Source organism: Brevibacillus fluminis, assembly GCF_052072235.1.
GTDB lineage: Bacteria > Bacillota > Bacilli > Brevibacillales > Brevibacillaceae > Brevibacillus_D > Brevibacillus_D fluminis_A.
The window spans coordinates 3,518,406-3,631,987 of sequence record NZ_CM125436.1 but is presented as its reverse complement, the minus strand read 5'-3'; the positions used below and the strand labels follow the sequence as shown (position 1 = coordinate 3,631,987).

At 52.8% G+C, this 113,582-nt stretch carries 115 protein-coding genes (2 of these 115 cut by a window edge); 79 read left to right on the top strand and 36 right to left on the bottom strand.

Features of this window, described 5'->3' with window-relative positions; all coding sequences use genetic code 11:
• From ACTID9_RS18065 to ACTID9_RS18015, 11 genes are all read left to right on the top strand, one after another.
• On the top strand, nucleotides 1-95 hold the 3' portion of the coding sequence (locus tag ACTID9_RS18065) for a hypothetical protein (RefSeq protein ID WP_441066222.1). It extends 61 nt beyond the left edge of the window; only the last 95 of its 156 coding nucleotides appear in the window; its start codon lies off the left edge, out of view; it ends in the stop codon at nucleotides 93-95.
• A gap of 372 nt (nucleotides 96-467) precedes the next feature.
• Nucleotides 468-887, top strand: coding sequence for a GNAT family N-acetyltransferase (locus ACTID9_RS18060; protein ID WP_441066220.1), 420 nt, complete (start codon nucleotides 468-470; stop codon nucleotides 885-887).
• Between the two features lie 78 nt (nucleotides 888-965).
• Complete coding sequence (locus ACTID9_RS18055; RefSeq protein WP_441066218.1) at nucleotides 966-1,361, top strand: hypothetical protein; 396 nt, start codon at nucleotides 966-968, stop codon at nucleotides 1,359-1,361.
• Nucleotides 1,362-1,413: 52 nt separating this feature from the next.
• Nucleotides 1,414-1,938: a manganese catalase family protein gene (locus ACTID9_RS18050; RefSeq protein WP_441066216.1), complete on the top strand. Its 525-nt coding sequence runs from the start codon at nucleotides 1,414-1,416 to the stop codon at nucleotides 1,936-1,938.
• Between the two features lie 14 nt (nucleotides 1,939-1,952).
• The gene (locus tag ACTID9_RS18045; RefSeq protein WP_441066214.1) at nucleotides 1,953-2,489 is read left to right on the top strand and encodes a hypothetical protein; all 537 of its coding nucleotides are present in this window, start codon (nucleotides 1,953-1,955) and stop codon (nucleotides 2,487-2,489) included.
• Between the two features lie 171 nt (nucleotides 2,490-2,660).
• The gene (locus ACTID9_RS18040) at nucleotides 2,661-2,996 is read left to right on the top strand and encodes a hypothetical protein (RefSeq protein WP_441066213.1); all 336 of its coding nucleotides are present in this window, start codon (nucleotides 2,661-2,663) and stop codon (nucleotides 2,994-2,996) included.
• A 47-nt stretch (nucleotides 2,997-3,043) separates the two neighbouring features.
• Complete coding sequence (gene secD / locus ACTID9_RS18035; protein WP_441066211.1) at nucleotides 3,044-5,197, top strand: protein translocase subunit SecD; 2,154 nt, start codon at nucleotides 3,044-3,046, stop codon at nucleotides 5,195-5,197.
• A gap of 218 nt (nucleotides 5,198-5,415) precedes the next feature.
• Entirely contained in the window at nucleotides 5,416-6,429 is a 1,014-nt protein-coding gene (locus tag ACTID9_RS18030; protein WP_441066209.1) for an HD-GYP domain-containing protein, read from the top strand.
• Between the two features lie 170 nt (nucleotides 6,430-6,599).
• Entirely contained in the window at nucleotides 6,600-7,247 is a 648-nt protein-coding gene (locus tag ACTID9_RS18025) for a nitroreductase family protein (protein ID WP_441066207.1), read from the top strand.
• Between the two features lie 136 nt (nucleotides 7,248-7,383).
• On the top strand, nucleotides 7,384-8,112 hold the full coding sequence (locus ACTID9_RS18020; RefSeq protein WP_441066205.1) for a sigma-70 family RNA polymerase sigma factor: 729 nt from the start codon (nucleotides 7,384-7,386) through the stop codon (nucleotides 8,110-8,112).
• 65 nt (nucleotides 8,113-8,177) lie between these two features.
• Entirely contained in the window at nucleotides 8,178-8,588 is a 411-nt protein-coding gene (locus ACTID9_RS18015; RefSeq protein WP_441066202.1) for a VOC family protein, read from the top strand.
• A gap of 302 nt (nucleotides 8,589-8,890) precedes the next feature.
• Here ACTID9_RS18015 and ACTID9_RS18010 read toward each other — a convergent pair whose 3' ends face one another.
• The 8 genes from ACTID9_RS18010 to ACTID9_RS17975 all read right to left on the bottom strand — a co-directional run bounded on the left by ACTID9_RS18010 (nucleotide 8,891) and on the right by ACTID9_RS17975 (nucleotide 16,326).
• On the bottom strand, nucleotides 8,891-9,166 hold the full coding sequence (locus tag ACTID9_RS18010) for an HU family DNA-binding protein (RefSeq protein ID WP_441066200.1): 276 nt from the start codon (nucleotides 9,164-9,166) through the stop codon (nucleotides 8,891-8,893).
• Between the two features lie 140 nt (nucleotides 9,167-9,306).
• On the bottom strand, nucleotides 9,307-10,620 hold the full coding sequence (locus ACTID9_RS18005; RefSeq protein WP_441066198.1) for an MFS transporter: 1,314 nt from the start codon (nucleotides 10,618-10,620) through the stop codon (nucleotides 9,307-9,309).
• Between the two features lie 146 nt (nucleotides 10,621-10,766).
• Nucleotides 10,767-11,585, bottom strand: coding sequence for a carbohydrate ABC transporter permease (locus tag ACTID9_RS18000; RefSeq protein WP_441066196.1), 819 nt, complete (start codon nucleotides 11,583-11,585; stop codon nucleotides 10,767-10,769).
• Nucleotides 11,582-12,463: a carbohydrate ABC transporter permease gene (locus ACTID9_RS17995; RefSeq protein WP_441066194.1), complete on the bottom strand. Its 882-nt coding sequence runs from the start codon at nucleotides 12,461-12,463 to the stop codon at nucleotides 11,582-11,584. The genes ACTID9_RS18000 and ACTID9_RS17995 overlap by 4 nt, the downstream gene beginning before the upstream one ends.
• Nucleotides 12,453-13,844: an ABC transporter substrate-binding protein gene (locus ACTID9_RS17990; protein WP_441066193.1), complete on the bottom strand. Its 1,392-nt coding sequence runs from the start codon at nucleotides 13,842-13,844 to the stop codon at nucleotides 12,453-12,455. Before ACTID9_RS17990 ends, ACTID9_RS17995 begins: the two co-directional genes overlap by 11 nt.
• Complete coding sequence (locus ACTID9_RS17985) at nucleotides 13,841-14,758, bottom strand: ROK family protein (protein ID WP_441066190.1); 918 nt, start codon at nucleotides 14,756-14,758, stop codon at nucleotides 13,841-13,843. The genes ACTID9_RS17990 and ACTID9_RS17985 overlap by 4 nt, the downstream gene beginning before the upstream one ends.
• On the bottom strand, nucleotides 14,755-15,423 hold the full coding sequence (locus ACTID9_RS17980; protein ID WP_441066188.1) for an N-acetylmannosamine-6-phosphate 2-epimerase: 669 nt from the start codon (nucleotides 15,421-15,423) through the stop codon (nucleotides 14,755-14,757). Before ACTID9_RS17980 ends, ACTID9_RS17985 begins: the two co-directional genes overlap by 4 nt.
• Nucleotides 15,424-15,465: 42 nt before the next feature.
• Complete coding sequence (locus ACTID9_RS17975) at nucleotides 15,466-16,326, bottom strand: MurR/RpiR family transcriptional regulator (RefSeq protein ID WP_441066186.1); 861 nt, start codon at nucleotides 16,324-16,326, stop codon at nucleotides 15,466-15,468.
• Nucleotides 16,327-16,597: 271 nt separating this feature from the next.
• Here ACTID9_RS17975 and ACTID9_RS17970 point away from each other — a divergent pair, with 271 nt between their 5' ends.
• The 6 genes from ACTID9_RS17970 (at nucleotide 16,598) to ACTID9_RS17945 (ending at nucleotide 23,835) form a co-directional block, all read left to right on the top strand.
• On the top strand, nucleotides 16,598-18,022 hold the full coding sequence (locus tag ACTID9_RS17970) for a PTS mannitol transporter subunit IICB (protein WP_441072633.1): 1,425 nt from the start codon (nucleotides 16,598-16,600) through the stop codon (nucleotides 18,020-18,022).
• A 79-nt stretch (nucleotides 18,023-18,101) separates the two neighbouring features.
• Nucleotides 18,102-20,216: a BglG family transcription antiterminator gene (locus ACTID9_RS17965; RefSeq protein ID WP_441066184.1), complete on the top strand. Its 2,115-nt coding sequence runs from the start codon at nucleotides 18,102-18,104 to the stop codon at nucleotides 20,214-20,216.
• A 1-nt stretch (nucleotide 20,217) separates the two neighbouring features.
• A complete protein-coding gene (locus ACTID9_RS17960; RefSeq protein ID WP_441066182.1) occupies nucleotides 20,218-20,655 on the top strand; it encodes a PTS sugar transporter subunit IIA in 438 nt (145 codons plus the stop codon).
• A 2-nt stretch (nucleotides 20,656-20,657) separates the two neighbouring features.
• Nucleotides 20,658-21,818 carry a mannitol-1-phosphate 5-dehydrogenase gene (locus tag ACTID9_RS17955; RefSeq protein ID WP_441066180.1) on the top strand — a complete coding sequence of 387 codons (1,161 nt, stop codon included), beginning with the start codon at nucleotides 20,658-20,660 and terminating at the stop codon, nucleotides 21,816-21,818.
• 17 nt (nucleotides 21,819-21,835) lie between these two features.
• Nucleotides 21,836-23,563, top strand: a complete 1,728-nt coding sequence (gene ptsP / locus ACTID9_RS17950) for a phosphoenolpyruvate--protein phosphotransferase (RefSeq protein ID WP_441066178.1) — start codon at nucleotides 21,836-21,838, stop codon at nucleotides 23,561-23,563.
• A 14-nt stretch (nucleotides 23,564-23,577) separates the two neighbouring features.
• Complete coding sequence (locus ACTID9_RS17945; RefSeq protein ID WP_441066176.1) at nucleotides 23,578-23,835, top strand: HPr family phosphocarrier protein; 258 nt, start codon at nucleotides 23,578-23,580, stop codon at nucleotides 23,833-23,835.
• A gap of 50 nt (nucleotides 23,836-23,885) precedes the next feature.
• Here the strand turns inward: ACTID9_RS17945 and ACTID9_RS17940 are convergent, their stop codons facing one another.
• On the bottom strand, nucleotides 23,886-24,305 hold the full coding sequence (locus ACTID9_RS17940) for a GNAT family N-acetyltransferase (RefSeq protein ID WP_441066174.1): 420 nt from the start codon (nucleotides 24,303-24,305) through the stop codon (nucleotides 23,886-23,888).
• 115 nt (nucleotides 24,306-24,420) lie between these two features.
• Between ACTID9_RS17940 and ACTID9_RS17935 the strand changes: the two genes are divergently transcribed.
• From ACTID9_RS17935 to ACTID9_RS17900, 8 genes are all read left to right on the top strand, one after another.
• Entirely contained in the window at nucleotides 24,421-24,843 is a 423-nt protein-coding gene (locus tag ACTID9_RS17935; protein WP_441066172.1) for a MoaF-related domain-containing protein, read from the top strand.
• A 270-nt stretch (nucleotides 24,844-25,113) separates the two neighbouring features.
• Complete coding sequence (locus ACTID9_RS17930; RefSeq protein ID WP_441066169.1) at nucleotides 25,114-26,535, top strand: sigma-54 interaction domain-containing protein; 1,422 nt, start codon at nucleotides 25,114-25,116, stop codon at nucleotides 26,533-26,535.
• Nucleotides 26,536-26,582: 47 nt separating this feature from the next.
• The gene (locus ACTID9_RS17925) at nucleotides 26,583-27,704 is read left to right on the top strand and encodes a DUF917 domain-containing protein (RefSeq protein ID WP_441066167.1); all 1,122 of its coding nucleotides are present in this window, start codon (nucleotides 26,583-26,585) and stop codon (nucleotides 27,702-27,704) included.
• A 7-nt stretch (nucleotides 27,705-27,711) separates the two neighbouring features.
• The gene (locus ACTID9_RS17920; RefSeq protein WP_441066164.1) at nucleotides 27,712-29,088 is read left to right on the top strand and encodes a hydantoinase/oxoprolinase N-terminal domain-containing protein; all 1,377 of its coding nucleotides are present in this window, start codon (nucleotides 27,712-27,714) and stop codon (nucleotides 29,086-29,088) included.
• Between the two features lie 417 nt (nucleotides 29,089-29,505).
• Nucleotides 29,506-30,828, top strand: a complete 1,323-nt coding sequence (locus ACTID9_RS17915) for a purine-cytosine permease family protein (protein WP_441066162.1) — start codon at nucleotides 29,506-29,508, stop codon at nucleotides 30,826-30,828.
• A gap of 25 nt (nucleotides 30,829-30,853) precedes the next feature.
• Entirely contained in the window at nucleotides 30,854-31,951 is a 1,098-nt protein-coding gene (locus ACTID9_RS17910) for a DUF917 domain-containing protein (protein ID WP_441066161.1), read from the top strand.
• Entirely contained in the window at nucleotides 31,948-33,525 is a 1,578-nt protein-coding gene (locus tag ACTID9_RS17905; protein WP_441066159.1) for a hydantoinase/oxoprolinase N-terminal domain-containing protein, read from the top strand. Before ACTID9_RS17910 ends, ACTID9_RS17905 begins: the two co-directional genes overlap by 4 nt.
• 120 nt (nucleotides 33,526-33,645) lie before the next feature.
• Complete coding sequence (locus tag ACTID9_RS17900; RefSeq protein WP_441066157.1) at nucleotides 33,646-34,416, top strand: HpcH/HpaI aldolase family protein; 771 nt, start codon at nucleotides 33,646-33,648, stop codon at nucleotides 34,414-34,416.
• Nucleotides 34,417-34,475: 59 nt separating this feature from the next.
• Here the strand turns inward: ACTID9_RS17900 and ACTID9_RS17895 are convergent, their stop codons facing one another.
• Nucleotides 34,476-35,090 carry a pyridoxamine 5'-phosphate oxidase family protein gene (locus ACTID9_RS17895; RefSeq protein WP_441066155.1) on the bottom strand — a complete coding sequence of 205 codons (615 nt, stop codon included), beginning with the start codon at nucleotides 35,088-35,090 and terminating at the stop codon, nucleotides 34,476-34,478.
• Nucleotides 35,091-35,249: 159 nt separating this feature from the next.
• Nucleotides 35,250-36,077 (bottom strand): helix-turn-helix domain-containing protein, encoded by an 828-nt coding sequence (locus ACTID9_RS17890; protein ID WP_441066153.1) that lies wholly within the window; start codon nucleotides 36,075-36,077, stop codon nucleotides 35,250-35,252.
• A 174-nt stretch (nucleotides 36,078-36,251) separates the two neighbouring features.
• On the opposite strand from ACTID9_RS17890, the gene tynA reads away from it, so the two are divergent.
• Nucleotides 36,252-38,546 (top strand): primary-amine oxidase, encoded by a 2,295-nt coding sequence (gene tynA, locus ACTID9_RS17885; protein WP_441066151.1) that lies wholly within the window; start codon nucleotides 36,252-36,254, stop codon nucleotides 38,544-38,546.
• Between the two features lie 18 nt (nucleotides 38,547-38,564).
• The gene (locus tag ACTID9_RS17880) at nucleotides 38,565-40,037 is read left to right on the top strand and encodes an aldehyde dehydrogenase family protein (protein WP_441066149.1); all 1,473 of its coding nucleotides are present in this window, start codon (nucleotides 38,565-38,567) and stop codon (nucleotides 40,035-40,037) included.
• Between the two features lie 228 nt (nucleotides 40,038-40,265).
• On the opposite strand, the gene ACTID9_RS17875 is transcribed toward ACTID9_RS17880, so the two are convergent.
• On the bottom strand, nucleotides 40,266-41,618 hold the full coding sequence (locus ACTID9_RS17875; protein ID WP_441066147.1) for an arsenic transporter: 1,353 nt from the start codon (nucleotides 41,616-41,618) through the stop codon (nucleotides 40,266-40,268).
• Between the two features lie 354 nt (nucleotides 41,619-41,972).
• Here ACTID9_RS17875 and ACTID9_RS17870 point away from each other — a divergent pair, with 354 nt between their 5' ends.
• The 3 genes from ACTID9_RS17870 (at nucleotide 41,973) to ACTID9_RS17860 (ending at nucleotide 44,597) form a co-directional block, all read left to right on the top strand.
• Entirely contained in the window at nucleotides 41,973-42,332 is a 360-nt protein-coding gene (locus ACTID9_RS17870) for a Lin0512 family protein (protein ID WP_441072631.1), read from the top strand.
• A 231-nt stretch (nucleotides 42,333-42,563) separates the two neighbouring features.
• Entirely contained in the window at nucleotides 42,564-43,811 is a 1,248-nt protein-coding gene (locus ACTID9_RS17865) for an MFS transporter (protein WP_441066145.1), read from the top strand.
• Nucleotides 43,812-43,904: 93 nt separating this feature from the next.
• Entirely contained in the window at nucleotides 43,905-44,597 is a 693-nt protein-coding gene (locus ACTID9_RS17860) for a TVP38/TMEM64 family protein (RefSeq protein ID WP_441066143.1), read from the top strand.
• A 61-nt stretch (nucleotides 44,598-44,658) separates the two neighbouring features.
• Here ACTID9_RS17860 and ACTID9_RS17855 read toward each other — a convergent pair whose 3' ends face one another.
• Together ACTID9_RS17855 and ACTID9_RS17850 are read right to left on the bottom strand one after the other, a co-directional pair.
• Complete coding sequence (locus tag ACTID9_RS17855) at nucleotides 44,659-45,819, bottom strand: iron-containing alcohol dehydrogenase (protein ID WP_441072630.1); 1,161 nt, start codon at nucleotides 45,817-45,819, stop codon at nucleotides 44,659-44,661.
• Nucleotides 45,820-45,975: 156 nt separating this feature from the next.
• Nucleotides 45,976-47,211 (bottom strand): MFS transporter, encoded by a 1,236-nt coding sequence (locus ACTID9_RS17850; protein ID WP_441066141.1) that lies wholly within the window; start codon nucleotides 47,209-47,211, stop codon nucleotides 45,976-45,978.
• Nucleotides 47,212-47,313: 102 nt separating this feature from the next.
• Here ACTID9_RS17850 and ACTID9_RS17845 point away from each other — a divergent pair, with 102 nt between their 5' ends.
• Complete coding sequence (locus ACTID9_RS17845; RefSeq protein WP_441066139.1) at nucleotides 47,314-49,140, top strand: ABC transporter substrate-binding protein; 1,827 nt, start codon at nucleotides 47,314-47,316, stop codon at nucleotides 49,138-49,140.
• 334 nt (nucleotides 49,141-49,474) lie between these two features.
• Nucleotides 49,475-51,535 (top strand): peptidoglycan D,D-transpeptidase FtsI family protein, encoded by a 2,061-nt coding sequence (locus ACTID9_RS17840; protein WP_441066137.1) that lies wholly within the window; start codon nucleotides 49,475-49,477, stop codon nucleotides 51,533-51,535.
• Nucleotides 51,536-51,591: 56 nt separating this feature from the next.
• On the opposite strand, the gene ACTID9_RS17835 is transcribed toward ACTID9_RS17840, so the two are convergent.
• On the bottom strand, nucleotides 51,592-52,479 hold the full coding sequence (locus tag ACTID9_RS17835) for a LysR family transcriptional regulator (RefSeq protein ID WP_441066135.1): 888 nt from the start codon (nucleotides 52,477-52,479) through the stop codon (nucleotides 51,592-51,594).
• 147 nt (nucleotides 52,480-52,626) lie between these two features.
• Nucleotides 52,627-53,103 carry a hypothetical protein gene (locus ACTID9_RS17830; protein WP_441066133.1) on the bottom strand — a complete coding sequence of 159 codons (477 nt, stop codon included), beginning with the start codon at nucleotides 53,101-53,103 and terminating at the stop codon, nucleotides 52,627-52,629.
• Nucleotides 53,104-53,193: 90 nt separating this feature from the next.
• On the opposite strand from ACTID9_RS17830, the gene ACTID9_RS17825 reads away from it, so the two are divergent.
• From ACTID9_RS17825 to ACTID9_RS17815, 3 genes are all read left to right on the top strand, one after another.
• Nucleotides 53,194-54,024, top strand: coding sequence for a methyl-accepting chemotaxis protein (locus tag ACTID9_RS17825; protein WP_441066132.1), 831 nt, complete (start codon nucleotides 53,194-53,196; stop codon nucleotides 54,022-54,024).
• Between the two features lie 41 nt (nucleotides 54,025-54,065).
• Complete coding sequence (locus tag ACTID9_RS17820) at nucleotides 54,066-55,136, top strand: phenylacetaldoxime dehydratase family protein (RefSeq protein WP_441066130.1); 1,071 nt, start codon at nucleotides 54,066-54,068, stop codon at nucleotides 55,134-55,136.
• A 304-nt stretch (nucleotides 55,137-55,440) separates the two neighbouring features.
• Nucleotides 55,441-57,168: a putative bifunctional diguanylate cyclase/phosphodiesterase gene (locus ACTID9_RS17815; protein WP_441066128.1), complete on the top strand. Its 1,728-nt coding sequence runs from the start codon at nucleotides 55,441-55,443 to the stop codon at nucleotides 57,166-57,168.
• 101 nt (nucleotides 57,169-57,269) lie between these two features.
• Here ACTID9_RS17815 and ACTID9_RS17810 read toward each other — a convergent pair whose 3' ends face one another.
• Nucleotides 57,270-58,028 (bottom strand): 2-phosphosulfolactate phosphatase, encoded by a 759-nt coding sequence (locus tag ACTID9_RS17810; RefSeq protein WP_441066126.1) that lies wholly within the window; start codon nucleotides 58,026-58,028, stop codon nucleotides 57,270-57,272.
• Nucleotides 58,029-58,319: 291 nt separating this feature from the next.
• Between ACTID9_RS17810 and ACTID9_RS17805 the strand changes: the two genes are divergently transcribed.
• A complete protein-coding gene (locus ACTID9_RS17805; RefSeq protein ID WP_441066124.1) occupies nucleotides 58,320-58,970 on the top strand; it encodes a hypothetical protein in 651 nt (216 codons plus the stop codon).
• A 42-nt stretch (nucleotides 58,971-59,012) separates the two neighbouring features.
• On the opposite strand, the gene ACTID9_RS17800 is transcribed toward ACTID9_RS17805, so the two are convergent.
• The 5 genes from ACTID9_RS17800 to ACTID9_RS17780 all read right to left on the bottom strand — a co-directional run bounded on the left by ACTID9_RS17800 (nucleotide 59,013) and on the right by ACTID9_RS17780 (nucleotide 61,214).
• Entirely contained in the window at nucleotides 59,013-59,417 is a 405-nt protein-coding gene (locus ACTID9_RS17800) for a hypothetical protein (protein ID WP_441066122.1), read from the bottom strand.
• Nucleotides 59,414-60,037, bottom strand: coding sequence for an ImmA/IrrE family metallo-endopeptidase (locus tag ACTID9_RS17795; protein ID WP_441066120.1), 624 nt, complete (start codon nucleotides 60,035-60,037; stop codon nucleotides 59,414-59,416). The genes ACTID9_RS17800 and ACTID9_RS17795 overlap by 4 nt, the downstream gene beginning before the upstream one ends.
• 117 nt (nucleotides 60,038-60,154) lie before the next feature.
• The gene (locus ACTID9_RS17790) at nucleotides 60,155-60,523 is read right to left on the bottom strand and encodes a helix-turn-helix domain-containing protein (protein WP_441066118.1); all 369 of its coding nucleotides are present in this window, start codon (nucleotides 60,521-60,523) and stop codon (nucleotides 60,155-60,157) included.
• Between the two features lie 158 nt (nucleotides 60,524-60,681).
• The gene (locus ACTID9_RS17785) at nucleotides 60,682-60,942 is read right to left on the bottom strand and encodes a hypothetical protein (protein ID WP_441066116.1); all 261 of its coding nucleotides are present in this window, start codon (nucleotides 60,940-60,942) and stop codon (nucleotides 60,682-60,684) included.
• Between the two features lie 86 nt (nucleotides 60,943-61,028).
• Nucleotides 61,029-61,214 (bottom strand): hypothetical protein, encoded by a 186-nt coding sequence (locus tag ACTID9_RS17780; protein ID WP_441066114.1) that lies wholly within the window; start codon nucleotides 61,212-61,214, stop codon nucleotides 61,029-61,031.
• Between the two features lie 108 nt (nucleotides 61,215-61,322).
• On the opposite strand from ACTID9_RS17780, the gene ACTID9_RS17775 reads away from it, so the two are divergent.
• The 21 genes from ACTID9_RS17775 (at nucleotide 61,323) to ACTID9_RS17675 (ending at nucleotide 78,590) form a co-directional block, all read left to right on the top strand.
• A complete protein-coding gene (locus ACTID9_RS17775; protein ID WP_441066112.1) occupies nucleotides 61,323-61,991 on the top strand; it encodes a helix-turn-helix transcriptional regulator in 669 nt (222 codons plus the stop codon).
• Nucleotides 61,992-62,304: 313 nt separating this feature from the next.
• Complete coding sequence (locus tag ACTID9_RS17770) at nucleotides 62,305-62,772, top strand: hypothetical protein (RefSeq protein WP_441066110.1); 468 nt, start codon at nucleotides 62,305-62,307, stop codon at nucleotides 62,770-62,772.
• Nucleotides 62,773-62,775: 3 nt separating this feature from the next.
• Nucleotides 62,776-62,982: a hypothetical protein gene (locus tag ACTID9_RS17765; protein ID WP_441066108.1), complete on the top strand. Its 207-nt coding sequence runs from the start codon at nucleotides 62,776-62,778 to the stop codon at nucleotides 62,980-62,982.
• Nucleotides 62,979-64,316 (top strand): phage tail sheath subtilisin-like domain-containing protein, encoded by a 1,338-nt coding sequence (locus tag ACTID9_RS17760; RefSeq protein ID WP_441066107.1) that lies wholly within the window; start codon nucleotides 62,979-62,981, stop codon nucleotides 64,314-64,316. The genes ACTID9_RS17765 and ACTID9_RS17760 overlap by 4 nt, the downstream gene beginning before the upstream one ends.
• A 2-nt stretch (nucleotides 64,317-64,318) precedes the next feature.
• Nucleotides 64,319-64,765, top strand: coding sequence for a hypothetical protein (locus tag ACTID9_RS17755; RefSeq protein ID WP_441066105.1), 447 nt, complete (start codon nucleotides 64,319-64,321; stop codon nucleotides 64,763-64,765).
• A gap of 21 nt (nucleotides 64,766-64,786) precedes the next feature.
• Entirely contained in the window at nucleotides 64,787-65,167 is a 381-nt protein-coding gene (locus tag ACTID9_RS17750; protein ID WP_441066103.1) for a hypothetical protein, read from the top strand.
• Between the two features lie 173 nt (nucleotides 65,168-65,340).
• Nucleotides 65,341-67,788 carry a hypothetical protein gene (locus tag ACTID9_RS17745; RefSeq protein ID WP_441066101.1) on the top strand — a complete coding sequence of 816 codons (2,448 nt, stop codon included), beginning with the start codon at nucleotides 65,341-65,343 and terminating at the stop codon, nucleotides 67,786-67,788.
• Nucleotides 67,785-68,369 (top strand): hypothetical protein, encoded by a 585-nt coding sequence (locus tag ACTID9_RS17740; protein ID WP_441066099.1) that lies wholly within the window; start codon nucleotides 67,785-67,787, stop codon nucleotides 68,367-68,369. The genes ACTID9_RS17745 and ACTID9_RS17740 overlap by 4 nt, the downstream gene beginning before the upstream one ends.
• A gap of 5 nt (nucleotides 68,370-68,374) precedes the next feature.
• Complete coding sequence (locus tag ACTID9_RS17735) at nucleotides 68,375-69,325, top strand: XkdQ/YqbQ family protein (RefSeq protein WP_441066097.1); 951 nt, start codon at nucleotides 68,375-68,377, stop codon at nucleotides 69,323-69,325.
• Nucleotides 69,326-69,327: 2 nt separating this feature from the next.
• Entirely contained in the window at nucleotides 69,328-69,579 is a 252-nt protein-coding gene (locus ACTID9_RS17730; protein ID WP_441066095.1) for a DUF2577 family protein, read from the top strand.
• On the top strand, nucleotides 69,580-70,014 hold the full coding sequence (locus ACTID9_RS17725) for a DUF2634 domain-containing protein (protein ID WP_441066093.1): 435 nt from the start codon (nucleotides 69,580-69,582) through the stop codon (nucleotides 70,012-70,014).
• On the top strand, nucleotides 70,002-70,817 hold the full coding sequence (locus ACTID9_RS17720) for a baseplate J/gp47 family protein (protein ID WP_441066091.1): 816 nt from the start codon (nucleotides 70,002-70,004) through the stop codon (nucleotides 70,815-70,817). The genes ACTID9_RS17725 and ACTID9_RS17720 overlap by 13 nt, the downstream gene beginning before the upstream one ends.
• Nucleotides 70,814-71,386 carry a hypothetical protein gene (locus tag ACTID9_RS17715; protein ID WP_441066089.1) on the top strand — a complete coding sequence of 191 codons (573 nt, stop codon included), beginning with the start codon at nucleotides 70,814-70,816 and terminating at the stop codon, nucleotides 71,384-71,386. The genes ACTID9_RS17720 and ACTID9_RS17715 overlap by 4 nt, the downstream gene beginning before the upstream one ends.
• A complete protein-coding gene (locus ACTID9_RS17710; protein ID WP_441066087.1) occupies nucleotides 71,383-71,664 on the top strand; it encodes a hypothetical protein in 282 nt (93 codons plus the stop codon). The genes ACTID9_RS17715 and ACTID9_RS17710 overlap by 4 nt, the downstream gene beginning before the upstream one ends.
• On the top strand, nucleotides 71,665-71,937 hold the full coding sequence (locus ACTID9_RS17705; RefSeq protein WP_441066085.1) for a hypothetical protein: 273 nt from the start codon (nucleotides 71,665-71,667) through the stop codon (nucleotides 71,935-71,937).
• Between the two features lie 59 nt (nucleotides 71,938-71,996).
• Nucleotides 71,997-75,566, top strand: coding sequence for a DNRLRE domain-containing protein (locus ACTID9_RS17700; RefSeq protein ID WP_441066083.1), 3,570 nt, complete (start codon nucleotides 71,997-71,999; stop codon nucleotides 75,564-75,566).
• The gene (locus ACTID9_RS17695) at nucleotides 75,563-75,820 is read left to right on the top strand and encodes a hypothetical protein (protein WP_441066081.1); all 258 of its coding nucleotides are present in this window, start codon (nucleotides 75,563-75,565) and stop codon (nucleotides 75,818-75,820) included. The genes ACTID9_RS17700 and ACTID9_RS17695 overlap by 4 nt, the downstream gene beginning before the upstream one ends.
• Complete coding sequence (locus ACTID9_RS17690; RefSeq protein WP_441066079.1) at nucleotides 75,813-75,929, top strand: CD1375 family protein; 117 nt, start codon at nucleotides 75,813-75,815, stop codon at nucleotides 75,927-75,929. Before ACTID9_RS17695 ends, ACTID9_RS17690 begins: the two co-directional genes overlap by 8 nt.
• 377 nt (nucleotides 75,930-76,306) lie before the next feature.
• On the top strand, nucleotides 76,307-76,705 hold the full coding sequence (locus ACTID9_RS17685) for a phage holin family protein (RefSeq protein WP_441066077.1): 399 nt from the start codon (nucleotides 76,307-76,309) through the stop codon (nucleotides 76,703-76,705).
• Nucleotides 76,702-77,322 carry a glycoside hydrolase family 73 protein gene (locus ACTID9_RS17680; RefSeq protein ID WP_441066075.1) on the top strand — a complete coding sequence of 207 codons (621 nt, stop codon included), beginning with the start codon at nucleotides 76,702-76,704 and terminating at the stop codon, nucleotides 77,320-77,322. Before ACTID9_RS17685 ends, ACTID9_RS17680 begins: the two co-directional genes overlap by 4 nt.
• Before the next feature lie 167 nt (nucleotides 77,323-77,489).
• Nucleotides 77,490-78,590: a GerAB/ArcD/ProY family transporter gene (locus ACTID9_RS17675; protein WP_441066073.1), complete on the top strand. Its 1,101-nt coding sequence runs from the start codon at nucleotides 77,490-77,492 to the stop codon at nucleotides 78,588-78,590.
• Between the two features lie 38 nt (nucleotides 78,591-78,628).
• Here ACTID9_RS17675 and ACTID9_RS17670 read toward each other — a convergent pair whose 3' ends face one another.
• Nucleotides 78,629-79,531 carry a LysR family transcriptional regulator gene (locus ACTID9_RS17670; RefSeq protein ID WP_441066071.1) on the bottom strand — a complete coding sequence of 301 codons (903 nt, stop codon included), beginning with the start codon at nucleotides 79,529-79,531 and terminating at the stop codon, nucleotides 78,629-78,631.
• A 205-nt stretch (nucleotides 79,532-79,736) separates the two neighbouring features.
• On the opposite strand from ACTID9_RS17670, the gene ACTID9_RS17665 reads away from it, so the two are divergent.
• Together ACTID9_RS17665 and ACTID9_RS17660 are read left to right on the top strand one after the other, a co-directional pair.
• Nucleotides 79,737-80,558, top strand: coding sequence for a MerR family transcriptional regulator (locus ACTID9_RS17665; RefSeq protein ID WP_441066069.1), 822 nt, complete (start codon nucleotides 79,737-79,739; stop codon nucleotides 80,556-80,558).
• A 79-nt stretch (nucleotides 80,559-80,637) separates the two neighbouring features.
• Nucleotides 80,638-81,132: a hypothetical protein gene (locus ACTID9_RS17660; RefSeq protein WP_441066067.1), complete on the top strand. Its 495-nt coding sequence runs from the start codon at nucleotides 80,638-80,640 to the stop codon at nucleotides 81,130-81,132.
• A 68-nt stretch (nucleotides 81,133-81,200) separates the two neighbouring features.
• On the opposite strand, the gene ACTID9_RS17655 is transcribed toward ACTID9_RS17660, so the two are convergent.
• The 3 genes from ACTID9_RS17655 to ACTID9_RS17645 form a co-directional block, all read right to left on the bottom strand.
• A complete protein-coding gene (locus ACTID9_RS17655; RefSeq protein WP_441066065.1) occupies nucleotides 81,201-81,332 on the bottom strand; it encodes a hypothetical protein in 132 nt (43 codons plus the stop codon).
• A 35-nt stretch (nucleotides 81,333-81,367) separates the two neighbouring features.
• Nucleotides 81,368-81,625: a VOC family protein gene (locus ACTID9_RS17650; protein WP_441066064.1), complete on the bottom strand. Its 258-nt coding sequence runs from the start codon at nucleotides 81,623-81,625 to the stop codon at nucleotides 81,368-81,370.
• A gap of 105 nt (nucleotides 81,626-81,730) precedes the next feature.
• A complete protein-coding gene (locus ACTID9_RS17645; RefSeq protein WP_441066062.1) occupies nucleotides 81,731-82,900 on the bottom strand; it encodes an MFS transporter in 1,170 nt (389 codons plus the stop codon).
• A 198-nt stretch (nucleotides 82,901-83,098) separates the two neighbouring features.
• On the opposite strand from ACTID9_RS17645, the gene ACTID9_RS17640 reads away from it, so the two are divergent.
• Both ACTID9_RS17640 and ACTID9_RS17635 read left to right on the top strand, forming a co-directional pair.
• Nucleotides 83,099-83,341, top strand: a complete 243-nt coding sequence (locus ACTID9_RS17640) for a hypothetical protein (RefSeq protein ID WP_441066060.1) — start codon at nucleotides 83,099-83,101, stop codon at nucleotides 83,339-83,341.
• 62 nt (nucleotides 83,342-83,403) lie between these two features.
• On the top strand, nucleotides 83,404-84,075 hold the full coding sequence (locus ACTID9_RS17635) for a class F sortase (protein ID WP_441066058.1): 672 nt from the start codon (nucleotides 83,404-83,406) through the stop codon (nucleotides 84,073-84,075).
• Between the two features lie 63 nt (nucleotides 84,076-84,138).
• Here ACTID9_RS17635 and sleB read toward each other — a convergent pair whose 3' ends face one another.
• On the bottom strand, nucleotides 84,139-84,783 hold the full coding sequence (gene sleB, locus ACTID9_RS17630; protein WP_441066056.1) for a spore cortex-lytic enzyme: 645 nt from the start codon (nucleotides 84,781-84,783) through the stop codon (nucleotides 84,139-84,141).
• Nucleotides 84,784-84,955: 172 nt separating this feature from the next.
• On the opposite strand from sleB, the gene ACTID9_RS17625 reads away from it, so the two are divergent.
• Nucleotides 84,956-85,432, top strand: a complete 477-nt coding sequence (locus ACTID9_RS17625) for a MarR family winged helix-turn-helix transcriptional regulator (protein ID WP_441066054.1) — start codon at nucleotides 84,956-84,958, stop codon at nucleotides 85,430-85,432.
• Between the two features lie 113 nt (nucleotides 85,433-85,545).
• Nucleotides 85,546-86,904 (top strand): serine hydrolase, encoded by a 1,359-nt coding sequence (locus tag ACTID9_RS17620; RefSeq protein ID WP_441066052.1) that lies wholly within the window; start codon nucleotides 85,546-85,548, stop codon nucleotides 86,902-86,904.
• Nucleotides 86,905-86,918: 14 nt separating this feature from the next.
• Here the strand turns inward: ACTID9_RS17620 and ACTID9_RS17615 are convergent, their stop codons facing one another.
• Nucleotides 86,919-87,062 (bottom strand): hypothetical protein, encoded by a 144-nt coding sequence (locus tag ACTID9_RS17615; protein ID WP_441066050.1) that lies wholly within the window; start codon nucleotides 87,060-87,062, stop codon nucleotides 86,919-86,921.
• Nucleotides 87,063-87,217: 155 nt separating this feature from the next.
• On the opposite strand from ACTID9_RS17615, the gene ACTID9_RS17610 reads away from it, so the two are divergent.
• The 4 genes from ACTID9_RS17610 to ACTID9_RS17595 all read left to right on the top strand — a co-directional run bounded on the left by ACTID9_RS17610 (nucleotide 87,218) and on the right by ACTID9_RS17595 (nucleotide 93,449).
• On the top strand, nucleotides 87,218-87,817 hold the full coding sequence (locus ACTID9_RS17610; protein WP_441066048.1) for a TetR/AcrR family transcriptional regulator: 600 nt from the start codon (nucleotides 87,218-87,220) through the stop codon (nucleotides 87,815-87,817).
• 63 nt (nucleotides 87,818-87,880) lie between these two features.
• Nucleotides 87,881-89,872: an alpha/beta fold hydrolase gene (locus ACTID9_RS17605; RefSeq protein WP_441066046.1), complete on the top strand. Its 1,992-nt coding sequence runs from the start codon at nucleotides 87,881-87,883 to the stop codon at nucleotides 89,870-89,872.
• A 20-nt stretch (nucleotides 89,873-89,892) separates the two neighbouring features.
• Nucleotides 89,893-90,258, top strand: coding sequence for a response regulator (locus ACTID9_RS17600; RefSeq protein WP_441066044.1), 366 nt, complete (start codon nucleotides 89,893-89,895; stop codon nucleotides 90,256-90,258).
• A 290-nt stretch (nucleotides 90,259-90,548) separates the two neighbouring features.
• Nucleotides 90,549-93,449 (top strand): ATP-binding protein, encoded by a 2,901-nt coding sequence (locus ACTID9_RS17595; protein WP_441066042.1) that lies wholly within the window; start codon nucleotides 90,549-90,551, stop codon nucleotides 93,447-93,449.
• Nucleotides 93,450-93,487: 38 nt separating this feature from the next.
• On the opposite strand, the gene ACTID9_RS17590 is transcribed toward ACTID9_RS17595, so the two are convergent.
• Nucleotides 93,488-94,033, bottom strand: a complete 546-nt coding sequence (locus ACTID9_RS17590; protein WP_441066040.1) for a uracil-DNA glycosylase family protein — start codon at nucleotides 94,031-94,033, stop codon at nucleotides 93,488-93,490.
• Between the two features lie 66 nt (nucleotides 94,034-94,099).
• Nucleotides 94,100-94,423: a winged helix-turn-helix transcriptional regulator gene (locus ACTID9_RS17585; RefSeq protein WP_122916626.1), complete on the bottom strand. Its 324-nt coding sequence runs from the start codon at nucleotides 94,421-94,423 to the stop codon at nucleotides 94,100-94,102.
• 209 nt (nucleotides 94,424-94,632) lie between these two features.
• Between ACTID9_RS17585 and ACTID9_RS17580 the strand changes: the two genes are divergently transcribed.
• The 4 genes from ACTID9_RS17580 to ACTID9_RS17565 all read left to right on the top strand — a co-directional run bounded on the left by ACTID9_RS17580 (nucleotide 94,633) and on the right by ACTID9_RS17565 (nucleotide 99,697).
• The gene (locus ACTID9_RS17580) at nucleotides 94,633-95,727 is read left to right on the top strand and encodes a GerAB/ArcD/ProY family transporter (protein WP_441066038.1); all 1,095 of its coding nucleotides are present in this window, start codon (nucleotides 94,633-94,635) and stop codon (nucleotides 95,725-95,727) included.
• Nucleotides 95,724-97,166, top strand: coding sequence for a spore germination protein (locus ACTID9_RS17575; RefSeq protein WP_441066036.1), 1,443 nt, complete (start codon nucleotides 95,724-95,726; stop codon nucleotides 97,164-97,166). Before ACTID9_RS17580 ends, ACTID9_RS17575 begins: the two co-directional genes overlap by 4 nt.
• Nucleotides 97,163-98,353, top strand: coding sequence for a Ger(x)C family spore germination protein (locus ACTID9_RS17570; RefSeq protein WP_441066034.1), 1,191 nt, complete (start codon nucleotides 97,163-97,165; stop codon nucleotides 98,351-98,353). Before ACTID9_RS17575 ends, ACTID9_RS17570 begins: the two co-directional genes overlap by 4 nt.
• A gap of 231 nt (nucleotides 98,354-98,584) precedes the next feature.
• On the top strand, nucleotides 98,585-99,697 hold the full coding sequence (locus ACTID9_RS17565; RefSeq protein WP_441066032.1) for an aminopeptidase: 1,113 nt from the start codon (nucleotides 98,585-98,587) through the stop codon (nucleotides 99,695-99,697).
• Between the two features lie 53 nt (nucleotides 99,698-99,750).
• Here ACTID9_RS17565 and ACTID9_RS17560 read toward each other — a convergent pair whose 3' ends face one another.
• A complete protein-coding gene (locus tag ACTID9_RS17560; protein WP_441066030.1) occupies nucleotides 99,751-100,257 on the bottom strand; it encodes an isoprenylcysteine carboxyl methyltransferase family protein in 507 nt (168 codons plus the stop codon).
• Between the two features lies 1 nt (nucleotide 100,258).
• A complete protein-coding gene (locus ACTID9_RS17555) occupies nucleotides 100,259-101,332 on the bottom strand; it encodes a type III polyketide synthase (protein WP_441066028.1) in 1,074 nt (357 codons plus the stop codon).
• A 140-nt stretch (nucleotides 101,333-101,472) separates the two neighbouring features.
• Here ACTID9_RS17555 and ACTID9_RS17550 point away from each other — a divergent pair, with 140 nt between their 5' ends.
• Nucleotides 101,473-101,730: a DUF2573 family protein gene (locus ACTID9_RS17550; protein ID WP_441066026.1), complete on the top strand. Its 258-nt coding sequence runs from the start codon at nucleotides 101,473-101,475 to the stop codon at nucleotides 101,728-101,730.
• Between the two features lie 50 nt (nucleotides 101,731-101,780).
• Here ACTID9_RS17550 and ACTID9_RS17545 read toward each other — a convergent pair whose 3' ends face one another.
• On the bottom strand, nucleotides 101,781-103,127 hold the full coding sequence (locus ACTID9_RS17545; protein WP_441066024.1) for an APC family permease: 1,347 nt from the start codon (nucleotides 103,125-103,127) through the stop codon (nucleotides 101,781-101,783).
• A gap of 361 nt (nucleotides 103,128-103,488) precedes the next feature.
• On the opposite strand from ACTID9_RS17545, the gene ACTID9_RS17540 reads away from it, so the two are divergent.
• The 6 genes from ACTID9_RS17540 to ACTID9_RS17515 all read left to right on the top strand — a co-directional run bounded on the left by ACTID9_RS17540 (nucleotide 103,489) and on the right by ACTID9_RS17515 (nucleotide 111,298).
• Nucleotides 103,489-103,872, top strand: coding sequence for a response regulator (locus ACTID9_RS17540; protein WP_441066022.1), 384 nt, complete (start codon nucleotides 103,489-103,491; stop codon nucleotides 103,870-103,872).
• Nucleotides 103,873-103,887: 15 nt separating this feature from the next.
• The gene (locus ACTID9_RS17535) at nucleotides 103,888-106,941 is read left to right on the top strand and encodes an ATP-binding protein (protein ID WP_441066020.1); all 3,054 of its coding nucleotides are present in this window, start codon (nucleotides 103,888-103,890) and stop codon (nucleotides 106,939-106,941) included.
• Nucleotides 106,928-108,646 carry a response regulator gene (locus ACTID9_RS17530; protein WP_441066018.1) on the top strand — a complete coding sequence of 573 codons (1,719 nt, stop codon included), beginning with the start codon at nucleotides 106,928-106,930 and terminating at the stop codon, nucleotides 108,644-108,646. The genes ACTID9_RS17535 and ACTID9_RS17530 overlap by 14 nt, the downstream gene beginning before the upstream one ends.
• A 279-nt stretch (nucleotides 108,647-108,925) precedes the next feature.
• Nucleotides 108,926-109,405, top strand: coding sequence for a GGDEF domain-containing protein (locus ACTID9_RS17525; protein WP_441066016.1), 480 nt, complete (start codon nucleotides 108,926-108,928; stop codon nucleotides 109,403-109,405).
• 263 nt (nucleotides 109,406-109,668) lie between these two features.
• The gene (locus ACTID9_RS17520; RefSeq protein ID WP_441066014.1) at nucleotides 109,669-110,286 is read left to right on the top strand and encodes a DUF47 domain-containing protein; all 618 of its coding nucleotides are present in this window, start codon (nucleotides 109,669-109,671) and stop codon (nucleotides 110,284-110,286) included.
• Nucleotides 110,279-111,298, top strand: a complete 1,020-nt coding sequence (locus ACTID9_RS17515; RefSeq protein ID WP_441066013.1) for an anion permease — start codon at nucleotides 110,279-110,281, stop codon at nucleotides 111,296-111,298. The genes ACTID9_RS17520 and ACTID9_RS17515 overlap by 8 nt, the downstream gene beginning before the upstream one ends.
• 58 nt (nucleotides 111,299-111,356) lie before the next feature.
• Here the strand turns inward: ACTID9_RS17515 and ACTID9_RS17510 are convergent, their stop codons facing one another.
• The 3 genes from ACTID9_RS17510 to ACTID9_RS17500 form a co-directional block, all read right to left on the bottom strand.
• Nucleotides 111,357-111,596: a hypothetical protein gene (locus ACTID9_RS17510; RefSeq protein WP_441066011.1), complete on the bottom strand. Its 240-nt coding sequence runs from the start codon at nucleotides 111,594-111,596 to the stop codon at nucleotides 111,357-111,359.
• A gap of 137 nt (nucleotides 111,597-111,733) precedes the next feature.
• On the bottom strand, nucleotides 111,734-112,516 hold the full coding sequence (gene lgt, locus ACTID9_RS17505; RefSeq protein ID WP_441066009.1) for a prolipoprotein diacylglyceryl transferase: 783 nt from the start codon (nucleotides 112,514-112,516) through the stop codon (nucleotides 111,734-111,736).
• Between the two features lie 158 nt (nucleotides 112,517-112,674).
• Nucleotides 112,675-112,818: a hypothetical protein gene (locus ACTID9_RS17500; protein WP_441066007.1), complete on the bottom strand. Its 144-nt coding sequence runs from the start codon at nucleotides 112,816-112,818 to the stop codon at nucleotides 112,675-112,677.
• Nucleotides 112,819-113,255: 437 nt separating this feature from the next.
• Here ACTID9_RS17500 and rsmD point away from each other — a divergent pair, with 437 nt between their 5' ends.
• Nucleotides 113,256-113,582, top strand: partial view of a 16S rRNA (guanine(966)-N(2))-methyltransferase RsmD gene (gene rsmD / locus ACTID9_RS17495; RefSeq protein ID WP_441066006.1) — the 5' portion only. Its footprint extends 246 nt past the window's final position; 327 of the gene's 573 nt are visible here — the first part of the coding sequence; it begins with the start codon at nucleotides 113,256-113,258; its stop codon lies off the right edge, out of view.

Genomic DNA, 113,582 nt, shown 5'->3' with positions numbered 1-113,582 from the left:
CTGGAGCAACCGATTTGTTCGAAACAAGAAAGACAGCGGAAGTGGTGCAGATCGACCCGCCGGTGGATACCGGCACAGTGGGTTCCACCAAATAGACCGGAATGAGCCGAAAAACCACCATGCCTGAAGCGGGTGGTTTTCGATTTTGTATGGACAAAATGAGCTGTGAGTCCATTCCATCCAGCCAAACGCACGGTTTTTTGCAACGGATGTGGAGAGGATAAGAGCGAGCAGGCAGGAACGCGAGAAGCAATGCTACGCTGACTGGATCGAGTCTTTAAAAAGCGAACCATAAGGAGAAGCGGAAAAGACTTTGCGGCACAAGAATGCGGGCGGGTGAATGACGAATGGAATGGTATGAACGACTAACGGAATACTTTCCCGAGTATGAAATGAAGACCGAGGCCCAAATGAAGGCGCTGATTGCCTAAAAGGACAGCTACCACAAAATCGAAACGGATCAATACTTGCTGTTTTACGCAGAATTCCCCACGTTTCTTTTTATCGACTATCTTCTGATTAACCCGGCCACGCGTGGAAAAGGCATCGGGACAAGCGTGATCAATATGCTGAAAGCAAAAGGAAAGGACATTTTGCTGGAAGTGGAACCAGTCAATCGCGAGGATCAGGAGACGGTGAGAAGAGTCCGCTTTTATCAAAAAAACGGATTCGTGAAAGCAGACCGGATTCAATACCGCTGGAAAGACGATACCGGCGAAATGTATGAAATGAACATTTATTATTGGAGTCCGCACGATACGCTGCCGCAGGAAAAAGTCATGGAAAAAATGGCGAAAGCCTGTCAGGAAATCCACAATTTCCGGTCTGCGCAATATTATGGCCGAATGGTGGCAAACCCCGAGGAAGTTTTGCACCTCAAGCACTGATATACCCGCTATTTGCGGGTCCTCCCTTACATGTTATTGGCCCAGCAGGTAACACTGAAAACAGAAGGGGTGATAAACGTGGATCCATTTACGTGCAGTGACAAAAAAGAAATCGAAAATGTGATCGCGGTGTCCAAGGTCGAAGAAATGATCGATTCAGCCGATCGACATGATGAAGAGCGCAGGGGCATCGAGGAAAAAATCATGGAAAACGAAATCAATTCGTATAATCGCTTCGAATCCGTTTATCGAGATCGGTATCGAGATGACGCCGAAGAAGGGGAACGGGAACGCGGCCGCGATGATGAGCGCGATCGGGATGGTGAGGGTGAGCCGGATCACCGCAGCTATCGTGACGATGATCGCTACCAAGATGAAAACGATCGCTACCTGGACGTTGCGGAATACAGGGACCGCGGAAGCTACAGGGACCGCGAAGACCTGCGGGATGAAGAGGAAATGGAGTACCGATAAGGCGAAACAAGTAGGAAAAAGCCTCTTTTCGAGCGGAGAGGGGCTTTTTGTTGTGCGCTGGAAAATCATTCTTTTTTCTTTGCGACTGTCAGGCGGACCTGATGGAGAGCTTTCCGCCGCCCTCCGCTACCTCAATCAGCGCTACACGATGCCGAATGAACGGGCGCAGGCGCTGCTTACGGATATCGGGACAGAAGAGCTGGGCCATCTGGAGATTATTGCGACGCTCGTCTACAAGCTGACGAAAGATGCGACCCCGGCCCAAATGCGGGAGGCGGGATTGGGCGGGCATTACGCGGAACACGAAAAAGCGCTCTTTTATTCCGACGCAAACGGGATTCCATGGACCGCCGCCTATATTCAGAGCAAGGGAGATCCAATCGCTGACTTGGCGGAAAACATCGCGGGTGAGGAAAAAATGCGGGCGACCTATCAGTGGCTGATCAATCTGACAGACGATCCCGACCTCATCGATGCGTTGAAATATTTGCGGGAGCGGGAAGTGGTACACTCCCAGCGGTTCCGCGAGGCGCTTTATTTGGTGGAGGAGCACTACAAAACCCATAAATTTTTCTAGGAAGGAGGACCCCGATGCAAAAGCCGAAACGATCTGACGAAACCCCGATCAAACGCGCAGGGAATCGTCCTGCTCGCGATGCGATGCTGGAAGGGGGCGCCGTCAAGCAGACGATGGACAGCATGTGGGACACCGCCGGCAGCATGCCGCGTCCTGCTGGCCACATGCCACGGCATTCCAGTGGGATGCCGTACCAAACGGGCCAAGCGATGCCCCCATTTAACGGGATGCCCATTCGAGCAAGCCAAATGCCGCACCGTTCCGGTGCAACTCCGCATCCGTTCAGCCAGACACCATACCAGCCCGGCGCCATGCCCAGTCAATCGGGCCGCTTGGCACCACCGGGAAGTGTCCCGCGTCAAACCAATCCGGCATACCAAAAACCGAGCAGGATGATTCCGCCCCGGGGCTTTTTGCCCGTCAGCATGCCGCCGACCAAGCCGTATCCCGCTGACCCGTATATGGAGCAGCTGCCGCTCGCCGAAGCGCTGCGAAAAGGCACGCTGTTTCGCTGGATGCATGATCCGTATGCCGATCCTTACCGTGGGTAAAAAACAGATGAAAAAGACGCGCGGGTTGAAGGCCGCGCGTCTTTTTCACATGCTAGGACCATTCCAAGGTCTGCCGACGCACAGCTGGAAAAATGTGAAACTCTTGGCTCAGTCGTCCGTAAACCACAAAAGGAAACAGGTAGGCCAGGAGGCAGGAAAGGAGGCGGGAGCGTGTCGACAATGTCAAAAATCGTACTGGCGATCATCATGATCGTGCTCCCGTGCCTGGGTTGCGTCCAACCGGCAAGCGGGGGAGAGAACCGGCTTACGCACGAACAGCCGCTGCTGGTCGACCATAGCTACCTGACGGAACAGGTGACGTTTCTCAAAGAGAGTCATTCGCTGGCGACGGCAGCCAAGATCTTGCTGCTGCTCAGTTTTTTGACCGTCGTCTTCCGCGTGTTTCTCCGCTTCCGGATGAAGCGCTACCTCTTTTCGTTTATTCCGTTGTTCAAGCGATTTTATTTGCTATTTCCGATCAGATACGAGTCCCGATACATAGCGTAAGCCCCGTTTCCTCTCGCAGATTCGATAGGAAATGGGGAATGGGCTTCATGATAAAATGGTTCAGATTGATCACGCTTGTCGCGTTCATCGCCAGCGCGTTTTTTCTAATGGGCACGACGACCGACAAGATCGCAAAGGATATTCGTTTAGGGCTGGATTTGCAGGGCGGTTTTGAGATCGTTTACCAAGTGGAGCCGCTTCAGCCAGGAGCAGCTGTAACGGACGACCTGCTGAAAGCGACTGCGGCCATGATCGAGCGGCGGGTGAACATCGGGGGTGTTACGGAGCCGGAGGTAACGATTGAAAATCCAGATCGGATTCGCGTCAAGCTGGCCGGCGTGACGGATCAGGAGGCACTGCGCAGCCTGATCGACAAGCCGGCTGTCCTCACCTTCCGCGATAGCAGCGGTCACGCCGTGATGCACGGAAGCGACCTTGCTCCGAATGGCGCAAGCGTGGGATTCGATGACTTGAAGCGGCCGGTGATCGTATTGAAATTCAACGATGCAGCCACGTTCAGGGACGTGACGAAGGCGAACCTGCACCGAAACGTCGCGATTTATTTGGATGACACGATGCTGACCAATCCGGTTATCGATGAGGTGATCCCGAACGGCAGCGCACAGATCAGAGGGCAGCGGACAATAGAGGAAGCGACCCAGCTCGCCAAAATCATCAACGCGGGCGCATTGCCGTCCAAGCTTGTGCAGCTGCAGGCGAATCAAGTTGGCGCCAGTCTGGGGGCGATGTCGCTCGACAAGACGCTCACTGCCGGATACATCGGTTTTGCGGCCGTACTTTTGTTCATGCTGGCAGTCTATCGGATGCCGGGGATGATCGCGAACATCACCTTGCTCGTGTTTGCATACATCTGCATGGTCCTGCTGGGCTGGATGGAAGCGACCTTGACCTTGCCGGGAATCGCCGGGTTCATCCTGTCCGTCGGGATGGCGGTCGATGCCAACATCATCACCTATGAACGAATCCAGGAAGAGATTCGCAGCGGCAAAACGATCCGCTCATCCTTTCGGGCCGGACAGCGGCATTCGTTCGTGACGATCATCGACTCCCACGTGACGACGATCATCGCAGCGGTCGTACTCCTGGCGTTTGGATCGAGTTCCATTCAAGGCTTCTCGATCATTTTGATCATGACGCTTGCGACCAGCTTGCTTACCAATGTATACGGGTCCCGCGTGCTGCTTGGTCAGGTGCTGGCGGCCAATGCGTGCAAGCGGCCCGGCTGGTTTGGCGTCAGGCAGGCGGACAGTGCGCTTCAGCAGGACGACCGGCAGATCGTCAAGTTCGACATCGTCAAAAATCGGCGGAAATTTTATGCCGTTTCGCTCGGAATCTTGCTGATCGGGTTGGTGACGATGATCGGGTTCGGGCTGAACCTTGGCGTCGATTTCAAAGCGGGGACGAGGCTTGATCTGATGATCGGCAAGCCGTTTCAAACCGCTGACATCGCGGCCGCGATCCGGCAGGATGTGCCGTCTGTCGACTTCAAGCCGGTGACAACGTTTGGCAGCAAGCAGGAATGGGCGACAACCACCTTTGAAAAGCCGGTGGACAAGCAAGACCTGGAACGCATCCAGCATGATCTCCAGCAAAAATATGGAAGTCAGGTCAGCCGGCAGGAATCGACCGTATCGCCGGTCATCGCGGAAGAGATGGTGAAGAAGGCGGTGGTCGCCGTACTGCTTGCAGCGCTTGGCATCGCGATCTACATTGCGTTTCGTTTCCAGCTTTTATTCGGCATCGCCTGCGTCATCGCGCTGTTGCACGACGTGTTCATTCCGTTGGCGCTGTTCTCCGTGTTCCAGCTGGAGATCGACCTTACGTTCATCGCAGCGATGCTCACCATCGTCGGATACTCCATCAACGATACGATTGTGATCTTTGACCGCATCCGCGAAAATCTGAAAACGATGAAGGTGCGGACGGTGGAAGATTTGCAGCAGATGGTGAACGTGAGTCTTTGGCAGACCATGCGCCGCTCGCTTTTTACCGTCGCCACGGTATTTGTGACGGCTCTTTCCATCGCGGTTCTGGGAAGTGAAGGAATCCACAACTTTTCGCTCGCGCTGATTTTCGGACTGGTCAGCGGCACGTATTCGTCAATCTTTATCGCAGCGCAAGTATGGGTGACGCTGAAAAAGCGGGAGTTTGCAAGAATGCAACCGGCAGCAATGGAATAAGGCAGGAAGCAAAAAAGCAGAGGCACGAACCTGCTTTTTTGTTTTTTAAAATTGTTCAGAAAATGTTCAGAATTGCATGGTATAATCAACCAAGTGGTAACCAACGCAAAAAGCAATCGCCAAACACCTGTGCACACACATCTGGAAGCGAGCATTCGGCTATCTTTCCTGTCGGTAGCCTGTTGAGACGAAAAGGGGATTGTGGAGGAGGGCATAAGGTGGAAACGGCAGGATATCGTGGCAAAAAAGTGAAGCGGGATGTGTTCAACTCGTACGGAATGCTGATCGTCGCGGCACAAGCCGTTTTGACGGATGAACACCTCGATTTGATCAAAAATCATCGCATTGACATCACGACGGTCGCCATCATGACGGATTCAGAGGAAGAGGGCATCGCTTGCAGGCAAGAGGTGCAAAAAGTTGTAAGGGCTTCCAAAGGGATGTTTGACTCGATTCGGCATACGCGCAAAATACCGGTCATGCAGATGCGCACCGAAATCCTTCCGCTGATCCGCGAGGTGACGGAACACACGAATGTGTTTCAATTGCTTGAGGCGGTTAAGGCCACGGATGAATACACGTATCAACACAATATTGGAGTCGGCATTCTTTCCACGCTGATTGGCAAGTGGCTGAATCTGGGGGAAACCGAGCTGGCAGTCCTGTCTTTGGCAGCGACGCTCCATGATGTAGGCAAAATGCAGGTTCCGCTCGACATATTGAACAAACCGGGGAAGCTGACGCCGGAAGAGTTTGCGGTCATCAAGCAGCACACCGTATTCGGCTATCAGGTGCTCAAAGACACCCCCGGTCTCAACCACCGGACAGCGCTGGTGGCGCTGCAGCATCACGAGCGGCTTGATGGCAAAGGCTATCCGTTCGGGATTACCGATCAGAAGATCGACCTTTTCAGCCGGATTGTAGCCGTGGCGGATATTTTTCACGCGATGTCTTCCAAACGGCCGTATCACAATGCGCTTCCTTTCCACGAGGTGATCAGCCAGATGCGAAAAGGTATTTTCGGGGCGCTGGATTCGTCGATTACGTCTTTGTTTTTGGACAACATCGTGAAAAAAATGGTCGGGGAGCAGGTCGTGTTAACCGATGGCACGATGGGCGAGGTCGTCATGCTGAACCCGTTTGACATCGAGAAGCCTTTGATCAAAGCGGGTGGAGGGTTTATCGATTTGAGCAAAGAGAATGATTTGCGCATACAAGCGATTTGTATGTAGGGAGAAAAAACGGTTGCTGATGCAGCCGTTTTTTGTGTGCGATCTGAACAAGACGGGATAGGAAGGCAGAAAATTGCGGCAAATCCGGGAGTTGCGTTTTAGAGTTTCGAAAACGTGTAGTTTTGCGATATAATGATCGTTGCGCAAATAAACATAAGGGAGCTTTTTAGATGGATTTTTTGGCATTGAAAGAAATCATCCATGGACGACGGAGCATTCGCAAATTCACGGAGCAACCGGTAACGCGCGAGGACATCGAGGATATCATCGACTGCGCCCGCTACGCTCCGAGCGACACCAACTCGCAGACATGGGAATTCATCGTCATAACCAACCGCGACAAAATTAAAGAAATCGAGCAAATGACATGGGATGCCCTGCATGAAAAAGCGGCGCAAGCGACGGAAAAAGGCTTCGAAAAAGAAGGCAGATTGCTGGTGCGCTCCTTTGGACCGTATGCAACCGCCTTTTCGGATGCGCCTGTCCTGATCGTTTGCCTGGCGACGCCGTATGAATCGAAATTCCGTGAAAAAATCTTTGAACCGATTGAACTGGTTCCGCATAACGTTTGGGACGAGGAAGGCATCAAGAGCAGCTGCCTGGCATCGCAAAACCTGATGCTGGCTGCGCATGCAAAAGGGTTGGGCACATGCCCGATGACCGGACCTGTCCTGTTGGCGGCGGACAAGCTGAGAGCAATGCTCAGCATTCCGGCCGAAAAGCAGATCAACATGGTCATCGCGCTGGGCCATCCGCAAGATACGCCGAAAAAGCTGCCTCGCAAAGAAGTGGCCGAAATCACACATTTCATTGAGTAGTCGATGAAAGCGAGAAAAGAATCTCTTCCCATGTGGAAGAGGTTCTTTTTTTGTGCATTTGTGCCAATGATTGACATTTATTCGTAGGTTCATGAGAATGGAAAAGGAAGAAGCAAAAGGTATGCGGAGGGAACGTATGATAGAGGTATCCTTTACAAGGTTGGAACCGTTTTTGCCAGCGCTCAAACAATATTGCCGACAGCTTGCAGGCAATGAGTGGGATGCTGAAGATTTGCTGCAGGAGACGCTCACCAAGCTGTACCGCTCGCTGCAAAGCGCACCGGAGCGGGAAGTGACCAAAGCGTATGTCAAACGGGTCGCTCACCATGCGTGGATTGACCACTGGCGAAAAAAAAAAGCAAAAAGCCAGGAGGCAATATTCGAGGAAGAATGGCACCAGCCGGCAGGTAGCAGTAGGCCTGATTTCCTCATTCGCGAAGCATTCGAGCAGCTGGCGAATCGACTGAATGTTCGCCAAATGGTGCTCATTTTGTTAATCGATATTTTTTCCTTCACCGCGCCGGAGACGGCAAAGTTTCTGCACATGACGGTAGGGGCCGTGAAGGAAGGTGTCAAACGGGCACGCCTGCGCCTTACTGAATTGGCAGCAGAACCGCGTGATGTGCCGGACAAGCCACCTTCTGGTAAAAAGAAAGAAGACGCGGCTGCTTTTATGCCGAAAGACGTTTTTGAGCAGTTTTTGGCCGGGTTTCGGGCGGGCGACCCAGCCGCAATTTGTCGCACATACTTGCTTTTGACGGAAAAAGGGGTCCGCGTAGAGAAAATTTGTGCGTCAGGCGGCCAGTATTCCTTTTGCCTCCGCGATCCGGATGGCCATTTGTTGTCTTTCGTACAAAATTCGTGAGCACCGTTTCTTTTTGTCGATCGGCTTCGTTTATCGTATTGTGAAAAAGGAAAGGAGCTGAAAGCATGAGTGTGAAAGTAAAAAATTTCGCTGTCATTCAATTACCGGTTAAAAATCTGGAAGCATCAGTTAAATGGTATCAAGAGCTGCTGGGCATTCCTTTCACATTCCCGTTTACGCCGGGCGACAATGAAGCGTGGCTGAATGTGGGCGGTGTGGGACTCGGATTGATTCGCTCGCCGGAGGTGCCGCGCCTTGATTTTTGCGATATGAACGGCCAGCCGCAGCCGATTTTGTCACTCCAGGTGGATGAAATTCACGCGGTTTACGCCGAGCTTAAGGAAAAAGGGGTTGAAGTCGGCGAGATGGTATACAAAAAGGGCGGCGGTTACAGCTTCATGTTTCGCGACCTGGATGGTCACCTCTCGAGTTTGTGGGGGGGCTGGCCTTCCGCCGAAGAGGATCAGGACAAGTAAACCAAGAAGTGTCATATGGGCATAAAAAAACGAACCTGCCGAAGGTTCGTTTTTTGTATACATCGATAGGTTATGGAGTTGGCTGCTTGTTGAGCAGGTGATCGTTCAAAATGCTGTTTTCCAGGACAGCAAAATCGCCGCACACTTTCTCGATATGCCGTTCGCCTCAAGCGCAGAGCGCATTCAAAATTCCTTGCAGACTCCAGCCGTAGTCGCTCGACGCTGGCTGCAGATGAGCAAAGTCTTTGATTTTTAAGCGAAAAAAAGCGCCCGCAACTCGGGCGCTTATTCCTATGTATCGACTACTGTTTCACAACGTCTTTCAATTCTTTTCCCGGTTTAAACGCAGGAATTTTGCTGGAAGCGATTTCGATTTCTTCGCCGGTTTGCGGATTGCGACCTTTGCGAGCCGCGCGCTCACGCACTTCAAAGTTACCGAAGCCGATGAGGGAGACCTTGTCCCCTGCTTTCAAAGAATCAGCGATTGCATCCAGGACAGCGTCTACTGCTTTCGTAGCATCTTTCTTGGTCAATTCTGCTGTTTCAGCAACTTTTGCGATCAGCTCAGTTTTGTTCATGTGGCGTAACACCCTTTCACTCAGTATACCCTCATAGTAATGGAAATATCGGGAAAAGGGAAGTCCCATGAAGAACGTTTGTTTCCTTGGCGTGCATTTTTTTTGCGAACGGCAGCTCAGTTCAGCAGAAAAGGAACCCGTTACCCGTCCGTCCGCTCGCTGTGCACGATGGAAAACAGCCGTGATAGGCAAAGCCAGGCGATCAAAGGGCCGCTGCCGAGCGCCAGGATCAGCCATTTCAGCGTCGCAGGGTCCGTACTCACCGATGTGACGGCAAGAAACAGCAGAACGCCGATCATCCGTCCGGCATCAAGCGCGAATTCGCGGAGCACGACATACTCGACCCGATGCTGGACGCCTTCCGCATTCGTCCCGATCAGGTCGAAGACGGTGGAGAGGATGGGAACCGAGTACAACGGATAGGCCAAGGCGACGGCGATGCCGAATACAAGCAGCGTCGTATAGCTGATTTGCCAAAAAAAGATGAGCAGGACGCCGGTCATCACGACAGCACCCGCAAGCATGCTCCATTTCCGGTAGGCGGGCTTAAACAGCTTGCCGATGAAAAAATAGCTGGCAAGCCCGACCGCAGAGGTCACGAGCGAATAATTGCCGAGCGACAGCTCGCTTTTCGTCGAGATGTAAACCAAGAGGCTGATCATGAAGCCGAATACGCCTTCCCGCAGCCCTTGTCCGGCCAAAGCGCCTGCCGCCAAGCGCCAGTTCGGGTTGTTGCGGAGCGTGCGGAACGCGAACTGCCACGAATAGTCGCCATCCGTCTGCCGCTTTTGCAAAAAGAAGCTTACGATCATGCCGACGATGAACAAGCAAAGCGAAAGCGAGAAGATGAGCGTGTAGCCGGTTTTATCCGGCATTTTCGCAATGAGCAAGCCGGAGATCCATGGCGCAAGCATGCCGGCCCCGGATGCCAGGAGGCCTGACCAGCCATTGAAGCGGTCGCGGTTGTCCCGCTCGGTTATTTCAAAATAGACGACATTGAAGGCAAGCCAAAAAAAGCCGGAAGCAAGTCCTTGTACGATCCCAAGCAATGCAGCGTACTGGACGGTATGTTGACCCAGCAGCAATACGAGCAGATAAAAAAAAGCGGAAACCGCCATGCCTGCGCGCAAGGCGTTCATCTTGTTCGCACGTTTGATCCATGCGCCCGCCAGCCAGAAGGTCAGCGCGCCAGCGAAATGGGTGGCAAAGGTGAACCACGCGATCGGGGCAAACTGGCTTTTCACTTTCCACAAATAGACGGTGACGAAAGCGCCGGATAGCGTGCTCGCCGCGATGAACAAAATGTTGACCAAAAGCAAAAGTTTTGCCTGATTGTCGAGATGGCCTTCCTTGCGGCGCAGCGGTTGAGCGGCGCTGGGCGGTGACCAATCCTGGCTGACTGCGCCTTTGGCAGACCGCGGAAAAAAAGTGCCGGATTTCGTCTTTTGCTGCATGCGCTTCCCCCCGCATCGATTTATCGTGAGGCCTGCCCATAACGTACCCCATTTCGGCCGCGTCTAGCCTTTTGCAAAACACAACTGTACAAACGAAAACGGCAAAAAACGTCCGGAGCCAAATGCCCGAACGTTTTTTGGCGTGTCTATCCTTTCACCGCACCCATCGACAGTCCTTTCACCAAATAGCGCTGGACAAAAAACGTAAAGAGGAGCGGCGGCAGCACAGAGAGTGCGATCGCGGCGGCAATGTCGCCCCAGCGGATGCCATAAGCCTGGATGAACAGCGTGGACCCGACCGTCGTCGTCATCGCTTTCACATCGCTTAAGATGCGCACGAATAAAAACTCGTTCCAGGTGAAAATAAACGTGAGAATGGCGGCCGCAGCCACGCCGGGTGCGATGAGCGGCAAGACGATCCTGGTCAAGATGGCGGTGGGCGCGCATCCGTCCATGACCGCTGCCTCTTCCATTTCTTTGGGCAGCTCCTGGATGAACCCGACCATCAATAGCAGCGTCAACGGGATGTTCATGATGACGGCCACCCAGATGAGTCCGGTCGTATCGAGCAACCCGACGAACTGAAACATGGCAAAATACGGAATGGCAAAAACGATCGGCGGCAGCAGCTTCAGACTGACGATGAAAGAAAAGAAGCGCCGGCTCCCCACGCCGTATCGCACCATGGCATAAGCGGCAGGCAAGCAGATGGCAACAGTCGCGACGCTGGCGGTGCCGGCGATCAGGAAGCTGTTGAGGAAAAATTGGCCAAATGGATAGCCGGAGCTGGAAAAAACGGACTGATAATGCTCGAATGTCGGCAAAAAGGCCCACTTTGGCGGAAACGAGGCGATGTCGCCTTCCGTTTTCAGCGAGGTGATGAAGTCGAGCAAGAGCGGGGCGAGAAAGATGGCGAGCGAACAGGCGAGCAGCAGCCAAAACAAGATTCGTTTTACGATGTTCACACGCCTTCCCTCCCATGCTTCACGACATATTTCATCGCCAATCCGAGAACAGGAGCGAGGACGAACGTCAGCAAGATGCTCGCCGCGCTCGCTTCTCCAATGTTTCCTTCCAGAAAAGCTTTTTTGTAAATGAACAGACTTACGCTGGTCGTCAGTTCGCCGGGCCCGCCGTTTGTCAGCACATAAATCATGTCGTAAATTTTGAACGCATCGATTCCGCGCAAAAAGGCTGCGGTTGCGATCGTTGGAACGAGCAGGGGAAGCGTGATGGTGGCAAACGTTTGCCACGCTGTCGCTCCGTCGACCCTGGCCGCCTCATACAACTCCTCGGGGATGGTCGTCAAACCGGCATACACGATGATGAACACAAAGGGAACCCACTGCAACGCGTCGATGATGACGAGCGTCGCCCCCACCCATGTGGGGTCAAACGGATTCAACAAAATCCCCAATCGTGAAAAATAATACGGGATGAGGCCGACGAATTCGTTGAGCATCAGCCGAAAGATCAGGGCAAAGAGCGAGGGGGCGACCATCAAGGGAAGCAGCAAGAGGCTGGTCGCGATACCTTTCCCCCGGAACGATCTGTTAAACAGCACCGCAAGCGCAATGCCTGCGACAAGCTCTGCGACGGTTGCCAGCAGGGCGAATTTGGCGCTGTAGGCGATCGATCCATAAAACGATGCGTTCGTCAGCGTCGACGCATAGTTGTGAAGGCCGATGAAGGGCGCCGCGTCGGAGGACAGGCGGGCATCGAGCAGGCTGACCGAATAGGCGTACAGCGTAGGGAAGGCAACCAGTGCGAGCACGACTGCTGCTAGCGGGGCCAGCATCCAATACGCTTCACGAGGCGCTTTTTTCACGCGGTTACTTTCCAATCAGCTTGCTCACCTCGTCTTGCGCCTGTTTTGCCGCTTGATCCGCGTCCGCCTGCCCCGCCCAAACGGCCGAAAAATGCCGCGCCAGCACTTCGAGGATCGGGAAAACCTGGCTGCCCGTGTCGGCGACGTATCCGTATTTGTCGACGTGCTCGGCGATGAAAGGGAACTCGGGACGCTGGTCTTTCATGCCGTTTAACACGTCTGCGACAGGCGGGATGCCGCCGTTTTGGGCATACGTTTTCATCGCCTCCTGTGTAGCCAAATATTGCAGCCATTTCAGAGCGGCTTCCTGTTTATCCGAATGGCTGTTGATGCCGACGCCAAGGGCGTGCACATGTGTCACATGCTTGTCGCCAGGGATCGGCGCGATTCCGACTTTGTCAAAAACTTGCCCGCTCTTGGCCTGATCCGTCAATTCATGGTAAGCCGCGCCCCATTGCAAAATGAATGCAGCCTTGCCCGTCTGGAACGCCTGATTGGTTTCCGGATATTCAAATGTGGAGGCAGCAGCAGGGGAGATGCCGTTTTTCATGATGTTCGCGTACACATTCAACGCTTTTCTCGTTTCCGGCGAATCAAAATTCGGCTTGCCATCGCCTGTGTACCAGCTGCCGCCGAATGAGTAGAGCACGTCATCCCAAATCATCACGTTGTAAATCAGGTTTTTGGCCTGCAGCGCGGTCCCGTACTGCGTAGGAGAGTCAGGGTTCAAGCTTTGGGTGAAAAAGGCGGCGGTTGCGGTGAAATCATCCCAGTTCCATTCGGCTGGCTGCTTTGGCACAAGCTCTTTGCCAACTACCTTCAGGCTGATCTCCTTGTATTTGGCTTGCCACGCCGGATCGGCCAACAGCTTCTCGACCAGGTCTTTGCGGTAATACATGAAATGATTGGATACGTCGGTCGGAATGCCGTACGTTTTGCCATCGTTTTTCAAAGAGTCAATGGTGGTGCCGATAAACAGCTTCAGCTGATCGCCGAGCTTGTCGTCCAACGGAACCAGATCGCTTTTTTGCTCGCCGACTTTATAGCTGGCGGTGAAATACACATCGACATCTTTGTTGTCGGCCGACATCATCGCCGCTTCTTTTTCCCAGAAGCCTTCGCGCGGAGCCGGAGCCATCTTCACCTCGACTCCATCCTGTGCGCCTTTGGTCTGGTTATAGTTGTCGATCACTTTTTGCATCGCTTCGCTTTCGGGTCCAGGCCAATAGAGCATGGTAACCGTCTGTTTGGCAGGTGCTGCCGCTTGGCTGCCCGTGTCAGTGCCACCGGTAGCAGCTGGTTGCTGCTGCTGTGCCGCTGGTGAACTGCAGGCGGAAAGACCGGCGAAAAGACCCAGTGTCACCACGGCGGACAGCCATTTTCGTTGCTGTTTCAATACGTTCGCCCCCTCGATTTGGTTGATGAAAAGACCAGACTGGCAGCGCCAAGCAGCATCGATTCGTCGCGTAATTCTGATAATTCCACAGAAAAATCAAGCGCTGCGGCGTGACTCAGCTGACGGACCACTTGCTGAGCGATGATCGGCAGAAATGGCGCCAAGCTTTGGGCAATGCCGCCGCCGAGGATAACCTTGCGCGGATTGAGCAGTGTCGCCAATGAAGCGATGCCGGATGACAGGTCGCCGACAAATTCGTCACGCATCGCCTGTGCTGCCGGATCACCGGACTGTGCTTCCTGCAAAATGGCGCTTGCGGTTTTGTGGATGCCGTACGTTTCGTAAAACCGTTCGGCCAGCGCGCGCCCGGATACGTAAGCTTCCAGACAGCCTGATTTCCCGCAGGGGCAGAGGCGACCGCCATGGCGGAGGATGAGATGACCGATCTCTCCGGCAGCGCCATTCGCCCCGCGAACCAGCTTCCCTGCGGAGACGATGGCGCCGCCGACCCCGGTGCCGAGCGCGAGGCATACGAAATCGGCAATCCCGCGTCCCGCGCCGTGATGCTGCTCGCCCAGCGCCATCGCTTGCACATCGTTGACGACTTGGACGGGGAGGGCGTAACGGGCGGTCAATTCATCGCGCAGCGCAATTCCTGCCCAAGCGGGAAAGGTGCTGGTCGCAGACAAAATCTGACCGGAAAGACCGATCTGTCCCGTCGCACCCACCCCGATGCCGCAAGCGTGGGCGACGCCCAACTCATCGATCAATGCCATGATCCGCCCCATAACGGCCGTGCCGCCCTTTGCAGCATGCGTCGGAAGCTCCGCTATGCGAAGCACTTTTCCGTCATCGCGAACCAATCCGCCGCGAATCTTCGTCCCGCCGACATCGATCCCGATCGCAACCTTCATGGTTTCATCCCTTCGACGAAGCGGCGCGTGATTTCTTGCGGACGGGTGATCGCACCCCCGACGACCACGCAAAAAGCGCCGAGCAAAAGAGCCTGTTTTGCCTGTTGGGGCGTATGGATTCTCCCTTCCGCAACCACCGGTACATGCAGCGTCGACACCAGATCTTGCAAGAGCGTAAAATCCGGCTCCTGCATATGGTCGGCTGTTTCCTGCGTGTACCCGGACAACGTCGTGCCCACGAGGTCGCAGCCAAGCTCCTGCGCCCGCAGCCCTTCCTGGGCGGTGGACACATCCGCCATCACATACGTGCCGAGCGTCGTTTTGATGAAGGCGATCAATTCTTCCAGCTTTTCCGGGCGGCTTTGGGTGGTCGCATCGATCGCGATGATGTCGGCACCTGCATCATGGACGGTTTGGGCTGCCTGTTTGGTCGGCGTGATGAACGCGTCGTAGCCGGGCAGCTTTATTTTGTGAATGCCGATTACAGGCAGGTCGACGCTTGCCTTGATCGCTTTGATGTCAGCATAGCCGTTGGCGCGGATACCGACGGCGCCGCCCGCCTTTGCCGCCAAGGCCATCCGTTCCATAAACTGCGCGCCATGCAGCGGCTCGTCTTCGAGGGCCTGGCAGGATACGACCAGACCGCCTTTTAATGTCATCAGCATCGTAGCTTCCTTTCGTCTGTGAAATGGGGGCGGCAGCCGTCGCTAGTACGCCTTGTCGGCGACGGCTTTTGCCGCTTTTTCCTTGTAGTAGAGCGCCTGATCCTTGATGCGGAGCGCCACGCCTGTATACAGCAGGTCGATCACATGAAGCTGGGCGATTTTCGCAGCGAGCGAGCCGCCTTGCAGCGGTGCTTCCCGTCCGCCGTTCAACAGGACGACATCGGCGAGCTTGGTAATCGGGGAACGGGCAAAATGCGTGATCGCGATGACATTTGCCTGATTGGATCGGGCGATCGCCAACGCATCGACCGTGTCTTTGGTGCTGCCGGAAATGCTAAAGCCGATGGCCAGATCGTGCTGGCCGAGCGTGGCCGCCGCCATCGCCTGATGGTGGGAATCGAGCGAAGCGTCGACGGAAAGGCCGATCCGCATAAACCGGCTTTTGGCATCCAGCGCGGTGATGCCGGAGACGCCGGCACCGTAGAAATGGATTTTTTGGCTGGCGAGAATCATCGCAATGGCTTGATCAAGCACCTGCGGATCGATCATCCCGGTCGTTTCCGAAATGGCCTGGATGTTGGAGACATTCACTTTTTGCATCGTGACCAAAAACTCGTCGCTCTCCTCAATATCGCCGTGCAGGTTTGTAAGCGGATTGACCGCATCTTTGGCCAGTGCAAGCTTGAACTCCTGGTAGCCTTTGAAGCCGAGTTTGCGGCAAAAGCGCAGGACGGTCGTTTCGCCGACATCCGCCTGTTCAGCGAGGTCTGTGACGGATAAGTACAAAATTTCATCAAAACGCCCTTGCACATAGTCGGCAACTTTCTTCTCCGATTTGGTCAATGACTTCAAATAGCTGTTCAATTTGGCGGTGAATTCACGAACGGGAACAGGCACGCTCACTTTTTTGACATGACCTCCTTGGTTGTCGGGCTTTTTTTGTGGTTACCATACGATATACAGAAAGTGTGGAAATATCCTTCTTTTTTTCCGCAAAAAGCGGAGATTGTTGCCGACCGGTGCAACCGGTTATTAAGTTTTGGCAACAGTGAACGGGACAAAACCACGTTTTGATTTCGTTGAGAGCGGGCGGCAATCGCTTTATAGTAAAGGCAAGAAAACGCATTCATTCCAAGTTGTTCGCAATCGGAAAAAATCAAGGGAGGGTTCAATGATGGCAAATGTGGCAACAAAAGACCAATCTTCCGGCGGGCTGCGCGTCTCGGTTCAAAAGTTCGGGAGATTTTTGAGCGCGATGGTGATGCCAAACATCGGTGCGTTCATCGCATGGGGCTTGATCACCGCGCTGTTTATTCCGACAGGCTGGCGGCCGAATGAACAGCTGGCAAAACTCGTCGGGCCGATGATCACCTACCTCCTGCCGCTGCTGATCGGTTATACGGGCGGTAAGATGGTTCATGATGTGCGCGGTGGCGTCGTCGGTGCCGTAGCGACGATGGGGGTCGTCGTAGGCTCGGACATCCCGATGTTCTTGGGCGCGATGATCATGGGGCCGCTCGGCGGTTGGGTCATCAAAAAGGTGGACAAACTGTTCGAAGGCAAAATCCGTTCCGGCTTTGAGATGCTGGTCAACAACTTTTCCGCCGGGATTATCGGCGGAGCGCTGACGCTCCTGGGCTTTCTTGCGATCGGGCCGGTCGTGCTGGGGCTTAGCAAGGCGCTTGCGGCAGGCGTGCAGGTGATCGTCAATGCAGGCTTGCTGCCGCTGGTGAGCATCTTCGTCGAGCCAGCCAAAATTTTGTTCCTGAACAACGCGATCAACCACGGTATTTTCAGCCCGATCGGACTTGATCAGGCGGCGAAACTGGGCCAATCGATCTTTTTCCTGCTCGAAACGAATCCGGGTCCCGGCCTTGGCATTCTGCTCGCGTACTGGCTGGTGGGCAAAGGCAATGCCAAGCAGTCTGCACCAGGGGCTGTGATCATTCACTTCTTTGGCGGTATTCATGAAATCTACTTCCCGTACATTTTGATGAATCCGCGCTTGATCCTCGCGGTAATCGGCGGCGGGATGGCGGGCGTCTTCACCTTCACCCTGCTGCATGCAGGACTGGTCGCGCCGCCATCGCCAGGCAGCATTTTCGCGCTGAGCGCCATGGCGCCTCGCGGTGGCTTGCTGGTCGTGTGGGCAGGGGTTGCGGTCGCGACGATCGTATCGTTTGTCATCGCCTCCGTCCTGCTGAAAACAAGCAACCAAGCCGATGAGGACGAGCTGGAGCGCGCAACGGAAAAAATGCAGGAGCTGAAAGGCAAGCAGCAACCGGCAGCGGCACAAGTGAGCGCAACAGCGGAGAAAACGGCGGCGGAAGTCAAAAAAGTTGTGTTTTCCTGCGATGCGGGCATGGGTTCCAGTGCAATGGGCGCCGCTTCCTTGCGCAAAAAGTTCAAGGACAAAGGAATCGAGGTCACGGTTATCAATACGGCGATCAATGACATTCCGGATGATGCGGACATCGTCATCACGCACAAATCGCTGACAGAGCGCGCGATCGTGAAAGCGCCGAAAGCCGAGCACATCTCCATCGAAAACTTCTTGAGCAGTCCGGAGTATGAAAAATTGGTAAATCGACTGAGCTAAGGGAATCAACGCTAGTGAAAACTAGCGTTATCCCTCTTTGTCATACACAGACGCCAAAGCGCGGAAAGGGGGTGGGGCGATGCGGGTAACCGCAAGACAGCGGTCCATCGTCGAGTTTTTGCTGGAGGAACAAAAAGAGGTGACGGTCGGGACGATTGCGGGGCACATCGGTGTCAGCGCGCGGACCGTCCACCGCGAACTCGATGCGATTGAACCGATCGTGACGGAGCACGGGCTCGCGCTTGTGCGCAAGGCGGGAGCAGGCGTCGAGCTGCAAGGCACAGACGAACAGAAGCAAGCATTGCGCGAAGCGGTCTTGTACCGGCACGTCGCGATGGATTTCACGGCGCACGAGCGCAAAATCATGATTCTGTGTTCGCTATTGGAAGCGACCGAGCCGGTCAAGCTGATTTCGCTCGCGATCGATCTGAAGGTAACTACGGCTACGATCAGTCACGATCTGGACGATTTGGAGACGATGCTTGCCCGCTATGAGCTTTCTCTTTTGCGCAAGCGGGGATATGGCGTGGAGCTGCAGGGGACGGAGTCAGCCAAACGGCGTGCCATCAGCCGATTGATCTCCGAGAATCTCGATGAGCACGAACTGATCGGTCTGATCAAGGCGAACATCCAAAACAAAGCGCTGCCGGATATCGATTCGGTTTCGGAGCGCCTGCTGGGCTTGATTGACAAAGATAAGCTGATCCGCGTGGAGCTTGCGCTGAAGCATATCGGCGAGGATTTGCACTATCCTTTGGCAGACAGCGCTTACCTCGGGCTGGTCACGCATCTGGCCCTCGCTGTCGAGCGGGTGGAAAAAGGGGAGAGCATCCTTTTTGATGAACAGACGCTCGCCGAGCTGGAAGGGACGCCGGAGTACGAGGCGGCGGAAAACATCATCGACCGGCTGCAGCAGATGTTCGGGCTGGAAATGCCAAAGGCGGAAATCGGCTACATCACGATGCATCTGCGCGGTGCCAAGCTGCGCAGCTCTCCGGAAGCAGCCATGTGGCCGGAAAATGCGGAGCTGCTCGCCGCAACACAGCGTCTGATCCAGTTTTTCGCGGAGCGTCTCGGCATGCCGCTTAAGGAAGACCATTCCCTGTTCCACGGGCTTTTGACCCATCTGGAGCCGGCGCTGTACCGATTGAAGCGCAACATGGGCATCCGCAATCCGATTTTGGACCAGATCAAGACCAACTATCCCGACTTGTTTGCGGTGGGCAAAGAGGCGGTTGCACAAGTGTTTCCCCATCTGAACGTGCCGGATGAGGAAATCGGCTATCTCGTCATGCACGTAGGGGCGGCGGTGGAACGCACGATCCAGGAAAACAAGCGATACCGGGCATTGGTAGTTTGCTCGAGCGGGATCGGGTCGTCCAAAATTTTGGCGATCCGCATCAAGAAAGAGCTGCCGGAAATCATCAGCCTGCAAAATCTTTCGATGTTTGAGGTCGGCCGCATCCCGAAAAGCGAGTACGACGTGATCATTTCCACGATTCCGCTGCCGCTCGCCGAACACGATTATTTGGTGGTCAGCCCTTTGCTGCCACAGGAAGACATCCAAAAGATCAAGTTTTACCTGCACAGTCTCGATCAGGCGCACGTGGTGCAAGCCAAGCCCGAGAAAGGCGCGACAAAAGCCGGGCAAGAGCCGCTTATGCGTTTGAACGCCATGCATCGCTATGCGGGTTATGCCGTGGAGATTGTCGACGGGCTTGCCATCCATTCATGGGGCAACGATGGCGAAAGCCTGGAGAAGACGCTCCTGCGCATGTGCGAGCAGCTGTCCCGGGACGGCGCGATTCTGCAGCCTGCGGGCGTAGCCAGGCAGCTGCTGCAGCGCGAAAAGCTCGGCGGACTCGGCATTCCGGAAACGAGCATGGCGCTGTTCCACGGCAAAAATCAAGAAGTCACCCGCACGTCATTCACCGTCCACCGACTGTCGGCGCCATTACGGCTGAAATCGATGAATGAAGAGGAGATGAGCGTCGATACGCTGCTTCTGCTGCTCGGACCGGAAGATGTGCCGCGGGAAGGACTGGAAGTGTTAAGCGAGATCAGCTCGATGCTGATCGAAAGCGACATGCTGGATGTGTTGAAATCAGAAGACCCCCAGCCATTGGCTGACTATATAGCAGGCAAGCTGTATGCTTTTTGCCGAAAAAAGATAGGATTGGAGCGTGTACACTAAGATGTCCACAACCGTACTGACGACAGAGAAAATCATGCTGAATGCAAGCGTTGCAACAAAAACAGAAGCGATTCGCCTCGCAGGCGAGCTTTTGGTGAAGGCCGGACATGTGACGGAAGCCTATGTGGAAAAAATGCTGGAGCGCGAGCAACTGCTGACAACGTATATCGGCAGCGGCGTAGCGATTCCGCACGGCACCAACGAATCCAAGCAGGAGATCCAATCGACAGGGATTTCGGTGGTCCAAATTCCGCACGGCGTCGATTTCGGAGAAGGAAACACCGCCTATCTGGTGATCGGGATCGCAGCGGTCGGCGATGAGCATCTGGAGATTCTCTCCAATATCGCGATCATTTGCTCCGAGGAAGAAAATGTGAAACGCGTCATCGAGGCGACACGGGCCGAAGACATCATCGCGCTGTTCGAAGAGGGGATGTAAACATGCTTGCCGTACATTTTGGAGCAGGAAACATTGGCCGCGGATTCATCGGGCTGCTTTTGCATCAGGCCGGGTATGAAGTGGCATTCGTCGACGTGAACAAAGCGCTGGTGGCTGAGTTGAACCAGCGGAAGGCATACGATGTGCAGCTGGCGGACCCGAATACGCAGCATTTGCATGTGCAAGGGGTTCGCGGCATCGACGGCCAGGAGGTGGAACTGGTCGCCCAAACGATCGCTTCCGCGGATCTGGTCACGACGGCGGTCGGACCGAACGTGCTTCCGCATATCGCAGCCGCCATCGCACAGGGCATCTCCCGGCGCCTTGCAGCAGGCGGGCAGCCGTTAAACGTCATCGCGTGCGAAAACATGATCGGCGGCAGCGCGCAGTTGAAAGAGCATGTTTACGGACATTTGTCCGAGGAAGAACAAGAACGCGCGGATCGGATGATCGGCTTCCCGAATGCGGCGGTGGATCGCATCGTGCCGCTGCAGCATCACGAGGATAAACTGTTGGTTACCGTGGAGCCGTTTTACGAATGGGTCGTCGACCGCTCACAGGTGAAAGGTGAGCTTCCGGCCATTTCGGGCATCACGTATGTAGACGATTTGGCACCATACATCGAGCGCAAGCTGTTCACTGTCAATACCGGCCATGCCGTCATCGCCTATCTCGGCTACCAAAAAGGCTATGTCACGATCGATCAGGCGATGCGAGACAAAGGAATCGCGGATGCCGTTCGCGGCGCGTTGCGTGAAACAGGTGCGCTCCTGGTGGCAAAGTACGGGTTTGACCAGGAGCAACACAATGCGTACGTCGCGAAAATTTTGGAGCGCTACGCCAATCCGCTGCTTTCCGATGATGTGACGCGGGTAGGGCGCTCCCCGATCCGCAAGCTGTCGCCGAATGACCGTCTCGTCGGTCCTGCAATGCAATGCATGGAGCGAGGGATCGTGCCCCAGGAGCTTGGGCGTGCCATTGCAGCAGCGCTGCTGTTCGACTATCGCGAAGATTCGGAGGCGCAGCGCATCCAGCATGATCGCAGCGAGTGGGGAATCGAGCGCGTCCTGCGCGAGTATACGCACATTCCGGCCGGCCATCCGCTGGAGGCGATTGTGCTGCAGCATGTTGCATCGCTTCAAGCGAAAGCCGAATCGAACTGAGGGGGAGGGGAACAGCCGTGTCCCAAACGATTACAGGAGTACAAGCATCGGCAGGAATCGCGATCGGCAAGCCGTTTTTGCTGGCCAATCCACAGCTGCGCATCACGACGGTTTCCATCGACGATACAGCTGCCGAAATGACACGTTTTCAACAGGCGCTCGATCGGGCCAAAGACGACCTGCGTGCAATCAGCCAACAGGTGGAAAAAGACATGGGCGCGGATAAAGCGGAGATTTTCAATGCCCATTTGCTAGTCCTGGAAGACCCGGAGCTGGTCGGTGCGGTCCAGTCGACAATCGAGCAGAAGCGCGTGAATGCGGAAAGCGCCCTTGATGAAGTGGCGCAAGGCTTTATCAGCTTGTTTGAACAAATGGATAATGACTACATGCGGGAGCGCGCCGCAGATATTCGCGATGTGACCAGACGCGTGCTGTCGTATTTGCTGGGCGTAAACGCGATGTCTGTCAGCCAAATGGCGGAGGAAGTGATCCTGATCGCGGAAGATTTGACCCCGTCCGATACGGCACAGCTCGATCGGCGTCTGGTCAAAGGCTTTGTCACCGACATCGGCGGCCGCACGTCCCATTCGGCGATTATGGCCCGCTCGCTGGAAATCCCGGCGGTGGTAGGAACGCGGGAGATCACGACCGCAGCCCGTACGGCACAGATGCTGATTTTGGACGGCCATGAAGGAATTGTGATCATCGATCCGAGCGACGAGGAAATCGCCGCCTATCAACGGAAAAAAGCGGAGTTCGAGACGCAAAAAGCCGAGCTTGCCAAGCTGGTGCACAGCAAAACGATGACCCGCGACGGCGTCCATGTGGAACTCGCCGCCAATATCGGAAGCCCGCAAGATTTGGCCGGCGTGCTGGCAAACGGGGCGGAGGGCATTGGGCTTTTTCGCACGGAGTTTTTGTACATGGGCAGGAACGATTTCCCGTCGGAGGAAGAGCAGTTTGCCGCCTATCGAGAAGTGCTGGAGAAAATGGCGGGCAAGCCGGTCGTCATCCGCACGCTTGATATCGGCGGCGACAAGCAGCTGTCCTATCTCGATTTGCCGGAAGAGCTGAACCCGTTTTTGGGCTTCCGCGCGATTCGGCTGTGCCTCGATCACGAGGAGCTGTTCCGCACCCAGCTGCGCGCATTGTTGCGGGCGAGCGTCTACGGCAATCTGAAAATCATGTTCCCGATGATTGCGACGCTCGATGAGTTTTTGCAGGCCAAAGCTGTGCTGGAATCGGTGAAGGCAGAGCTGACGGCGCAAGGGGTGGGCGTGAGCGATGCTGTGGAAGTGGGCATCATGATCGAGATTCCGGCAGCCGCCATGATGGCAGACCAGCTGGCAGAGGAAGTCGATTTCTTCAGCATCGGCACAAACGACCTGATTCAATATACGATGGCGGCAGACCGGATGAACGAGCGGGTTTCCTACTTGTATCAGCCGTATCATCCGGCTGTGCTGCGCCTGATCGACCGCGTCATCAAGGCGGCGCATGACAACGGCAAGTGGGTCGGCATGTGCGGCGAAATGGCCGGCGACCTGACCGCCATCCCGATCCTGCTCGGGATGGGACTGGACGAATTCAGCATGAGCGCTGTAAGCATTTTGCCGGCCCGCAAGCGGATCAACCAATTGGGCAAAGCCGAAGCGGCGGCCCAGACGAAGGCGATTTTATCGCAGCGTTCCTCCGAACAGGTCGAGCGCTATGTAAAAGAAGCATTTGCTACCAGTGAATCGTAAGGAGGACCACCATCGTGATTGAGAAAAAAGTCGTCGTGCAGCTGTCACATGGCCTGCACGCAAGACCAGCGGCCGCATTCGTCAAAGCTGCCGCAGGATTTACCAGCGAGATTTTGCTTGTAAAGCAGGAAAAGCGGTTCAACGGCAAAAGCATCATGGGCATCATGTCGGCGGCGATCGGCAAGGGAGAAGAAGTGACGCTGATTGCAGATGGTCAGGATGAGAAAGAAGCGATTGCCGCTTTGGAGAGCGTGCTGCTCGAACAGGAATAGGATCGCGCTGCCGAAAAGGCGAATGGATAGGCCCCTCGTGATGAGGGGCTTCATCGTGCTTCCCGCTCACACCAAAACCGCTCTACCCCCGGATATTTCTCCCCCAAACTCTTCACCGTAAATCCGCAAGACCGGTAAAATCCGACGGCGCTGGCATCCGTCTCTGCACCGAGTGCTGTCAAAGAAAAGCGCTGCATCGCGTCGGCGAGCATACGCCTGCCGATGCCTTTGCCACGCGCGTCCGGCTGAACCGCCACATGCATGATGACCGCCTTCGCTGCGTGTGCCAGATCAAGCCCGATACAGCCGATGAGCACCCCCGCTTCTTCCATCCCGACCATCACCATGGAGTCGGAATGCTCATAGCGCGCGGCAACCTGCTGCAGTTTCTCCAAGGTCGGAGCGCCGACTGCATGGGCAAGCAGGGCAAGCACGTCATGTTCATGCAGCCGCTCTTTCAAATCGATCATGGGTCAATCTCCTTCCTTTTTGTTCGTGTTTGTTCAGAGAGATTCGTTTTCCTCATACCTAACAGAGCATCCATCCGTGTTTTACATATACTGCTCACGAAAGGAGGAGTCGTGTATGCATCACCCGTTTTATTTTCCCAATAGGGGCTATCTTTTGCCGCTTCCCTATCCGTATCATCCGAATTTTCAGAGTGTACAATATCGCCATCTCCCCCCTGTATATGCGGGTAAAACCTTTCGATACGATTACGAAGACGGCAATGTATTTATCATCCAGTTCTTTGACGCTACTCATCGGCATGATGTAGGGATTGCCGGACCCCATAAAGGTTTCAATGGTTACTATACGTTCGATTACGTGGAGATTGCGCCTCGCGTATACTTTATGTATTGGCTGGAGGAAGTCTACACGGTCAGCCAAGTTGCAGATTTTAATCGAATGCGAGTCTATACCCATTATACCTATGATGCAGGGGATGTTCGTAAAAGTTTATTTCATTCCGGCACCATAACCGAACTAGGCAGCTTCCCCGCGTAATCCCAACGCCTCCGTTTGCCCGCCCAGGCCGTGCTTTCGTTCGACAGAAAGCTGTATGACAGTTCCATCGATCATCCAACAGAACGAAAACCCGCATCTAAGCCCGGTGAGCCAATGCGGGTTTTGTTTGGATTCGTTTTTATACGGGTTAATTATCCGATCTGACACCCCGATGAATCCACCGCGTGATCACGGATACGCAACGCATCTCCCCAACTTCAAAGAATCGGTTATAATAGACCAAAATAGCTGACGATGCGGGTGAGACAGATGCAGAAAAATGATCAGGCGGACAAAAATCGAAAACTGCTGCGCAAGGAAGTGGAAGGGCTGCTGGCATTGATCACAGTGCCTGTTCTCGTTGTCGACGCGGTTGGACAGGTGCTGCACGCCAATCCTGCCGCTGAGAATGTGTGGGGACGGTCGCTTGTGGTGCTGCTCAACCAAAAGCTGCCTGCGCTCATCGATACACCGAAGCTGCTGGACTGTGTAAAGCGCGGAAAGCCGTTGCGCGATTGTTCCGTCGATCTGCTTGATCATGGGGGCAAACGGCACCCGTATGCCTGCCGGCTGGACCCGCTGATCATCGATCGGCAGGTGGAAGGGGCGATTCTCCAGTTTACCAGCCAGACGGTCGAGACGGAGCATGAGAAAACGCGAAAATATACAACGCGCTACACGTTTGCGGATATTCGGGGCAACAGTCCGGCGATCGCAGGCTTGAAGGAAAAAGCGAAAAAGATCGCCAACAGCCAGTCGACCGTGCTGATCCGCGGGGAGAGCGGCACAGGCAAAGAGGTGCTGGCCCAATCGATCCATGCGAGCAGCGCAAGGCGGGAAGGGCCGTTTGTCGCCATTAACTGTGCCGCCATACCGGAAGCGCTATTGGAAAGCGAGCTGTTCGGCTATGAGGAAGGGGCTTTTACCGGCGCGAAAAAAGGCGGAAAGCCGGGACGATTCGAGCTGGCGCTGAATGGCACGCTGTTCCTCGATGAAATCGGAGATATGCCGCATTATTTGCAGGCCAAGCTCCTCCGCGTCTTTCAAGAGCGACGGATCGAGCGGGTAGGCGGCTCGGAAAGCATTCCGGTCGATGTGCGGCTGATCGCGGCGACACACAAAGATTTGGAAGGAATGATCGCGAGCGGCCAGTTTCGCGAAGATTTGTTTTATCGCTTGAATGTGATTCCGTTCTACATCCCGCCGCTGCGCGAGCGCAAGGAAGATTTGTACGACCTGATCCAATATTACATGAAATCGTTTGGCGAAAAACTGGGCAGGGAGCCGAAGCGCTTTTCCACGCAGGCGATGAAATGCCTGATGGCGTATCAGTGGCCAGGCAACATACGCGAGCTTGAAAACTCGCTGGAATATATCGTGAATCTGGAAATCGGCGATTTGGTGACGATCAACAGCTTGCCTGCTTCGATCCGGGAGTTTTGGACAAGCAAGGAAGCCGCAGGCGTGCCGGCTGACCCTTTGCCGGAGCATGCGGCAAATCAGCAGAATGATCTGACAGTTTCGTCCGCGACTGTCGCACAGCTCGGCAATGACCAGGACGAGGAGCAGTTGATCGTGGAGGCGATTCAACGATTCGGCAAAAGCACCGAAGGGAAGCGCAAAGCAGCGGAGTCGTTGGGGATGAGCGTAGCGACGCTCTATCGCCGCCTGAGCAAGTACGGCCGCAAATAAAGCGCAAAACAGACCGCATCCGCGCATGGAAAGGCTGGGATGAGCACATGATGAAGCACAAACTGAAAGAAAAAGACGTAGATGCCTTGGCATGCGGCGCAATGTTTCTCGGATCGGGCGGTGCTGGCGATACATCGCTGCTGCAAATCATGGCCAAGCAGGCGATTCGGGAAAACGGGCCGGTTCCCTTGCTATCGCCCTTTGATCTGCCGGATGATGCATGGATTGTATGCAGCGGGCTCATGGGGTCGCCTGCCATTCACTTTGAAAAAATGATGTCCGGTGATGAATTGGTGGTCGCCATGCGCGTTTTGGAGCGAGAACGGCACATTCAGGCGATGGCGATCGCGGGCCTTGAAATCGGCGGTATCAATGCGATGGCACCGGTTGTTACCGCAGCCAAAATGAGCTTGCCGCTCATTGATTGCGACGGAATGGGCCGTGCGTTCCCGCAGTATCAAATGACGACCTATCATGCGTTCGGGGCCAGCACAGTACCTTTGGTGATCTGTTCCAACGAAGACGAGTGGCGCTATTTCAGCGGATCGTCCAACAATGAAATCGAAAAGGCAGCGCGCTATGTCCTGCCGGAGATGGGCGGTTCGGTGGCGGCAGCCTGCGTCCCGATGACTGCGGCAATGATGCAGGAAGCGGCGCTTCATCACACCTTTACCGTTGCGAAGCGGCTCGGTGAAAGTGTCATTGCGGCAGGCGCGGACGTGCATCGCGTAGTTGCGAACCTTTCGGGTGTCCTGCAAAACTCCATCTACGGCAAACCGCACAAGCTGACGGAAGGAAAGATCGTGGAGCTGCAGCGCTACTTGCAGGACGACTTCATGCGGGGAGAGCTGGTGATCGAAGGGACGGGCTTTCATCACAGCGAGCAGATTGAGGTGCAATTCCAAAGCGAATATTTGCTGGCGAAGGAAGGGAAACGGGCCGTCGCCATGGTGCCGGATTTGATTTGTGTGCTTGATGCCGACAGCGGGCGACCGCTTTTGATCGAGGAGCTGGAGCTTCACATGAAAGTATGGCTGATCGCCATTCCCGCCCCCGTGCTTTTGCGGCATCCCAAGATGCTGGATGTGGTGGGGCCTTGGAATTTTGGCGTGAGCGATACGTATATGCCTGTGGAGCAGCTGGTTGCGGAAGCCGGAGACTGGAGGTGAGCGCAGCATGTATCGACTGGGAATTGATGCGGGCAGGATGCAAACGACAGGCATTTTGATGGACGCGCAGGATCGGATCGCGGCGATTGCGAAGGAGCCTGTCACCACCGGACTTGTTGCAGGACTTGCGCGCGTGCTGGAGCGGATGGTGGGCGTGGGCGGGGGCAACAATGTACCTATCGAAAAAATCATCATCGGCACCGATTTTTTTGGCGAGGCGCTTTTGGCAGGCAAGCGGCTGGCGAAAGTAGCCGCCATCCGGATCGGGCAAGCGCGCAGCACGATCCCGCCCCTGTACGGCTGTGTAGGCCGGGTGCGCAGCGCGATTGCGGTGGATGAATATTTTTTGTACGGCGGCCATGAGATTGACGGGAGAGCACATGAGCTGGAATGGCAACAAGATGAGTTCAAGCGGTATGTGCGCACCTGCCGCGAACGCGGTGTCGAGTCGTTTGCGATCACGGGCACGTTTTCTCCGCTTGCACAAGATCACGAGGCGCAGGTGGCAAGCTGGATTCGCGAGGCGGCGGGCGAAGCATGTCCGATTACCATGTCGCATGAGCTTGGCAGCCTCGGTTTTCTGGAACGGGAGAACGCCGCGATTTTGAATGCGTCATTAACCAGGCTGATCCAGGCGTCGCTTGCGGGCGTGAAAGAGCAGATTGACCGCTTTCACATCCAGGCGAAACTTTTTTTCACGCAAAATGACGGTTCGCTCCTTTCGTATGACGCGGTGCTGAGCCATCCGATCCGCACGTTTGGCTCGCACATCTCCAATTGCTTCCGGGGAGCCTCCTTGCTCGCGCGACTTCAAGACTGTGTGATCGTCGACGTCGCGAATGACGCGGCGCGCATCGGGCTGGTGGAAGGCGGATTTCCCAAGGAGAAGCGGCGGAATCAAACCATTGCGGGCGTGCGCGTCAATTTGCAGATGCCCGATGTGATCGAGGTCCGGTTTCCATCATCAGGGCATATGGTGCGCGATGAATGGCTGGAGGAGATTCATCAGGCGATCCAGCGGTTTCAGCCTCGCTTTGATCCGTATCCGATCGTTTTCGTCGGGGAGGAGAGCGAACGAATCGCGGCTGCGTACAAATACCCATGGGTCGATGTGCTCCATCCGCAACACTTTCCGCTTGCCAGCACCGTCGGGGCGTGCATGGCGCCGATCAGCGGCAGGGTGGACCGCATTTTTTGGCTGGAGGAAATGAGCCGGGAGGAGACGATGGACTTGGCGAAGCAGGAGGCGATTCACAGTGCGGTGAGAGAGGGAGCAGACCCGCAGACCGTGTTCGTGCAAACCGCTGAAATCATCCCGCTTTCCTACATGCCAAGCAAAGCGGTACGTGTGCGTGTGAAAGCGATCGGAGACGCATTGCTGTAGTTGTTGCAGCTTGCGAAAGAAATGAGCAGGAGGACGTGATTCGAGCAGCCGGACGTGCGCTGCTTGGGTCACGTCTTTTTTTTCTCAGCTCCATGTTCACGATAGTTGGTGTGAGAAATTTGCGAAAACGGGAGAAAAACTGCGAAATATGAAAATATCGAATGATTATTTGCGGATGTCTCCGGATGAATGCGTGCGAAAAACAAGCGCACGGTTTGCCCTGTGCCCGTTATTTGAGAAATCATCGCTATTTTCAGTCGATTTTATGCGTATTTCAGGCTGGCACAATAGTTGCTTTTTCTAGAGTGTGTGAAAACGATGGGAGGTGGCTTTCCCGGATTGATGGGCAAATTGCGGGGGCATGGGTGAAAGCCAGCGCACAGCAAGAAAGAGTGAAGAAAAAGGGGGCGGTTACACATGGCAGGTCATTCAATGGCAGACGATTACTCGCTCGGCAGGGTCCCTGCAGAGGCGAGAGTGTCGATGTGGGAGATTTTGGTGATTCGAATCGGGTCTTTTACTTCTCTTAGCCAATTTATTTTGGGGGCATTTCTCGGTTATGGCATGAGCTTTTGGGATGCGGCGCTGGCCAGCTTGCTGGGATTGATTTTGCTGGAAGTGATCACGCTGTTCATCGGATTCGCAGGCGCGCGCGAGGGATTGTCGACCAGCTTGCTGACGCGGTGGACCGGATTCGGCAAATATGGCTCGAGCATGATCAGCTTTGTGATTGTCGTCGGCACACTCGGGTGGTTCGGGGTGCAAAACTCGGTATTCGCCAAAGGACTGAACGATGCGCTGAACGGCGCGCTCGGCTTTCCGCTGGCGGCGACGCTGACCGGGCTGTTCGTCACGGCGATCGTGATTTTCGGCTTCAAGTGGCTCGGAATCACCGCCAAAATCGCTGTTCCCGGGTTTTTACTGGCCGTCGCATACGGAATCTATCATGTTTTTGAAAGCCAATCGCTCACCGACTTGATCGCGTCCGCACCGCCAGGACCGCCGATGACGCTTGGCATGGGCGCCACGATGGTGGCCGGCAGCTTCATGATTGGCGCGATCCTCACGCCAGATATGACGCGCTACTGTCGGAATAACAAAGATGTCGTCTGGTCCACGCTCATCTCCATTATCGTAGGGGAAATCATCATCAATCTGATCGCCGTCCTGATGGCGCACGCCGTCAAAAGCAGCGACGTCGTTACGATCGCGCTGCAGACGTCCGGCGTGCTCGGCGCAGCTACCGTCATTTTTGCAACGGTCAAAATTAATGACATCAATTTATACTCGGCTTCATTGGGAATAACCAATATCATCGATTCCCTTTTTGGCAAAAAAGTCAATCGCGGTGTAATCACGCTGATTGTCGGCGTGCTCGGCACCATCCTGTCTGTTTTGGGAATATTAGATCAATTTGTGAATTTCCTCGTTTTCATCGGCATATGGGTGCCGCCGATCGGTGGGGTGATGGTTATCGATTATTTCGTTTTGAAGCGAAGCAGAAACATGCTGGATGAAAGCCGGAAAAACGGTGAGCTGCCGGCGGTATGTGAATCGATCAATCCGGTGGCACTCGTCGCCTGGGCGCTTGGATTCGCCACCGGGTACATCGTGGAATGGGGCATTCCATCGATCAATTCGCTACTCATAAGCGCCATCGTCTACTATGTGGGCATGAAGCTGTTCGGCGCGTCGCTCGATCAGAAGCTGAAGCAGGCGTACATGGATCAAGCAAGCTAACATGGAAGCAAAAGGAGCGAGAAACGTGAGAAAAATCGGGAAGCAAGAAATCGAAGACATTGCGGTCGGCGCAGCCCTGCTGGGGACAGGAGGCGGCGGCGATCCGTACATCGGGAAGCTCATGGCGCTGCAGGCCGTCGAAGAGTTCGGACCGATTACATTGCTGTCGGTCGACGAAGTGCCGGACGATGCGCTTGTTGTCGCATCCGGCGGGATGGGGGCTCCCACCGTATTGGTCGAAAAAATTCCGAGCGGCGAAGAAATTACGCAAACGTTCGCCGCATTGGGCAAATACATGGGCAAGGACGTGTTCGCCACCTATCCGATCGAAGCGGGCGGAATCAATTCGATGCTGCCGCTGGCGCTTGCCGCCAAGCTGGGGCTGCCGGTTGTCGATGTGGACGGCATGGGCCGCGCCTTCCCCGAGCTGCAGATGACGACTTTTTATCTGGACGGCATCTCGGCGACGCCGATGGTGCTCGCCGATGAAAAAGGCAACATCACGCTGATGGATACGATCGACAACACCTGGACCGAACGGATCGCCCGAAGCGTCACGGTACAAAAAGGCGGATCGGCAACGTGCGCGATTTATCCGATGTACGGTCGAAACCTGAAAGAAAGCGGCGTTCATCATATTTTGACGCTGGAAGAGGAAATCGGCCGTGCGCTTCGACTGTCAAAGGAAAACAACCTCAATCCTGTCGAGGAAGTGCTGAAGCTTACGAAAGGCTATGAGCTGTTTTGCGGAAAAGTGGCGGATGTCAACCGGAAAACCGTCGGCGGCTTTGCGCGTGGAACCGCGCAGCTGGAAGGGATTTTGGCGTACAAGGAGCAGAAGCTGGAACTGTCTTTCCAAAACGAGCATCTGCTCGCCAAAAGCGGCGATCGGGTGCTGTGTGTGACGCCTGACCTGATTGCGGTGCTGGATTCGGAAACCGGCATGCCGATTACGACCGAAGGCTTGCGCTATGGCGCACGCGTCATCGTCATCGGAATTCCATGCGATGCCAAATGGCGGACGGAAAAAGGCTTGGCGACATGCGGGCCGAAATACTTCGGTTACGATGCAGCCTATACGCCGGTGGAAGAGTTGATTGGGAAAGGGGTTATGGCAAAATGAAGTACCGGATTGGAATTGACGTAGGCGGCACGCATACCGACGCCGTCCTTTTGGATGCGGAGTACCGCGTGCTGGCGCAAACCAAAACATCGACAACCAGCGATGTCAGCTCAGGCATCTATGCGGCGATGCGCGAGGTGATTGCCCGGTCAGGGGTGCCGCGCGACCAGATCGCCTATGCGATGCTCGGGACGACACACTGTACCAATGCGATCGTGGAGCGCAAACGGCTCAACAACATCGCGGTCATTCGCATCGGCGCTCCTGCGACGATGGCGATCAAGCCGCTGGTCGGCGTGCCTGATGATTTGCGAAAGCAGCTGGGGCAGCGCGTTTACATCGTGCGCGGCGGTCACGAGTTCGATGGCCGGGAACTCACGCGTTTGGACGAGGCGGAATTGTACCGAATCGCCGAAGAACTCAACGGCAAGGTCGACTCCATCGCCATTGCGTCCGTCTTTTCGCCGGTGTCCAAAGACCACGAGCTGCGCGCAGCCGAAATTTTGCGCGAGGTGCTGGGCGACGAGATTCCGCTTTCGCTCTCCTATGAGATCGGCAGCGTCGGTCTGCTCGAACGGGAAAACGCCACGATTTTGAACGCAGCGATCGTGAATGTGGCGAAAACGACAGCCTATGGCTTCATCGAGGCGCTGAAAGCGGAGCAGGTCAACGCCCGCGTCTTTTTCGGGCAAAATGACGGCACGCTGATGAGCATCGAGTATGCCGTGAAATACCCGATCCTCACCATCGGCTGCGGCCCGACGAACAGCATCCGCGGCGCCTCCTACCTGTCCGGCTTGGCCAACGCGCTGGTCGTCGACGTCGGAGGAACGACGACAGACATCGGCGTGCTCGTCAACTCGTTCCCGCGCGAATCTTCCCTCGCCGTCGAGATCGGCGGTGCGCGCACCAATTTCCGCATGCCCGATTTGATTTCCATCGGGCTCGGGGGCGGCACGATCGTGCGCATTCAGGACGATGGCAGCTTCACGATCGGACCGGACAGCGTCGGCTATCAGCTGCCGGAAAAAGGGCTTGCGTTCGGCGGCGACACATTGACCACGACCGATGTCATCATCGCGCTCGGTAAAGCGGACCTGGGCGATGCAAGCCTGGTCGCGCATCTGGATCACCAGCTGCTGGAAAACGTCTACACTCGACTGGTCGAAATGGCCGAGGAAGCGATCGACAAGATGAAAACGAGCGCCGAGCCTGTACCGATCATTTTGGTCGGCGGTGGCAGCGTCCTGCTGCCGGATGAGCTGCAAGGCGCATCGGCCGTCATCCGTCCGGAAAACTTCGGGGTCGCGAACGCCATCGGTGCGGCGATTGCCCAGATCAGCGGCCAAATCGATCGCGTCTTCTCGCTCGATGAGATGGATCGCGAAAAAACGGTCGAGGCGGCCAAGCGCATGGCGATCGACGAGGCAATCGCGGCGGGAGCGGAGGAGTCCACCGTTGAAATCGTCGAGTTCGAGGACATCCCGCTGTCCTATTTGGGGAACGCGACGCGAATCCGCGTGAAAGCGGCGGGCACGCTCAAAGCGGCTGCGGAAGTGACGAATCTCGCCTGACGTATGGATGAAAGAAAACTTGTGAGAGTGTTCAAGCTCTTCTTCAGGTTTTCTTTCATTTCTGGCAATTCAAAAGCGAGCTTGCTAGAATGGGGAGTAAAGCGAGGGGGCTGGACACAGATGATGATGACGAACGCGGTGAAAGAAAAGCTGAAAAAAGGGGAGCCGGCTGTAGGCGCCCTGGTTGGCATGTACGCGTCGGATTTGGTGGAAATGATCGGATATGCCGGCTTTGATTTTGTGTTGATCGACAATGAGCACGGAGCCTTTTCCCAGCGAGAAATCGAGCAGATGATCCGGGCGGCGGAATTGGCAGCGATCGTCCCGATCGTGCGCGTCTCCTACGATCCATCCGATATTCAAAAAGCGCTCGATCTCGGCGCGAAAGGCATTCAGGTGCCAATGGTAAACACGCGCGAGGAAGCGGAGCAAGTGGTCAAACGCGCCAAGTTCCCGCCGATCGGCCAGCGAGGTGCCGCCTTCATCACCCGTTCCGCCCGATTTGGCAAAGATGGCGGAAAACCGTATCTGGATGCTGCCGATGAGCAAACGTTGATCATCGTCCATATCGAAACGCCGGAAGCAGTGGCCAATTTCACGGAAATCGTCAGCGTGCCGGGCGTTGATGCGGCTTTTATCGGCCCGACCGATCTGTCCATCTCGCTCGGGTATAAAGAAGCGGGGGCAGCGCATCCCGAATTTCAGCAGGTCATGCAGCGGTTGTATGATACGGCGCGCGAGCTGAATGTGCCGCTTGGCAACATTGCGACGAGCGCCGCCGGTGTCCGCGATGAACTGGGGCGGGGAACGTCGCTCGTCGCAGTCGTAACGACATCGGTCATCCTAGCATCGCTTGCGCAGGTGGCAGGTGCCAAAGATACAAGCGAATGAGGAACGGATCGAAAAAACGCACGTCTCCCGAAACGGGGCGTGCGTTTTTTATAGATGCGTTAATAGAGTCGTTTCGTATAGCTTTCTTTCAACGCTGCCTCGATGGCTTCAGGCGCCATTTTGGCATGATCGGCCAAAATCCGGGAAGCGCGCGGCAGCTTGTCTTGTTCCAGCCAGGAATCGCGCTCCCACAGTTTGGAGCGTTTGAATGCTTTTGCACAGTGTACAAAGCATTCTTGTACCTCAACCCCGATTCCAATCATCGGGGTGCGCCCGCCCGCCTCCATCCGAGCAAGCAGTTCGCCGTCGCGAACCAAACAGGCGCGCCCATTGATCCGCAGCGTTTCTTCCAAACCCGGAATGATAAAAAGAAGCCCAATCTGCGGATTCGCTAAAATATTTTTCAGGGAATCCATTCTGCGGTTTCCAGGCCGTTCGGGAATCACGAGATGCTTGTCATCAAGGACAAGCACGAATCCGGGTGAATCTCCCCGGGGAGAAACATCGCACAGCCCCTGATGGTCAGAGGTCGAAATGGCCAGAAAAGGGGATTTTGCAAGAAAATCCCGGCAATGCTCATCGAGGAAATGGATCACTTTGTTTTGCACAAGTTCACTTGGGTAGCCAAGCATGGAACGCAATTCTTCTTCTGTTGATACGGTTTCGTTAAACATCGTCACATTTCACTCCCTGGCTTGACAGTACCGCATGGGGCACGTTCAGATACGCTTATTATACTGGCAAGCAGGCCCAATCGGACAATTCGAATGTCAAATAGCTGATCCCGTACGGCTGAGAGCGGTTACAAAAAAAGCGGTAAAACGATGACGCGACTACAGCATCATGGTTTTTTCCGCCACTTCGGCAATCAGCGAATGGACCTGCATCGGGGTAAACAAGCTGAAATGCTTGAAGTCCTTGATGAAATGGGCTTGGTCGTAGTACCCGTGTTCGGTAGCCAAATTGGACCAGGCTGCCGTGCTGGTCAGCATGGAGGAAAGCGTATGCTGGAAACGGGTGATGCGACTGTATTGCTTGGGGGAGAGGCCCAGCGTTTCCACGAATTTTTTGCGGATATACCGCGTGGAAAAACCGACATCGCAAGCCAACTGATCGACGGTCACTGTCCCGCGCGTCCGGTAAATTTGCTGCAGGCAGTAGTCGACCAGCCGGGATGAGGTATGCGGCGACAGCAGCAGCGGGAGAAAGGCTTGCTCGAAAAAGGCGATTCGCAAGGCAAACGTCTCTTTCTCCGCGATCGCATCACACATGCTGCCCGCACCCTTCATCACGTCGGTGAGCGACAGCTGCTGGTTGATCAAGTCCCGGAACGGGAGCGGACGGAGCTGTACATTTTGCAGCGGGGTGAGGCGGATGCCGAAATAGGTGGCGCCGGGCTGGAACCGGATGCTCTCGCCCTGCAAAATCGTGCCGCACAAAAGGGAATGAGGGCGGTGCGGATCGCAGCAGATCAAAATATCCGTACATCCGTCGGGAACGACGCGAATGGATTCGGCTTCGATGCCCATGACGTATTGGTAGTACAGCACGGTCTGCCCTTGGTACGGAATCAATCTCTCCTGATACGAGATCGTTTCCAGCCGGAAGCCATATTGAACGGGAGGCAGGTTGGCAGCGATTTGGATGCGGTTGATGCTCATGGGAAACCACCTCTGCGTTGTTGATCGAAATGGGGATCTTGTTGGAAGCCAAGTTTGTCTTTCATTATGAACCAAAACGGAAAAAACTGATAGTTCCGAAATTTACAATACAACGCATTCTCCCTGTACATACAATGGACACGAAACCAGTTTGACCTGATGGGGGGAGCATCGATGCGAAAGAAAAAAAGCAAACGGTTACAATGTTATCAAAAGGCGGCCGCATCCACAGTCATGGTCGGAACGGCGCTTGCGCTAGCGCTGTCATCAGCCGTACCACCCGCACAAGCGCATGGCGGGGAGGCCGAGTACGTTCCGCTCAAGGAAGCACTCGCCGGCATCGGCGGAACAATGGCATGGGACGGCCGTACACACACGGTCCAAATCACGAAAGACGGGACGACCGTCAAGCTGATGCCGAATTCAGCGCAAGCGTTGGTCAACGGCAAAACCGTCTCGCTGGAAGCGCCAGTCGTCGTGAAGGACGGGGTCACCTACGTGTCCCACCATTTCATCAATGAAGTGTTTCAGGCCGATTTGGCGCAGACGGTCTCAGTCGAGAAGGCGGAGCATCCGCTCAACCCGCTTTCCGCCACGGAGATCAATACGGCAGTCGATGTGATCAAGGCATCGCCCCATTATAAAGCGAGTTTGCGTTTTACCCAGATTTCACTCAAAGAACCGGACAAGGCACAGGTGTGGAAATGGGTGTATGGGCAAAAAGGCACCTTCCAGCGAATCGCGAACGTGGTTGTGCTCGACGGAAAGAACGTGCTCGAAGGGGAAGTCGATCTCGCAGCGAAATCGCTCGTGTCATGGAAACCGATCGAGGGCGTACACGGCATGGTGATCCTCGACGATTTCCAAACCGTCCAGACCGCGATCGAACAAAGCGCGGACTATGCCGAAGCATTGAAAAAGCGCGGCATCCAGGATGTGAAAAAGGTAGTGGCAACGCCGCTGACCGTCGGCTATTTCAACGAGGCGGACGGTTTGCAGCAAGACTTGCGGCTTTTGAAAGTCGTTTCCTATCTCGATGTCGGGGACGGCAATTATTGGGCGCATCCGATTGAAAATCTGGTCGCGATCGTTGACCTGGAGCAAAAGAAAGTGATCAAGATCGAAGATGAAGGCGTGATCCCGGTCCCGCTCAAGCCGACACCGTATGATGGCCGCGATCACGCGGGCAAAAAGAACATCAAGCCGCTTTCCATCACCGAGCCGGCGGGCAAAAACTATTCGATCGAAGGCAATAACATCCATTGGCAAAATTGGGATTTCCACCTTCACCTCGATCCGCGCGTAGGGCCGGTGCTGTCGACGATGACGTACAACGATAACGGCGTCAAACGCAAAATCATGTATGAAGGCTCGCTAGGCGGCATGATCGTGCCATACGGGGACCCGGATGTGGGCTGGTATTTCAAAGCGTATCTCGATTCCGGCGATTATGGCATGGGTGTGCTCACCTCATCGCTTGAGCGCGGGACGGATGTGCCGGAAAATGCCGTACTGCTTGATGCCACTATTTCGGATAACGACGGCAACCCGTACACGATTCCGAATGCGATCGCCGTGTTCGAGCAATACGCGGGACCGGAGTACAAGCATAACGAGATGGGCAAAGACAACGTCAGCCGTGAACGCCGCGAGCTGGTGATGCGCTGGATCAGCACGGTCGGCAATTACGACTACATTTTCGACTGGATCTTGTCGCCGAACGGGACGATCAAAATCGATGTCGGCGCGACGGGAATCGAGGCGGTCAAGGCGGTCAAATCATCCACCATGCATGACGCTACTGCCAAAGCCGACACGCGTTACGGCACGCTGATCGACCACAACATCGTGGGCACGACGCACCAGCACATCTACAATTTCCGGCTCGATCTGGACGTCGACGGCGAGGCGAACACCTTGACCGAGATCAATCCGAAGATAGCGGAAAACACGGCAGGCGGACCGCGCAAAAGCGTCATGGTGACCGAGCAAAAGACGGTAGGTACGGAACAGGATGCGATCCAAAATTTTGATCCTTCGACGATTCGTCTGCTCAGCAACACCAACAAGGAAAACAAGGTTGGCAATCCGGTCTCATATCAAATCATCCCGTACGCGGGCGGCACACATCCGATCGCGAAAGGCGCGATGTTTAGCAAGGAAGAATGGCTGTACAATCGGGTGAATTTTATGGACAAGCAAATTTGGGTGACCAAGTACAATCCGGATGAACGCTTCCCCGAAGGAAAATATCCGAACCGGGCCAAAACCGATACAGGGCTCAAAGCCTACACAGCCAACAATGATGCGATCACCAATACGGACAATGTGGTCTGGATGACGACGGGCACTACGCACGTCGCCCGTGCGGAAGAATGGCCGATCATGCCGACGGAATGGGTGCATGCCATGCTCAAGCCGTGGAATTTCTTCGATCAGACGCCGACACTGGATTTGCCGGAGAAATAAAAGAGAGGGGAAGCAAGCATGACAAAAACGTATCAGCTGTTTATTGATGGGAAATGGGTCGACGCCGTATCAGGCAAAACATTCGAATCGTTCAATCCGGCTACCGGGGAAGTCAACGCGATTGTCGCCGAAGCCGGGGCGGAAGATGTCGATCGGGCGGTGAAGGCCGCGCGCAAAGCGTTTGAGTCCGGGGCTTGGGCGCAGATGTCGCCAAGCGACCGGGGCAGGCTGCTTTATCGCGCCGCACAGCTCATGTGGGAAAAGAAGGATTACCTCGCCGAGGTCGAATCGCTAGACAACGGCCTGCCCATCAACGAAACGAAATATATCGCAATGCCTGCCACGATCGACGTGCTGGAGTTTTATGCCGGTCTGGCGAACAAGGTGCAGGGCGATACGCTGTCGTCGCCGGCAAACCGCTTCAACTATACGCTGCGCGAGCCGCTCGGCGTGGTTGCGGCGATCGTGCCGTGGAATTTCCCGCTGATGCTGGCCATGTGGAAGCTGGCTCCGGCGCTGGCTGCCGGCAATACGATCGTCATCAAACCGGCCGAGCAAACACCGGTCAGCATGCTGGAGCTGGTCCAACTGTTTCAGGAAGCCGGCATCCCTGACGGCGTGATCAATGTCGTGCCCGGATTCGGGGCAATCGCCGGCGATGCACTCACGTCCCATCCCGATGTCGACAAAATCGCCTTTACCGGTTCCACATCGACCGGCCGCCTGATCATGCAAGCCGCGAGCAAAAACCTCAAGCCGGTATCGCTTGAGTTGGGCGGCAAGTCGCCGAATATTGTTTTTGCCGATGCGAATCTGGAGGATGCGGTTAACGGCTCGCTGTTCGGGATTTATTTTGCACAAGGGCAGGTTTGTGCCGCCGGCTCCCGTTTGTTCGTCCAGGACAAGATTTACGATCAATTTCTGGAGACGTTCCGCCAAAAAGCGCAGACGCTGCGCGTGGGCAATCCGCTTGATCCGACGACACAGATGGGGCCGCAAGTTTCGCTTTCGCAGCTGTCCCGGATTGAGCATTATGTGGCGAGCGGTCTTGAGCAAGGGGCAGAATTGGTCTTGGGCGGCGCGCGCAACCAAGAGGCAGGTGCAGGCTACTTTTTCACCCCGACGATTTTTGCCAATGTCACCAATGATATGACGATCGCGCGGGAAGAGATTTTTGGCCCCGTTATTTCGATGATCCGTTTTACCGATGAGGAGGATGCGCTCCGTCAGGCGAACGAAACGGTTTACGGTCTTGCCTCGGGTGTCTGGACCAATGACTTGAAGCGCGCCCACCGCATGGCTCGCGGCCTGAAGGCAGGGACCGTCTATGTCAATACGTACAGCATGCTGGACAGTGCGGTGCCGTTTGGCGGCACGAAGCAGAGCGGGTTCGGGCGCGAGTTGGGCATGCAAGCGATGGAGTTGTATACGCATACGAAGAGCGTATGGATCGATTTGGGGAAAGAAGCCTTGAATTGGTACGGCGTCTAGGTAAACAAACCAGAATCAACAGAAAGTCCAGCAGGTCATTCGTCTGAACCAAATCCCGCCTGCGGAATATACAGATACAGTAATGCTTTGTATTTTTGCGTTGGCACTAAGCGCCATGTCGGTGGCTTAGTGTCTTTTTTTGTTTGTTTTCATGGTTGGAAGGACTCCTCCTCCCCGAATCCGTCGATTGAGCAGCGAATGTTCTTTTTTGCACGGCTTTCCTTTCAACTAGAAAATCCAGGAAACCCAATACGCCAGAATAACCAGTGTAAACATGACGGTAATGGGAATGACGACCGATGTGACTTTCAAATATTCACCCCAGGTGATTTTCACTTTGTTTTTCTTGAGAATATGCATCCACATCAGGGTGGCCAAGGTTCCGATCGGTAACAGCAGGGAGCCTACATCGCTGCCCACCACGCTGGCAAGATACGAGATTTTCAGTGTGAGCGGATCAAGACCCATACTCGTCAGCGTAATGGTTCCCACCATCAACGCCGGATGGTTGTTAAACAGGTTCGAGAGGATGGAAACCAAAACGCCCATCAGGACGCTCGCATGAAGCAAACCTCCGGAAGCGATTGGCTGGAGGAGATGGATGAGCCATTGCGTTAACCCGATATTGTGCAACCCGTAAATAATCACATACATACTGAAGGCAAAAACAAGGATATACCAGGGTGTTTTCTTTACCATATCGGTAGGCGGAATGCGCAGGCGATACCAGCGCCAGCCAAGGAGGATGAGAGAGCCGAAAACAGCGGCCAACGCCACGGGAACCTGGAAATAGGAAGCGACAAAAAGACCCACGCGAACGGCAAAGACAAAGATCAGGATGTTGCGCATGAGTGTTCCGCGATCCTCTGCTGTCAGCTGTACAGGCGCTCCTTTTAACGGGTGGTGTTGCTTTCCAGGGAAATAGGTCCATAACCCTGACATCGTGGTCGGTATCGTACGGGGTAAAATCCGATAGAAATTGGCAAACAGAAGCGTTACAAGGAGAATCAGACCGAGTGTAGCGGGGATGAACATCATCGCGGTGTGCATGTATAGATCCATGTGAACGATTTTTAAAGCAATCAAATTCACGATGTTGCTCACGCCGATCGGGGCGCTGGACGCGGTCGCAATCAAGGCTCCCGATAGCAGAAAAGGTATTTTTTGATGATTTTTCAAACCGAGGTGATGGAGCACCATGATCAGAATCGGCGTGGTGATCAAGATACTCCCGTCGTTATTCACAAACAGCGTCATCAGAAAACAAAACAGGTTTACGAGCCAGAAAAGACGAATGCCTGACCCTTTTGCTTTTTCAACCAGCTTTTCAGCCGCCCACTGAAAGAATCCAAAGCTTTCCAGCACAATGGCCATGACGATCGTGGCCATGATGGTAATTGCAGCTCCGCCGATGGTTTCCGTGATGATCCCTAAATCAGAGAAGGAAACGCTGCCACTTGCCAAAACCAAGACAGCGCCAACGGTTGCAGGGATCGCCTCGTTTACTTGAGGCCGCCAGAAAATGAAAGCAATGGTGCAAAGGAAGGACAGGATGGTTAGCGGAATCATTAATTCGGACATCCATGAAACACTCTCCTTTATTTGAATTCATGACATCATCTTCATCGTTCGATCATGCCAAATTTCATAGTCTAGCATCCCTCCCTTTCATTTATCTCTGATGCTCTTTTATGTTGTATACATACGTATCTGACAAGCAGCATGAACTAAACAACTGCCTGAATTTCTAGCAAATCCACTCCTATGAATACAAGATAAACGTCTTGCAGAGACATGAATCTAGCGTGTCAGTCATCTAGCCTTGACCCGCAAACCAAATCGGCTGATAGAGTGAGAGAGCGCATTTTTTGGAAAATCCGCCACCAGGCGTGGTACACTACTTTTGCCCAATGAAAAAAGAGGAGTGTGTACATGATGGAAAAAGTAATGTTTATCGAAATCGGCATGGGGATCGATCTCCATGGACAAAACGTGACCAAAGCGGCGGTTCGCGCGGTGCAAAATGCCATTCATCACAACTCGATGCCCGGTCTGCGCTCCGTTTTGCCAGATAACAATATCCATAACATGAAAGTGAATGTTCGCTTGGCGGTCCCGGCCGATCAGGACAAGCTCGACCTGGAGACGGTACGTGCGGAATTGCCATATGGCGAGGTAAGCTTTGAGGTCGTGGAGGGCGGCATGCTGACGAGCAGCGGTGTCGTTCTGGCAGACAAAGAGGATCGCAATGATCTCGCCTACATCGTGATCGCCTCGGTGGAAGTCGGCTACTAAGTTTTTCCTTTTCAAATCCATAAAACGACATATAATGGTAATTAACAATCATTCGGAGGTGTTTTGGCATGTTAATCTTCATCAAATCTGCCCAAAGCGAGATGAGCAAGGAAAATCATTCTGGCAGAGCGATGCGCGCGTAGGTGTACGCAAGCGAGCGGAGCAAAAGCAATACCGGCGTGTAAACCATACGCAGCGCATCTTCTGCCGTAAAAAGGTGGAACCTGTTGTATGCAAGTACGCGCGTCGCAAGTCTATGTAACGATGATGTTTATGGTGTCCCTCGCGAATGCTACGATGTTTACGACCTATGCCGTCTATTTCATCACGATGCTCGGTCTCAACCCGTTGCAGCTGTTGATTGTGGGGACGGTATTGGAAATGACGGCATTCGTGTTTGAAGGAATTACCGGCGTGGTGGCTGATACGTACAGCCGCAGGCGCTCGGTGATTATCGGCATGTTCGTGCTCGGCAGCGGTTTCGTGCTGGGAGGCAATGTGCAATGGCTCGCCCAAGGGAGTCTGCTGATCCCGATGTTCGCCTGGCTGTTGTTCAGTGAATTTGTCAAAGGTGTAGGCTACACGTTTTTAAGCGGTGCGAACACCGCCTGGATCGTCGATGAAGTGGGGGAGGACAAGGTAGGGGCGCTGTTTTTGCGCGCCAAACGCTTTTCCCTGCTCGGGACGTTGATCGGCATCGCGGCAAGCGTCGGGCTGTATTCGTTCGCTTCCAACCTGCCATACATGGTCGGCGGCTTCCTCTATCTCGGGTTGGGCTTTTTCCTTATCCTGTGCATGAGGGAGACGAATTTCGTCCGACCGGCGCGTACGGGAGACACGTCCCATTTCCAGGAGATGAAAAAAACGTGGCTGTCCGGTGCGAAGGTGATTCGGCGCCATCCGGTGTTGCTGGCGATTCTCGTCGTGACCATCTTCAGCGGAGCGGCGTCTGAGGGCTACGACCGTTTGTGGGAAGCGCATTTGATTGCGGATATCGGCTTCCCTGCTGACATCCCGCTTTCGATGGCGATCTGGTTCGGGATGATCTCGGTGTTATCTACGTTTGTCAGCCTGTTTGCGGTACAGCTTGCCGAAAAACGGTTGGATATGAGCAAGGAGCGCGTGGTGCTTGTCGGAATGTTTGTCCTAACAGGCTTGCGAATCGTTGGGCTGCTGGCGTTTGCGTTCGCGCCAACCTTTGTCTGGGCGCTGTGCGCACTGCTCGCGATCGGGGTGATCAAGTCGTTGGAAGAGCCGATGTACGACACATGGCTCAACATGAATATCGACAGCAGTGTGCGCGCTACGGTCCTGTCGATGATGAGCCAGTCGAATGCGCTCGGTCAAAGCGGTGGTGGCCCGCTTGTCGGCTGGGTGGGCAACCGACTGTCTGTCAGAGCCTCCCTGGTGGTTGCGGCGGCGCTGCTGTCGCCGATCTTGATCGTTTTCGGCCGTGTGTTGAGGAAGAAAAACGGATAGAACAACGAGGCGCTGCTTGCGGGCAGCGCCTTATGTTTGCTATGTAGCAGTAGTGCGCGAGTTGCCGATCAAAAAACTGGCAACACTACCCGTATGCATGAAAGGGGGAAGGCGAATGAAGGCAATGGACCCGTCCCGTATCGCCACGTACATATGAAAAAGTGGCTGCTGCTTGTCGGCTACCTGCTCATTTTGCTGGCCGCGTTCGGGAACCTCAGCAAGATTACAGCCTGGCTCAAGACCGGCGATGCGCATTTGCTGCCCTACATGTTCGTGGCAGCGATCTTTTTGGGGTTGTTCCCGGTTTTCCCCTACAGCGTTTTTGCCGGGATGATGGGAGCGAAATACGGGGCGGCCATGGGGGCGCTGATCAACTGGACGGGCGGATTCGGCTCGGCGATCCTGTTGTTTCTTTTCGTGCGCTATGGCTATCAAAAGTCGGGTCAACGTATGCTGGCGCGCTACCCGAAAGTGGACGAATTCACGCATCTGTTTGAAGCGAATGCGTTTTTGGCCATTTTGTTTGCGAGGCTGATTCCGGTTGTGCCCTCGCCGGTGGTGACCATCTATTCTGCGATCAGCAGCGTGCGGACAGCATCGTTCGCCACAGCGACTGCGCTCGGCAAGATTCCGACGATCCTGTTGTTTACGTTTGTAGGCGATCAGCTGTTTCACAACTTGTATCTCACGGTTGTCACACTCGTCGCGTATGGGTGCTTTGTCGGGCTCGTGTACATGATGTACAGGCGCTGGCAAGCACGACACCAAAAAAAATCCCTCCTGTGAAGCATCAGGCTTTGGTGGCCTGTGTGCATGCATAGGAGGGGTTTTTTCATCGTATGAAGCTTTACAGCGATTTGCGGTAGATCGCGAGCACGTCTTCACGGTTCAACACTTTGAAATGGCCGAACGGCCCATACACCATCGCTTTGTCTGCCATCAGCTCCAGGTTCTCTTCACCGATCCCGTAATCAGCCAGGCGGCTCGGCGCACCGATGGACGTCCAGAATGTACGGAGGGCACGGATGCCTTCCAGGGCGACATCGCGGTCGGTTTTTCCGGCAGGATCGATGCCGAACACATTGATCGCCATCTGCTTGAAGCGATCTACGCCTTCATCGAGCACATGCTCCATCCAGTTCGGGAACAAAATCGCCAGCCCACCACCGTGCGGAATGTCGTACACGGCGCTCACCGCATGTTCGATGTTGTGCGTGGCCCAGTCGCCCTGGATGCCCATGGCAAGCGTGCCGTTCAGCGCCATCGTTCCGCTGTAGAGAATGGTTTCGCGGGACGGATAATCTTCCAGGTTTGCCAACAGTTTCGGTGCGGTAGCGATCACGGTGCGCAGGATCGTCTCGCAGAAGCCGTCCTGCACGAGCGAATTTCCCGTGTGGTTGAAATATTGCTCGAATACGTGCGACATGATGTCGACCATGCCGTAAATCGTCTGGTCGCGCGGCACCGTGAAGGTGAATGTCGGATCGAGAATGGAGAATTTCGGGAACACGAGCGGGCTGCCCCAGCCGTATTTTTCTTTCGTCTCCCAGTTGGTGATGACGCTGCCGGAGTTCATCTCCGATCCGGTTGCAGCCAAGGTCAGCACGGTGCCGAATGGCAGTGCATCCTCTACGGTCCGCTTGCGGGTAATGACATCCCACATGTCGCCATCCAGCTTGGCCGCCGCTGCAATCGCCTTGACGCAGTCGATGACGCTGCCGCCGCCGACCGCGAGAATGAATGTGATGCCTTCTTTTTTGCAAAGCTCGGCACCTTTGTTGACAGTGCTAAGGCGCGGATTCGGCTCCACGCCGCTCAGTTCGAATACGTTTGCCTGCAGGTTATGTAACTGTTCGATGACTTGGTCATAAAGCCCGTTTTTCTTGATGCTGCCGCCGCCGTAGACGAGCAGAACCTTGCTGCCGCTTGGAATCTGGGTCGCCAAGTTCCCGAGCGATCCTTTGCCAAAAAAGAGGCGGGTTGGATTGTGATACGCAAAAGTGTTCATCATGTCCCTCCAGTTTCATTCCGGTTCCACATGCGATCAGGAAAAGTGTCACGCACCATTATTATAGCAAAGAACCTTGCGCAACTTCCAAAGTCGAAGTGTCGCGTCTGTACTTAGCGTTGGAAGTTGTGCAATCGGGCAGGAGATTCAGTCGCCTCAGCGCAAATGCCAAAGCGACAGGTTGCGGTAGGCGATGAAGATGCCGATCGACATAATCGCTGCGCCGAGAAAAACATAGGACGCGTCAAACAGCTCGGCAATCCAGCCGGAACCGAATATCGTGAACACCATCCCCAGCTTGAAAATGCTGCCGGTGATACCGCTGATCCGCCCGATCATGCCGGATGGCGTGCTCTCCTGGCGGAAGGTCCAGATGCAGACGCTCGACATCGTGCCAAACAAGCCTTCCAGCAGCAGCGACAGCATCATGACCCAAACGTTTGGGGCAAAAAACATGACCAGATAGGCGATGGCATCGCCCACGATCGTCAAACCAAGCAGCCTGCCGGTCTGAAAGCGCTGCCTCGCGTACCCAACCAGCGCGCTTCCCAGCAAGCCGCCAAGCCCTGCAGCAGACAAGGCAAGCCCCAGCACGGAATTGTCCAGCTTCAGCGTATCTTTGGCGAAAAAGATGACCATCGCATCGTACATCCCGGCGGTGGAATTGAGGAAGATCACCAAGATCGTGATCAGCCACAAGGGGCGATTGGACAGCAGCACACGCCAGCCGTCGCGCAAATCTTGCCAAAAGCTGCTGCCGCGAGCCGTTTTCCGCTCCTCCTGGGCCTGCAGGAAAGACGTGCTGCCGATGGCCAGCAAAAAGCTCAAGGCCGTGAGCAACAGGCCGTCATACAAATTGGCCAACAGCAAAATAAAGCCGGAGATGGCCGGCCCCATTATCCCGATCAGCGTGGTGGTGAAAGAAAATTTGGCATTGGCCGAGATAAGCAGCTGGGTCGGCAGCACCTGCTTGACGATGCTTACTTTGGCATTGCCGTAAGCGTAGTACAAGGTCATCAAGAGAAAGCCGGCCAGATAAAAATGATAGATGCTAACATGCCCGAAACGAGCAAGGATGTAGAGCCCGGTCAAAAGCAGCATCTGGATGGTGACGGTGAGCTGAATCCAGCGCTTTTTGTTCACCCGGTCCACAAATACCCCGATAAACATGGCGAAAAGCAGATTCGGCAAAAATTCAATCGCGCGCATCGTGCCCATCGTCGCAGCGGAATGGGTGTTTTCAAACAGGATGAGCGGCAGCGCCAGCTCGTAGACTTTGCTGCCGAACTCGATGATGATTCCCGTGACAAACAAGATCAGAAAATTGCGGTTTCGCCAGATGGACGGGGCTGGTTCCGCATTCGTTTGAGCCGTGATGTGTAGCTGAGACATGATTTTCCCTCCCTTGTGACTCATTATAAATAGATAAAGAGGAAGAAAAAGTGTAATATGGTTATAAAATAATTTCCCCTTTTAAATAAAGAGAGGTATCTGATGCAAATCGCCCGCCATTATCTGAATCTGCATACGCACCTGACCGGTGACGACGGCCCCTCCCCGCATGAGGTGACGCTGGAGGAAATCGCTGCGGTCTGCGCATGCACCATCCGCAACGCCAAGCTCTTGGTCAAACATATGGGCGAACTCGACTGGATCAGCTGGATTCCGGGCCGGGGACGCGGGAACCGCTCGTCGATCGCATTCAAAAAAGAGCGTGAGGACATCATTTTGCTGCTTGCCAAGGAGCTTGGGGAAAAAGGAGAATTCCAAAGCGCCTTTGCGCTTTTGGAAGAAAACGGCATCGACGGCCCGCCGATGGAGTCATTTCTGGACTGGGTCTACAAGCGCCTTGGCTATCAGGTGGAAATGCGCGACAGCAGGCAGCTGGAAACGCTGTGCTTCCCGTTTTATCGGCCGATTCCGAGGCTCGATCCGCTGTATGTGACGCGGCGAACGGAAGCGCATATGGTGAAGCAGCTGTTTGATACGCTGGTTGTGTTCGATCTGGAGACGAAGACGATCAAACCGCATCTCGCCCACTATTGGGAACGAAATGAGGAAGGAACGGTCTGGACCTTTTATTTGCGAAAAGGCGTCCTGTTTCATCACAAGCAGCCGTTGACCGCACACGACGTAAAAGCGACGCTGGAACGGGTACGAAAGCTGGCAGACGACATCCCGTATTTTCGCCTGTTCGCATCATTTACACGGATCGAGGTAAAAAAAGACACGGTGCTGGAAGTGGAGCTGGCGACACCGAGCTTTCTGTTCCTGCACTTCCTCAGTTCGACCGCGACTTCTATCATTCCGCGGGACGCGCTGGCAAACGGAGAGGAGGCATTCAGCCGCATGCCGATCGGCAGCGGGCCCTTTTCACTGGCGCGCAACGATGACGTTTTGTTTCGTCTGGAGGCGTTTCCCTCTTATTTTTGCGGCAGGCCGCATCTGGACCGCGTCGACCTGTGGATCATCCCGGAGTTGAAAGACCGGGTGGTGCCAGAGCTTGGTGGCCTGCCGATTCGCTATTTTCCGTTTCAGGCGGAAAAAGAGTGGGGCGAAGCGGAGTGGCTGGACCACGATCAGATCGAGACCGGCTCGCTGTTCATCACGTTTAACGTAAAGAAAGACAGCGTCATCCGGCATCCCGCTTTTCGCCAGGCGATCGACCTGATGCTCGATCGTGGAAAAATGATCAGGGAGCTAAAAGGCAAGCGCCTCTGCCCTGCCTATGGGATGATTCCCCAATTTGCGGAAGAAGCGGAACGGGAGCCGATCCGCCCGCAGGCGTCGGAGGAAGAAATCCGTGCCTTGCTTGTACAAAGCGGATATAAGGGAGAGCGGCTGCGGATTTATGCGTACCAGCCGGAGTCGGAAAACGAGGTCGATGTGCGCTGGGTGGCCGCCGAATGCCAGAAGTACGGCGTGCAGCTGGAAGTGAGCGTGTTTGCGATTGAGGAGCTGCAAACGAAGCAGCGGATTCAGGAAGCGGATATGATCCTTTCCGGTGAAGTGTACGATGACAATCTCGAAATCTCGTTACTTGAAACGCTGCAGCGGACAAACAGCTTTTTGCGCGGCCATCTGGACGAATCGTCCGCCGCTTACGTCGATGACAAGATCAACCAGCTGATCCAGGAGCCGGCGGCCTCGACACGGATGCAGCTGTTTCGGCAAATCGATCGGCATGTAAAGGCGAAGCGGGCAATCCTCTACCTGTACCATACGCGGCAAAGTTCGTCCCATCACCAGCTCCTTTCCGGTGTAACGATCAATTCATACGGATGGGCGGATTACCGGACATTATGGTTCAAGGAACGCTAGCCATGAATCCCGAAAAAGGGTAAAATACAATGCGCAGGCATGCTGCCAGATCAGGCAGCGCCTGCGTTTCTTTGGGTTTGCAAGGTGCGCGCAGGGCAGTGATTTGTATAGATGAATCGCATATGTTGGTGTAAAATATGAGGGGTTGCCGAGAAAGAAGAGGGACAAATATAAGCGAGGATTTATTTTTTTCGGCGATTCAATGCTGGTATAGTAGAAAAGGTTGTTTTGTTTTCAGGGGTCATGCAAAGATCAGGAAAAGAAAGGAGGAGTATCATACACTTTCGTACGCGTAGGGAAGAAAGTCAAAAGCAACAAAAGTAGGTGAAAAGCGATGCTGGAAGAACAGGAAAAAGAACGGCGCTCCGACATCGGGAAGCGTTTAAATATATTGTATCTCATTGTGTTCGTCATGTTTTCTGCGATCATCCTGCGGCTTGCAGATCTGCAAATTTTGCAAGGCGCCAACTATGCCGCGCAAGCGAAAACAGAGCATTACAAGCAGACGCCGATATCGGCGATCCGCGGCAACATTTACGACAGGACCGGGCACACGATCGTGAGCAACCGCGCCTCGTTTACAGCCGTTTACAATGAGCAAGACAATATGAAAAGCGACGATTATTTGGCGCTGGTCACCAAGCTGGAGAAAGTGTTGGCTGGTACGGACAAAGCGACGCTGCTGAAAAAAATGGACGTCGGCTATGAACTGAAGGACGGCAAAATGCAGCGTGTGATGCGCCAATCCCCCAAATTCATGGAAAAAGATTTGAAATACGATCTGTCGCAGACCGAGATCGCCTATCTGGGCGAGCATCGCAGCGAACTGCCGGGGATCGACGTTGTGACCAAATCGATCCGCGTCTACGATCCGAATCAGGTGGCTGTTCAAACCATCGGTTATGTCCGGCCTTACCATGTGGCGGAAAACCTGGCGTCCGATTTTTACGTGAGCCAGAAGGACCGCTATTTGCCGGATCAGATGGTCGGCCTCGACGGCGTGGAGCGCTCTTATGAGGAGCAGCTGCGCGGCGAAAACGGCTATCGCCAGTATGAGGTCACCTCCGATCAGAAAGTGATCCGCATGGTGAAAGAGAAGCCGCCAACCAAAGGAAACGACCTGTATTTGACCATCGATGACCGCGTCCAGCTAGGCGTGCGCGATTTCATCAAAGACTTCATGCCAAAGCTGCGTTCGAGCGTGGATAAGGCGTCCTATGCCAAAGGGGCGTACGCGGTCGCGATCGAAGTGAAGACAGGCAAAATCGTCGCAGCGGTCAGCTACCCCGAGTATGATCCGAACGTTTGGCTGAAAGGATTGGACAGCGACACGTACAACCAGATCAAGTATGCCGTGACGAACGGTACGATCAAAGACGCACCGTATGACGTACGGCCGAAAACGGGTGCAGCGGCAGAAGCGGAAGGGTACAAGCATCCGCAATCCGTCGTGCCGGCAGGTTCGGTCGTCAAGCCGATCACGGTTTTGATGGGGATCGCCGAGGGGATCATCGGCCCGCATGACGTGTGGACAGACCCGGGCGCCTACAAATACGGGCGCGGTACGGATGAAATCCATAATGACCAGCATCACAACTACGGCGTCCTGACACCGCAAAAAGCGCTGCAGAAGTCTTCCAACACCTATATGGCGCGGATCGGGGACGGGATCTCCAAAAAATTTGGCAAAGATTCCGCAAGCAAGCTGCAGGAGTATTACCATGAATTTGGGCTGGGCACACAAACCGGTGTCGATCTGCCTGGCGAGAGCAGCGGGAAAGAGGACTTCCTGCAAATGGATAAAGAATATGGCCCGCTCGCATCGATGGTGCAGTCCTCTTTCGGCCAGCAAATTCGTGTAACCGCCATGCAGCTTGCCCAATATGCGGCGACGCTCGCCAACAAAGGCGTCCGTTTGCAGCCGCAAATCGTGGACCATATCGTGAATGACAAAGGCGAGGTCGTGCAAGCGTTCCAGCCGAAAGTGCTGAACACCGTGAAAATGCCGGACCTGTATTGGGACATCGTCCACGAAGGGATGTATTTGGTGACACAGCCAGGCGGTTCCGCGATCAGCGCGTTCGCCGGATCAAAATACAAGATTGCGGCGAAAACCGGGACATCCGAGCAAGACATTTACACACCGACTGAATACGTGGACAGCAAGACAGGTCAAAAGAAAACAAAATGGCAACGCTATGCGCGCGTGACCAACGGGGTGCTGGTTTCCTTCGCTCCGCTGGAAAATCCGAAGCTGGCCGTGGCCGTCATCGTGCCGGAAGGCGGATACGGCGGTCGTTCTGCTGCCAACATCGCACGCGGCATCTTTGACATTTACGACAAGTACATCGGATTGGGACCGACCGACAAACCGGCGGATCAGCAACCGAAATGATGCAAAAGGAGAAGCTTCCCTCTGTGATGACGGGAAGCTTCTTTTTGTTTGGATGATTATACCGAAATCAAATCTACGAATCTCTCAATTGTCTCAATCACAGAAGAGGAGAGACGATAAATCGCGAAGATGGGTACTTTCACGCTTAATCCAGGAATATCGATGATTCGAAGGGAGCGCAATTCAAGCTCCTCTTCAATAAAAGACTTTGGCAGGAACCCCAATCCCAAATCCGATTCAACCAATCTTTTTTGAGCCGTAAGACTTTCTGCTTCAATCGATGCCCCTTTGCTAATGTTATGAATGAGTAATAAAGAATCTAATAATTTGCTTACTGTTTCATCCGACTGACTTCCTGCCGGAAAAGTCACCCAATTCATACTGCCGGAAATATCGTGAATGGAACAAGAATCGGGTACAAGTTTGGAATGAAAAGAGGAAACAACGACAAATTGTTCGCTAGCAACCTTAATTTGTTCAACGTTAGGCGTATGATGATCCATGAAATATCGGAACCCAACATCAATGAGTCCATTTTCGATCAGGCTGCTTATTTGTTCATTTGGAGAAATTCGCAAATTGAGTACAATGGCAGGATTTAATGTGGTGAATTCCCGGATTCTTTTGGCAAAATATTTCGAGGACATTGCCTCCGCCATCCCGATGGTAAAAGAACCGGGTTGATTATTTGCCACTTTTGCTTCGCGAATCGCTTCATGCAAGTCGGACAAGAGTAACAAACATCTTGAGTAAAACACTTGGCCAGAAGGTGTCAGCTTAACTTTTTGTCCTACCCGTTCAAATATGTGACACCCAATTTCTTTTTCGATGCGTTGAATTCTCACGCTGACCGCCGGTTGGGTTACGAATAAATGCTTTGAGGCGGCACTCATCGTTCCAAGCTGTGCCACAGTTACGAATGTTTGGATATCTTTTAATTCCATGATCGCTCTCCATAAATCTGATTTATATGGTTTATAAAAACAACTGTTTTGAAATATAGAACGACCCTATTTTATAATGAAGCCAGATAAAGCCCCCTGAAAGGAGGGAATTTCCAAACTTCTGATTTTTGGCTATGTAATCTGTTTTCAGTCGAAAGTGATGTTAGCGGGATCCAGGCAGGAAAGAAGAGATGCTTGATTTGCTTTCATCTCCAAAAAGTTCATTGCCCCCCATAAAGACTCGTCATAATTTTTGCTCCAGAACGCTTTTAAAATTTGACTTATTCCGCTACTTTCGGCAATCCGATCCATTTGCGCCTTCATTAATCTTGAACCACAGAGGACAGCCACAAGGGAACAGTAATCGATTAACCATTGTTGCAACAGTATCCATTCCATGTTGATCGCACTGCTGAAAAGAATGGGATGATTATCACTATCCACCATGTGTCGGTTATCTACCAACAACTTAACTTTCCCCTTTGGCAGGGACATCACATGTAATTTTATGGTGTCGACGATCGGAGAGATCTCTGATAACTCAATTTTTCCGGTTACCTTCCAGGTGAACAACAACCTTTCTTCATCCTTAAAATAATGAAATTTACCGAATAAGCAGTTCATGTTGTCACCCCTATGTAATAGATCATTACCATATTATAACACCATCGTAGAGCTTGTCTTACGTTAATTACGAGGAGAATGTCTGCATACATGAATAGTCTTGAACAAGCAATCTCACTAGGACCTGTACTGACAAAAATCTTTTGTGATGAAGACTTCATGGTGGCGGTTACGGACACTGAAAAGTACGTGTACTATTCACCATCAAAATCACTGAATGCTCCCATTACCATTGGGCAGCTTTTCCTGGATTACGACTTGTTTGGAACGATAAAAAAAACAAGGGATCGAGTGGAGCAGATTTCCCCTCCAGAATATGGCCCGCCGTTTAAAGCAATCGGCTATCCCTTGTTTGATGAAAAGGGAGGATGGATCGGCTGTCTCGGATTTGGAATCAGTTTATATAAAGAGTATTTGCTGAAGGACATTATCGGCAAATTGGATACGATAGCCAATACCATTGTAGACCAAACCCATTCGGTCACAGCTCATGCTGAACAACTTTCGGCTACGATTCAAGAAATATCGGCTACCTCCAACATGAATTTGCAAAATACCGAAAACATGGATAGCGTTATTTCGTTTATCCATAATGTTGCCCAACAATCGAATCTGCTTGGTCTGAATGCAGCGATTGAGGCTGCAAGAGCTGGCGAATACGGGAAAACCTTTTCGGTTGTTGCAACCGAAATTCGCAAGCTATCCAAACATTCGGAGGAGGCTTCGCAGAAAATCGGTGCTTTTTTGCAGCAGATGAAAGGTTCCATTATCGGTATGAAAGACAGCATACATGATATTAGCCAATCTTCCAGTGAATTGGCTGTTCAATCCGAGTTATTTACAAGAATGACTGACGAATTGCATCAGCTGTGTGAAACGTTACATAGTTTTATTACGGATTTGTTAAAAGAGAAGCCCTGACAAGCGAACCAAATGCTTTTGGCCTTGAGGAGCATTTGTCTATGAATGCTTGGAAAAGCTCGGGGGCAAGAGACGACATTACTGGGAGGAAAAAATTTATGGCCGCATTGCCGCTGAACCATGAGCCGAAATCGAATGCCTGGACAGCAGAGTTTACCACAGCATGTATTGTTTTTGGACAATTTGGTATACAAACAAGGAACGGGATGAATCCAACGGGATATATCGATCAATTCCTCCAAGCTTTTCAAACTCCCGATGGACCAGTACACGTAGATCGAGCGGTTCACCAAGACATTGATGAATACGTAAACCATATCTTCTTGGTTTATTGGGATAATCAGGAGACATTCGAGAAGTGGAATTCGAGTTCGTCGATCGAAAAATATTGGGGCGAAGGTGTAAAACCTGTACAAGATGTCGGTCTATGGAGAGAAATCGTATGTATTCCAAATGACCATATCGAGACGATCCATTCTGGTGAGAATCATGATAATGGGGTGTCGAATTTCTTGCCGATAAAATATACAAAGGTGCATGAATATTGGGGTTCCATGAGGGATCGTATCCAGGCATCTGCACACGATCGCTTGGATACTGCGTATGATAAGAACATCTTAGAACCAGCGCTTGGTGCATCGTCAGGAAAAAGAATTCGCGTATATCCACCGGATCATATCTGTTTGATTCGCACAGCGCAAAATTGGATTCAATGCAGCGAAGAAGAAAGAAAAACGTATTTGGAATTAGTGGAACCTACATTAAAGGAAGGGTCTGAGTATATCCGGCAGAATCCTGCGGAAACAGGTTGTTTATCGTCAAAATTTGTATACGAAGTTGGATTAACGGGGGATTCCCTTGATAAGTCGTGCACGATCGCGTACTTTTTATCGTTAGCACACCTGGAAGAGTGGGCGAAGAGCCACCCTTCGCATTTGAAAATTTACAAGACTTTTTTTGAAATGTTGCAAAAGCATAATTACGCTACTGAACTTGCTCTTTGGCATGAGGTGTCTGTTCTCAAGGCAGACCAAGTCATTTTTGAATATATGAATTGTCACTCGTCAACCGGGCTCTTGCAATTTGCCCATCTATTTGCAGAAAAGCCTTGAAGGGGACAAGGCTCGTTAGACGTTGATGACATGCTGGTTGAAACAGCTTGAAGGATACTTTGGGGTGCAAGACACCATGTACAATCGGAAACAACTTCTGTCTAACATGCCAAGAACAATACAGCGTTACCGATCCGGACAAACAACGGTTATCTCACTTTCGGCTATTTCTACGAAATAGCCTATTCGATATTCTTCCGCATTCATGCGTTTGCTACGGATATGTGTGCTTCTTGAGAAGAAAGCCTCCAAAGTCAAAAATAGCGCGTTATTTCCAATTTTTGTACGAATGGGTGAGATGGGATTGGATAAGGTAGAACACGGTAGGCGGCTTTATGCAGAAGCGCACTTCCAACTAATAAGTGAACCATTCAATGTGTTCATTGACCACATGACGGATGCAGTCGATGTCGTGGACTTGAGCGGTAATCTTCTAAAAGTAAATGGTGCATTCGAGCACATGTATGGGTGGAAAGAGTCGGAGATCATTGGACATAAACTGCCGGTTATTCCTCCCGATTACTTGAGGGAAGCGGAGTCCCTGCATGATCGGGTCAAAAATGGCAGCAAGGTCTCTGGATATGAAACAATACGCGTGAATAAAGAGGGAACCCGGATTCATACGCTGTTGACAATCTCACCTCTGATCGACAAGAAGGGAAACGTCAGCGGGTATATCGGGATCTCGCGAGACATCACGGAGCAAAAAAAGGCAGTGAATGAGCTAACGTTCATGGATCAACTTACGAACCTGCCGAATCGCTCCTGCTTTCGCGACCGTTCGCAAGCCGAGTTGAACAAGGTACAAGGGAGCCAAAACAAAGTGGCTCTCATTCTCGTCAATCTTGACCGATTCTCTTTGATCAATGATTCTTTTGGTCAGCCTGCGGCAGATTTCTTGCTAAAGGAGGCGGCGAACCGATTGATGCGTTCGATCGGGACGGGTCATGTATTGGCCAGAGTGGGTGGCGATGAGTTCGCCGTAATGTGTTCGAATAGGAACCAAAAACGTGATATTATCCAGATTGTTCGCAACGTTTTGCGTCAATTTCAGGCTCCCTTCCACGTTGACAATCGAGAAGCGGATGTGACTGGCAGCATCGGGATAAGCGTTTTTCCTCAAGACGGTCAGACGTTTGAGGCATTGTTCAAAAATGCCAGGGCTGCATTGCTTCAGGCGAAACGAGCAGGAGGAAACACCTATTGCTTCTACGATAAAAATCATGAACACCCCCGAGTGGATCGTTATCAGCTTGCAAGTGATTTGAAAAAAGCCGTTCAACGAGGAGAACTGGAGGTGCATTATCAACCAATCGTAGAAGTGGAGCGAAACATCATTCGAGGATTTGAGGCACTGATAAGATGGAAACACCAGCGAATGGGATGGATTTCACCTGCGGAGTTTATCCCGCTCGCTGAAGAGACCGGTTTAATCAACCCAATCGGTCTTTGGGTGATTCAGAAAGCTTGCCATGACATGAAGCAGTTGCAACGATTGCATGCCAGCCCAAAAATGATTGCTGTAAACCTGTCTCCCCTACAATTGGAAAATAAGCAGCTACCCAAACAAATACGTGATATTCTCCGGGCTTCTGGACTGGCAGCGAACCGCCTGGAACTCGAGATCACGGAAAGCTCCATTGCCAAGAACGTAGAAACAGCGATTGAAACGCTACAAGACCTGGTTACGATGGGGGTCCAAATTTCGATTGACGATTTCGGGACGGGATACTCGTCTCTCAGTTATTTGAAACGTTTGCCTTTCCATAATCTGAAAATTGATAAATCATTTATTCAAAGCGGCAAGGTGGAAGATGAGGCCATCCTGAAAGCAGTCATCATGATCGCCCATCAATTGCAAAAGAAAGTGGTTGCAGAGGGAGTAGAAACGTTCGATCAATTTGAGTTACTCAATCGACTCCATTTCGATTATTTTCAAGGCTATCTCGTTTCAAAGCCGATGCCAGTGGAGTTGCTTTCACATTATGTAAACCAATATGCAACGAAAATCGCTGAAATCAAGATGGTTTAAAAGGCTTGCGAGAGCGGGAGCGGTCATGAGCGACTTGCAAAGGACAAAAAGTATGAACAGTTGACGATGAAAGGGATGATTGCCCGGATGACTTGCTCCAGTCACTGCATAATCAGGGTGAAATGATCCACGTTGAGCAGCGGGACGACGTCGAACGCATCCAGGCGCGCACAATGGCGGACATCATCCGCAAAGCCGCTGGCCCGCAGCTCCCGTCCGCTGCCGCAATCCCGGATCAACTCGAAAAGCTGCGGCTCTGCTTGTTGAAATGCGCCGAGACAGACGAGCGCCTCCGGCGATTTGCTGCCGGTCAGCTGCGACAGGATCGCACCCGCTCCCAAGTAGTCCTCTATCGCCGGGCGCAGCTCATTTTCGTTGGCTTGCGGATTCCGCCAATGCTCGCCGCAGGCAACCACGGTGATTGCGGCGCCTGTCCGCTTTTGCAAACGATTCGCTTGAGTCGCGACGGCTGCGGCATTCAGCAAGCAGCCGACAAGCAGCGCGGGTACCCGGGCGGCGATCCGTGTGCAAGCCGCTCCGTTCAACGAGCAGAGGACAAATCGTTTGTGTCGATGCTGCGGGCCGAAGGAAAGCGGAGAAAGCGAGGGGGTGCCGATCCGGGCCGCCTCCGCTCTGCCAAGCATCAACTCTGCACCGATCGCCTCCGCATAGGCGCGGGCCGTGTCATTGATCGGCGGAGGATAAGGATAGAGGATCGCCCCCATGCTCGCGGCCGTCACAACCGTCGACGAAAAGCTCAGCACATCCACGATGATCGTGATGTCCCCCCGCTCCGCAGCCTCGCGCGCCCCGCGCTTGCCCCATTCCACCTTGCAGTCAAATCCATTTTGCGCAAACATCGTAACAACTCCAATCAAAAGGAAGGTAACGAACGGGACCAATTATGCCACAGCAAATCCTGAGAAAATAGACTTATATTGAAGAATTTGCTATGATGTTGAATAGGTTCTGGATGTTTTGTTTTACATATTTTGGTAAAAATCAATAACGATTATGTTCACTGTGAGCGGTATACCTCACTTTCCGAATAAAAAACACTGAAAAATCTGTAAAATACGGAAAGGAGGCGGTTTCATTCTGGTGCCAATTCGAAATCGACAAATAGACCTATGCGAAAAGGACGTGCGCCCATGGTGAAAAAAATCTTTTGGGAAGACCCCTATCAAACCAAGCTTGCTACAACGGTCAAAACGGTGGAAGGAAGTGAGGTTACGCTCGCCGAGACGATTTTGTATGCTTTGGCAGGCGGGCAGGAAAGCGATGCAGGCACGATCGGCGGGTATCCGGTGCTGCAGGCTCGCAAAGCGGGGCAAGAGATCGTGTATACGCTAGAAGAGGGGCATCGGCTTTCCCCTGGCATGCCGGTTAGCACCGAAATCGATTGGGACAGGCGGTACAAGCTGATGCGCCTGCATTTTGCCGCGGAAATCATTCTGGAACTCGTGTACCAGAATCTCGGGCCGATCACCAAGATCGGGGCCCATATCGCACAAGAAAAGGCGCGGATCGACTTTGAATGGGAGGAGAACATCGCGAAATCGTTCCCGCTCTTGACCGAAAAAGCACATGAGCTGATCGAGGCAGATCACCCCATCATAAGCGCCTTCAGCGATCCCGAGGCGGAGCGGCGGTATTGGGAAATTCCCGGATTTGCCCGCGTTTCATGTGGCGGAACGCATGTGAAGCGGACAGGCGAGGTGGGACAGCTCCGTTTGAAACGAAACAATATCGGAAAAGGGAAAGAACGTATCGAGATCACGCTTGTCCAGCCGGATGGATAAGATCGGCCGCGCAGCGCCCAAGGTGCCGCGCGGCTTTTTCCTTCACGACGCAGTCTCCCCGCTTTCTGGCAGCATGCTGCCAGCGCGGGCATCGTTTCGGACAAAAAGACGCATCTGCAGCAATTCTTCCAGATCGGCGACCTGCATAATGAACAGCTCGACATCCTCACAAGCATAACCCGCTTCCGCAGCTCTTTGGCTCAATCTCGGCAACGAAATGCCGAATTGGCCGGGTTTATGCGGATGAAGCGTCAGCTCTCCCAGCGTAACGGTGAGCCCGAGCGCATGTGCATGGAAGTCATCCAGCTCCTGCCGCAAAAAGGGCAGGCTGATCGGCACAAACAGGCTTGGGGCACGCCAATCCAGCTCGCCTTTTTGAAAGGTTAGCACGTACCAAAGCGGAGCGAGACGCCCATCGAAATAATCGTAATAGACAGATGCATTCATCGGATCACCATCCCTCTGTTATTTTTCTGTTTTCGTTGGATCGCACGTTCGTAAAGCGATTTTGTTTCCTCCGACCACTCTTTCGGCATCGCCTTTTTGTACCGGCTGCGCATCTCGGCGACGAGCTGATAGTGGGATTCGCCAAAATAAATGCGGCGATGAATCTGCTCCCATCGTTTCTGCGCCAATTCATGCGTCACCGCGAATTCGGTTGCGAGCAGGTGGATGATGTCTTGTTCCAGTGGCGGAAGCGCAAGCGAGCGAATCATGAAAAAGGGAAGGGCTGCGTATAGCTGGAAATGGCCTGCCTGTTCTTCCTGATGCAGCCGCTGGTTGGATGACATCCCGAGCTGGTCGCCATGATGCAGCAGCGGATGGCACAGCTCATGGAAAAAAATTTCGCGCGTCTTTAGGGCAGGTTTGTCCGCATTCAGAAAGATTGCCGCCAGCGAATCATCCCAGAGGGCTTCTTCCTTGGCACCGGGCAGCAGGACCACCTTGATATGGAAGGCGCTGGCGATATTGTCGATGGTAAGATCAGCAGGGGTTAAAATGCCAACGGATTGATATTTTGCTTCGACCCAATCTTCGAGCACGGTAGGTTGGTAGTGTGCAAGCATCGAAATCCCCCTCTCTGATTCGGAACGTATGTTCTGTTTTGTGGCCAAAAAATAGAGCTCATGTCGATGAGCTGTAGCGAACGAAAAACGAGCCCGCCCTTTCTTGCGGTAGCGGAGTCATTTGCCATCTTTTCCTTTTAGGCTGCGAAAAATCTCCAGTTGGAGTTTCATCTGCTTTTCTAAATATTCGCGTTCCTCTTCGCTAATCCCTTCCGGAAATTCCAAAAAAGCCCTGTTTACTTTTTCAGTCTGAACAGTTGAGCCACCCTCGCCCGCTTGTTCTTGTGAATCGGATAATCCAAGCAGCCAGTCGATGGAACAATGATACATTTTCGCGATTTTGGAGAGTGTTTCTTTGTCCGGTGAGCGGTAATCCCGCTCGTAGTTGGAGACCACTTGAGAGGATACCCCCAGCTTCTCGGCAGCTTGCGCCTGTGTCCAGCCATGTTGCTCACGAAGCTTTTTCATTTTTTCGCCAAGAGTCAATGGGATCACCTCCATATGTATTGTATCATGTGTAAACGTAACGTTTAAATATTTAAACAAAAAGTTTATAAACGCCATTGACTAACCGAAACGTTTAGTTTAAGCTTTGAATATCAAGTAAACGATTCGTTTAGTGGAGGGTGAGGAAATGAAGCGCCTCATGAGCTTGTATGAATCGCTGCCAAAGCCCGATGTTCATCTTCCGGTTTGACATAAATATCGTATTGGGCGAAATCGCTGTGCGCAACGAGCTGGTTTCCCGCCGAGCGGAAATCGGGGTGGCTTCTGGTGCGATAGGAAACGCCATGTGCTTGAAGCTTGGCCGTTATGCGGAAGTATGCCTCGTTGCCAAAAGCCGTATGGACGATGGTCTTGTAAGGAGAAAACAAGGTCAACAAAAAATCAATGAAAAGGAACATCAGTACGCCCTCCTGTCATGAAGGTCAACCGCGAAAAAATCCCCATGCAGATGGGGAGGGGAGATTGTCGAACATGCCGCTGCGCGTCAACTGCTGAAAAAGCTGTGGCTGGAATGCTTCTTTTTGTAATGGGAGCTGCCGTAATGCGAATGGCCGTGATTCGAACGGGTATGGGCGTTCTTCCAGTGATGAGTATCGCTGCTGCTGTACGTGCGGTACCGGTGGGAAGACGACTTGGAGTTCAGCAAGTGATGCAAAATTTTTTTCAGCATGTAATCACTCCTTAGCAATCTGTCTGTCACTACCGTTATACGAACCATTTGGATATAAGTTTCGATTGATAGGTCGGAATCAAGAAAAAAATACAGGGGGATGAGGAAATGGATCGCATGTCGATGGAAAAAAGAAGCCGATTGATCGAGGAAGTGTGCGAGAAGTGCCCGGCGACCTGCTGGGGACAAAAAAGCATGTGCAACGTTCACAATCTGCACGTCGGCAAAATCGAGAGCTGCCCGGAATGGGAAAAATTCAACGAAGCGGTTGCACGGCAAGTGATGCCGGCCGTTGACCAAACCGATGATGACGTACAAGCAACGAAAGCGGCTTTTGACAGCTATGCCGACATGATCATGCGTGCAGAAGAAGAGATTAAAGACTATTCGTTCAATTTGCGTGAAATCGAGCGGATTCGCCTCTCGCTGGAAGAAGTCGGCGGATCGCTCGGCAGCGCGTATGGCATCGAAGCCGCGCTGCCGAGCGGAAAAGGGACGACCAGCGACAAAACGCAGCGGGAGGTCGTGCGGCGCGAGCGCAACCAAAAGCGGCTGCAAAAGCTGACGGAAAGCATCCTGCGCGTGGAACAAGCCATGGAGCAGATCACCAGCGAGCGCGAACGCATCGTCCTGGAGTGCATCATGGATGGCATGCGGATGAACGTCATCGCCAAGCATCTCGGCATCTCGCGCTCGCACTTCCACGAAATGAAACGCAATGTAATCAAAAAAATGGCGCTCGCCATGTACGGAAACGATCAGCTGCAAGCCGGCTGATCGTTTTTTTTCGACTTACTCAATATGGCATTTCCGCCGTCGTCATCTGCCAACCGGACAAATCGGACAGATTGTTTCGAAAGAACGCATCTGGCAAAATTCGTCCGCGAAGGCAAAACGTTTTATACTGAAGCCAAGCGAAAGATAAGAACAACTCCTCAACGCAAGAAGTGCCGGGGAGCCGTTTCGCGAAACAGCTTTCATCCGTTTGGAGCCAGCGCGGTTATGCGGTGGCTTTTTGTTTTGGAGAATTCCATCGAAGCTGGGCGGATGGCGGCTTTCAAATCGAGCAATGGAAAGGAGGGAACGATCATTGGGAAGTCGAGAGCGGGAGCTGTCCTGCATCATCGACATGGTGCAGGTTGCCTATCCCGGACTGCCGATATCCGATCAGCTTGATCTGTGGATAGCGGGGGCATTTGAACCGCCGCTTGCGTTCGTACTGATCGAACATGTCGCGGAAAAAGGCAACACCTTGACCAGCTATCGGGTAATCGCCAAGGCGCGCATTGCCTTGCATCATCCGAAGCGAATCGAAAATGGGACGGAACGGTATGATCCGCTATCCCCGGAGCCGCTGCGCCAGCTTTTGGCAAGCGAGCGTTTCAGTTACCGGGGCCCGACAGACGGACTGTTCGTCCATATCGACGGTGCGACGTTTCAGGTGACGAAAGAAAAGAAGGATCGGACGGATATCACATTCGAGTTCGAGTACACGGTTCCGATCCCGCGCGAGCACGAGCCTGCAATCATTGTTTTTGAGTTGGAAAGTGAGGTATGAGAAATGCGCAAACAAGCAAAACATGCGGAAAATCTGCAAGCTGCGGCGTTCACCGCCACGAAACCGGAATGGATCGAGCGGGCTGCAGCTCTCGCGGCAGAGCGCTTCGAGGTAGCGGGTGCCCTCTATGATGAACCGGCAACCGCTCAATTGAGCGAGACAGCCGTGATGGACAAATTGAAAACATACAAGGAAGGTGCAAATAAATGACCATTCAACGTGAGAGACCAGGTGTTACCGTAGAGCTGATCGCCAAAGCGCAGGAGCGCGTCTTGCCAAAGAGCGGAGTTGTGCTGGTACCGTACCAGGCGGAGTGGGGAGCGCCGGATACATTGATCCGGATGGCAGGCTTTGAAGAGCGTGTAGCAGAAACGTTCGGTGAGATCGATGTGCTGGAGCTGGCGGCTGCGAGCGGCGCGACCGTCATCGGCTTCCGCATGACCGATGCCAACGCCAAAGCGGCTTCGTATTCCCAAAACGATGCGATCAAGATCGAGGCGCGTTATCCGGGCACGCGTGGCAATCAGCTGCGCATCAGCATCACAGCGTCCTCTGCAGAGCCGGGCAAAAAAGAGCTGCAAGTCACAGGCGGGATCAAGTCGGAAAAGTATTCGTTTGCGACCGCCGAGGAGCTGGTCGGCAAAACAGCAGAATCGTTGCATATCCGCGTGACCAAGCTCGGTACGACGCCCGTTGCGGATGTCACCGAAACGCCGCTCTCCGGCGGGACGACAGGCGCGGCTGCTCTGACTGCGGCCGATTTCACCAAGCTGTTCAGTGCGATCGGTGGCGCGGATTTCGATACGCTTTACCTGCCGAGTGCCGATCCGGCCATTCAGGCGGCTGCCAAGCAATTCATGCTTGACCGACGCACGTTGAACAAAAAGATGAGCACGCTGGTCATTGGCGGCAAGGCCGAGGATGATGCCAACATGGCTAAGCACACGGAGCGTTCCGTCGCGCAAAATGCGCGCTATGTGATCAACTGCGCCATCGCGGGCGAGCATGTCAACGGCAACGATTATTCGAGCCTGCAGTGGGCCGCATGGGTAGCTGGCATGGCTGCGGCGACCCCGGCGCATATCTCGTTGACCGCCCAGCCTGTTCCGTTGAAAAAAGCGCGAAAAGACTGGAGCCATACGGAAATTTTGAGCGCGCTCTATACAGGCACCCTGATCGCCACACGCGACGGCGACAGCTACCTGATCGAGAGCGCGATCAACACGCTGTCCGTCCTCGGTACAGGGGAGCGTGAAGATTTTGGCAAAATCCGCGTTAGCATGACGATCGACCAGATTCAAAACGATGCCTTGACCGTCGGCAAAAAATATATGGGCAAGCTGCCCAACAACGATTTGGGAGCAGCCGTGTTTGTTGGCGCATACACCACTTATTTGAAAATCCGCGAAGAACAGGGCGCAATCGATGCCGGCTGGGTCTTCGCGGATACGAAAAACGGCGTAGGCGATCGCCGCAGCTTCCGTTTGGCCGCTCGTCCGCTCGATGCAATCGAATATTTTGACCTATCCTGGGAGGTGCAGTAATCATGCAACGCGATATCAAACTGAAAAACTGCCAAATTTACAATGACAACGGCGACATCATCGAAGGAACGCTTGAAGGAAAATTCGTCCTGAAAGCGACCTATGGAGAAGTGAACCGGCTGCAAAAAGGAGCGGTGCAAACCGTCAACGACTGGCACGTCGAGGTCACCCTCAAGCTGACATCCGCCAATGCTGCGCTGAAGTACGAAATCGTGGACAAGATGACGCAAGGCAAAACGCCGATTTTGCCGATGCTGATCGGCGAGACTGTCGACAAGGAAGCGAATCACAAAGAACGCGTGAAAATTACGGACATTTACCTCAATCCTGAGGAGCTGACCTTGTGGGAAGCGAAGGCGGAAGGCAATGACAACGCCACGTATGAAATCAAAGGCCGCAGCAACGAAAAGCCGGTATTCCTGGATAAGCTGCCGGAATACACCGAATAAGCGTTGAAAGGGGAAGAAACGATGAGCAAACTGGAAAAGTATTTGGCCAAAGCAACTGAACAAACGCCTCGTAAAGAAATCACCGTAACGGTGGCCGGCGATGAATGGAAGGTGCGGCAGCTGACACTGCAAGAGAGCCGTTCATGCGAAAGGCTTGCGGAGGTCGGCGAAACGATGGACTGGTACCGGTACAATGATGCGCGCCTTGTCAAGGCGACCGAACATGACTTTCCGTGGAACGATCCCGCTCTGCTTGCTGCTTATGGCGTGGGCACCAAATTCGAATTGCCTGCCAAGCTGTTCGATGCCGAGCCGGAATCATACGCCAAGCTGCTCGATGCCGTCCGCCGTGTAAACTCCGGCGTAAGCGAAGCGGAAGTGGTGGATGAGTTAAAAAACTGATCCGCACCGACGGAGAAGCATGGCACCTTTGCCGCGCCTTTTTGCGCGGCAGGGGCTGTCCGTCGGATTTGGTGGAATATGAGGTCGATCGGTACATGCAAAAGCTGTTTTTATTTGCGTGCCAGACGATTGAAGCCGAAGAAAGTCAAATGGAGGAATGGGGGTGACAAAAGATGGATGTAGTAACAGAGCAGGGAGGACAAGCGCGACAGCTGATTCAAATGCAGCGGGAGATGCAGAAGGAATTACAGCGAACCAAGCAAGCGATTAGCCAGTTGGGAGGGACGATGCGGGATGCAGGCAATCAGATGAAAAATTTCGGACGAGATACGGCGGCAGCGCTGCAAGGATTCACCCAGCAGACAAAGCGGATGCAGCAGGAATTGCAAAAACTGCAGCAGAGTATGAGCGATGTCGGGAATACGAACGTGCAGCCGGCGGTTTCGTTTTTAGAAAAGCTTGGTGCTCAGTGGGAAAATTTCAGCGCAAAAATGTGGGCGCAAAAAGATTTTATCCTCGATTTGATGATCGGAACCGATTTTAAAGGCGTCTACTCGGATGTCGAGGCACAGGCAAAGGAACGAAGGCTTTATGCTGCTAGTGGTAAAACGCCCGATGAGATGAAAACGTTTGAAAAGAACGCTACCGATCTGGTTCACCAAAACCCCGAATTGACCCTGCAAAAAGCAATGTCGCTAGTGTCAAAGGGGGAAGAGTTGAATGGCAAACATGGCAGCAAGTATGCGCTAAACGCTGCGAAAATGGAGTACACCACCGGACGTGACAGCAGCGATTTGCTTAAAGCCATGTCCGCGATGCGCGACGCCACAAAAATTGACGACGCTGAACGGATCGGAAACAGTCTCCAGCACATCATGAACAACAGCCGGGACCTGGACAGTGGCGCCCTCATCAGCTTGATCAAAAACAGCAAAGAGATGAATCAGGTTCTTGATACACCGGAAAAAATCGCAGCCATGGTCGAATCGATGAACAAGCTGGGCGTGATGTCGATGGACAAAGGATTTGAGGCGATCAAGGATGCAGCTGCACAGCTGTCGAGCAGCGGCGATTTGGCTAAAGTGCTGCAAACCGGTTATGAAGCGAGCGGCAAAAAAACACCCGCAGAAGCGAAAAGCCAGGCTGAGCGTGAAGCGAAAGAAGTGGAACAACTGCTGACATCCGGCAGCAAAGCGGATATCCAGCAAGCGTTCGGCAAGCTGCTGCAAACATTCGCATCGGTCAAAGATGAAAAGGCGCGCGATAAAATGTTGGATGCGCTTGGCCGCAGCGGTGGCAAAGAGATGCAAGAGAAATTCGCTCCACTCTTGGCGGAAGCCGGGCGTCTGGCAGCAGGCGACACGCATCCGAAGATCGGAAACGAAATGGAGAAGTCATACGAAAAAGCCAAGTCGAACGATTCGTTCTTTGACTATCGGATGCAGCAAAACGAGACAAGGCTTTCCAGTGATCAATTCGGTGCCAAGGTGATTCAGGATTTTCATAACGTGCTAACCGATTTTTCGTCCGGCGTGAAAAAAATAGCAGACTCCCTGTTAACCATGCCTGACATGCTTCGCCAAGCAATTGGCGGTGGTTTGGCTGGGTATATCATCTATCGTTTTTTTAAGACGGGCAAACCAAATGGGCAAAACCAGCAGGATCAAACAGGTAAAGGGGGCTGCTGCTGCGATACGGGCAGTGAGTCGCAGAGCAATGACAAGAAGAAAAAGAAATCTGGCAAACGGAATGAAAGCGACAGCAAATCAGCAAATAAAGGTGGAAAAGCACAAAACACCGGAGGCAAAGGAGCACCCAAGCCAAACGGGAACAAACCGAAACCGGAACTTGTTGAACCGAATGCCAAAAAAGGATTGTTTGGCAGGCTCGCAGGCCAGGTCACAAAGCTCATTCCCGGCAAGGAAAAGCTGGCTGGAGGTTGGGAGGCGCTGAAAGGCTTCGGGTCGAGATTGCTAAACGGTGTGAAACAAACAGCTCCCCTGATGAAAAGAGCGATGCCCGCAGCTCTTGGCTCTGCAATTGGTATCGCAACCGTGCTGGCTTCCAATAACAAACTGGACGCCTTGGGCCGGTTGGGCGGAGAAACGATCGGTGGCGGAATCGGCACCGCGGTTGGCGCAGCGCTCGGTTCGGTCGTTCCGGGGTTCGGTACGGTGATCGGCGGTTATCTCGGTGGTGCCGTCGGCAATTGGATCGGCGGCAAAGGATATGAAATGGTCAAGGGATGGTTCGACAAGCCGAGTGAATCGGCAGAAAACGCAATCAGGGAAAAGAAAGCGCTGAGCGAAGCGGCTGGCGTTCCGCAGCAAGCCGCGGAGATGCCGCAAACAGGCGTCATGCCAAATTCAGTGCCGTTACCGCCGCAATCTCCGGCGACCAAACCGGAGGCAAAGCCTGCTGTCATTTCGCTCTCCATTCCGCAGATGCCGATTACGATCAATGCCGAGGGAATTTTGCAGGATGAGGCAGGCTTGCTGCGATTGTTTGGCAAGAGCAGCATCAGCAATCAGATTGTGAAGCTGGTGGAAAAAGGGATGGTGGATGCGTTGGAAACGCGCGGCGGTGTGCCAGGGGGACGTGTAGGAGGGATGCCCGTATGATTCGAATGCAAGGCAAGTATCGTCTGACGTTTCCCGTTACGCCTGGCGAGGTACATTTCAAAGGATACGGGAATGACATCGAAACGACGGCCGCCATCTCGCTGTATGCGAAAAACAGGCTGTCGGCACATCGGGCCAAATCGATTTCCTTTGACTTTTGGCTGCCCGGCGATCCGGAACATGTGTTGGTCGAGGTCGAAGGATACCAAGGTCCGCGCGAATGGCTGGCCGGTTTGGATCGGCTGGTGGGTGCAGAAGTGCTGCTGACGATCGATGAGCTGGATTTGGCCTGGAACGTCCTGATCGGCGCCTGCGACGGCTCCTTTAAAGGAAAACAGGCGGACTATTATGGCTCGATTGAGTTACCCATTTTCATTAAGGATGAATTCGTTAGCTGGTCCAACTCTACACAGGTGTTGGTTCCAGGAAATGTCATCGTACAGCAGCGGAAGGCCCGTCCGAATACGACGGGCAAGTCGGCGAAGAAAGCAGTGCAAGAAGAGTTTTCTTTTGTTCGACCGACCATCACTGAAATACAACAGACGCGTATTTCAAATAAGTCACCTGGCAATCGGAAGTGATTCAGATGAAAATCATTTACGGCAAAGACGCTACACGCATCGACCTCACGAACAAGGTGGTGGAAGTATCATGGTCGTCTTCCCGGGGGCAACTCGCACAAAGCTGCGAGCTGCGCGTCCGGGATGCGCCTGCGCTTGAAGCCGCCGGGTTTGTCATGCTCTTTTCGGGAACAGAGCCGAAGGAAGCCGAACAATTTTTCCACGGACCCATCGTGCGCTGGGAGCGAGATGACAAGTCGGGCGATATTTCGGCTACTGCCTATGAACTCGGCTGGTATTTGAGCAAAAACGACGTCTCCCGCCCGAAGCTGAACGGCGACGCTGGCAAGGAGCTGGAACGTCTGGTGCGGCAGACCGGCATTCCGTTTTCATGCCCGGCGTTTGGGTTTATCAGCAAGGAGCGGCTGTCATCCCAGTCGTACGCGTCGCTCTACAGCTCGCTTACCGAGCAGGCGTTTGACAAGTCGGGCATCCGCTATTTCGTCCAGCATGCGCGTGACAAGCTCGCAGTGCTTCCGGAAGGCGGCAATCCATTGGTACCGCTGTTTCGGGCAAGCATGCTGCAGTCCAGCAGTACGGGTGAAAGCGTGGAAGAGGTTTATACCGTAGTGACAGCAGAACGGTATAAAGGTGAAAAAATCGCAAAAGTCGCCACGCGTGAAAACACCGCCCTGACGGCCAAGCTTGGCCGCATGCAAAAGGTGGTGGATGCCGGCGAGGAACAAAATGTGGAGGCGCTCGCAGCCAAACAGCTGGCAGAGTTGGCAAAAGTCCCGCGCACCCGAAGCATTGCCGTCCGCCATGAGGACCCAAACGCCGCGAAGCTGCGTGCTGGCTGGCGCATCAAAATCGCGGCGCTGGACGGACGCATTACCGACTGGATCGTGACCAGCTGTCAAAGCAGCTGGACAGGCGGACAGTACACAATGAATCTGCAGCTCGAATGGAGGGGATAGCGATGTACAATGCGCTGCAGCAAATTTTCAAGGGCGCTCGTGAAGGAATGGTCGACACGCAGGTAGAGTTCGGCAGACTCCTCTCTGTCGCGCCCTTGCGCGTCAAATTGGATGAAGACCCAACGCCGCTGGAAGAAGAAGAGCTGGTCTATGCCAAAAACAGCGTGTTTACCGAGCAAGAAATCGGCTCCTGCCTCGCTCTTCTGCGTTGCACCAACGGCCAGTACCTCATCGTGATGGAGGTGGCCGGATAAATGTTTCCGCAACTAGCAGGAGATGAACGCCAGTTGCTCTCCTCCCAGAGCACGCCGCTGCCCTGGACGTACCGCATGGACTGGAAGACGCGACAACTCATGCAAATGCCGGACGGCCGCTACCAAAAAACGTCGACCTATGCGGAATACGTGGAAGAGGTCGCGAAAAAAATCTTGCAGACCAAACGGTTTCAATATGCCATTTACTCGGCGAATTATGGAGTGGATTTTTTGGCCGATATCGGGAAAATGCGCTCGCAAATCTCCCTGCCAGTCATCAAGCGGCAGGCGGAGGAAGCGCTGGAAGCGCACTCTGAGATTGAGCAGGCAGAGGTCGTGGACATTGCGTTTGTAGGAGACAAAGTCGTGTTTACGGTGCAAATCGAGGGCACGCGCGGGAAAACGAAAGTGGAGGTGGACCTATGGCAACGATAGCAAAGCCGGAGATGCCGATCTTGCGTGAAACGCCGGACCAGATTTACCAGCGCATCGCCAACCGGATGAAAGCCCATGCCGAGGAGCGCGGCGAGACGCCGCCTGCTACCGAGGAAGGGGAGATTTTTTACGATCTGCTCTATCCGTTGGCGGAGGAGATCAGCGAGCAGCAGCAACTGCTGGAATACGCGTTTTTGCAAGGATTTTTGCCGTGGGCGGATGGCGAGTTTTTGCAGGCCCACGGGTATTTGCTTGGATTGGAGCAGAAGGAAGGCGAGGATGAAGAGGCGTACCGCAACCGGTTGATTGAGCGGGCAAGGACAGAGGAAGGCAATGGCCGGCGCAGTGATTATGAGCAGTGGGCACGGCAAGTTGCCGGTGTTGGCGGGGCGGTTGCGATTGAGAAGGAGCGGCATGATTTGTCGGTCGATGTGTATATTACGGGGCAGGATGGGCAGCCGGTGACGGAGGCGTTTGCGCAGCAGGTGCGCAACGGGATGGAAGCGAAGCGCGTTGCGTTGCACGATTTGCAGGTGCATCCGGCTGTGCTGTTTCCTGTTGGGGTGGAAGTGAAGCTGCTGTATCAAGCCGCAGCCGATCAATCTGCGATTGTTCAACTCATAACAAAGCGTATTCAAGATTATTTGAAAGGGCGAACTACGATCATGTACCAGCAGATCGGGGCGCTCTTTTTTGTAGATGGGGTGGTTGATTACACCGGGTATACGCTCAACGGTGGTGAAGCCAATCTGACAAAGCCTGCTAACGCTGTATCGACGCTTTCCTTGGCGGTGGTTCCATGATTTTGGAACGATACCGGCAGATGCTACCGCCATACTGGTACGAGAATGATGTGGCGGAGTACCACTTTGAAGGCGCCGGTGGGGAGAGTGAGTACCAGTCAGCCGCTATCCAAGAGCTGGGGAGCCAATTTCTTGTCCCATATGCAACGTATGGACTGGACGTGTGGGACTGGATTTATTTTGGCGATACGCAGCTAGGGAGCGATGAACAACGGCGCGCTGCGATTAGGAAAAAGAGTTTGGCAAAGTCCAGATTCACGCTTGCTACGTTACAAACGCTGGGCAACATGGCTGGCACATTGAAACTGGTAGAGGAAGATTATCTAAAAAAAGAAATTGTCTTCCATTTTGAACTGAATGAAATCGTGATGAATCTCGGGCGACTGGCCGAGGATTTTGAAGCAATTCGCCCCGTACATGTGAACAAACAGAGGGTGTCGCTTGAGCTGCCGACCAAGCCCCTCACCATTACAGACAAGGTAATGGTAAACACGCTACGGTATCACACCGTAGGCGAATTCAAGGTCGGCATGGCGCCGTTAAAATACAAAAACGAGGTGGAGCTATGATCGACAACACATATCTGCAGCGTGCTGCGATCGACTTGCAACAGCGGATTAAAACGTTGGTGCTGAACAGTCAGACAGTTGCGGTCAAGACTGTCACACGCAGCGGAAACACAATTACAGTGGTCACGGGACCCGTGGTGGGCATAACGAAAGTCGCGTCACTCAAATTGCTGGACGAGCGGGGCGGGCTGATTACCGAGCGGAAGGCTGACTTGGCTGTGCTGGACAGCCAGACGCTGGAGTTTCGGTTTGAGTTCAGTGTGAAGGGAGAGATTTAGGTGCCATATAACGCCAAAACAGACTGGACCGCGGAAACGCCTGTCATGGAAACGGATATCAATCGATGGGAACGAGGGATTGCTGACGCTCATGCAGCGATTGCCCAATTGAGCGCTGATACATCGAACCTGAAAACCCGAGTCAATACGCTGGAATCAACTTTGCCGGACGGGTTCACACATAACAACTTCAACGACGATCTATCCACGATTGACTCGATCATCGTGATTCGCGGTTATTACAATGAGGCACAGAGCAGGCTGGAGGTATAGCTGTGAAAATGAGGAAATCTGCGGATTACGGCTATTTACGATAGGAAAGGGGGAGGAACATGCCAGTAGTTACGTTAGATTATACAAACACAAAAATTTCAGACACACTAGCAGATCAAAGTAATTCTTCTGCTACAACGGGTTATACTTCAACATTCCTGTCTGCTAACGCCTCAACAGGGGCCTCGAAAAGAAGATCATTCCTCAAATTTGATTTGGGGTTAATACCCAACAATGCGGTTATTAATTCTGCCACATTAAGACTTACGCAAACGTCCAGTTCAGCAGGAAGCAGAACGATTCAAGCAAAAAGAATTGCAAGTAATTGGGTAGACAATCAAGTGTCATGGGACACTCAACCAACCGTTGATGCGACAGTTAGCGGAAGTGCGTTAGTAACAACGGCGACCGGAACCGTATATGATTTTGTCATAAAGAGTTTAGTGCAAGATTGGGTAAACGGGACATATGAAAACTATGGTTTATGCCTTGTTGATTCGCAGGAATCAACTCAGACTTGGGGCACTGCATTTGTTTCAGTTGAGGGCGCGGCGGCTGACAGACCTAAATTAATAATCGACTACACAATCCCAACAACAGGTAAAAAACAGGTTGAGTATGTGGCATCATCTATTACAAAAAATGCCGGTCAAACAGCAAACTTCACTCCGAGCTTACCGGTATATCAACAGGGCGATTTGCTTCTTGCTGCCATCTCGAACAATGGTGTTGCGATCAATACGCCGGTTGGATGGACGAAACTATCAGAAACTAGCATTGGGTTGAGAAGTTCTGTTTGGTATAAGTTTGCTTCTACCAACGAAACGGCCCCTACATTTTCTAATGGCGATCCTTCAACTACGTGGATGGGTAGCATCTCTTCTTATCGCAATGTAAAAGCAGTTAGAGAAACAAACGCAAGCAATTACGCAACGTCAACCAGTTCTTTTTTTCCACCTACAACAACCACCGCGTATGCAAAAACTATTGTGGTGTTGATCAATCAAGCCAGCGCACCTAGTGGAAACCAAATACCGCCATTAAGTTTTACTGAAACTGTAGACGCATCAAACGCAAATGGATTTACAATGGGTTTGTCTCATAAATATATGCATTCTACCAAGCAGCTTTCCGCTGCCGATGCGACTAGTGTTATGAGTTACGGTCCGGGTGAAAGTAGGGTTGTATTCATTGAGCCAATCATTAACAACGTGCCGACCGATCCAACTAACGTAACGCGCGACAAATCCGCATACACAGTAGGCGACCAAATCAGTATCAGCTTCACCGGTTCAACCGATGCAGACGGTGACGCAATCACATATGAGGCTGATATTTACGATGTCGTTAATGCGAAATGGATAGCGTTAGCGACAGGGAAAACGGGAAGCCCGATTTTTGCGACAGTCCCGAGCATACCGGATACATCCGCTGCAAAGGTACGTGTACGCGCAAGGGACGCGAAAGGCGATCCGAGCAACAACGTGGAATCAGCAATATTTAGCGTGGCGCAGCGTGATGGACAAATCTTAGCGCCGGTTAATGTGGTGTCAACCGCTTATCTTGTGTCGCAGATGGCACGGCCTGTGCGGTTGAATAATGGGTGGCTTGTAGGAGCGGCATATGCAAGTCCCGGTGTTGCATGGTGGGTTTCTAAAGATAACGGAAAATCGTGGGGAGATTTTAGGTATTTTAATCAAACAGTTGGTAATCTAGGTGCTAATTCATTTTCTTTGGTAGCGATAGGGACTAGGATTACATTTGTCTTTAACTATGGGGATGGAACGGTTCGTTTATTTTCACAAGACCTTACTAAGAACGTGCCATCATCTCCTATTAGTTCGACATTGTTCACAACCATTGAATCTGGACAGACATCCGGGGTAATGTCTGGAATTACGGTTGGAATTACCCCAGAAGGCTCGTACCTCTGGTGGTCAGCCAGCACGAAAAACAATAGCCTGCCAAACAGCTTCAATATTCGTGCCGGTTCTATCCCGATCAATGCAGACGGTACACTTGGGACGCCGGGGGCGGTTATACAACTCAGCAATTGGAATAACGGAGCTGGCTGGTATATACAAAATCCATCTGTCGTTATCAAAAACAACCTGCCATTCATTTTTGCGGAAAACGCAGTGAACAATAATGGTAGATGCGAGATTGTTGTTTTTACTCAAGCTTTCACGAATTATGCATATGACATGGGCACTTCGACATGGGGGAATGTGATAGTCTTTAATGGAGGTAGCTACAAGCAACAGTCGCCAACCGCTTGTACTACACCAAACACCAAGCTACACGCGGTATGGCACGGCACGAGCGCAGCAGACGCGACCAACCCGTGGATTTACTACAGCAACTCGTCAGACGGCCAGAATTGGCTCGCCATACCAAAACGCCTTGTAAAAGGCCAAAACGCCTCAATCACGAGCGACAAAAATGGCAAGCTCTACATCGAGTACGATGACGACGGATATATCAAACGGATCGAGTCCACCGACGATTTCACGACGTGGACAAGCACTACAGTTGGCACTGGCACCAAACCAGCAGCCATGTACGACCCGACGTTTGCCACGGACTTCACCGTGCCACCGACGATCTACCAAGCGACCAGCAGCGTCAAGTATTATGGCGCGCTCAACGTTAACCAGGCACCAACACTGACGCTCACGACTGCAGACAATCAGACTCTTACCGAGCAGGCCATTCTGACTCTCAACGGAAGCGCGGTAGACCCAGACAACGGTAACGTCCTCACGGTCAAGTACAAACTCAATAGCGGTACAGCACGGGCGATCGCTTCCGGTGTTTCAGACGGCAGCACGCCTATTTCTTTTGCCAAAACGCTAACATATCGTGACAAGCGACTGTGGGATGGCAGCACCGATGTTGCAGGGGCCGATCTGGCCGAGAACATCGATCACATCCTCACGGTATGGAGCGAGGATGACAAAGGCGGCAAATCGGCGGAGCAGACACGCAAGTTCCGCGCCGTTTGGAACCGACCACCGGTCATTGACGGTAGCAACGGCGATCTTGGCACGATCAGCGATCCGCTATCGAAAACTTACACGGTTACGGATCCGGAGAGCAACGCTTTTACAATCACCGAGAAAATCAATGGCACAGTGATCCGCACATTTGCCGGTGTAGCTGGTCAACAAGAGACAATCACCATCCCGGCCGACAAGTGGATTCGATTAGAATTGGACACGCCCCATGCGCTCTCGATCGAGGCTACTGACAGCAAGGGCATGACTGCAACTCGCACCTACACATTTACCCGAACGGGGACGTACATTGAGTTCAAACTCAATTTCAACAATCCGGACGTGCAGGGGCATTTCATCCTTGATGGCATGCCGGAGCGGGTGCTGATCACGCTGGAACGCTACATCCCGGAGGGGGCGTCTATCGAGAGCGTCAAGGTCTGCAACAATGCGCTTGACTCAGTGCCGACCTGGGAGGACGCAACAAACGCTGTAAAGGGAAATCGCGGCTACCTGTTTACCAATAAGACCAAGACGGCGAATAACTGGGCAATCAATGTATGGGTGGTTATTGCGAAGGGAACGGCAATCGAGCGTGTGAAACTGAACGGCTACGGAGGTGCATTCGATTGAGTTTGAAAGTACATGATCAGACGCCGATTTCGCAAATCCGTGAAGAGCAAACGATTGATGACAAGGCCAAGATCGCACGGCTTGAAACCGAACTGGCTGCCGCCAAAGAAGAAAATCTGATGATCATGGAAGCCACCGCCCAAATCTATGAGGTTAACCTCGCGTTGAAAGAAGAAAGTCTGAACACCATGGAAGCCTTGGCTCAGGTGTATGAGGAGTTGTTGGCATTGAAGGGAGGAAGTACAGGTGGCTGAAATCTATTTCAAACTGGTGAAGTCTGGTCGCCGAACAATTGACCAAGTACCAGCTAATCTCCAGGAGGAAGTGCAGGCGATGTTGGATGCTGACAACGTGCCTGCTTAACCTCGGCATTTGGCTTATCTCTTTGAAGGGAGGTGAGACGATGGTAGCGATCTGTGTTGCTTTGATCGTAGCTGGACGCCGAACTTATGAAAGCGTATCGGGTTAATCTGCAGCCAGCGGTGAAATCCGATCTGGAGGCTATTGGCGTTGGCACAGAGGCCGCCGAAGAACTTTCATCTTCATCGGAGTTGTAACCTTAGTTGTGTCCTTGGCTTTAAGCTTTATGGTATGGAATGCCTTGAATTACATGTGGAAATAAAACTATGAAGCGAAAGAGGGGTCACAACCGTGGCTCCTCTTTCTTTTTGCATCAAGAGCATAGCTCCCCTGTACCAAGCAGTACATTAGAAGCCCCAAAAGGGAAAGGAAGAGAGTGTATGGAGAATTTTTTAAAGACAGGAATTGCAGCTGGGGGTGCGTCAGCCTCTTTTCTTTATGGCGGGTGGTCTGTACTGCTTAGTGTGCTGCTCGCATTTGTCATTTTTGATTTCATAACCGGCATAGTCGCGTCCGGCATGGAAGGCAAGCTCAAAAGCAAAGTCGGTCAAATCGGCATTGCTCGCAAGGTTTTCATCTTCTGCATGGTTGCGATCGCACACCTAATCGACACGTCCCTTGGCGATCAAAACTTCATCCGAGACACGACGATCTTTTTCTATCTAGCAAACGAGCTACTATCAATTATCGAAAACGCTGGACGCATTGGCCTCCCCGTACCTGACTTGATCAAACGTGCCGTAGAAGTACTAAAAGGAAAAGGAGAACCCAGGTCATGACCCCCCAATCCTTCATCGCCAAAATCGCCCCGGCCGCCGTTGCCGACATGCGCAAAACCCGCATTCCGGCCTCTCTCACCATCGCCCAAGCCATCCTGGAAAGCGCCTGGGGCGAAAGCGGGCTGACCAAAAAAGCGAACAATCTGTTTGGCATCAAAGGAACGGGGATGGCAGGCAGCATCTCGATGCCGACGACCGAATACGTCGGCAAACAGGCTGTAGCCGTGACAGCCGCTTTCCGCGCGTATCGGAGTTGGGACGAATCCATTGCCGACCATTCGGCGCTGATCCTGAACGGTACAAAAGACAAGCCGACACGTTACCACGGGGTGCGGGGAGCGGATTACAAAACCGCTTGTCAGGAGATCGGGAAAGGCGGCTATGCGACCGATCCAGCCTACCCGCGCAAGCTGATCAGCCTGATCGAGCAGTATGACTTGGCGAGATTTGATGGGGATGCGCCTGAGTCGGAGGGAAAAGTGGACAAGGCCGCAGCAGAAACAGTCATCGCTCGACTCGGGGAGATTTGGACAGACGCCGCCGGAAACAAAGCGGTACAGGCTGCTGCACACTATGCGGCCGACGCGCTGCGCCATGCGGCGGGAATTCCTGCGTAAGCGATGACAATACTCTCGCTCTGGAAATGAAATCCAGTCAGGGGTTTTGCATGTTCAACAACCGTGAAAACATTTCGTTTGACATAATCTTGGAAATGGATGGGGACAACTAAAAAGGATTTGGGCGTAGGTACGACTATCTGTCCGGTTAGTAAGGAGAACATCCGATGGACAAAGGGAATTTTCCAAAACTGCAGAGCTACCATGTCATCTTCCTCGTCCAGAATGTCATTACAGGCGAGGGACTTCTCCGGTTGCCGCATACGTTAAGTTTGGCAGGGTACAACGAATGGTGGGTTTTGTTTATACTCGGGATCTTGGCGCAGATTACGCTTTTTCCGATGTACTGGCTTGGTCTGCAATATCCCCATCATAACCTGTTTCAAATCAATGAAATCTTATTGGGGCGTTGGCTGGGAAAATGTGTCTCCCTTCTCTTTATTCTGTACGGCATTCTCACGGTATCAGCGACTTCCCAAAGCTATCTTAGGCTTGTTGGAGCGATAACCCTCCCGGATCGCCCTCTGTTTTTCCCGCTTTTCTGTTTATTCGGCGTTATGCTCTATATTGCCGGGGGCGGCATTAAGTTAATCGCTCGTTTTTGCATCTTGGCCTTCTTCTTTACCTTTTGGATGCTTTATTTTTTGTTATGGCCGATGTCGTATGGCGGAGTCTCACATATGTTTCCGCTCTTTACGGCTAAGCCAGCCGATATTTTAAAAGCAGCAAATGAATCTTACTTCAGTATGTTCGGCTATGAATTGCTGCCGATCTATTTCCCTTATATCGTCAACCAAAAAAAAGCACTCAAACATGCTTCAATCGGAATATGGATGGTCATTCTTTCCTATGCAACCGTTACCTTTGTCAGCATCATGTTTTTTTCAGAATGGCAATTGGCAAATGTCATCTATCCTGTGTTAGGTTTGTTTAAATCAGTAAAACTCTCATTTATTGAACGGGTTGAAAATCTGGGAGTTGCCCTATGGGTATTTTTGATATTATCGACGACAGCAGGCTATTTGTGGATGGCAAAACTGGGGGTTGATTCTGTTTTCTCCAGGAAAAGGGGGGCGCATTTATACCTGTGTGCCATTGTTTCATTTACGCTCATCCTATGGCTTCCTTTGGGAAAAACGGAAAAAATACTGTATCGCGACTGGACGCTATACGGTGGATATTTCATGATCCTGTTCCCCCTGTTTTTATTGGCTGTACACGCCATGAGAAAGGGAGCGGGCAAAAAATTCAGCACCTCGGAGCGATGAGTAGCGGGAGGGAACGCGTAAAGCCAGTGTCCCCCCGTCTACTGCTCCCTGCCCTCCATTTCCCCAAACAACGACTGCGTAAACCGAATCCATTCCCGCGCAGCCAGCGACAAATACGTATTCTTTCGCCAGATCATCGCCAAATGCCACGGGATCGCCGGCTTGACCAGCGTGACGCTTTGGACGCGATTCGGCTGCAGCGAGCGGCAGATGGTCTCAGGCAAAAAGGCAACGCCCAGATTCACGGCGACCATCTCCTGGATAAAATCCCAGTGGGAGCTTTCGTAAAGAACATGCGGGGTGAAGCCGACCCGGTTGCATTCCTCGATGATTCGATCGTGCAGGGTAAAGCTTTTGCTGAAAAAAACAAACGATTCATCCGCAAGCTCGGCAAGCGTCACCGCGTCTCGCTGGGCAAGCGGATGGGTGGGATGGACGATGAGCCGCAGGTTTTCCTTGATGAGCACGTGCGAATCAAACAGCTCGTCATTGACCGGCATCTGCACGACCGCCATGTCCAGCCGGCCGCTCTCGATCTCCGCCTCCAGCTTTTTCGAGCCTTCCTCGACCATGTGAATGTCCAGGCCGGGGTATTTGGCGCGGAATTGGCTCATCACGGTGGGGAAAAAGCTGGCGCCGACCATAGGCGGCAGGCCGATGCGGATCGTTCCTTTGGTGAACGTGGTCAAGTCGTCGAGTTCGCGGGTCAAGCTTTGAAACGAGTCGAGGATGGTTTGGGCATGGGCGACGACCACCCGGCCCGCGTCGGTGCACTCGATTTTTTTGCCGATGCGCGAAAACAAGACGAGCCCGAGTTCTTCTTCCAGATTGCGGATCATTTTGCTCAATGTCGGTTGCGTAATGTGCAGCGCTTCCGCCGCCTTGGTGAAGCTGCGCAGGCGAGATAGCTCCATCACGTACTGCAATTCACGGATGTCCACGAGGCGATTCTCCTTCTATAGATATGTGGCATGAAAAGCATTTTGTATATTCATTTTACCAATACGGCGTATTCCCGTATACATCGACCATACAAACGGATTGCGGCAAGAAGGGATGGGCGAAAGTGAACGGTTTTGCAATTGCCGCGAAAGTGTTGACTCTTCCCTAACCGGAGACAGTATGATTCAAAACGAGGTGATGAACATGTTCAAAATCGGTGATTTTTCCAAACTGAACAAGGTGTCTGTCAAAGCGCTGCATCATTATGACGAGCTGGGACTTTTACCGCCGATGAAGATTGACGAGCAAACGGGTTATCGGTATTATACGGCGAGCCAAATCCCACGTTTGCATCGCATCATGGCGCTTAAAGCGCTCGATTTTTCCCTGCAAGAGATTGCGCAAATCATCGACGGGGACACGTCGGCAGAAGCGATGATCACCCTCTTGCGGCATAAGGAAGCAGAGCTTCACGCTGAGCTTGCATCCCGACAGGAGAAGCTGAATCGCCTCACACACCTGATCCATCATTTGCGAAAAGAGGAGGATGCACACATGTTGCAGTATGATGTCGTGGTCAAAAAGGAAGAAGCCAAGAAAGTCATGTCCATCCGGGAGCATACAGCCGATTACACAAATCAGGGTGCTCTGTGGAATGAACTGATTACACACGTGAGCAACCACCGCGCCAAAATCAGCTCGCCGATTGCCATTTATTACGAGGCAAGCAATGAGGAAGGTGGACCGACTATTGAGGTTGCGGTTCCGGTTCATGAGACGCTGCCGGAAACAAACCGGATTGCGTGCCGCGAGCTGGAATCCGTAAGCGAACTGGCCTGCGTCATCCACAAAGGGGGCACGGACACCTTGACCAATGCCTACACCGCACTGCAGCAATGGATGGAGCACAATGACTACACGCTTGCCGGACCCGTCCGGGAAGTGCACCATGAAGGCTATTTGACGACAGCGGATACAAGCCGGCATGTTACCGAAATCCAAATTCCCGTGAAAAAGGAGAGATAAAGACCCTCCTCCCTGCAAAGAACTCCACCTTCCAAACCCTGGAATTGTTTGGTATGGTTACATCGGAGGGGGGATCATCATGAAGCGTCTTTGGATCGCCATAAGCATTGCAGTTGCTTTTTTGACCGCATGCACAGAGACAACTCCGGATGAGCAAGTGCGGGCTTTAGCCGAAAAAGCCAAAAAGGTCGAATACGAAATTGCCGATTACACAAAAGTGAAAGACGATATTCAGACCATCCTCGAAAGACACGAGAAAATCAAACCTTACTTTACCGAAAAGGAATACCGGTCTATTACAAACAACCGCGTTATGGCCATCGCCACGTTGGTCGCCACTCGCCAAAAAGCCAACATTACCGTGAAAGAGCTGACATTGCAGCCCAAATCGGAGGCTGACAGCGCGCGTTCCTATGATTATACGATAAAGCTGGAATTGACGTATCCGGATGGCCGACCAAGCAAGATAATCGAAGCGAACGGACAGATCGATTTCGTCAAGGAAAGCGAGGGCTGGAAAATTTCTCGCGACTGGGATGGGCATGTATTGGTAAAAGAAATCGATGCTGAGTAGTCGACAGCAAACAAAATGACCGGTGGGCAAAAGCGCCTGCCGGTCTATTTCTGTTTATGATGTTCTCCTTACAGCTGATTGTCGCCCGTGCTTTGGAAAAACTCGATGGACTCCCCGTTTAATCCTTTGACAAAAGCGATGCGTGCCGGTGTTGGCGGCTGATTGCCGAGGACCACATCGCGCGGCCCGTCGGTGAGCACGGCTCCAGCCTCGACCGCTGCTGCGACGGCTGCATCTACATCGCTTGTGCGAAAGGCGATATGAAAATACGCGCCGCTCGGCAAAACTTCACCCGTACCCCAGCGAAAATTTCCATGTAGTTGCCGTCCCCGGTATCGAGCAGAGCAACTTCTTTTGCCCCCTCGCCCCAGCCATGGCGCCGGACAAAGCCAAGTCCTTCCGTATAAAACGCGACGGTTGCTGCGAAATCATTGGCGCGCAGCGCTACGTGATGAAAGCCGCAGCCCGGTATTTTTTCATTTTTGCTCATCATCAAGCCCTCCTGGTTTCTGAATTTTCACATTTTCACAGTACCAAATACGGATTTCCCAGGCAATGCGCAAGTGTTCCCACCAATCCCACTCGAATCAACGATAGGTTACCGCGTGACCGAGCGGGGACTGGCATGGGTAATCGTGTACAGCCAGCCGGTGATGAGGCTTGCGACCATGGCTACCAAAAAGCTGACGAAAAACGTGGCGTGTCCTTGCGAGATCGCTCCGGCGACGATCGGGCCGGCGATGGAACCGACGGACAGGGCAGCGGCGTACAGGCTGAATGCCGTCCCGTAAATGGCGGGCGGGGCGCTTTGCGCCAGCATCGTGGTCATCGCCGGGTACAGCACGCCGAAGCAGGCGCCAAGGATAAAAACGGGCGCGTACAGATTGGCTGGCCCAAAAAGCGCCAAGCTGTACATGGTCAAGCCCAGCACCAACATCGACAAGGAGCAGCGAACGACAGGGGAGATGCGGTTCAACCAAAACTGGCTCAGCATCAGGAGCGAGCCTACCCCCATTACGCTGAATATTATGCCGGAAACCGTCGGGGCCAGATGTTTTTCCTGCAGCAACAGCGGAATCTCATACATGAGCGTTCCGCTGGCAAAGGTGGTGGCGAAGCCACATATATAGGCGGGGTACATCGCATGGGTGGTCATCATGACACGAAAAGCCGAAACTTTTTTCTCCGGCTGCGGTTTGCTCATGGAATGCAGCGCTTTTTTGGTAGGGAGGCTCCAGATCCCGACCATCGACGCCAGCATCATCACGCCGCCAAAAATAAAAAACGTATCGCCGTAGCCGAATTTCGCCGCGAGCAAGCCACCGATGGCCGGTGCGACGATGGAGGCGGCGGTAAGCGCCATTCCTTTTTTGACCATGTAAACGCCCTGCTCCTCCGGTGTCCGCGCCAGCTGGCCGAGAAGCGCAAGGCAAGTCGGGGTGACGAATGCCATCGTGAAGCCAAAAATCAGGCGAAGCCACAGGAGCGTGTCCGGGCTGTCCACCATCCCTTGGCCGACCAATAGCCAGCCTGCCAAAAACAGGCCGGCGCAGATGAACAGCTTTTTGCTGTATCGGTCGAGCAGCGGTCCCGCGATCAGATGGCCGAGCAGGTTGCTCATCGAATAAGCGCCAAGCAAAATGCCGATGACCAGCGTGGTCGCTCCCAATGTTCGTGCATAAGGAGCCAACAGCGGCAATTGCGCATGCATGTCAAAAGAAGCCAGAAACAATATGGCAAGCAGTACCCACACATAAGTCCCTCTCATTTCCTTCCCTCCCTCGTCCCTATGTTATGTACAAGGCAGGGGAAACATGATTGCCGGGTCATGGAGGCAAAATGACAGCGGTTTCCTGCTCTCCCTAAAAGGTAGCGTTCTTCCCTCTCTTTAACTTTACTAACGGACGGCGTTTGTGCACACGATAATATCGTCTGACAAATCTCTTACGAAAGAATGGTGGACAACATGAAAAAAGCTTTTGCGATCGCGACTGCACTTTGCCTGGTGTTCTCTTCCGCTTCTGCATTTGCCAAGACGGAACACGATGGAGCTAAGAAAGGCACCGTTCATACGAAAGCCCATCATAAAATGCACACGAAAGCTCACCATGGCAAAATGCATACAAAAGCGACAAAAGCAGGCCACAAATTCCATATCAAAGCGACTCCGGGCATGCCAAAAACCGGTATGGGTGGCGCAAGCAACTAAAGGTGGAGGAGAGAAGGAGAAATCCTTCTCTTTTTTATCGTTAAGAATAAGGAGACAAACGAATGACGAATCGACCGCTTGCTTATTTCGTACTCATTCTTCTCTTTTGCAGCGGCTGTGCAGCAACCACCCCGGAACCCGCACCAGTCCGCGAGCAGCAGTTATCGCTCGATCAGCATGTTGAACCAAAACTCTATTCGGTCCCGCACATCAAACTGTACACCAAGCCTGCTGTTCCGCCGCAGCCGATCATGCCCGACCTGCTTGAGATCCCGTCCATCAAATTGAAGGCGCGAGTGGAGCCTGTCGGCGTCACCCCGAAGGGGAACATGGGGGTGCCGAAGGAATTTGATAAGGTGGGAATTTTGGCGCCATGGACAAAGCCCGGCGAAAAAGGAAATGCCGTCATCTCCGGTCATTTTGACCACTATACCGGACCTGCGATTTTTTATCGTCTGCGCGATCTGAAGCCAGGCGCCAAGGTGATCGTCTCCAATGGAAAAGGGAAGCGAATCAATTTTGTCGTAAAAGAAGTTGTCTCGTACCCAACGGCGGATGCCCCTCTCAAAAAAATTTTTGGGCAGGCAACCAAGCCGCATTTGAACCTGATTACTTGCTCAGGCCGTTTCAACAAAAAAACGCAGGAACATGCGAGAAGGCTGGTTGTATTCACCGAGCTTGCGGACCCCGAACCCATGGAAGCACCACACATGGGTGCACATAAAACCAAATAATGTCCGGTGAAAACGAACAAACCAGCCTGCAAACGGGCTGGTTTGTGATTGGAAATATGCAGGTCATTTGGTAAAAATGTGATGGCCGATCTGCTTGATTTGCGGGCGGCTCCAAATCCACTTGGATGTGGCGGTTGTCGGGTTAAAGTAATAGAGCGCATTGCCGGATGGGTCCCAACCGCGGACCGCGTCTTGCGCAGCCAGATAAGCGGTGGAATTAGGCGTCAGCCAAAATTGTCCGTCATCGGTCGCTGTAAATGCGCCAGCCTGGAAAATGACATTTCGAATCGTTTTCGGGAATTTGGGCGATTGCAGACGGTTCATCACGACGGCTGCGACTGCGACTTGTCCGGTATACGATTCTCCGCGTGCTTCACTGTAGACGAGGCGTGCCAGCAAATCCATTTCCGTTGCATTGACGGAGTATTTTTTCAAAGTCCCGATCGTCTTGCTGCCAGCGATTCCGTCGACGTCGAGGCCATAATCTTCTTGAAAGCGGATGACCGCCTGTTTCGTTTGGCTTCCGTAAATACCGTCCAGTTTGCCCACGTCATATCCCATTGACTGGAGACGATATTGCAAATCCCACACATCCCCGGCTTGGCTGCCTGTTTGCAGCACGGTTGCAGCTTCCACAGGTGAATGCGCGACAAACGTCGTGGAGCACAATACCAGGAAGGAAAGTGCCCACTTGTAAAATCTTTTCATGGTTGACCTCCTCCTTCTTTCCCTATTGTAGAGAGTCAAAAAAAAGATGCAACGCAAAATCGTTGGGAGGAGTGGCAGGTCTTCCCGGCTGGTTTTCAGCTTGCTTTTGTGTGAAGGAACATTTTATAATTGCTTTAGGTAGCTTAACAATGAAGGGTGCGAACGTATTTCCATGAATGCCGAACAAATCGACCTCCATGCGATCGTCAAAGAGATGAATGAAGCGAATTACGCGATGAGTGTGATGATTTTGCAGGAGTACCAAAACGCGCTGGATACAGAAATTACAGCAAAGCAGACGATCTTGCTGGAACTGGTCCAAAAGCATTCACAGCTGACCGTCAGCGAAATCGCCGAGAAAATGAAGGTGTCTGCAAGCGCAGTCAGCCAAATCATCAGCAAGCTGGAAAAAGCGAGGTATGTGCGGCGGGAGATCAATCTGCAAAACCGCCGGGAAATCCTCGTTCGGCTCGATGAAATGGGCATTCAATATTTCATCAAGGAAGAAATGATGGAACGGAACGTTGTCGAACGCTTCTATTCGAAGCTGGATGCACAAGAGGTGGTCACGATGAAAAACATCGTCCTCAAGCTGAAAGGGATCGTCGAACGAGAGTTGAGCCGCGATAAAGAAGGAAGTGGCGCGTAAGCAAATCGCAAATCCACCGCGGAGGGGACACAGTCGCCCTTGCACATCCAATTGTTAAGTTATCTTAACTATTAAGTTTTATATAAAAATAGGACGAAAAGGGAGAGATTCGCGTGAAAACGAAGCAAGAGCGGTTTGCCCATTTATTCGGCACTTTGGCAGAAAAGCAGCTTTTCAATGGCGTTGTCCTCGCGGCGGAAAACGGAAAAGTCATCTATCAGGCGGCATATGGCGTTGCCGATCTCGCATCAGGGCGCAAGCTGGAGATCGATAGCGTGTTTGAGCTGGCCTCCGTTTCCAAACCGATCACCGCCCTTGGCATGATCAAGCTGGTGGAGCAAGGCAAGGCCAGCTACGATGAGCCGATCGGCAGATGGCTGCCAGACTTGCCGTACAAAGGCATCACGATCCGCCATTTGCTGAACCACACGTCAGGTTTGCCCGATTATATGGAGCTGTTTTCCATCCATTGGGACCGAACCAAAATCGCGACGAATCAAGATGTGCTGAAGATGCTGATCGCGCATCGACCGCCTGTCTATTTTGAGCCCAATGAAAGCTGGCTCTACAGCAATACAGGCTATGTGCTGCTCGCGATCCTCATCGAAAAGATCGCGGGCAAAAGCTTTTCATCCTATCTAAAAGAGGAGTTGTTCACACCGCTCGGGATGAACCATACACAGGTGTATAACCGCCGATACAGGAAGGAGCAGATCGAAAATTACGCATACGGCTACGTGTACGACCTCCATGCCGATTGCTATGCGCTTCCCGATTTCGTTGCCGACATGGATTATGTGGTCTACCTGGACGGAATTCAGGGGGACGGCACGGTCAATTCCACACTGGCCGACCTGCTGAAACTGGATCAGGCGTTGTACACCGGCCAGCTTGTGAGCGGTGAAACGTGGCAGGAAATGGTTGCGCCCGTCCACTTGAACAATGGTGAGACGTTTGATTACGGCTTTGGCTGGCTTTTGGAAGAAAACGAGGAAAAAGGCCGAATCATGAGCCATACCGGAGGCTGGCCTGGGTACTCGACCATGTTGAGTCATTATCACGATCACAATAAAACATTGATGATTCTCCGCAACTTCGAGCAGGAGGCGGAATTTGAACAGGCCGTCAATATGGCAGCGGAAAACATTTTGTTCGATTTGCCGAGCGACCTCCCGACTGCGCCCCCGAAAAAAAAGCTGGCCAACATCGATCCAGCCATCTATTCCGCCTATGTGGGCAACTATGTGCTGGACAATAAGGAGCAAACGGCGCTGACGGTGACGACCGAGGAGGGGCGTCTGTATTTGCAGGCCGAAGGCAACATGCGTGTCGAACTGTATCCGTTAACGGACACGCGCTTTTTCGTTCGGTCGGTTCCGATTGAAGTGGAGTTTGTCCCAAGTGAAACAAAATGCGCCGACAGCATCATGATCAGCGAGGACGGGCATCGATCGTCAGCGCGACGGGCGTAAGCGGCTTAGAGCCTTTAACAAAACTTGTCCTCAAACAGCAAAAACAAATAAAAATACTGCGGTTCGCTCACATTGGAAAAGACGAATTCCACTCTGCGCTGTCCCGCCGATTGCGTCAAGGAATAGGGAACTTTGCGTTTCTTCAATTTTTTTACCATGGCCGAAGCCTCTCTCCATGATGCGGTAAACCGATAATCATTCAGCATGACCAATCACCCCCCATCACGTAGTGTACGCCTGGCTTGCCCCAAACCATACGTATGCATCCAGACAAATCTTGACGAATGATAAGTAGTACCGTATAGTTCTAAATATGAATACGAAAACAAAAGCTTCCAGAAGGTCCAATCGGTCCAAAGTGATTGAAACAGCTGCTGATCTCTTTTTGCGAGAAGGCTATGCGCAAACCAGCATGGACGAGGTGATGCAGATCAGCCGCGTGTCCAAGTCCAATATTTATTACCACTTTCAAGGAAAGGAGGATTTGCTGCTGGCGGTTGTCGAGTATTGGATCGACATGTATGAAACGGCCATTGCCGAACTGGTCGCCCAGGACGAAAAAACCGTGAAAGAGCGGATGCAGTCGTTTATTGACATGCTCACCACGGCGATCAACGCGCGCAACTGTCAGGGCGGATGCCCATTTGTCTCCCTGTATGTGCAAAGTCCGCGAGATGCCGGTCAGGTCAAACAACGAATCACCCGTTTTTTTGCCGAACTGCCGCCTGTCTTGACGCGCTTGTTCGAGCAAGGACGGGCGCGCGGGGAGTTTCGCCCGGATGTATCGGCCGCTTCTGCTGCCGCTTTGTTCATCGCAGCGCTCGAGGGAGCCCTCGTATTGGCGGAAACGACACAGCATCCAGAGATCATTCAGGAGACGGCAACCCATTTTTATCAACTGCTTCGCGGCTGAGGAAGCAGTTTTTTTACAGCATTAATTAGAACTGTATGGCACTAATTCGAGGAGGGCAATTGCATGAAACTTTTCGTGACAGGTGGAACGGGTGTGATTGGCAAGGAGGTTCTCAAGCAACTTCAACATGGTGATGAAGAAATTTTCGTGTTATGCCGCTCGAAGGAAAAAGCAGAACGGCTGTTCAACCAGCTAGGGGTGGGGGAAAGCGGGCGGATCGATTTTTTGATCGGCGATTTGCAAAAAGAACGGTTGGGACTGGACGCCGCCGCCTATGAAAAGGCGCTGACGACAGACGTCATCATCCACGCCGGCGGGACGATGGACATTACGCTTGCGGCGGAGCTGGCCCGAAAAACGTTTCGCGACGGGGCGGTTCATTTGGCCGACCTCGCCCGCACAATTCACCAAACGCGCGGCTTGCGGCAGTTTGTGCATGTCGTCGGCTACATGAGTCCGTTTGGTGACGAGAACGTCGATCGGGAAGCCGACGTGTTTTCCATGGATTCGTTTTTACAAGGGGAAGGCGCCTATGAGCGGATGAAATTTTTGGCTGACCTGTATATTCGACAGCAGGCGCAAACACACGGCTATCCATTGGCGGTAATGAATCCGTCAACCGTCATCGGAGCACGACCGACCGGCGAGACGGAACAGGTAGGCGGTCTGGGGATTTTGGTGGATGCGATGAACCGCGGGCTGATGCCGGTCATCCCGGGTGGAGCCAATCATTGGCTGCCGCTCGTCACCAATGATGATGTCGCGCGTGCCGTCGTCAGGGTAGTCCGTCAAGCGCAACCGACCAGCGGCACATACACCTTGCTCGGCGACAAAGCGACGAGCCATTCGATGCCGCAATTGCTCGCTTTGATGGCGCGGCAAATGAGGATTCCGGTGCCGAAGCTCGCCATTCCGCTCGGTTGGATGCAAAAGGCGATGGGCTGGGGTTTGGCGCGAATGACCGGAATCCCGAAGGAATCGATGGCCTTTATCACCGAGCGGGAATTTCCCAATGAAAGCGCGAAACAGCTTCTCGCGGTGAACGGTGGCGAAAACGAGCGATTGTTTTTGGTTGATGACGTTCTTCCGTTTGCGATCGCGGATTTGGATTACCGATTGACAAACCAGCCAGGCGCAGGACTGGAGCAGTTCGAGCGACGTCGCCTGGCGAATCTGTCCGCTTTCTATAAAAAAGGAACCGGCCAGCCGTGGGTCTTGCTGCACGGCTTGTTTAGCCATGCGGAGGCGCTGCTGCCACTGGCTACTCAGCTTCATGAAAAGACGGGAAATCCCGTCTGGCTGATCGATTTGCCCGGATTCGGGCGCTCGCCTTCGCTGGATACGGAAACCGGCAGCGAGTCTGTAGAAACGATCGTAAACGCACTCCATGAGTCGCTGGCTGCTTTGCCTGATCAGGGACCCATCCGCTTGGTCGGACATTCGTGGGGGGCGTATTTGGCTGGAAACGTCGCGCCGCGGCTGGGCGCCAAACTGGATCAGCTCATTTTGCTCCAACCCGCTTTCGAGGCGCCGCATGATCGGCTTCTGAAGTGGGCGAGCGCCACACCGAAGCTGCTGCGATTGATGCTGCGCCGTCTTCGTCCAAGCGCATGGGCGAAGCGGATGATCGACGCCGGCGCGTTCTCGTCTGCCAGCGAGCACGTGCCAATCTATGCGAAACAAGTCGCAGACAGTCTGCGTTCCCGGCGCATCGCCTATGCCAATGCCCACGCGATGCAGCTGCTGTTCCATCGTGCATCCCCATTGGCGCCGGACGATCTTCTGGGCAGCCGAGCGACCATCGTGTGGGGCTTGCATGATAAAGCTTACACGCTGCCGGCAGAGTATGCCGGGCTTGCGGCCATCATGGTTCCGTATGATCACCAATTCCCGCTCGCTCATCCGGAAGAGACTGCAGCGCTCTTGCATGACCATGTTTACGGCTTTGGCGGTTGTTCAGAAAATGTTCAGTCACATCCTGTACGATTGAATGGAGGGAAAACGACAGTCAATAGCTTATCTTGGCAGCAAGAGGATTTTGACCACCTCGGATAAGCGGGAAGCGAGGAATTGTCTTGAAAACGGTTATGATCGTGGACGATGCCGGATTCACAAGATCCATTCTGCGCACCATCATCGAATCATTGGGTTTCACGGTGGTGACAGAGGCCAAAAGCGGGGAGGAAGCCATCATGCTGTACCGCATGTACCGCCCGGACCTCATCACGATGGATATTTCGATGCCCGGTATGGACGGTTTGTCGGCATTAGAAAAAATCATGGAGATCGATCAGCAGGCGAAGGTGATCATTTGCACGGCGAGAGGGCAAAAAGATTTGATCGTCCGGGCCATTTCCGTGGGCGCGATCGATTACGTGGTAAAACCGCTGCAGCGCGATCGGCTGGAACTGTCCATTCAAAAAGTAGCGACACGTTGTTAAAAGATTTTTTCGGCAATGCTGGGCATCATCTACTAATGCATATATCAGTCGTTACTGTTACGATCAGTACATTCACGTACACTCTTCCGATCACGATGTTTGTGGTCGGTTTTTTCTTGTACAGATCGGAATTTATCAAATTCCGATCCAGGATAAGGGCAACCGCAGCTTCGCCAAAAGGCATGGCGCAGGCAGGTTTTTTAACGCAAAATTCGTTGACAGATCGTGCGGAGTCGGAAAGAATGGATGAGATGACCTGATTTTGTGTTGATAGAGTGGGAGAATGATGGATGGTAAAAGCGATAAACTATGTAAAGCAAAGCATTAGCCGCCGCTTCGTCTTTTTGATGCTGTCGGTCTTGACGCTGATTATTGCCGGCGCCCTGACAGCCTTTTGGCTGAATTACACGACGCTGGAACAGCATCAAACGATCGAAACCGAGCTGCAGCGCAAGCAGGAGCTTGTTTCGGAAATTTCCTATCATACCACCCAATTGTTTTTCCGCGTGCGCGGTTATTATGCGTTCAAAAACAAGCAGGAATATACAGAAATTTTTCAGGAGAAAAAAAAGCTGGAACAGTCGCTTGCCGCATTTTCCAGGCTGAAGCTCAGTCCTGAAGAAGCCGAGCTTATGAAATCGATCCGGCACTTTTTTGACGGCTACTTTGCCGTTACGTTGCCAAAGGCAGTCGAGATGGTGGACCGGGATGACTACGATTCACTGCGCAAGCTGTCCTCATCCGGGCTCAATCAGACGGTGAACGAGCTGGTGGCCTATGCCGATGAATTCAAGAAAAACAGCGAACTCGAGCTGAAAAAAGAGAACGAGGCGCTGTCCACCGCGATTTCCGGGCAGGGAATCCTGTTTTTGCTCTACTTTCTCGGCATTCTCGCGGCCGCCGTTTGGGCAACGTTCCGGGTGGCGAGGGATGTAGGCACGTCGCTCACACACTTATCCACTGCGACGGACAAAATTGCAAGCGGTGAATATGTGATGATGCCTGAAATGGATCGATCGGACGAAATCGGCCATTTGTCCCGTTCGTTCCATTCAATGATGGTGCAAATCCAGACGAAGGAAGAAGAGCTGCTGATGCAAAATGAGGAGCTGCAGGCACAGCAGGACGAACTGCAAATGCAGCAGGAGGAATTGCAGGAGGCGCTCGCCAAAACGGAAGCCAATGAGCAGTATTTGGAGAAGCGGAACCGGCTGATCATGTCGCTTGCCAACACGTTGAACAAGCAGGAGCTTTTGACCAGCATCATCCGCAATATGGTGGAAGTGACCGCCTCGGACAAAGGGATCATCGTGCTCTTGAATGAATCGCGTGATCACGCCGGATTCGGAATCGCGCCGGAAGGGATCAGGCAGTTTCTCGACCAGCTCGAGTCCGGGATGTTGGTACGGATCAGGGAAACCCTTCTCCCGTATCAGATCACGCGGAAGCAGACCGCAGGAGAGAGGGGCTATCATGTAGAGGAAACAGATGGCCATGATCTGTTCTTGCCGGTATTGTCGGCTAATAATGAGCTGATTGCCTGCATGGTCCTCACACGCCTGGGCAAGCCTGCTTCCGAGCAGGAAATGAAAGAAATCACCGGATTAGCCAAACAAATCTCCTTGTCGCTGGAGAAGCTCGGGATGTATGTAGAAACGGAAAAACAGCGGCAGCTCACGCAAGACATTCTCGATACCCTCCAGGAAGGTGTCCAGCTGCTCGATCCTGCCGGCGTCACGATCCAGGTCAACCGAAAGATGTTCGAAATTTTGGGGCAGTCCGAACCAATCGGACAGGTACATACCCCGCATGAACAACTGTTCCTTTATCTGCAAAAATACGTAAGCGAGCCGGAAAAAATGCTCGCATTCATTACCGATGCGGTTACGGGGAAAACGCGATCGACCAAAACGTTTGTTTATGAAGTGAACCTGGAGCAGAAACGATACATCCAGATGTACAACGTCCCGCTTTACCGTGGAGCGGACAAGCTGGGGACGCTGCTCGTTCATCGCGATATTACGCGAGAGTACGAGATTGATCAGATGAAATCGGAGTTCGTCAGCACGGTCAGCCACGAACTGCGGACGCCGCTTGCGAGCGTGCTGGGCTTTGCCGAGCTGTTGCTGCACAAGCAGCTACCTGCTGACAGGCAGCGAAAATATATGCAAACCATCCACCAGGAAGCGACCCGCCTGACCAATTTGATCAACGATTTCCTGGATTTGCAGCGGATGGAATCCGGTAAGCAAAATTACAACATGGCACCGCTAAACGTGATCGAGATTGTCAAAGAAGCGATTGAGCTGCAGCGCGTGAACACGCGCCTGCACCGGTTTGTGTTCGAGCCGAAACAGCCTGTCGCACTGATCACAGGGGATGCGGACAAAATCCGCCAAGTCTTTACGAACCTGCTGAGCAATGCTGTCAAGTATTCGCCCGCCGGCGGAGCGGTTGTGATCACGTGCGAGGAAGAAAACGGCTGTGCCAAATTGGATGTGCGCGATCAAGGTTTGGGAATACCAGAGGAATCGCTGCCCCATCTGTTCACCAAGTTTTATCGGGTCGATAACTCGGACCGGCGGGAAATCGGCGGAACCGGCTTGGGACTGGCCATCGTGAAAGAAATTATCGGCTTCCATCAAGGGACGATCGATGTCTCCAGCGAGTTCGGCCGAGGCAGCACGTTTACCGTCCGGCTGCCCCTTGCGCCGGATGAACAACGCGTGGGGCAGGCGGAAGCGGCGGTGACTGTACACCCGCAAAACGTTTCTGCAGGCGGCCAGATTGTACTGGTGGAAGACGATGTCAATTTGGCGGAACTGTTGCGCACAGAGCTGGAGAGCAGTGATTTTACGGTGTTCCATTTTGCCGACGGGCGCGAAGCCGTCCAGCAAGTTGCGCAGCTTCAGCCGGATGCAGTGGTGCTCGATCTGATGCTTGGTGCCGGGATGGACGGATGGCAGGTCATCACGGAAATGAAGGAGAATCGGGAAGCGAGCCGCATTCCCATCCTGATTTCCAGCGCATTCGAAGAAAAGAACAAGGCATGGGAGTTGGGGGCAAAAGGCTATCTGGTCAAGCCATACCATCCGAAAATGTTGACGGAAGTGTTGAATGCGACCATCGCGCGCCGAGAGCGCGCCGGCCAAATCTACGTGCCTGATCCGGATACCCGATCGGATGGATGATCTTCATTTGTCCAAAAGCAGACTCCAAATTTTTTCTCTTATTTCTGGTAACCTTTTTTCCCGAATAATGGATGGTCTTTCAACCACTTACGATTAAGTGGTGAAGGATGTGGCAGCACGATCGCAGGCTTGTTGTTGATTACACGATTTTGAAAGACCAAGTCTGCAAAATCCTCATCCGGAAACAAAAATTTTGCAGCTCTCGACCCGATGATTATAAATAATTGGTTATCTACCGAATCCAATTCTTTTGTCAGCCATTTTCTTGCACAAGACAATGGCGGAGGGTTGTCTCCGCCTTTTGCGTTTTTGCCAGGGAAACTGTGCGATAATGCGGTAATATAAAAATTGTCTTCATTATAAAAGATATCTTCGGTTATTTGATACCATTGGTATTTCAGTTTCGCCCCTGTGGGATCGTTGAACGGTTTTTTTGTTTTGTGAACATTATTCGAGGGAGCTTGACTTATTTGCATGATTTTGGAGCGTTCATTCCCATGAAAAATGGGAACGGGTGTGAACCCAAACTTTTCTTTACAATCTTGACACATAAGAATGTTTTTTTTCATTTTATTGAAATCCATTGTTGAGCTCCTTACATGTGATACAAAAAAGGATGGCCCGCTTGCCATCCTTTTTTGTGTTCTCCCTTACATCCAGCGTTCGCCCCATTGGCGAATGGAGGCCATGACCTGTTCGAGATCATTGCCTTTGTCTGTGAGCTGATATTCGATGCGGACAGGGATTTCCGGATAAACCTTTCGTTCGATAATGCCGCACTCCTCCAGCTCCTTTAATCGCTCGGCGAGCATTTTGTCGCTCATGTGCGGTACCATTTCTTTTATCTCTTTGAACCGGGTTGAACCGGTCAACAACACGTGCAAAATCAATCCCGTCCATTTTTTTCCCAACAGACTGACGGCCTCTTCAAATTTGGGACACATCGCGGTTTTGGGATGGTTCTGTTCAGCCATTTGTAACACCCCCGTACAAGAACTTAGTATTACTGTACCACAAGCACTAAAGAAAAGTAAGTGGGTAAGCGTGACTTCCCTCATCATACCCAAAAAAGCCACGTAATTGTCACGAAAATGTACGATCGGGTAAATTTCCTGGCCAGACATAACTTGCCAGGCGTGGGAAATAATAAGAAGCGATTGAAAGGGACGGAGGGTACGACATTATGCCGGGCACCATAATTACATTTTTCCAAATGGGCATGATCTTGATGATGAGCATCGGGCTGATGAACCATGTCATCGTGATTCCGCTGATTCTGTCATCGTCGGGGCGGGATGCGTGGATTGCTGTGCTATGCTCGGGTGCCGTCTTTGTTGTCTTTACCATCCTCGTGGTCATGATTGCCCGGCTGAGCAAGCAGCAGCCGCTGCCCTTATGGCTCGAAGCCATCTATGGGCGTTTCATCGCCCGTTTTATCTGCTGGTGTGTCTCGCTGTATTTGTTTTTGCTCGCATTGGTTACGCTGCATGACACCTTGAGCTGGATGCACGTGTCTTTTGCGCAAAGCACCCCGATGATCGTGCACGTCCTTTTGTTTACGACAATCTGTTTTGTGAATGCATTTGCGGGAATCCGTTCCATTGCGATAACCGCAGGAATGCTGCTGCCGATTGTTGTCTTGCTCGGTTTTTTTGTGATGACGGCCAACTTCCATCATAAAGACTACACATATCTGAAGCCGTTTTTGTTTCATGGGTGGGAGCCGGTCTGGCACGGAATGATTTTCACAGGCGCCGGTTTTTCCGAACTGCTGGTTGTAATCTTTCTCCAGCATCATCTGAAGAAAAAGCTCGCCGTCCTGCCTGCGGTTGTGCTCGCGGTGATTTTGGTCGGCTTGACACTCGGGCCGACGATGGGGGCCATCAGCGAATTCGGGCCCAATCTGGCTGCCAATTTGCGCTATCCGGCTTACGAACAGTGGCGCCTGGTCAATATCGGCCTGTACATTGAGCATGTCGATTTTCTCAGCATCTACCAATGGCTGACCGGCGCATTTATTCGGGTTTCGCTGTTCTTTCACCTCATCATGGATTTGACGGGATTGCTCCGCAGACCTGTGAAGTGGATTCCGCTTTGCTTCTTTTATTTGCTGATTGTCGGTATGATGTTATATCCGATGACGGATGAGACGTTTTTGTTTGTTCTCACGAATTATCTCATGCCGGCATTCCTGATCTTCTCCTTGGTGGCGAGTATCATTTTTCTGTTCACCGGTATTCTCTCCAAAGCGCGTGAAAGGAGGCGGGCGACAACATGAAATTGATCGGACCGCAATTTTTGTTGGACATCGTGGCAGACTGCGACGATGTGCAAGCGGATTCCTTCCTGCTGCAGGAGTCGCCGCCCATGCGTGTCTACCTCTATTACTGTGAGGGCATGTGCAACGCGAGGATGATCAACCAATCCATTATGCGCGAGCTGTTCTTTTTCTACCGGAACCATGTGGTGACAGATGAGACGAATGTCGAAGAGCAGGTGCCGTTCCAGATGATTCGCGTCGATGAGCAGGACGAAAGCAACATCGCCAGACGTCTGTTCAGCGGTGAGCTCATTCTGTATTTTGAAGTGCCGCGGGGGACGTATTGTGTCGATCTTGCCGAGCCGCCGCATCGTTCCCCGGAAGAGCCGGCGACAGAGGTGTCGATCCGCGGGCCAAAGGATGGATTCACCGAGGAGCTGATGATGAATGTCGCGTTGGTGCGTAAACGGTTGAAAACGAGCAAGCTCGCCGTAGAACATTACATCATGGGGGAAAACTCCAAAACATTGGTCGCCTTGCTCTACATGCGCGGAATCATTGAGCCTGGCGTGCTGGCAGAAATCCGCACGAGGCTTGAGCGGGTTCGTTCGACTGGCATTTTCAGCACCTCCCAATTGGAAGAGAAGCTGCTTGATTCTTCGTTTAACTTTTTTCCGCTTTACCAATATACGAGCCGGGCGGACTTTGCTGCAAACAGTCTGGAGCACGGACGGTTTGTGTTGATTATCGACGGCGTGCCGTCAGCGGTGATTGCGCCGGTCAATATGACGTTTTTGCTCAATTCAGCGGAAGATGCCAACACGCCGGCGATTTTTGTCGCGTTCACCCGCCTGTTTCGCCTGTTCGGCATGAATTTGGCGATCTTTTTGCCTGGGTTCTGGATTGCACTCCTCACGTATCACCAGGATCAGATTCCGCTGACGCTGCTCGCCACACTGGTCATCTCCAGGCAAGGCGTACCGATTCCCTCCCCCTTGGAAGGGATCACCATGATGCTTTTATTCGAATTGCTGAAGGAGGCGGGGCTGCGGTTGCCTTCTGCGATCGGTCAGACGCTTTCGGTCGTCGGGGGGCTGATCATCGGGCAGGCGGCGATTAGCGCCGGCATGACCGCTCCGGGAATTCTGGTGATCATGGCGATCTCGATTGTCGCAACGTTTACGCTCGGCAATCAAAACCTGGTCAACGTCGTCAGCCTGCTGCGCCTGTTCGTGCTTCTTGTGTCCTCGATCCTCGGGATGTTCGGCTTTTTGTTCTCGCTCCTTGTGATCACGCTGTATTTGGCCAACTTGCGGTCATTTGGGATGCCTTATTTGTCGCCGCTTTCGCCGCCGATCGCAAGCGATCTGTACAAAGTGCTGTTCCGCATTCCGTGGCTCAAATCGGACAGACCGCCGAAAATCTTGTCACGCGGACGGGGAGGCGGGAACAAATGAGCAGGCTGAGCAAACATGTAAGGATCGCGGCCGCGATCGTACTTGTCGCATGCTTGCTCAGCGGCTGCTGGGGCATGCGCGAGCTGGAGCATCTCATGTATGTGAACTCGATCGGGATCGATTACAAAGACAACAAGTATATCGTGTATTTTCAAATCGTCGGCTTCAAAAACGTCGCCAAAGTCGAGGCAAGTGGAGGCTCCAACACCAACCAGCCGACCGTCGTGGGCAAGGGGGAAGGCAATTCGCTCGATCAGGCGGTCTTCAATTTGTACCGGACCTCGCAGCAGCGGCTCGAATTCAGCCATATCCGCACGATTTTGTTTCACAAACGCGCGCTGGAGGCGAAAATCGTCAAAGATATGCTGGAGCAGATCAATCGCTACTACGAGTTTCGGTACACGGTGTGGGTGGAGGCGACAGACAGGCCGATCGAGGATGTTTTTTCGACCTATCCGCTTTTGCAAACCTCTGTCCTCTACTCCCAGCTGAATGATCCGCACGATATTTACACGCAAAGCTCCATCATTGAACCGATGTTTCTTTACACGTTCATCGCGGATTGGACAGAACCGGCTCGCACGGTATTGGTTCCGTATTTGGCCATCAACGACACCCAATGGCGAGAGGGGGAAAAGCAGGTCCCCAAGCTGCTGCAAGGGGGCGTTTGCTTCCTTTATCAAGAACATTTGAAAGGCTGCCTGACGCGGACGGAACTGCTGGGGCTGCGCTGGCTGGACAAAAATACCGTCCGCACGCCGATCGTCATCGAGGAGAACGGGAAAAATTATGGGCTAGTGGTGATGGATACGATCAAGCCGAAGATAAAAGTTCGTCTGCAGGGCGAGCAGCCTGTATTTTCCGTCGAAGTCGAGGTGAGCGGTGTCATTTCCGAGCTGCTGCACAATCTGTCGCCGGCCCAGATGAATCGGATCGCCGAGAAAAACATCGAGCGGCAGATCAGGGAAACGTTTGCGGCAGGGGTAAAAATAAAGGCGGATGTATATAATTTGGAGAGCTGGATGTACCGAAATGAGCCATCGATGTGGAAGAAAGTAGCCAAGAATGGAGGAATGCGGCTCACGAAAGAATCACTCGGACAAATAAAAGTAAAGGCGACAACAAAAAGCGGGGGGCTCGCCAAGTTTCATATGCTCGGGACGCAAGAAGAACGGAAAAACCGTTGAAGGTGGGTACAATGACTTGCCGGAATGTGAGAAGACGTGCATACTAATGAAGGTCTGCAACATTTTCCACGTCCTGTATCCACCTTGCCTGTTTTTCAGCCATGCCCAAGGGCGACATACCAAGCAAGAAGCAATTGGAAAAGTTGTCAGTATGTTAAAATAATTTTTATTGACAAAATTACGTTGTTTAAAGGAAAATAAGAGAGAGAGAATCGGAGAGGAAGATGTAGCATGAGAGACGCGCGTTTAGATAAATTGGCAGATGTGTTGGTAAATTATTCGACAAGAGTGCAACCAGGTGAAAACGTTTTAATCAATGCGATCGGCAACGTATCCGAACTGGTAAAGGCGCTGATCCGCAAAGTGTATGAGGCTGGCGGCAATCCGTTCGTACAGCTGATTGATCCGCAAATCAACCGCGAGCTTTTGCTGGGCATCAACGAAACACAGCTGGGCTTGATGAGCGAGTCGGAAGTCGCATTCATGAAAAAGATGGATTGCTTCATCGGCATACGCAGCGGTGACAATATCAATGAGCTTTCCGATGTGTCGGATGAAAATCTGTCCCTGTACTCCCGCCTGCTGCAACGCCCTGTGATGGATATTCGCGTGCCGGAAACCAAATGGGTCGTGCTGCGCTATCCGAACCCGTCCATGGCGCAACTGGCGAGCATGAGCACGGCGGCATTTGAAGATTTTTATTTCGATGTGTGCACGATGGATTACAGCAAAATGTCTGCGGCGATGGACTCGTTGGTCGAGCTGATGAACAAAACGGATAAAGTGAGACTCGTCGGACCGGGTACCGATCTGTCTTTCTCCATCAAAGACATCCCTGCGATCAAATGTGCGGGCGATGCAAACATTCCGGACGGGGAAGTATACACCGCGCCGGTGAAAGATTCGGTCAATGGCGTGATTTCATTCAACGCGCCTACCCCTTACCAAGGCTTTACGTACGAAAACGTCAAGCTGACTTTCAAGGACGGCAAAATCATCGAAGCGACCGCCAACGATACCGTCCGCTTGAACAACGTGCTGGATACGGATGAAGGCGCGCGCTATGTCGGCGAATTCGCAATCGGGGTCAACCCGTACATCAAAAATCCGATGAAAGACATTTTGTTCGACGAAAAAATCGATGGCAGCTTCCACTTTACCCCAGGCCAATGCTATGATGAGGCCTACAACGGCAACAAATCCTCCATTCACTGGGACATGGTCATGATTCAGCGTCCGGAATGGGGAGGCGGCGAAATTTGGTTTGACGATCGTTTGATCCGCAAAGACGGCCGTTTTGTGGTACCAGAGCTGGAGTGCCTCAATCCGGAAAACCTCAAGTAAATGCGAAACATCCCCTTTCTGACCGGAAAGGGGATTTGTTTTTTTTCGTTCCCTCAGCGATAGACGTGCTCCTCCTCCACAGGAAGTCGGTAGCGCAGCAAAAAAACCAGATGCAGCAGAGGAAAGGTGATGGCGGTCACGTAGGCCGAAAAGACGAGCGGAAGAAGCAAAAGCTCGAATCCGACGATCCAGTAGTTCGGGTGGCGCAGATAGCGGTAGGGTCCTTTACGCACCGGCCTCGCCCCCGGCAGAATCAAAATGCGCGTATTCCAGAACATGCCCAGGCTTTTGATGCACCAGTAACGGCCCAGCTGGGCTACCAGAAACAGCAGGAAGCAGAACCATTGCCATGAGCTGATGCCATGGTGCCGCAGCGAGGCTTCTGTCAGCAGGCAGACAAAAAACATGACGTGCAAATAGACGACGTACTTGTAATGCTCGCTTCCGACTTCAACGCCGCCAAGCGCCTTCAGCAGGCGGGCATTGCGGCGCGCCAGTCGCAGCTCAGCGAGGCGCTGCGCAATGATGGCCAGGAAGACGGTAAAGAAAAAAAGCGACATGTCAGGCCCCTCCTTGTTCGAGCAAAATCAACTCCGAGCTGAAGCCGGGCCCCAATGCGCCAAGCAAGCCGATCTCCCGTTTGCGCCAGGGCGTCTGCAAGCTTTTTTCCAACACGAACAAAACGGTCGGCGAGGACATGTTCCCATATTCCGCCAGGATTTCTTCCGCATGCCGGGTTTGCTCATGCCCGATCTCGAGCGCCTGTTGATAGGCGCTGATGACTTTTGGTCCGCCGGGGTGCAAAATAAAATGGTCGATTTGCGCGCGCGTCATTTGCTGTTCGGAGAGGAAGTCGTCCACATTGCTCCGCATCCGTTTTTTGACGAGCGTCGGTATGTCTTGCGAGAAGATGACTTTCAGTCCGGCGTCGGTGACATCCCAGCCCATGACGTCGAGCGAGTCGTACCAGGTACATGTTTTTCGCGAGAGGAAGCGCGGCGTATCCTGCAGGCCGTGTTTCGCAACAAACGCATCCCCCGCCACAAGCACCGCTCCCGCCCCATCGCCAAACAGCGAGGTTGCGACAAGATTGCTTTTCGAGACGTCCTGCTTGATAAACGTAAGACCGCACAGCTCGACACAGACAAGCGCGGCCACGGCGTCCGGGTACGCCCGTACATAATCAAAGGCACGCGACAAGCCGGTAGCTCCACCCGCGCAGCCGAGTCCCCAAATCGGGATGCGCGTGACATCCTGCCTGAGTCCCAACCGGTTGACGAGGCGGGCATCCATGCTGGGCGTGGAAAGCCCTGTGCTCGTATTGAAAATCAGGCAATCGATCTCGCGGACCGACAGAGAAGCGCGGGAAAGGCAGCGGTTGATGGCATCCATGCCAAGCGAGCAGGCGACTTCGATAAACAGCTTGTTTTTTTCGGCAAACGGGTGATCCTCGGTCAGCCATTCGAGCGGAGCCGAAAAATAGCGCTTGCGAATGTTGCTGTGCGCAAAGACCGAAAGGAGACGGTCAATATCGGGAAAGGCGTCTGCAAATAAGCTGCGCGATACCGCCATGGACGCTTCCATCGAGACTTCGTGGATTGGCACGGCAGTTCCCACGCTGATAATATGAGGCATAGGCGACACTCCTCATCGTACGTACTGGTTTCTACTTTTTCCCAAATGGGCCGCTCCCATTCATCGGGGTGTGGCGTAAGCACCGAAAGCGCGGATATAGTATGATAGGAAAGAGAAGATGAGGAAAAGGATGGGAGATCATGAACGAATCCAAACCATTGCTTGTACCCGAAGTTGATGAGCTGCTGCATAAATTTACGGAGCTTCTTACAGGCGAGGCGACGGAAGAACGGGTGGAAATGGTGAAAGTCTGGGCCCTCTACACCCACATGCAAAAGGCGATGCCGCCATTGGTCCAGCATTGGGGGAGCGAGCCTGCACATCAGGAAGCGAAAGCGAAAATCCGCGAGATCGTCGAACAGATCAAGCAGTGGAACCAGGAAAAAAACAACAGGTAAGAAAAGAGCCCCTCTCCCAGAAAACATTCTGGCGAAAGGGGCTTTCGCTTTTACACGGCTTCCTCGAAGTCGATCTCCGGCGGTTTTGCCTTGAAGCCTTTGGTCGAGATGACGAGGTACAAGATGCCGATCGCCGCCCAGATCAGACCGAGCGTAATCGAGTGCAGGTCGAGGTTGTACCACAGGTAGCCGACAAAGCTGGCACCGATCAATGGAGAGAGAAGGTAGCGAAACATCGCCTTCGCTCCACGCATTTTTTTGCGGATGATGAAATGGGCGATCACGCTCAAATTGACGAAGGTAAAAGCGGTCAATGCGCCAAAGTTGATGAAGGAAATCGCCTGCTCAAGCTCCAGCACAAGCGCGCTCAAGCAAAAGATCCCGATGACGATAATGTTGATGACAGGAGTGCGGAAGCGAGGCGAGACATAGCCGAACAGCTTGCCAGGCAGCACATGCTCGCGACCCATGGCATACAAAAGGCGCGAGGCACTCGTATGGGAAGCGAGGCCAGAAGCAACCGTTCCGACCAAAGCGCCTGCGAGGAACAGCGCTTTGAAGAACGCTCCGCCCAATGCAGCGGCAATCTCCGGCGATGGCGCTTCCGGATCGTTGAAGATCGAAACATCAGGGAAAGCAGCGGTGCCAAAATAAGAAGCGGTGATGAAAATGAGGCCGCCGATCAACGCAGTCAGAAAAATGCCGCGCGGTATCGTTTTCTTTGGTTCAATGGCTTCCTCGGTATAGGTTGAAACGGCATCAAACCCGAGGAACGAGAAACAGAGGATGGATGCGCCTGTCATCAACGTGGCAAACGACATGGTTGGCGATACGAATGGGGCAGCGGTGACAACGTGGCCGGTGCCGAGACCGCCGGAAATCGCACGATAAGCGAGAATCACGAAAATACCGGTCACACATACCTGGAAAAGGACGAGCAGCGAATTGAAGTTGGCCGTCGTGTTCGCGCCCAAAATATTGATGATGGTCAAGATCAGCGTTGCGCCGACAATCCACATCCAGCCCGGCACGTCAGGAAAGGCGGCGGAACCGTAAATTTTTGTCAAAAGAACATTGATCATGGGGAGAAACAGGTAGTCGAGCATGGCAAGCCATCCGACGAGAAAGCCGACATGCGGATTGATCGTTTTGCGGGTATACGAGTACGCAGAACCGGCGACAGGAAACTCCTTGACCATTTTGCCGTAGCTGGAAGCGGTGAAGAGCATGGCCACCAATGCGAGCAAATACGCTGTCGGGACATGGCCGCCGGTCTCCGTGGAGACGATTCCAAACGTGTCGAAGACAGTCATCGGGGTCATATAGCCGAGACCGAGGATCACGACGTGGGATAGTTTGAGCGAGCGCTTCAGTGAAGTCGTTTCTTTTTCTTTCATAAATCGATCCCCTTTCGATAAACAACATTCGCTCAAACAATTAGCAAAAATTGTGCCAATTCACACATTTGCAAAAGTGGTATGTAAGCGCTTTACAATCGAGCCGTTTTTCGATTCTATCGGTTCAGTTGAATGAAAAATGATCATGCATTGGTGCATCATTATGCAAATTTGCATGAAAACAGCCTGGAGAAATCCGCGAAATCGTGACAAAACTCGTAGTTTTATGACACGTATCGCGCTATAATAATGAGATGAAGAACATGGAAACGCACTGGAGTGTCGATGCAGCGCGTTTCTTGTTTTTGCGCAAAAAATGAGAGAAATCGCGAGTTGAGAGAGAACGGATGGGGAGAGCGGGATGAAAACAGCTACAATTTTGATTGCAGACGATGAGGGGGCGCTGCGCTTCTTGCTTACAGAAACACTTGCAGATGAAGGCTATGAGGTGCAGGAAGCAGCCGATGGACAGGAAGCGCTTGATCAGTTGAAAGCGAAGCGGTTCGATCTGATTATCCTTGATTATATGATGCCTGAATTAACCGGCATTGAAGTGTGTGAATGGCTGCGCGGAATGGAAAATCCGAACCAGCATACGCCTGTCATTCTGCTGACCGCGAAAGCGCAGGAAAAAGACCGCGAGCGGGCGCGTGATGTGGGTGTGAGCCGCTACATGGTCAAGCCGTTCAGCCCGTTGCAGCTTCTCGATGTGATTGCTGAATTGCTGGAGCCTGTCGAGAGCTAGAGAGAGGAGCCGCCCATGACGTTTTTTTGGAAAAAACAGCCCAGCATCGCCAATCGCATGTCCGGTTTCATCTTTGGCTCGATTTTGATTCTGGCTGTGTTCGTGATTGTGGCCAGTCAGCTGATCAATCAGAAGTTTACCAGCATCGATCGGAAGATGGAGCAAAAAATGCAGGAAAAGACGGACATGCAAAACGTGAGCGAGCAGTTCCAGCAAACCGTGATTGCATTCCGGGCGTATGTCGTTCTCGATAATCGCGACAAACTGGCGGATTATCAAAAAGAACAGGCGACGATGGATGAAATGTTCAAGGAAATGAACGCCACCCTGGCAAGCGATCCGTCGAAGAAAGAAAAGGCTGCGCTTGCCGCCAAGCTGCTCACACAGTGGCAGCAGTATGCCCTCCTGATGCAGGACAGTGCCAAAGCCAAGCAGGAACATACACAGACAGCAGCCGAAGAGAAAGCGATTACCGAAAAGCGCACCGTCATCTACAACCAGATGATCAAAGACCTCAACCTGTTGACGGGGATTTACACCAAGGAAGTCAGCGATGTTTTGGCGGAGAAAAAAACGTTTGACCAGGGGCTTGTGTTCATTCCGATCATCATGCTGATCGGGTCTGCCGCCACCGGCTGGCTGCTCATCGGCTATACGCGCAAATGGGTGCTGGCACCTGTTTTGAAAATAGAAGAGACCGTGCGCCGGATCGCCGGCGGAGAGTACGTTTTTTTGGATGAACTGAAACGCGAAGACGAACTCGGTCGTCTACAGCAAGGCATCAATGCGATGACCACCGCGCTCACCCAGCGGCGGGATGATCTGGAGCAGACGAACAAGGAATTGCTCTATCAGCGCGATATGCTTGAAGCGCAAAATGAAGAGATCCTCGCACAGCAGGTTGAGCAGCATGAAACGCTGGAAAAGCTGACCGAGCGCGAAAATGAGCTTGCAACGCTCTCCTCCTACCTGGGCAAGCTTAGCGGCTACACAGATTTGCCCGTGTTTTTGGAAAACGCGGTGCCCGCGTTGCTCGATGCCACCCGACAAGACGCAGCGATCGTCGTCAGACACGATCCCGACGACAGCGGCTGCCAGATCATTTATTCCATCGGTTATCCCCAGAACCAATATCCGCGTCTGGAGCGGGAACTTTATGGGCCCGCATCCCGCGTATTCGCAGAAAAACGCCCCATTTCCACCAGGCGAACGCTCTCGCCAGGCGAACAAGGGCTGCACAACGGCTACACGTCCGCAGTCGATCAATATTTTCCCTTGCTCAATGACAAACAGGAAGCGATGGGCTTTCTCTTGCTGACCACCTACGGGACTGACCTGCGAGACGAAAAGCAGCAGCGGATCGCGCATGACCTCATCAAGCAGTTTTCCCTGGCCTTTTACGCACAGCTGATCAACGAGGAGCGGAAAAAGCAGGCGATTGCCTTGACCGACCTGCATGCGGAAGTTTTGCAAGAAAAGCACGCCATTTCCGTCCAGCGCAATTTGATCACAAGCATTTTGGAGTCGACTCGCGAAGGAATCCTGCTGTGCAATCAGCGCGGAGAAGTGGTGTTCGCAAGCCGGCAGATGCGGGCGAATTTTGGCCGAAAAGATATGGTGGACAAGCAGCTGCTCGATCTGTGCAGGCAGCTTGATACCAAGCTTTCGCGTGAATCGGGGACGCTTTGCGAGGTGATCGAACTGCTTTTGCACGAAGCAACCGACTTCGTCAACGAACGTTTCATGCTGCGCAAAGAATCGGATGCTCCGCGCCATTTCGAAGTGTACGGCCGACCCGTTACGCTGGAGCAAGCGGGCATGGATAAGGGGTTTCTGTTCGTCATCCGCGACAGGACGGAAGAAGAAAAAATCGATGAGCTGAAAAACGAGTTCGTCAGCATCGTTTCCCACGAATTGCGGACGCCGCTCGCTACGATTTTGGGTTTTATGGAAATCTTGCTGAATCGTGACGTGCAGGCGGATAAACAAAAAAAATACATGCAAACCATCTTTAAGGAAGCGAACCGGCTCTCCACGCTGATCAATGATTTTCTCGATTTGCAGCGCATGGAATCGGGACGGCAAGTGTATCATTTCGCCCCCGTCGATCTGCGGATGGTGGTAGAGGAAGTAGCTGAGCAGTGGCGCGGCAAGCAAAGCCATGCGATCCATCTCGAGCTGCCGGACGGACCTGCTTACGTGTATGCGGACCACGACCGGCTCACACAGGTGCTGCATAACCTGGTGAGCAATGCGTTGAAATACTCGCCAGCAGCCGATTGCATCGACATCCGGCTTCGCCGGGGAGAAGGACAGCTTTTGCTTGAGATCCAGGATTACGGCTTGGGCATCCCTGCGGATTCCATGGACAAGCTGTTTACGAAGTTTTTCCGCGTCGACAATTCCGACCGGCGTCAAATCGGCGGCACCGGATTAGGGCTTGCGATCGTGAAAGAGATTTTGGACGTGCATAAAGGCAAGATCAGGTTTCGTCCGGGTCCGGAACAAGGCAGCATCTTCACGATTGAGCTTAAAGAGTACATACCGCGCAGCATCGGCGGGAAGATTTTAATCCTGGAGGACGATGATTCGCTCGCCAGGCTGATGTACGAAACGATTGAAAAGCTCGAGCTGCCGATCATTTTGATGAAATCTGCGGAAGAAGCGGCGATGGCGCTTGAGAGTGAACAGGGGCAGCCGCTTTTGTGCATCGTGGACATTCAGTTGGAAGGGGCCCAATCTGGCTGGGACTTTATCGCCAAGTTAAACCGGCATCCCGACTACCACTCGACACCTGTCATCGTAACAACGGTGTTGGAGCCCCCTGTCGGCTACCATGAAACGGAAAAAGCCAAATACGTGAAAAAACCGTTTGCGGTCGAATGGCTGCTGCAGGTCGTCATGCATTTGCTCAAGCAAAATCAGCCCAAGCCGCATCTGATTTTTCCGTTCCAAAACGAGGCCGCCATCACCATGTCGCTGATGGAGCAAGGCATTCACGTGGCTGATCTGAAAGTGAAGGAAGATATCATTGAAGTGGATGTGAAAAAGGTAGATGAGCCGGATTAATCAAGCCCAGAAAAAAAACAAGGAAACGCTGCTGGTGGAAGGGAAGCGGCTGTTCGTCAGCGAGTTGAAAAAGCAATTGCATGAATTGGAGCGATTGGCGCGGACGTTTGAGCAGACCGAGGATATGGAAAGCGCGTTGGGAATTTACCGGATCGTTCACACATTAAAAGGAAGCGCGCCGATGTTCGGGTACGAACGGATTGGCCTGGCGGCGGAAGCGCTTGTGCATGTATGGGAATGGACCCAGCGTGACTCGGATGAAGAGCGGCAATTCATCCGCAAGCAAGCGGACCAATTCATCAAAAGGAGCAGCCAGCTGATTTTGGGCTTGTCGATGGAATACGACATCAGCCGAAAGGAAATGGAACTGGACGAAAACCAGGCGAAGGCGCCGGCTTCGAATGGCTTCAAGCACGGGCGCATTCTTTTGATCGATGACGATGATGTGCTGCGCTCCTATTTGATGCGTCGGCTGTCGCTCGATCATTACGAAATCGCCGAGGCCAACGGGGTGGAGAGCGCCAAAGCGCTCTTGTGGCAGCAGGAATACGACCTGATCATTCTCGATCTGTTGATGCATCCGAACTCCGGCTACGAGCTGTTCGAGTTTTTGAAGGAGTCGCCTACGCTGAAGTGGCTCCCGCTGATCGTGCTGTCGGGGAAAGAGGAGCTGGAGGACAAAATCCGCTGTTTCCGCCTGGGTGCTGACGATTATGTGACAAAGCCGTTTCACTACGAGGAGCTGGAGGCGCGGATCAACAAACTGCTGATGCGAACGCGGCACTACGAGCAGATGGCGTTTCTTGATCCGCTTACAGGCGTGTACAATCGGCGCTACTTTGACAACCAGCTGTCGATGGAATTGGAGCGGGTTCGGCGAAATGAGGGCGTCTTGTCCCTTGCTTTCATCGATGTGGACCATTTCAAGCGGGTGAATGACACGTACGGCCATCATGTCGGCGACCTTGTTTTGCAGGGGCTGACCCACACGCTGAACGGCCGGATTCGTTCCACCGATTTGCTGGCGCGCTTTGGCGGGGAGGAGTTTGTCATTTTGTTCCCCGACACGACGGGGGAGGATGCGCAGGCGATTCTCGAAGAGCTGCTTGGCATCATCAGGCAGGAACCGGTGGCAACCCTTGAAGGTGAAAGCTTTTCCATCACGTTTTCGGCCGGAGCTGCGCAATGGCAGCCGGAATGGAGCGCTGACGAATGGATCAGGCATGCGGATGAGGCGATGTACCGGGCGAAAGAGCAAGGGCGGAATCAAGTGGTGCTATGCGACGGCACACACCCGCTTTCAACCGAAGATGCAGAGGACCGTCAAGGGAAGCGGCGCAAATGCGTCCTGCTGGCTGACGATGACGCGATCATCCGCTCCATGGTGGCATCGCGTCTGCGACATTTGCCTCTTGACATCATCGAAGCCTCCGATGGCGAAACCGCTTTGGACGTGCTGCGCAACCATGTCGTTGACTTGTGCGTACTGGACGGCATCATGCCCAAGATGGACGGCTATCATTTGCTCGAACAGATGAAACAGCTGCCCCATCTGCAAAAAGTGAAGGTGCTGATGCTGTCCGGACGCAAGCATGAAGACGATGTGATCCGCGGGCTGATGCTGGGAGCAGACGACTATATGTCCAAGCCGTTCTCCCTTGTCGAACTGGAAATACGTGCCAAAAGACTCTTGGAAATACCGTGAGAACCTACTCGGGAATCTGCTGGAAAAGAGAATCGGGATATTGAATTGGGCAAATTCTCTCGCTATAGTAGAACTATCAGACGATCGCAGATCGGTTGCCAGAAGGGTCGTGGGCAAATGGTATATCGCTGGATAGGATCGATAGTCGGGTTGCTCCTGAGCCTCTTTTGGATCATTGCCGCGTGGCTCTCTTCCGGGAGAACCATGTTCGCTTTGTTTCTCCTCATGCTGGTCGTTCATCTTGTATGCGGCTATTTGCTTGGGCGAAGGTTCGAAATCATGCAACGGATGGCATATCGCGATTCATTGACCGGCATGCTTTCCCACCGCCGTTTCCTGGATATGCTCGACAAAGAGATTGAGCGGGCTGAACGATATGATTATCCGGTCACACTCATGTTTCTCGATCTGGATGATTTCAAAAAATACAATGATACGCACGGTCATCTGGCGGGGGACAGGCTGTTGTGCCATTTCGCCCGCGTTTTGCAAGAAACCGTGCGCAATCACGATGAGGTCGGACGCTGGGGTGGCGAAGAATTTGTCATCCTGCTTCCGCATACCGATACGCAGCAGTCGCTCTTGGTAGGCGAGCGGCTCAGAGCGAATATCGCTCGTGAAATGAACGGCGTGACGGCAAGCATCGGAATTGCCACCTTCCCCGTTCACGCGTTGACCAGCGATGAACTGGCGCTTCGCGCGGACAAACTGATGTATGAGGCGAAAAAAACGAAAAACTGCATGGTAGCGGGCTCCTGAAAAAGCGCATGGTTTCTGTCCAAGTTTCTGGCAGATCGTGCGTTTTTTATTTGGAAAAACCGTAGTTTTTTACGTGAAATGGTGAAGACTAACGGAGGTGAACACAAAAAATAAAATTTGTCACTGGGAAAACGTTAACATTTACGTAAACTTTACAAAACGTTAACAAAATCAATACATATTATCAGGCGAAATTAAATTTACCTTAACACGTTGTTTGGTTATAATCGTAAAGGCGCAATTATTCATAAGGAGTGTGTGGTATGTTTAATTCCAAGAAGCACAACTTTTTCGATCACTTTGAGCAGCTCGCTGCCATTGTACACAAGGGTACACACCTGTTCAGTGAAATGGTCGGCAACTATCAAGAGGTGGAAGCCAAAGTAGCGGCGATCAAAGAGGTCGAAAAAGAAGGAGACGCACTTGTTCGCAAAATCATGAACGAGCTGAACTCCACTTTCATTACCCCGTTGGAGCGTGAGGATATTCACTCCTTGGCCCACACGCTTGATACGGTACTTGATTTGATCGACGGGGTTGCTGACCGGATGTTCTTGTATCAGGTAAAGCAAATTGATCCAGGTCTTTTGGCGCAGGCCAACATTCTCGCGAAATGCACAGCCAAGCTGATCGAGCTGACCCGCACCCTGCGCAAGCTGGACCATGCGGTTGTCACCGGCATCGCGCGCGAAATCAAGGAACTGGAACACGAATCGGATCGAAATTATCGGAAAATGGTCTCGCAGCTCTTGAACGCTCCTGGCCAGGACCCGATTGAAGCGATTAAATTAAAAGAGATTTACGACAAACTGGAGGACTGTGCTGACTTTGCCGAGGATGTTTCCAACCTGGTAGAAGGGATCGTGCTGAAGAATGCATAGTGTTTCGCCTGATTTGGTGATTATGATCCTGGTCGTACTGATGGCCTTGAGCTTTGACTTTATCAACGGCTTTCATGATACGGCCAATGCGATTGCCACCTCCGTTTCCACCCGGGCGATCAGTCCGCGTCTTGCGATCATCATGGCTGCCTGTTTTAACTTGATCGGCGCGCTGACCTATACCGGTGTGGCCAAAACGATCGGAGGCAGCATTGCGGACCCGTTCAAGCTGCAAAACGGTTTGGTGATCGTCCTTGCCGCACTGACTTCCGCGATTCTGTGGAATTTGATCACGTGGTGGTTCGGGATTCCGAGTTCTTCCTCCCATGCGCTCATCGGCGGGGTGGCTGGCGCGGTTGTCGGAGCTGCCGGATTTGGTGCCATCAATGCCGCTGGTTTTATCAGCATTGTACAAGCATTGATCGTGTCGCCAATCGTTGCGTTTGTCGTCGGCTTCATTATGATTAAAATCGTGTCTGCATTGGTTGCCAATGCTCCATACCACAAAACAAACAAAAACTTCCGCATTTTGCAAGTGCTGTCCGCATCCTGGCAGTCTTTCAGCCACGGTGCCAACGATGCCCAAAAGACGATGGGGATCATCGCTTTTGCCATGGCTTCCGGCGGCTTCCTGGATGCTCCGGGCGGCAATATCGAAATTCCGCTGTGGGTAAAATTTTCGGCGGCACTGGCGATGGCGTTCGGTACCTCTGTCGGCGGCTGGCGCATCATCAAAACCATGGGTGGCAAAATCATGAAAATGACGCCGATCAGCGGATTTTCTGCTGACGTGTCCTCCGCATTGATCATCACGATCTTTACGGCCCTGAAGCTGCCGGTCAGCACGACGCACGTCATTACCTCCTCGATTTTGGGGGTAGGGGCATCGCAAAAGTTCTCCGCCGTCAAATGGGGAGTAGCCGGCCGCATCGTCGTGACATGGGTCATTACGCTGCCATGTACGGCATTGCTTGCAGCTGCCTGTTTTATCGTCTATGACGTATTTTTGTAAAAACCAAAAACGTGTACCTGCCCATCGTGGCGGGTGCACGTTTTTCGTTTGCCTGTTTTTACACAGCGCCCGTAAGTCGTTGCCAGAATGAAGGATGGGGCCGAATGCTCACCGACCGGATGCAGTCGATCGGAATAAACAGAATCGAATCGTTCGTCTGTTTTAACAAAATGCCGGTTGCATCATACGAAAGCAGCTGTCCTTCTTCCGCCTCATCATCAGGTGAGGTGATCATATGTGGAGCGAAATAGACCGTGACTGGTCGCGAAAGGTATTGCTGAAGCAAGTCGGATTCCATACAATCACACCCTTACGCAATATTCGAAAAGTAGTAATCAGCATTGCCAGATTTGCTGGCCATTAAACCAAGCTTGCAAAAAAGCCATCCTTTGTCCATGACAGAAGGGATGGCTTTTAATCTTTCACTATTCATGTTTACACGGATGGATGACGTTCCCGCGGCTTTCGGGCGAAAACAATCATGAGCACCACACCTGCCAGCGCGAGCGAGAGGCTGACCAGCTGGGCGACGCGCAGACCTCCGAGCATGAGGCTGTCGGTGCGCATGCCTTCGATAAAGAAGCGACCGATCGAGTATAGAATCATGTAGCTGAACAAAATTTGTCCGTCAAACCGTTTGAAACGATAGAGCATCAAGAGCAGAACCGCGCACACGAGCAAATTCCACAGCGACTCGTACAAGAATGTCGGATGGTAGTATTGGCCGCCGATCAGCATCTGATTGCGGATGAACGCCGGGAAATGGGACATGAATTCAGCAGAGACGGGACCGCCATGCGCTTCCTGGTTCAGGAAGTTGCCCCAGCGTCCGATCGCTTGCCCCAAAATGACGCTTGGCATCATGATGTCCGCCAGCTGGAAGAACGGCAGATTGTGCTTGCGGATGTACAGCGTGCCGGCAAGCAGTCCGCCGATCAAACCGCCGTGAATCGCCAGCCCGCCTTTCCAAACAGCGATTACATCAAACAGGTTATCTTTGTAATGCTCCCATTCAAACGCCACATAATACGCGCGGGCGCAGATGATCGCTGCGGGAATTATCCACACTACCATATTCAGCACGTGATCAGGATCAATGCCGGCGCGTTTGCTGTTATAGCGCGCGAGATAGGTGCCGAGAAAAAAAGCGAGCCCCATCGTGATGCCGTACCAGTGCACGGAAATCGGTCCGATCGAAAAGGCAATCGGGTTAATCAAGGTATTTCTCCCCCTAACGTCAAGTTTCCTTTGGACAGTATAGCACAATTGGTCAAGGCTTACCTCTTTGGACGAAAAAAGAAAACCCTTTTTCCGCGAGGCGAATCGCGGGAAAAGGGTGATTGTAAAAGCTTGAGCAGTCCCAAGCGCGGTTATGATTATTGACCGTGCTTTTTCATGTCCGATTGGTCAGCTGCCGATTGCATGTTGCGTGCCTGCTCCTGGTTTTGTCCGGTGCGATCGGCCAGCGACTGCATCGCGGATGCCTCGAGCTTTTGCTTGGATGGTTCTTTTTCTGCCATGACTGCCTCACTCCTTTAAGCGAGAATGCGTAGCACGGCTAGTGTAACCGCTATGGGCAAAAAAATACCTCATCCGGTTAAGGATGAGGTAGCGGTCCGAACGTTCCCGCGCAGGGAACCAATGCCGGTACGTTCCTATCCAACGTACAAGCTCGCTTGGTCCGCATTTCAATTATGGGAGAGGAGAAACCGGAGGAAGAGCTTATGGGGAAACGTAAGTCTTCTCCGCGGTTGTCAGCGACACCCTTGCGTCGCTTGTTCCTATTCTTTGCCAACCCGGTGCTTTTTATACATCGATGGAAAAAGTTCCTGAAAAATTTTCCAATCGCAATTTTACGGCTCAATCGCGGATGTGATAGTATGAGAGCATTCCCGATAGGTGACCGCCAAATGATCGGCACCTATCGTCTTACAACGTAAAGAATCAGGTGAGCACAATGAGAGTAATTGCAGGCGAGTTTAAAGGAAGAGCCTTGGCTGCCGTCCCGGGCAAAGGCACGAGGCCGACGACCGACAAAGTCAAGGAATCGATATTCAGTATGATCGGCCCTTATTTTTCGGGTGGAATTGCCCTCGATTTATATGCAGGAACCGGAGGGCTCGGAATCGAGGCGCTCAGTCGGGGCGTAGAGCGCGTCATTTTCGTCGATGCCGATGCCAAGGCCGTTTCCGTGATCAAAGGCAATCTGGAGAAGGTGCAGGCGACAGACAAAGCGGAAGTGTACCGCAATGACGCGGCGCGCGCGCTCAAGGCGCTGACCAAG

What these genes read in the sequence shown, in the direction of transcription:
- ACTID9_RS18045 (WP_441066214.1), top strand. Translation starts at nt 1,953, where the DNA reads ATGCAAAAGCCGAAACGATCTGACGAAACCCCGATCAAACGCGCAGGG.
- secD (WP_441066211.1), top strand. Translation starts at nt 3,044, where the DNA reads ATGATAAAATGGTTCAGATTGATCACGCTTGTCGCGTTCATCGCCAGC.
- ACTID9_RS18025 (WP_441066207.1), top strand. Translation starts at nt 6,600, where the DNA reads ATGGATTTTTTGGCATTGAAAGAAATCATCCATGGACGACGGAGCATT.
- ACTID9_RS18020 (WP_441066205.1), top strand. Translation starts at nt 7,384, where the DNA reads ATGATAGAGGTATCCTTTACAAGGTTGGAACCGTTTTTGCCAGCGCTC.
- ACTID9_RS18015 (WP_441066202.1), top strand. Translation starts at nt 8,178, where the DNA reads ATGAGTGTGAAAGTAAAAAATTTCGCTGTCATTCAATTACCGGTTAAA.
- ACTID9_RS18010 (WP_441066200.1), bottom strand. Translation starts at nt 9,166, where the DNA reads ATGAACAAAACTGAGCTGATCGCAAAAGTTGCTGAAACAGCAGAATTG.
- ACTID9_RS18005 (WP_441066198.1), bottom strand. Translation starts at nt 10,620, where the DNA reads ATGCAGCAAAAGACGAAATCCGGCACTTTTTTTCCGCGGTCTGCCAAA.
- ACTID9_RS17985 (WP_441066190.1), bottom strand. Translation starts at nt 14,758, where the DNA reads ATGAAGGTTGCGATCGGGATCGATGTCGGCGGGACGAAGATTCGCGGC.
- ACTID9_RS17980 (WP_441066188.1), bottom strand. Translation starts at nt 15,423, where the DNA reads ATGCTGATGACATTAAAAGGCGGTCTGGTCGTATCCTGCCAGGCCCTC.
- ACTID9_RS17970 (WP_441072633.1), top strand. Translation starts at nt 16,598, where the DNA reads ATGGCAAATGTGGCAACAAAAGACCAATCTTCCGGCGGGCTGCGCGTC.
- ACTID9_RS17965 (WP_441066184.1), top strand. Translation starts at nt 18,102, where the DNA reads ATGCGGGTAACCGCAAGACAGCGGTCCATCGTCGAGTTTTTGCTGGAG.
- ACTID9_RS17960 (WP_441066182.1), top strand. Translation starts at nt 20,218, where the DNA reads ATGTCCACAACCGTACTGACGACAGAGAAAATCATGCTGAATGCAAGC.
- ACTID9_RS17955 (WP_441066180.1), top strand. Translation starts at nt 20,658, where the DNA reads ATGCTTGCCGTACATTTTGGAGCAGGAAACATTGGCCGCGGATTCATC.
- ACTID9_RS17940 (WP_441066174.1), bottom strand. Translation starts at nt 24,305, where the DNA reads ATGATCGATTTGAAAGAGCGGCTGCATGAACATGACGTGCTTGCCCTG.
- ACTID9_RS17935 (WP_441066172.1), top strand. Translation starts at nt 24,421, where the DNA reads ATGCATCACCCGTTTTATTTTCCCAATAGGGGCTATCTTTTGCCGCTT.
- ACTID9_RS17930 (WP_441066169.1), top strand. Translation starts at nt 25,114, where the DNA reads ATGCAGAAAAATGATCAGGCGGACAAAAATCGAAAACTGCTGCGCAAG.
- ACTID9_RS17925 (WP_441066167.1), top strand. Translation starts at nt 26,583, where the DNA reads ATGATGAAGCACAAACTGAAAGAAAAAGACGTAGATGCCTTGGCATGC.
- ACTID9_RS17920 (WP_441066164.1), top strand. Translation starts at nt 27,712, where the DNA reads ATGTATCGACTGGGAATTGATGCGGGCAGGATGCAAACGACAGGCATT.
- ACTID9_RS17915 (WP_441066162.1), top strand. Translation starts at nt 29,506, where the DNA reads ATGGCAGGTCATTCAATGGCAGACGATTACTCGCTCGGCAGGGTCCCT.
- ACTID9_RS17905 (WP_441066159.1), top strand. Translation starts at nt 31,948, where the DNA reads ATGAAGTACCGGATTGGAATTGACGTAGGCGGCACGCATACCGACGCC.
- ACTID9_RS17900 (WP_441066157.1), top strand. Translation starts at nt 33,646, where the DNA reads ATGATGATGACGAACGCGGTGAAAGAAAAGCTGAAAAAAGGGGAGCCG.
- ACTID9_RS17895 (WP_441066155.1), bottom strand. Translation starts at nt 35,090, where the DNA reads ATGTTTAACGAAACCGTATCAACAGAAGAAGAATTGCGTTCCATGCTT.
- ACTID9_RS17890 (WP_441066153.1), bottom strand. Translation starts at nt 36,077, where the DNA reads ATGAGCATCAACCGCATCCAAATCGCTGCCAACCTGCCTCCCGTTCAA.
- tynA (WP_441066151.1), top strand. Translation starts at nt 36,252, where the DNA reads ATGCGAAAGAAAAAAAGCAAACGGTTACAATGTTATCAAAAGGCGGCC.
- ACTID9_RS17880 (WP_441066149.1), top strand. Translation starts at nt 38,565, where the DNA reads ATGACAAAAACGTATCAGCTGTTTATTGATGGGAAATGGGTCGACGCC.
- ACTID9_RS17875 (WP_441066147.1), bottom strand. Translation starts at nt 41,618, where the DNA reads ATGTCCGAATTAATGATTCCGCTAACCATCCTGTCCTTCCTTTGCACC.
- ACTID9_RS17870 (WP_441072631.1), top strand. Translation starts at nt 41,973, where the DNA reads ATGGAAAAAGTAATGTTTATCGAAATCGGCATGGGGATCGATCTCCAT.
- ACTID9_RS17865 (WP_441066145.1), top strand. Translation starts at nt 42,564, where the DNA reads ATGCAAGTACGCGCGTCGCAAGTCTATGTAACGATGATGTTTATGGTG.
- ACTID9_RS17860 (WP_441066143.1), top strand. Translation starts at nt 43,905, where the DNA reads ATGCATGAAAGGGGGAAGGCGAATGAAGGCAATGGACCCGTCCCGTAT.
- ACTID9_RS17855 (WP_441072630.1), bottom strand. Translation starts at nt 45,819, where the DNA reads ATGAACACTTTTGCGTATCACAATCCAACCCGCCTCTTTTTTGGCAAA.
- ACTID9_RS17850 (WP_441066141.1), bottom strand. Translation starts at nt 47,211, where the DNA reads ATGTCTCAGCTACACATCACGGCTCAAACGAATGCGGAACCAGCCCCG.
- ACTID9_RS17845 (WP_441066139.1), top strand. Translation starts at nt 47,314, where the DNA reads ATGCAAATCGCCCGCCATTATCTGAATCTGCATACGCACCTGACCGGT.
- ACTID9_RS17840 (WP_441066137.1), top strand. Translation starts at nt 49,475, where the DNA reads ATGCTGGAAGAACAGGAAAAAGAACGGCGCTCCGACATCGGGAAGCGT.
- ACTID9_RS17835 (WP_441066135.1), bottom strand. Translation starts at nt 52,479, where the DNA reads ATGGAATTAAAAGATATCCAAACATTCGTAACTGTGGCACAGCTTGGA.
- ACTID9_RS17830 (WP_441066133.1), bottom strand. Translation starts at nt 53,103, where the DNA reads ATGAACTGCTTATTCGGTAAATTTCATTATTTTAAGGATGAAGAAAGG.
- ACTID9_RS17825 (WP_441066132.1), top strand. Translation starts at nt 53,194, where the DNA reads ATGAATAGTCTTGAACAAGCAATCTCACTAGGACCTGTACTGACAAAA.
- ACTID9_RS17820 (WP_441066130.1), top strand. Translation starts at nt 54,066, where the DNA reads ATGAATGCTTGGAAAAGCTCGGGGGCAAGAGACGACATTACTGGGAGG.
- ACTID9_RS17810 (WP_441066126.1), bottom strand. Translation starts at nt 58,028, where the DNA reads ATGTTTGCGCAAAATGGATTTGACTGCAAGGTGGAATGGGGCAAGCGC.
- ACTID9_RS17805 (WP_441066124.1), top strand. Translation starts at nt 58,320, where the DNA reads ATGGTGAAAAAAATCTTTTGGGAAGACCCCTATCAAACCAAGCTTGCT.
- ACTID9_RS17800 (WP_441066122.1), bottom strand. Translation starts at nt 59,417, where the DNA reads ATGAATGCATCTGTCTATTACGATTATTTCGATGGGCGTCTCGCTCCG.
- ACTID9_RS17795 (WP_441066120.1), bottom strand. Translation starts at nt 60,037, where the DNA reads ATGCTTGCACACTACCAACCTACCGTGCTCGAAGATTGGGTCGAAGCA.
- ACTID9_RS17785 (WP_441066116.1), bottom strand. Translation starts at nt 60,942, where the DNA reads ATGTTCCTTTTCATTGATTTTTTGTTGACCTTGTTTTCTCCTTACAAG.
- ACTID9_RS17780 (WP_441066114.1), bottom strand. Translation starts at nt 61,214, where the DNA reads ATGCTGAAAAAAATTTTGCATCACTTGCTGAACTCCAAGTCGTCTTCC.
- ACTID9_RS17775 (WP_441066112.1), top strand. Translation starts at nt 61,323, where the DNA reads ATGGATCGCATGTCGATGGAAAAAAGAAGCCGATTGATCGAGGAAGTG.
- ACTID9_RS17765 (WP_441066108.1), top strand. Translation starts at nt 62,776, where the DNA reads ATGCGCAAACAAGCAAAACATGCGGAAAATCTGCAAGCTGCGGCGTTC.
- ACTID9_RS17760 (WP_441066107.1), top strand. Translation starts at nt 62,979, where the DNA reads ATGACCATTCAACGTGAGAGACCAGGTGTTACCGTAGAGCTGATCGCC.
- ACTID9_RS17755 (WP_441066105.1), top strand. Translation starts at nt 64,319, where the DNA reads ATGCAACGCGATATCAAACTGAAAAACTGCCAAATTTACAATGACAAC.
- ACTID9_RS17750 (WP_441066103.1), top strand. Translation starts at nt 64,787, where the DNA reads ATGAGCAAACTGGAAAAGTATTTGGCCAAAGCAACTGAACAAACGCCT.
- ACTID9_RS17745 (WP_441066101.1), top strand. Translation starts at nt 65,341, where the DNA reads ATGGATGTAGTAACAGAGCAGGGAGGACAAGCGCGACAGCTGATTCAA.
- ACTID9_RS17740 (WP_441066099.1), top strand. Translation starts at nt 67,785, where the DNA reads ATGATTCGAATGCAAGGCAAGTATCGTCTGACGTTTCCCGTTACGCCT.
- ACTID9_RS17735 (WP_441066097.1), top strand. Translation starts at nt 68,375, where the DNA reads ATGAAAATCATTTACGGCAAAGACGCTACACGCATCGACCTCACGAAC.
- ACTID9_RS17730 (WP_441066095.1), top strand. Translation starts at nt 69,328, where the DNA reads ATGTACAATGCGCTGCAGCAAATTTTCAAGGGCGCTCGTGAAGGAATG.
- ACTID9_RS17725 (WP_441066093.1), top strand. Translation starts at nt 69,580, where the DNA reads ATGTTTCCGCAACTAGCAGGAGATGAACGCCAGTTGCTCTCCTCCCAG.
- ACTID9_RS17720 (WP_441066091.1), top strand. Translation starts at nt 70,002, where the DNA reads ATGGCAACGATAGCAAAGCCGGAGATGCCGATCTTGCGTGAAACGCCG.
- ACTID9_RS17715 (WP_441066089.1), top strand. Translation starts at nt 70,814, where the DNA reads ATGATTTTGGAACGATACCGGCAGATGCTACCGCCATACTGGTACGAG.
- ACTID9_RS17710 (WP_441066087.1), top strand. Translation starts at nt 71,383, where the DNA reads ATGATCGACAACACATATCTGCAGCGTGCTGCGATCGACTTGCAACAG.
- ACTID9_RS17700 (WP_441066083.1), top strand. Translation starts at nt 71,997, where the DNA reads ATGCCAGTAGTTACGTTAGATTATACAAACACAAAAATTTCAGACACA.
- ACTID9_RS17685 (WP_441066077.1), top strand. Translation starts at nt 76,307, where the DNA reads ATGGAGAATTTTTTAAAGACAGGAATTGCAGCTGGGGGTGCGTCAGCC.
- ACTID9_RS17680 (WP_441066075.1), top strand. Translation starts at nt 76,702, where the DNA reads ATGACCCCCCAATCCTTCATCGCCAAAATCGCCCCGGCCGCCGTTGCC.
- ACTID9_RS17675 (WP_441066073.1), top strand. Translation starts at nt 77,490, where the DNA reads ATGGACAAAGGGAATTTTCCAAAACTGCAGAGCTACCATGTCATCTTC.
- ACTID9_RS17665 (WP_441066069.1), top strand. Translation starts at nt 79,737, where the DNA reads ATGTTCAAAATCGGTGATTTTTCCAAACTGAACAAGGTGTCTGTCAAA.
- ACTID9_RS17660 (WP_441066067.1), top strand. Translation starts at nt 80,638, where the DNA reads ATGAAGCGTCTTTGGATCGCCATAAGCATTGCAGTTGCTTTTTTGACC.
- ACTID9_RS17650 (WP_441066064.1), bottom strand. Translation starts at nt 81,625, where the DNA reads ATGATGAGCAAAAATGAAAAAATACCGGGCTGCGGCTTTCATCACGTA.
- ACTID9_RS17645 (WP_441066062.1), bottom strand. Translation starts at nt 82,900, where the DNA reads ATGAGAGGGACTTATGTGTGGGTACTGCTTGCCATATTGTTTCTGGCT.
- ACTID9_RS17640 (WP_441066060.1), top strand. Translation starts at nt 83,099, where the DNA reads ATGAAAAAAGCTTTTGCGATCGCGACTGCACTTTGCCTGGTGTTCTCT.
- ACTID9_RS17635 (WP_441066058.1), top strand. Translation starts at nt 83,404, where the DNA reads ATGACGAATCGACCGCTTGCTTATTTCGTACTCATTCTTCTCTTTTGC.
- sleB (WP_441066056.1), bottom strand. Translation starts at nt 84,783, where the DNA reads ATGAAAAGATTTTACAAGTGGGCACTTTCCTTCCTGGTATTGTGCTCC.
- ACTID9_RS17625 (WP_441066054.1), top strand. Translation starts at nt 84,956, where the DNA reads ATGAATGCCGAACAAATCGACCTCCATGCGATCGTCAAAGAGATGAAT.
- ACTID9_RS17615 (WP_441066050.1), bottom strand. Translation starts at nt 87,062, where the DNA reads ATGGTAAAAAAATTGAAGAAACGCAAAGTTCCCTATTCCTTGACGCAA.
- ACTID9_RS17610 (WP_441066048.1), top strand. Translation starts at nt 87,218, where the DNA reads ATGAATACGAAAACAAAAGCTTCCAGAAGGTCCAATCGGTCCAAAGTG.
- ACTID9_RS17605 (WP_441066046.1), top strand. Translation starts at nt 87,881, where the DNA reads ATGAAACTTTTCGTGACAGGTGGAACGGGTGTGATTGGCAAGGAGGTT.
- ACTID9_RS17595 (WP_441066042.1), top strand. Translation starts at nt 90,549, where the DNA reads ATGGTAAAAGCGATAAACTATGTAAAGCAAAGCATTAGCCGCCGCTTC.
- ACTID9_RS17590 (WP_441066040.1), bottom strand. Translation starts at nt 94,033, where the DNA reads ATGGATTTCAATAAAATGAAAAAAAACATTCTTATGTGTCAAGATTGT.
- ACTID9_RS17585 (WP_122916626.1), bottom strand. Translation starts at nt 94,423, where the DNA reads ATGGCTGAACAGAACCATCCCAAAACCGCGATGTGTCCCAAATTTGAA.
- ACTID9_RS17580 (WP_441066038.1), top strand. Translation starts at nt 94,633, where the DNA reads ATGCCGGGCACCATAATTACATTTTTCCAAATGGGCATGATCTTGATG.
- ACTID9_RS17575 (WP_441066036.1), top strand. Translation starts at nt 95,724, where the DNA reads ATGAAATTGATCGGACCGCAATTTTTGTTGGACATCGTGGCAGACTGC.
- ACTID9_RS17570 (WP_441066034.1), top strand. Translation starts at nt 97,163, where the DNA reads ATGAGCAGGCTGAGCAAACATGTAAGGATCGCGGCCGCGATCGTACTT.
- ACTID9_RS17565 (WP_441066032.1), top strand. Translation starts at nt 98,585, where the DNA reads ATGAGAGACGCGCGTTTAGATAAATTGGCAGATGTGTTGGTAAATTAT.
- ACTID9_RS17560 (WP_441066030.1), bottom strand. Translation starts at nt 100,257, where the DNA reads ATGTCGCTTTTTTTCTTTACCGTCTTCCTGGCCATCATTGCGCAGCGC.
- ACTID9_RS17555 (WP_441066028.1), bottom strand. Translation starts at nt 101,332, where the DNA reads ATGCCTCATATTATCAGCGTGGGAACTGCCGTGCCAATCCACGAAGTC.
- ACTID9_RS17550 (WP_441066026.1), top strand. Translation starts at nt 101,473, where the DNA reads ATGAACGAATCCAAACCATTGCTTGTACCCGAAGTTGATGAGCTGCTG.
- ACTID9_RS17545 (WP_441066024.1), bottom strand. Translation starts at nt 103,127, where the DNA reads ATGAAAGAAAAAGAAACGACTTCACTGAAGCGCTCGCTCAAACTATCC.
- ACTID9_RS17540 (WP_441066022.1), top strand. Translation starts at nt 103,489, where the DNA reads ATGAAAACAGCTACAATTTTGATTGCAGACGATGAGGGGGCGCTGCGC.
- ACTID9_RS17535 (WP_441066020.1), top strand. Translation starts at nt 103,888, where the DNA reads ATGACGTTTTTTTGGAAAAAACAGCCCAGCATCGCCAATCGCATGTCC.
- ACTID9_RS17530 (WP_441066018.1), top strand. Translation starts at nt 106,928, where the DNA reads ATGAGCCGGATTAATCAAGCCCAGAAAAAAAACAAGGAAACGCTGCTG.
- ACTID9_RS17525 (WP_441066016.1), top strand. Translation starts at nt 108,926, where the DNA reads ATGCAACGGATGGCATATCGCGATTCATTGACCGGCATGCTTTCCCAC.
- ACTID9_RS17520 (WP_441066014.1), top strand. Translation starts at nt 109,669, where the DNA reads ATGTTTAATTCCAAGAAGCACAACTTTTTCGATCACTTTGAGCAGCTC.
- ACTID9_RS17515 (WP_441066013.1), top strand. Translation starts at nt 110,279, where the DNA reads ATGCATAGTGTTTCGCCTGATTTGGTGATTATGATCCTGGTCGTACTG.
- ACTID9_RS17510 (WP_441066011.1), bottom strand. Translation starts at nt 111,596, where the DNA reads ATGGAATCCGACTTGCTTCAGCAATACCTTTCGCGACCAGTCACGGTC.
- ACTID9_RS17500 (WP_441066007.1), bottom strand. Translation starts at nt 112,818, where the DNA reads ATGGCAGAAAAAGAACCATCCAAGCAAAAGCTCGAGGCATCCGCGATG.